The sequence below is a fragment of the Paraliobacillus sediminis genome (assembly GCF_003426055.1).
Genome location: NZ_QJSI01000003.1, coordinates 576715 through 692057, shown reverse-complemented (window position 1 = coordinate 692057; position 115343 = coordinate 576715). Strand labels below are relative to the sequence as shown.

Annotated in this window: 118 protein-coding genes, 1 tRNA gene, 5 pseudogenes and 4 riboswitches (2 of these 128 only partly in view); of the genes and pseudogenes, 49 read left to right on the top strand and 75 right to left on the bottom strand. The window is 35.3% G+C overall.

Going from position 1 to position 115343, the window contains the following annotated elements; genetic code table 11:
- From msrA to D2K60_RS16155, 5 genes are all read left to right on the top strand, one after another.
- On the top strand, positions 1-317 hold the end of the coding sequence (msrA, locus tag D2K60_RS16175; protein WP_117169411.1) for a peptide-methionine (S)-S-oxide reductase MsrA. The gene continues 646 nt to the left of window position 1, outside the view; only the last 317 of its 963 coding nucleotides appear in the window; its start codon lies off the left edge, out of view; its stop codon occupies positions 315-317.
- Positions 318-403: 86 nt separating this feature from the next.
- Positions 404-1462, top strand: a complete 1059-nt coding sequence (locus D2K60_RS16170; protein ID WP_117169412.1) for an AbrB family transcriptional regulator — start codon at positions 404-406, stop codon at positions 1460-1462.
- A gap of 77 nt (positions 1463-1539) precedes the next feature.
- Entirely contained in the window at positions 1540-1749 is a 210-nt protein-coding gene (locus D2K60_RS16165; protein ID WP_117169413.1) for a DUF6501 family protein, read from the top strand.
- A 93-nt stretch (positions 1750-1842) separates the two neighbouring features.
- On the top strand, positions 1843-2388 hold the full coding sequence (locus D2K60_RS16160; protein WP_117169414.1) for a histidine phosphatase family protein: 546 nt from the start codon (positions 1843-1845) through the stop codon (positions 2386-2388).
- Between the two features lie 70 nt (positions 2389-2458).
- Positions 2459-2698: an indolepyruvate ferredoxin oxidoreductase subunit alpha gene (locus tag D2K60_RS16155; protein ID WP_117169415.1), complete on the top strand. Its 240-nt coding sequence runs from the start codon at positions 2459-2461 to the stop codon at positions 2696-2698.
- A 55-nt stretch (positions 2699-2753) separates the two neighbouring features.
- Here the strand turns inward: D2K60_RS16155 and D2K60_RS16150 are convergent, their stop codons facing one another.
- Positions 2754-3032 (bottom strand): acylphosphatase, encoded by a 279-nt coding sequence (locus D2K60_RS16150; protein ID WP_117169416.1) that lies wholly within the window; start codon positions 3030-3032, stop codon positions 2754-2756.
- A 90-nt stretch (positions 3033-3122) separates the two neighbouring features.
- Between D2K60_RS16150 and D2K60_RS16145 the strand changes: the two genes are divergently transcribed.
- The 8 genes from D2K60_RS16145 to D2K60_RS16110 all read left to right on the top strand — a co-directional run bounded on the left by D2K60_RS16145 (position 3123) and on the right by D2K60_RS16110 (position 12527).
- Positions 3123-4097, top strand: coding sequence for a P1 family peptidase (locus tag D2K60_RS16145; protein WP_117169417.1), 975 nt, complete (start codon positions 3123-3125; stop codon positions 4095-4097).
- Positions 4098-4189: 92 nt separating this feature from the next.
- Positions 4190-5116, top strand: coding sequence for a peptidase U32 family protein (locus tag D2K60_RS16140; protein WP_117169418.1), 927 nt, complete (start codon positions 4190-4192; stop codon positions 5114-5116).
- 15 nt (positions 5117-5131) lie between these two features.
- Positions 5132-6364, top strand: a complete 1233-nt coding sequence (locus tag D2K60_RS16135) for a peptidase U32 family protein (RefSeq protein ID WP_117169419.1) — start codon at positions 5132-5134, stop codon at positions 6362-6364.
- A gap of 139 nt (positions 6365-6503) precedes the next feature.
- The gene (locus D2K60_RS16130; protein WP_117169420.1) at positions 6504-8048 is read left to right on the top strand and encodes an FAD-dependent oxidoreductase; all 1545 of its coding nucleotides are present in this window, start codon (positions 6504-6506) and stop codon (positions 8046-8048) included.
- A gap of 1 nt (position 8049) precedes the next feature.
- Positions 8050-8814, top strand: a complete 765-nt coding sequence (locus D2K60_RS16125; protein ID WP_162880732.1) for an alpha/beta fold hydrolase — start codon at positions 8050-8052, stop codon at positions 8812-8814.
- A 110-nt stretch (positions 8815-8924) separates the two neighbouring features.
- Positions 8925-10073 (top strand): NAD-dependent epimerase/dehydratase family protein, encoded by a 1149-nt coding sequence (locus D2K60_RS16120; RefSeq protein ID WP_117169422.1) that lies wholly within the window; start codon positions 8925-8927, stop codon positions 10071-10073.
- 17 nt (positions 10074-10090) lie between these two features.
- Complete coding sequence (locus D2K60_RS16115) at positions 10091-11227, top strand: glycosyltransferase family 4 protein (RefSeq protein WP_117169423.1); 1137 nt, start codon at positions 10091-10093, stop codon at positions 11225-11227.
- 715 nt (positions 11228-11942) lie between these two features.
- Entirely contained in the window at positions 11943-12527 is a 585-nt protein-coding gene (locus D2K60_RS16110) for a YdhK family protein (protein ID WP_117169424.1), read from the top strand.
- A 42-nt stretch (positions 12528-12569) separates the two neighbouring features.
- On the opposite strand, the gene D2K60_RS16105 is transcribed toward D2K60_RS16110, so the two are convergent.
- Entirely contained in the window at positions 12570-12749 is a 180-nt protein-coding gene (locus D2K60_RS16105) for a hypothetical protein (protein WP_205418589.1), read from the bottom strand.
- A 303-nt stretch (positions 12750-13052) separates the two neighbouring features.
- Between D2K60_RS16105 and brnQ the strand changes: the two genes are divergently transcribed.
- Positions 13053-14390, top strand: a complete 1338-nt coding sequence (gene brnQ, locus D2K60_RS16100) for a branched-chain amino acid transport system II carrier protein (protein ID WP_117169425.1) — start codon at positions 13053-13055, stop codon at positions 14388-14390.
- Positions 14391-14513: 123 nt separating this feature from the next.
- Here brnQ and D2K60_RS16095 read toward each other — a convergent pair whose 3' ends face one another.
- The 17 genes from D2K60_RS16095 to D2K60_RS16015 form a co-directional block, all read right to left on the bottom strand.
- Positions 14514-15362 carry an HAD-IIB family hydrolase gene (locus tag D2K60_RS16095; RefSeq protein WP_117169426.1) on the bottom strand — a complete coding sequence of 283 codons (849 nt, stop codon included), beginning with the start codon at positions 15360-15362 and terminating at the stop codon, positions 14514-14516.
- Positions 15363-15563: 201 nt separating this feature from the next.
- The gene (locus D2K60_RS16090) at positions 15564-16121 is read right to left on the bottom strand and encodes a class I SAM-dependent methyltransferase (protein WP_117169427.1); all 558 of its coding nucleotides are present in this window, start codon (positions 16119-16121) and stop codon (positions 15564-15566) included.
- Between the two features lie 102 nt (positions 16122-16223).
- Positions 16224-16781, bottom strand: coding sequence for an isochorismatase family protein (locus D2K60_RS16085; protein ID WP_117170357.1), 558 nt, complete (start codon positions 16779-16781; stop codon positions 16224-16226).
- Between the two features lie 93 nt (positions 16782-16874).
- Complete coding sequence (locus tag D2K60_RS16080; RefSeq protein ID WP_117169428.1) at positions 16875-17429, bottom strand: GNAT family N-acetyltransferase; 555 nt, start codon at positions 17427-17429, stop codon at positions 16875-16877.
- Positions 17430-17562: 133 nt separating this feature from the next.
- Entirely contained in the window at positions 17563-17757 is a 195-nt protein-coding gene (locus tag D2K60_RS16075; protein ID WP_117169429.1) for an LURP-one-related/scramblase family protein, read from the bottom strand.
- Positions 17758-18204: 447 nt separating this feature from the next.
- The gene (locus D2K60_RS16070; protein WP_420818821.1) at positions 18205-18786 is read right to left on the bottom strand and encodes a GNAT family N-acetyltransferase; all 582 of its coding nucleotides are present in this window, start codon (positions 18784-18786) and stop codon (positions 18205-18207) included.
- 286 nt (positions 18787-19072) lie between these two features.
- Positions 19073-19210, bottom strand: a complete 138-nt coding sequence (locus tag D2K60_RS16065; protein WP_117169430.1) for a YpzI family protein — start codon at positions 19208-19210, stop codon at positions 19073-19075.
- A 58-nt stretch (positions 19211-19268) separates the two neighbouring features.
- On the bottom strand, positions 19269-20252 hold the full coding sequence (locus tag D2K60_RS16060) for an HD-GYP domain-containing protein (RefSeq protein ID WP_117169431.1): 984 nt from the start codon (positions 20250-20252) through the stop codon (positions 19269-19271).
- A gap of 135 nt (positions 20253-20387) precedes the next feature.
- A riboswitch (cyclic di-GMP riboswitch) is annotated at positions 20388-20483 on the bottom strand.
- A gap of 130 nt (positions 20484-20613) precedes the next feature.
- Positions 20614-21330: a YwaF family protein gene (locus D2K60_RS16055; protein WP_117169432.1), complete on the bottom strand. Its 717-nt coding sequence runs from the start codon at positions 21328-21330 to the stop codon at positions 20614-20616.
- A gap of 64 nt (positions 21331-21394) precedes the next feature.
- Entirely contained in the window at positions 21395-22177 is a 783-nt protein-coding gene (locus D2K60_RS16050; protein ID WP_117169433.1) for an alpha/beta hydrolase, read from the bottom strand.
- Positions 22178-22198: 21 nt separating this feature from the next.
- Positions 22199-22696 carry an LURP-one-related/scramblase family protein gene (locus D2K60_RS16045; protein WP_117169434.1) on the bottom strand — a complete coding sequence of 166 codons (498 nt, stop codon included), beginning with the start codon at positions 22694-22696 and terminating at the stop codon, positions 22199-22201.
- Positions 22697-22995: 299 nt separating this feature from the next.
- Positions 22996-24639, bottom strand: a complete 1644-nt coding sequence (locus D2K60_RS16040) for an FAD-dependent oxidoreductase (protein ID WP_117169435.1) — start codon at positions 24637-24639, stop codon at positions 22996-22998.
- A gap of 41 nt (positions 24640-24680) precedes the next feature.
- Positions 24681-24962 carry an adhesin gene (locus tag D2K60_RS16035; protein WP_117169436.1) on the bottom strand — a complete coding sequence of 94 codons (282 nt, stop codon included), beginning with the start codon at positions 24960-24962 and terminating at the stop codon, positions 24681-24683.
- A gap of 21 nt (positions 24963-24983) precedes the next feature.
- Positions 24984-26735: an arsenical pump-driving ATPase gene (arsA, locus tag D2K60_RS16030; protein ID WP_117169437.1), complete on the bottom strand. Its 1752-nt coding sequence runs from the start codon at positions 26733-26735 to the stop codon at positions 24984-24986.
- 14 nt (positions 26736-26749) lie between these two features.
- The gene (arsD, locus tag D2K60_RS16025; protein WP_117169438.1) at positions 26750-27100 is read right to left on the bottom strand and encodes an arsenite efflux transporter metallochaperone ArsD; all 351 of its coding nucleotides are present in this window, start codon (positions 27098-27100) and stop codon (positions 26750-26752) included.
- A 16-nt stretch (positions 27101-27116) separates the two neighbouring features.
- Entirely contained in the window at positions 27117-28157 is a 1041-nt protein-coding gene (arsB, locus tag D2K60_RS16020) for an ACR3 family arsenite efflux transporter (RefSeq protein WP_205418590.1), read from the bottom strand.
- A gap of 48 nt (positions 28158-28205) precedes the next feature.
- Positions 28206-28550 (bottom strand): ArsR/SmtB family transcription factor, encoded by a 345-nt coding sequence (locus D2K60_RS16015; protein ID WP_117169440.1) that lies wholly within the window; start codon positions 28548-28550, stop codon positions 28206-28208.
- A 228-nt stretch (positions 28551-28778) separates the two neighbouring features.
- On the opposite strand from D2K60_RS16015, the gene D2K60_RS21030 reads away from it, so the two are divergent.
- Both D2K60_RS21030 and D2K60_RS15995 read left to right on the top strand, forming a co-directional pair.
- Positions 28779-29042, top strand: coding sequence for an ArsR/SmtB family transcription factor (locus D2K60_RS21030; protein ID WP_338048379.1), 264 nt, complete (start codon positions 28779-28781; stop codon positions 29040-29042).
- 403 nt (positions 29043-29445) lie between these two features.
- Positions 29446-29649 carry a thioredoxin family protein gene (locus D2K60_RS15995; RefSeq protein ID WP_338048360.1) on the top strand — a complete coding sequence of 68 codons (204 nt, stop codon included), beginning with the start codon at positions 29446-29448 and terminating at the stop codon, positions 29647-29649.
- 136 nt (positions 29650-29785) lie between these two features.
- Here the strand turns inward: D2K60_RS15995 and D2K60_RS15990 are convergent, their stop codons facing one another.
- From D2K60_RS15990 to D2K60_RS20760, 4 genes are all read right to left on the bottom strand, one after another.
- Positions 29786-30112, bottom strand: a complete 327-nt coding sequence (locus D2K60_RS15990; protein WP_117169441.1) for a type II toxin-antitoxin system PemK/MazF family toxin — start codon at positions 30110-30112, stop codon at positions 29786-29788.
- Entirely contained in the window at positions 30113-30391 is a 279-nt protein-coding gene (locus D2K60_RS15985) for an AbrB/MazE/SpoVT family DNA-binding domain-containing protein (RefSeq protein WP_117169442.1), read from the bottom strand. It abuts the gene before it with no gap.
- Positions 30392-31147: 756 nt separating this feature from the next.
- A complete protein-coding gene (locus tag D2K60_RS21370) occupies positions 31148-31384 on the bottom strand; it encodes a CPBP family intramembrane glutamic endopeptidase (protein WP_420818830.1) in 237 nt (78 codons plus the stop codon).
- Between the two features lie 705 nt (positions 31385-32089).
- Positions 32090-32680, bottom strand: a complete 591-nt coding sequence (locus tag D2K60_RS20760; protein ID WP_162880734.1) for a hypothetical protein — start codon at positions 32678-32680, stop codon at positions 32090-32092.
- A 186-nt stretch (positions 32681-32866) separates the two neighbouring features.
- Here D2K60_RS20760 and D2K60_RS15970 point away from each other — a divergent pair, with 186 nt between their 5' ends.
- Both D2K60_RS15970 and D2K60_RS15965 read left to right on the top strand, forming a co-directional pair.
- A complete protein-coding gene (locus D2K60_RS15970) occupies positions 32867-33058 on the top strand; it encodes a hypothetical protein (protein ID WP_117169445.1) in 192 nt (63 codons plus the stop codon).
- Positions 33059-33080: 22 nt separating this feature from the next.
- A complete protein-coding gene (locus tag D2K60_RS15965; protein ID WP_117169446.1) occupies positions 33081-33362 on the top strand; it encodes a hypothetical protein in 282 nt (93 codons plus the stop codon).
- Positions 33363-33461: 99 nt separating this feature from the next.
- Here the strand turns inward: D2K60_RS15965 and D2K60_RS15960 are convergent, their stop codons facing one another.
- From D2K60_RS15960 to D2K60_RS15945, 4 genes and pseudogenes are all read right to left on the bottom strand, one after another.
- Complete coding sequence (locus D2K60_RS15960; RefSeq protein WP_117169447.1) at positions 33462-34052, bottom strand: chorismate pyruvate-lyase family protein; 591 nt, start codon at positions 34050-34052, stop codon at positions 33462-33464.
- Between the two features lie 45 nt (positions 34053-34097).
- Positions 34098-34913: pseudogene (locus D2K60_RS15955) on the bottom strand (bifunctional 3-deoxy-7-phosphoheptulonate synthase/chorismate mutase); the annotation flags it as partial.
- Between the two features lie 73 nt (positions 34914-34986).
- Positions 34987-36114, bottom strand: a complete 1128-nt coding sequence (locus D2K60_RS15950; RefSeq protein WP_240335276.1) for a phenylacetate--CoA ligase family protein — start codon at positions 36112-36114, stop codon at positions 34987-34989.
- A 135-nt stretch (positions 36115-36249) separates the two neighbouring features.
- Entirely contained in the window at positions 36250-37596 is a 1347-nt protein-coding gene (locus D2K60_RS15945) for a phenylacetate--CoA ligase family protein (RefSeq protein WP_117169450.1), read from the bottom strand.
- A 632-nt stretch (positions 37597-38228) separates the two neighbouring features.
- On the opposite strand from D2K60_RS15945, the gene D2K60_RS15940 reads away from it, so the two are divergent.
- The 4 genes from D2K60_RS15940 (at position 38229) to D2K60_RS15930 (ending at position 40725) form a co-directional block, all read left to right on the top strand.
- Complete coding sequence (locus tag D2K60_RS15940; protein WP_162880718.1) at positions 38229-38912, top strand: tetratricopeptide repeat protein; 684 nt, start codon at positions 38229-38231, stop codon at positions 38910-38912.
- A 12-nt stretch (positions 38913-38924) separates the two neighbouring features.
- Positions 38925-39437, top strand: coding sequence for a tetratricopeptide repeat protein (locus D2K60_RS20755; protein ID WP_240335277.1), 513 nt, complete (start codon positions 38925-38927; stop codon positions 39435-39437).
- A gap of 88 nt (positions 39438-39525) precedes the next feature.
- Positions 39526-39708: a hypothetical protein gene (locus tag D2K60_RS15935; protein WP_117169451.1), complete on the top strand. Its 183-nt coding sequence runs from the start codon at positions 39526-39528 to the stop codon at positions 39706-39708.
- A 234-nt stretch (positions 39709-39942) separates the two neighbouring features.
- Positions 39943-40725, top strand: coding sequence for an alpha/beta fold hydrolase (locus D2K60_RS15930; RefSeq protein ID WP_117169452.1), 783 nt, complete (start codon positions 39943-39945; stop codon positions 40723-40725).
- A gap of 182 nt (positions 40726-40907) precedes the next feature.
- Here D2K60_RS15930 and mtnK read toward each other — a convergent pair whose 3' ends face one another.
- Entirely contained in the window at positions 40908-42113 is a 1206-nt protein-coding gene (gene mtnK, locus D2K60_RS15925) for an S-methyl-5-thioribose kinase (protein WP_117169453.1), read from the bottom strand.
- Between the two features lie 579 nt (positions 42114-42692).
- Here mtnK and D2K60_RS15920 point away from each other — a divergent pair.
- Complete coding sequence (locus D2K60_RS15920; RefSeq protein WP_338048378.1) at positions 42693-42860, top strand: thioredoxin family protein; 168 nt, start codon at positions 42693-42695, stop codon at positions 42858-42860.
- A gap of 63 nt (positions 42861-42923) precedes the next feature.
- Here the strand turns inward: D2K60_RS15920 and D2K60_RS15915 are convergent, their stop codons facing one another.
- A complete protein-coding gene (locus tag D2K60_RS15915) occupies positions 42924-43466 on the bottom strand; it encodes a DUF5412 family protein (protein ID WP_117169454.1) in 543 nt (180 codons plus the stop codon).
- A gap of 227 nt (positions 43467-43693) precedes the next feature.
- Here D2K60_RS15915 and D2K60_RS15910 point away from each other — a divergent pair, with 227 nt between their 5' ends.
- Positions 43694-44986 (top strand): hydroxymethylglutaryl-CoA reductase, degradative, encoded by a 1293-nt coding sequence (locus tag D2K60_RS15910; RefSeq protein WP_117169455.1) that lies wholly within the window; start codon positions 43694-43696, stop codon positions 44984-44986.
- Between the two features lie 178 nt (positions 44987-45164).
- The gene (locus D2K60_RS15905) at positions 45165-45368 is read left to right on the top strand and encodes a hypothetical protein (protein WP_117169456.1); all 204 of its coding nucleotides are present in this window, start codon (positions 45165-45167) and stop codon (positions 45366-45368) included.
- Between the two features lie 204 nt (positions 45369-45572).
- Here the strand turns inward: D2K60_RS15905 and D2K60_RS15900 are convergent, their stop codons facing one another.
- Entirely contained in the window at positions 45573-46745 is a 1173-nt protein-coding gene (locus D2K60_RS15900) for a hydroxymethylglutaryl-CoA synthase (RefSeq protein ID WP_117169457.1), read from the bottom strand.
- A 412-nt stretch (positions 46746-47157) separates the two neighbouring features.
- Here D2K60_RS15900 and D2K60_RS15895 point away from each other — a divergent pair, with 412 nt between their 5' ends.
- The gene (locus D2K60_RS15895; protein ID WP_117169458.1) at positions 47158-48336 is read left to right on the top strand and encodes an acetyl-CoA C-acetyltransferase; all 1179 of its coding nucleotides are present in this window, start codon (positions 47158-47160) and stop codon (positions 48334-48336) included.
- A gap of 66 nt (positions 48337-48402) precedes the next feature.
- Here the strand turns inward: D2K60_RS15895 and D2K60_RS15890 are convergent, their stop codons facing one another.
- From D2K60_RS15890 to selB, 4 genes and pseudogenes are all read right to left on the bottom strand, one after another.
- Positions 48403-49635, bottom strand: coding sequence for an NADH:flavin oxidoreductase/NADH oxidase family protein (locus D2K60_RS15890; protein ID WP_117169459.1), 1233 nt, complete (start codon positions 49633-49635; stop codon positions 48403-48405).
- A 23-nt stretch (positions 49636-49658) separates the two neighbouring features.
- Entirely contained in the window at positions 49659-51068 is a 1410-nt protein-coding gene (gene selA / locus D2K60_RS15885) for an L-seryl-tRNA(Sec) selenium transferase (protein ID WP_117169460.1), read from the bottom strand.
- A gap of 113 nt (positions 51069-51181) precedes the next feature.
- Positions 51182-51367, bottom strand: a pseudogene (locus D2K60_RS21225) (Rdx family protein); the annotation flags it as partial.
- Between the two features lie 135 nt (positions 51368-51502).
- Positions 51503-53383, bottom strand: a complete 1881-nt coding sequence (selB, locus tag D2K60_RS15875; RefSeq protein WP_117170359.1) for a selenocysteine-specific translation elongation factor — start codon at positions 53381-53383, stop codon at positions 51503-51505.
- A 162-nt stretch (positions 53384-53545) separates the two neighbouring features.
- On the opposite strand from selB, the gene D2K60_RS20745 reads away from it, so the two are divergent.
- Positions 53546-53642: transfer RNA gene (locus D2K60_RS20745), tRNA-Sec, on the top strand.
- Positions 53643-53768: 126 nt separating this feature from the next.
- On the opposite strand, the gene D2K60_RS15870 is transcribed toward D2K60_RS20745, so the two are convergent.
- The 6 genes from D2K60_RS15870 to D2K60_RS15845 form a co-directional block, all read right to left on the bottom strand.
- On the bottom strand, positions 53769-54347 hold the full coding sequence (locus D2K60_RS15870) for a cupin domain-containing protein (RefSeq protein WP_117169462.1): 579 nt from the start codon (positions 54345-54347) through the stop codon (positions 53769-53771).
- A 140-nt stretch (positions 54348-54487) separates the two neighbouring features.
- The gene (locus D2K60_RS15865) at positions 54488-55033 is read right to left on the bottom strand and encodes a peroxiredoxin family protein (protein ID WP_117169463.1); all 546 of its coding nucleotides are present in this window, start codon (positions 55031-55033) and stop codon (positions 54488-54490) included.
- Between the two features lie 12 nt (positions 55034-55045).
- Positions 55046-55789 carry a cytochrome c biogenesis CcdA family protein gene (locus D2K60_RS15860; RefSeq protein ID WP_117169464.1) on the bottom strand — a complete coding sequence of 248 codons (744 nt, stop codon included), beginning with the start codon at positions 55787-55789 and terminating at the stop codon, positions 55046-55048.
- Complete coding sequence (locus tag D2K60_RS15855; RefSeq protein WP_117169465.1) at positions 55786-56445, bottom strand: hypothetical protein; 660 nt, start codon at positions 56443-56445, stop codon at positions 55786-55788. Before D2K60_RS15855 ends, D2K60_RS15860 begins: the two co-directional genes overlap by 4 nt.
- Before the next feature lie 211 nt (positions 56446-56656).
- Positions 56657-57322, bottom strand: coding sequence for a class I SAM-dependent methyltransferase (locus D2K60_RS15850; RefSeq protein ID WP_117169466.1), 666 nt, complete (start codon positions 57320-57322; stop codon positions 56657-56659).
- A gap of 15 nt (positions 57323-57337) precedes the next feature.
- The gene (locus D2K60_RS15845) at positions 57338-57622 is read right to left on the bottom strand and encodes a rhodanese-like domain-containing protein (protein ID WP_117169467.1); all 285 of its coding nucleotides are present in this window, start codon (positions 57620-57622) and stop codon (positions 57338-57340) included.
- Positions 57623-57899: 277 nt separating this feature from the next.
- On the opposite strand from D2K60_RS15845, the gene D2K60_RS15840 reads away from it, so the two are divergent.
- The 7 genes from D2K60_RS15840 (at position 57900) to D2K60_RS15810 (ending at position 64121) form a co-directional block, all read left to right on the top strand.
- Positions 57900-58895: a glycosyltransferase family 4 protein gene (locus tag D2K60_RS15840; protein ID WP_205418591.1), complete on the top strand. Its 996-nt coding sequence runs from the start codon at positions 57900-57902 to the stop codon at positions 58893-58895.
- 38 nt (positions 58896-58933) lie between these two features.
- Complete coding sequence (gene selD, locus D2K60_RS15835) at positions 58934-59986, top strand: selenide, water dikinase SelD (RefSeq protein ID WP_205418592.1); 1053 nt, start codon at positions 58934-58936, stop codon at positions 59984-59986.
- Between the two features lie 86 nt (positions 59987-60072).
- Positions 60073-60984, top strand: a complete 912-nt coding sequence (locus tag D2K60_RS15830; RefSeq protein WP_117169469.1) for an NAD-dependent epimerase/dehydratase family protein — start codon at positions 60073-60075, stop codon at positions 60982-60984.
- Positions 60985-60996: 12 nt separating this feature from the next.
- Entirely contained in the window at positions 60997-61890 is an 894-nt protein-coding gene (gene phnD, locus D2K60_RS15825; RefSeq protein ID WP_117169470.1) for a phosphate/phosphite/phosphonate ABC transporter substrate-binding protein, read from the top strand.
- An 11-nt stretch (positions 61891-61901) separates the two neighbouring features.
- Positions 61902-62657 (top strand): phosphonate ABC transporter, permease protein PhnE, encoded by a 756-nt coding sequence (gene phnE, locus D2K60_RS15820; RefSeq protein ID WP_117169471.1) that lies wholly within the window; start codon positions 61902-61904, stop codon positions 62655-62657.
- A 48-nt stretch (positions 62658-62705) separates the two neighbouring features.
- Positions 62706-63470: a phosphonate ABC transporter ATP-binding protein gene (gene phnC, locus D2K60_RS15815; RefSeq protein ID WP_117169472.1), complete on the top strand. Its 765-nt coding sequence runs from the start codon at positions 62706-62708 to the stop codon at positions 63468-63470.
- Positions 63471-63527: 57 nt separating this feature from the next.
- Positions 63528-64121 carry a polysaccharide deacetylase family protein gene (locus D2K60_RS15810; RefSeq protein WP_117169473.1) on the top strand — a complete coding sequence of 198 codons (594 nt, stop codon included), beginning with the start codon at positions 63528-63530 and terminating at the stop codon, positions 64119-64121.
- Positions 64122-64170: 49 nt separating this feature from the next.
- Here D2K60_RS15810 and D2K60_RS15805 read toward each other — a convergent pair whose 3' ends face one another.
- From D2K60_RS15805 to D2K60_RS15790, 4 genes are all read right to left on the bottom strand, one after another.
- Positions 64171-64572 carry a hypothetical protein gene (locus D2K60_RS15805; protein WP_240335278.1) on the bottom strand — a complete coding sequence of 134 codons (402 nt, stop codon included), beginning with the start codon at positions 64570-64572 and terminating at the stop codon, positions 64171-64173.
- Positions 64573-64858: 286 nt separating this feature from the next.
- A complete protein-coding gene (locus D2K60_RS15800; RefSeq protein ID WP_117169474.1) occupies positions 64859-64960 on the bottom strand; it encodes a YjcZ family sporulation protein in 102 nt (33 codons plus the stop codon).
- Positions 64961-65193: 233 nt separating this feature from the next.
- On the bottom strand, positions 65194-65535 hold the full coding sequence (locus tag D2K60_RS15795) for a hypothetical protein (RefSeq protein WP_117169475.1): 342 nt from the start codon (positions 65533-65535) through the stop codon (positions 65194-65196).
- A 90-nt stretch (positions 65536-65625) separates the two neighbouring features.
- Positions 65626-66534, bottom strand: coding sequence for a phosphatidate cytidylyltransferase (locus D2K60_RS15790; protein WP_117169476.1), 909 nt, complete (start codon positions 66532-66534; stop codon positions 65626-65628).
- Positions 66535-66640: 106 nt separating this feature from the next.
- On the opposite strand from D2K60_RS15790, the gene D2K60_RS15785 reads away from it, so the two are divergent.
- The 3 genes from D2K60_RS15785 to D2K60_RS15775 all read left to right on the top strand — a co-directional run bounded on the left by D2K60_RS15785 (position 66641) and on the right by D2K60_RS15775 (position 68730).
- Positions 66641-67201 carry a C40 family peptidase gene (locus tag D2K60_RS15785; RefSeq protein WP_117169477.1) on the top strand — a complete coding sequence of 187 codons (561 nt, stop codon included), beginning with the start codon at positions 66641-66643 and terminating at the stop codon, positions 67199-67201.
- Positions 67202-67237: 36 nt separating this feature from the next.
- The gene (locus D2K60_RS15780) at positions 67238-67702 is read left to right on the top strand and encodes a hypothetical protein (protein WP_117169478.1); all 465 of its coding nucleotides are present in this window, start codon (positions 67238-67240) and stop codon (positions 67700-67702) included.
- Positions 67703-67839: 137 nt separating this feature from the next.
- Positions 67840-68730, top strand: coding sequence for a vanadium-dependent haloperoxidase (locus D2K60_RS15775; RefSeq protein WP_117169479.1), 891 nt, complete (start codon positions 67840-67842; stop codon positions 68728-68730).
- Between the two features lie 60 nt (positions 68731-68790).
- On the opposite strand, the gene D2K60_RS15770 is transcribed toward D2K60_RS15775, so the two are convergent.
- A complete protein-coding gene (locus D2K60_RS15770) occupies positions 68791-69597 on the bottom strand; it encodes a YitT family protein (protein WP_117169480.1) in 807 nt (268 codons plus the stop codon).
- Positions 69598-69963: 366 nt separating this feature from the next.
- On the opposite strand from D2K60_RS15770, the pseudogene D2K60_RS21365 reads away from it, so the two are divergent.
- Positions 69964-70158 (top strand): annotated as a pseudogene (locus tag D2K60_RS21365) (HAD family hydrolase); the annotation flags it as partial.
- A 93-nt stretch (positions 70159-70251) separates the two neighbouring features.
- On the opposite strand, the pseudogene D2K60_RS21020 reads toward D2K60_RS21365, so the two are convergent.
- Together D2K60_RS21020 and D2K60_RS15755 are read right to left on the bottom strand one after the other, a co-directional pair.
- Positions 70252-70356, bottom strand: a pseudogene (locus D2K60_RS21020) (HAD family hydrolase); the annotation flags it as partial.
- A 356-nt stretch (positions 70357-70712) separates the two neighbouring features.
- Positions 70713-71180, bottom strand: a complete 468-nt coding sequence (locus tag D2K60_RS15755; protein WP_117169481.1) for a GNAT family N-acetyltransferase — start codon at positions 71178-71180, stop codon at positions 70713-70715.
- 611 nt (positions 71181-71791) lie between these two features.
- Here D2K60_RS15755 and D2K60_RS15750 point away from each other — a divergent pair.
- Positions 71792-72334, top strand: coding sequence for a site-specific integrase (locus tag D2K60_RS15750; protein ID WP_117170361.1), 543 nt, complete (start codon positions 71792-71794; stop codon positions 72332-72334).
- A gap of 153 nt (positions 72335-72487) precedes the next feature.
- On the opposite strand, the pseudogene D2K60_RS21360 reads toward D2K60_RS15750, so the two are convergent.
- The 3 genes and pseudogenes from D2K60_RS21360 to D2K60_RS15740 form a co-directional block, all read right to left on the bottom strand.
- Positions 72488-72655: pseudogene (locus D2K60_RS21360) on the bottom strand (IS3 family transposase); the annotation flags it as partial.
- Between the two features lie 204 nt (positions 72656-72859).
- Positions 72860-74188: a hypothetical protein gene (locus tag D2K60_RS15745; protein ID WP_117169482.1), complete on the bottom strand. Its 1329-nt coding sequence runs from the start codon at positions 74186-74188 to the stop codon at positions 72860-72862.
- 279 nt (positions 74189-74467) lie between these two features.
- The gene (locus tag D2K60_RS15740; protein WP_117169483.1) at positions 74468-75298 is read right to left on the bottom strand and encodes an undecaprenyl-diphosphate phosphatase; all 831 of its coding nucleotides are present in this window, start codon (positions 75296-75298) and stop codon (positions 74468-74470) included.
- Positions 75299-75743: 445 nt separating this feature from the next.
- On the opposite strand from D2K60_RS15740, the gene D2K60_RS15735 reads away from it, so the two are divergent.
- Positions 75744-76436, top strand: a complete 693-nt coding sequence (locus D2K60_RS15735; RefSeq protein WP_117169484.1) for an SdpI family protein — start codon at positions 75744-75746, stop codon at positions 76434-76436.
- Between the two features lie 203 nt (positions 76437-76639).
- Here the strand turns inward: D2K60_RS15735 and queE are convergent, their stop codons facing one another.
- The 3 genes from queE to queC are packed head-to-tail and all read right to left on the bottom strand — an operon-like array spanning position 76640 to position 78496.
- Positions 76640-77368: a 7-carboxy-7-deazaguanine synthase QueE gene (gene queE, locus D2K60_RS15730; protein ID WP_117169485.1), complete on the bottom strand. Its 729-nt coding sequence runs from the start codon at positions 77366-77368 to the stop codon at positions 76640-76642.
- Positions 77361-77828, bottom strand: coding sequence for a 6-carboxytetrahydropterin synthase QueD (gene queD / locus D2K60_RS15725; protein ID WP_117169486.1), 468 nt, complete (start codon positions 77826-77828; stop codon positions 77361-77363). The genes queE and queD overlap by 8 nt, the downstream gene beginning before the upstream one ends.
- Complete coding sequence (queC, locus tag D2K60_RS15720) at positions 77828-78496, bottom strand: 7-cyano-7-deazaguanine synthase QueC (protein ID WP_117169487.1); 669 nt, start codon at positions 78494-78496, stop codon at positions 77828-77830. Before queC ends, queD begins: the two co-directional genes overlap by 1 nt.
- A gap of 81 nt (positions 78497-78577) precedes the next feature.
- Positions 78578-78622, bottom strand: a riboswitch (PreQ1 riboswitch).
- A gap of 176 nt (positions 78623-78798) precedes the next feature.
- Here queC and D2K60_RS15715 point away from each other — a divergent pair.
- Both D2K60_RS15715 and D2K60_RS15710 read left to right on the top strand, forming a co-directional pair.
- Positions 78799-78918, top strand: a complete 120-nt coding sequence (locus tag D2K60_RS15715; protein WP_117169488.1) for a YjcZ family sporulation protein — start codon at positions 78799-78801, stop codon at positions 78916-78918.
- A 44-nt stretch (positions 78919-78962) separates the two neighbouring features.
- Complete coding sequence (locus D2K60_RS15710) at positions 78963-79115, top strand: YjcZ family sporulation protein (protein WP_117169489.1); 153 nt, start codon at positions 78963-78965, stop codon at positions 79113-79115.
- Between the two features lie 68 nt (positions 79116-79183).
- Here the strand turns inward: D2K60_RS15710 and D2K60_RS15705 are convergent, their stop codons facing one another.
- From D2K60_RS15705 to D2K60_RS15695, 3 genes are all read right to left on the bottom strand, one after another.
- Positions 79184-79891, bottom strand: coding sequence for an SGNH/GDSL hydrolase family protein (locus D2K60_RS15705; protein ID WP_117169490.1), 708 nt, complete (start codon positions 79889-79891; stop codon positions 79184-79186).
- A 538-nt stretch (positions 79892-80429) separates the two neighbouring features.
- Positions 80430-80615, bottom strand: coding sequence for a PspC domain-containing protein (locus tag D2K60_RS15700; RefSeq protein WP_117169491.1), 186 nt, complete (start codon positions 80613-80615; stop codon positions 80430-80432).
- 98 nt (positions 80616-80713) lie between these two features.
- Positions 80714-82156 carry a UDP-N-acetylmuramoyl-L-alanyl-D-glutamate--2,6-diaminopimelate ligase gene (locus D2K60_RS15695; RefSeq protein WP_162880735.1) on the bottom strand — a complete coding sequence of 481 codons (1443 nt, stop codon included), beginning with the start codon at positions 82154-82156 and terminating at the stop codon, positions 80714-80716.
- A gap of 242 nt (positions 82157-82398) precedes the next feature.
- On the opposite strand from D2K60_RS15695, the gene D2K60_RS15690 reads away from it, so the two are divergent.
- Positions 82399-82725 carry a four-helix bundle copper-binding protein gene (locus D2K60_RS15690; protein ID WP_117169493.1) on the top strand — a complete coding sequence of 109 codons (327 nt, stop codon included), beginning with the start codon at positions 82399-82401 and terminating at the stop codon, positions 82723-82725.
- Between the two features lie 107 nt (positions 82726-82832).
- Here D2K60_RS15690 and D2K60_RS15685 read toward each other — a convergent pair whose 3' ends face one another.
- Entirely contained in the window at positions 82833-83654 is an 822-nt protein-coding gene (locus tag D2K60_RS15685) for a manganese catalase (protein ID WP_117169494.1), read from the bottom strand.
- A gap of 109 nt (positions 83655-83763) precedes the next feature.
- On the opposite strand from D2K60_RS15685, the gene D2K60_RS15680 reads away from it, so the two are divergent.
- Complete coding sequence (locus D2K60_RS15680; RefSeq protein ID WP_117169495.1) at positions 83764-84393, top strand: LysE family transporter; 630 nt, start codon at positions 83764-83766, stop codon at positions 84391-84393.
- On the opposite strand, the gene D2K60_RS15675 is transcribed toward D2K60_RS15680, so the two are convergent.
- Entirely contained in the window at positions 84379-85704 is a 1326-nt protein-coding gene (locus D2K60_RS15675) for an amino acid permease (RefSeq protein WP_117169496.1), read from the bottom strand. The genes D2K60_RS15680 and D2K60_RS15675 overlap by 15 nt on opposite strands.
- 159 nt (positions 85705-85863) lie before the next feature.
- Between D2K60_RS15675 and D2K60_RS15670 the strand changes: the two genes are divergently transcribed.
- Positions 85864-86697 carry a manganese catalase gene (locus D2K60_RS15670; RefSeq protein WP_117169497.1) on the top strand — a complete coding sequence of 278 codons (834 nt, stop codon included), beginning with the start codon at positions 85864-85866 and terminating at the stop codon, positions 86695-86697.
- Positions 86698-86761: 64 nt separating this feature from the next.
- Here D2K60_RS15670 and D2K60_RS15665 read toward each other — a convergent pair whose 3' ends face one another.
- The gene (locus D2K60_RS15665; protein WP_240335279.1) at positions 86762-87199 is read right to left on the bottom strand and encodes a DUF2512 family protein; all 438 of its coding nucleotides are present in this window, start codon (positions 87197-87199) and stop codon (positions 86762-86764) included.
- Between the two features lie 148 nt (positions 87200-87347).
- Between D2K60_RS15665 and D2K60_RS15660 the strand changes: the two genes are divergently transcribed.
- Positions 87348-88481: a zinc-dependent alcohol dehydrogenase gene (locus D2K60_RS15660; protein ID WP_117169498.1), complete on the top strand. Its 1134-nt coding sequence runs from the start codon at positions 87348-87350 to the stop codon at positions 88479-88481.
- Between the two features lie 78 nt (positions 88482-88559).
- Here the strand turns inward: D2K60_RS15660 and D2K60_RS15655 are convergent, their stop codons facing one another.
- Positions 88560-88775, bottom strand: a complete 216-nt coding sequence (locus D2K60_RS15655) for a spore coat protein (protein ID WP_420818823.1) — start codon at positions 88773-88775, stop codon at positions 88560-88562.
- A 250-nt stretch (positions 88776-89025) separates the two neighbouring features.
- Here D2K60_RS15655 and D2K60_RS15650 point away from each other — a divergent pair, with 250 nt between their 5' ends.
- The gene (locus D2K60_RS15650) at positions 89026-89538 is read left to right on the top strand and encodes a DUF3231 family protein (RefSeq protein WP_117169500.1); all 513 of its coding nucleotides are present in this window, start codon (positions 89026-89028) and stop codon (positions 89536-89538) included.
- A 194-nt stretch (positions 89539-89732) separates the two neighbouring features.
- On the opposite strand, the gene tenA is transcribed toward D2K60_RS15650, so the two are convergent.
- The 10 genes from tenA to D2K60_RS15595 form a co-directional block, all read right to left on the bottom strand.
- Positions 89733-90407, bottom strand: a complete 675-nt coding sequence (gene tenA, locus D2K60_RS15645) for a thiaminase II (protein ID WP_117169501.1) — start codon at positions 90405-90407, stop codon at positions 89733-89735.
- 85 nt (positions 90408-90492) lie between these two features.
- Positions 90493-90601: riboswitch (TPP riboswitch) on the bottom strand.
- Positions 90602-90656: 55 nt separating this feature from the next.
- Positions 90657-92375: a thiol reductant ABC exporter subunit CydC gene (gene cydC / locus D2K60_RS15640; protein WP_117169502.1), complete on the bottom strand. Its 1719-nt coding sequence runs from the start codon at positions 92373-92375 to the stop codon at positions 90657-90659.
- Entirely contained in the window at positions 92372-94105 is a 1734-nt protein-coding gene (gene cydD, locus D2K60_RS15635; protein WP_117169503.1) for a thiol reductant ABC exporter subunit CydD, read from the bottom strand. The genes cydC and cydD overlap by 4 nt, the downstream gene beginning before the upstream one ends.
- 39 nt (positions 94106-94144) lie before the next feature.
- Positions 94145-95158, bottom strand: a complete 1014-nt coding sequence (locus tag D2K60_RS15630) for a cytochrome d ubiquinol oxidase subunit II (protein ID WP_117169504.1) — start codon at positions 95156-95158, stop codon at positions 94145-94147.
- Positions 95155-96507 (bottom strand): cytochrome ubiquinol oxidase subunit I, encoded by a 1353-nt coding sequence (locus D2K60_RS15625; protein WP_117169505.1) that lies wholly within the window; start codon positions 96505-96507, stop codon positions 95155-95157. Before D2K60_RS15625 ends, D2K60_RS15630 begins: the two co-directional genes overlap by 4 nt.
- 972 nt (positions 96508-97479) lie before the next feature.
- Complete coding sequence (locus D2K60_RS15615) at positions 97480-100674, bottom strand: DEAD/DEAH box helicase (RefSeq protein WP_117169507.1); 3195 nt, start codon at positions 100672-100674, stop codon at positions 97480-97482.
- Between the two features lie 195 nt (positions 100675-100869).
- The gene (gene htpG, locus D2K60_RS15610) at positions 100870-102750 is read right to left on the bottom strand and encodes a molecular chaperone HtpG (RefSeq protein WP_117169508.1); all 1881 of its coding nucleotides are present in this window, start codon (positions 102748-102750) and stop codon (positions 100870-100872) included.
- Positions 102751-102899: 149 nt separating this feature from the next.
- Complete coding sequence (locus tag D2K60_RS15605; RefSeq protein WP_117169509.1) at positions 102900-103289, bottom strand: IDEAL domain-containing protein; 390 nt, start codon at positions 103287-103289, stop codon at positions 102900-102902.
- A 150-nt stretch (positions 103290-103439) separates the two neighbouring features.
- Positions 103440-106208 carry an EAL domain-containing protein gene (locus D2K60_RS15600; RefSeq protein ID WP_117169510.1) on the bottom strand — a complete coding sequence of 923 codons (2769 nt, stop codon included), beginning with the start codon at positions 106206-106208 and terminating at the stop codon, positions 103440-103442.
- Between the two features lie 165 nt (positions 106209-106373).
- Positions 106374-108092 (bottom strand): methyl-accepting chemotaxis protein, encoded by a 1719-nt coding sequence (locus tag D2K60_RS15595; protein WP_117169511.1) that lies wholly within the window; start codon positions 108090-108092, stop codon positions 106374-106376.
- A gap of 227 nt (positions 108093-108319) precedes the next feature.
- A riboswitch (Lysine riboswitch) is annotated at positions 108320-108506 on the top strand.
- Positions 108507-108653: 147 nt separating this feature from the next.
- Between D2K60_RS15595 and dapA the strand changes: the two genes are divergently transcribed.
- The gene (gene dapA, locus D2K60_RS15590) at positions 108654-109541 is read left to right on the top strand and encodes a 4-hydroxy-tetrahydrodipicolinate synthase (protein ID WP_117169512.1); all 888 of its coding nucleotides are present in this window, start codon (positions 108654-108656) and stop codon (positions 109539-109541) included.
- A 48-nt stretch (positions 109542-109589) separates the two neighbouring features.
- Here the strand turns inward: dapA and D2K60_RS15585 are convergent, their stop codons facing one another.
- The gene (locus D2K60_RS15585; protein ID WP_117169513.1) at positions 109590-110456 is read right to left on the bottom strand and encodes a CvfB family protein; all 867 of its coding nucleotides are present in this window, start codon (positions 110454-110456) and stop codon (positions 109590-109592) included.
- Between the two features lie 102 nt (positions 110457-110558).
- Between D2K60_RS15585 and D2K60_RS15580 the strand changes: the two genes are divergently transcribed.
- Positions 110559-110996, top strand: coding sequence for a YaiI/YqxD family protein (locus D2K60_RS15580; RefSeq protein ID WP_117169514.1), 438 nt, complete (start codon positions 110559-110561; stop codon positions 110994-110996).
- 89 nt (positions 110997-111085) lie between these two features.
- Here the strand turns inward: D2K60_RS15580 and D2K60_RS15575 are convergent, their stop codons facing one another.
- From D2K60_RS15575 to ilvA, 4 genes are all read right to left on the bottom strand, one after another.
- Positions 111086-111739, bottom strand: coding sequence for an SDR family oxidoreductase (locus tag D2K60_RS15575; protein ID WP_117169515.1), 654 nt, complete (start codon positions 111737-111739; stop codon positions 111086-111088).
- Positions 111740-111754: 15 nt separating this feature from the next.
- Positions 111755-112675, bottom strand: coding sequence for a cysteine synthase A (cysK, locus tag D2K60_RS15570; protein WP_117169516.1), 921 nt, complete (start codon positions 112673-112675; stop codon positions 111755-111757).
- 228 nt (positions 112676-112903) lie between these two features.
- Entirely contained in the window at positions 112904-113962 is a 1059-nt protein-coding gene (gene add, locus D2K60_RS15565; protein WP_117169517.1) for an adenosine deaminase, read from the bottom strand.
- 170 nt (positions 113963-114132) lie between these two features.
- Positions 114133-115343, bottom strand: partial view of a threonine ammonia-lyase IlvA gene (ilvA, locus tag D2K60_RS15560; protein ID WP_117169518.1) — the 3' portion only. Its footprint extends 49 nt past the window's final position; 1211 of the gene's 1260 nt are visible here — the last part of the coding sequence; its start codon lies off the right edge, out of view; the stop codon is at positions 114133-114135.

Here is a 115343-nt window from a genome sequence, read left to right as displayed (position 1 = left end):
GCATTTATGTAGATATCGTAAGCGGAGAACCTTTGTTCTCTTCTAAAGATAAGTACGATGCGGGCTGTGGTTGGCCAAGCTTCACCAAACCAATAGATCGTAACCAATTACAAGAAAATCTTGATACGGCACATGGCATGAGAAGAATTGAAATTCGTAGTGCAGATGCAGATTCTCATCTAGGTCATGTCTTTGATGATGGACCAGTAGAAGCGGGTGGGATGCGTTATTGTATGAATTCCGCAGCGATGCGTTTTGTACCGAAAGAAAAATTAGCAGAAGAAGGGTATGAATATTTAATACCGCTTTTCAAATAAGATAAATGACCTCGTACTACTTTGTGGTAGGAGGTCATTTTATATTATAATGAAACAATGCTGAATTGATTGAGAGAAGGATTTTTATGATATTACCTTACATAAAACGTTTAGGAACAGGTTACCTAGTGGGTTTCGTTATTGGCTTATTATTTATGTGGATACAGGTTCCGTTGCCTTGGATATTAGGACCATTAGTAGGTATTTTTATCGTTCAATTATTTACACAAGTAGAGATGCAAGCTTCTTTACCATTACGTAAAGTAAGTTTCACGATTATGGGTATACAGATTGGAACGACATTCACTGCTACGACCTTTACTGATATATTGCCTTATATTATCCCTTATGAATTTTTTACTCTTTTGTTGATTGCTATTAGTTTAGTAGCTTCCTATTTATTAGCCAAGTGGTTACCTATTGATCCTATTACAAGTATGCTCGGTAGTATTCCTGGCGGTTTATCGGCAATTATTGCATTAAGTGACGCAGTAAAGGGTAATACTGGATTAGTAACTATTTTTCATACCATTCGTTTATTATCTGTACTACTGATCGTTCCCTTTGCAGCAACACATTATTTTGTACCAGTTAATTCAACTGTATTACAGTCAAATGTTGTTGAGAACCAAGGTTCAATTTGGACAGCAATCTTGTATGTGGTGATTTATTTTATTGCTTTAGCATTTGAGAAAAGACTACCTGCAGGATTGGTTATTATTCCAATGTTACTAGTTGGTGCTTTACAAATACTGCCGATTCAATTATTTATCTTGCCAAATGGATTCTATATTTTTGCACAACTTACTTTAGGAATTTACTTGGGTTGCTCTATCTCTTTGAAAGATATACAAAAGGCAGGGAAATTCGCTTTGTTTTATTTCTTACTATCTGTTTTGCTAATCGTTGTGGCAGGTAGTTTTGGCTATTTATTCAGCATGTATACAGAGGTGGATCTAGCTACTGCAATGCTAAGTTTTGCTCCCGGAGGTTTAGTTGAAATGGCTTTAACTGCTCAGTCAGTTGGCAGTGATTCCTCTATTGTTAGTTCATTACAAACGATTAGATTACTAACAATTGTGCTACTCGTGCCAGTTATCATTCAACTTATTTTACCAAAGTTTGTGCAATCTAGAAATCAATAGCTTATTTTTTAATAGAAAACGTGATAAACTAAGAGAGTATCGTACTGTTCTTAGAGATAGAAGAAGGGAGTGCAAACATGATCCACTTAAATTGGGAAAATAATGTTACAGTAAAACAAATCAAATGTGTACATGCAGATGCAAAAAAGTTTGTTGTAAATCATGTCTTAACACCTGAGAAAATTTATGACGTTAAAAATGAAACAGATGAATTTTATTTTATAGTAGATAATACAAATCGCGTTGGTGGCTTTAGGAAAGAGTATTTCACTGAAAAAATAATTTAATCATAAATAAAACAAAATAGACCTACTGATCAGACTTGTGTTCCCATTACTTACGTATGAAAATATACTGAACCCTTTTTAGGAGATGATGTAGTGAAACAACTTATAATAATTCGTCATTGTCAGGCAGAAGGGCAACATAAAGATTCACCATTAACGCAAAGTGGCGTTAATCAAGCACATCGTTTAGCGGCATTTTTAAATAAACAACCAATTAAATTGGACAGGATTATATCCAGTCCATTTATGCGGACAATTGAAACAATTAAACCTTATGCAGATGAGCACAATATTTCAATTGAACAGGATCGTCGCTTACAAGAAAGAATACTGAGCGATGAACCAATAGATGACTGGATTGATGTGTTGGAGACATCATTCTCTGACCTTGATTTTCGATTGCCTGGTGGTGAGTCGTCCAATGATGCACTAAAAAGAGGTTTAGAAGTCTTACAACAAGCTCTAGAAGATGAGGAACATGAGCAAATTGCTATTGTGACACATGGCAATTTATTAACGTTATTACTTTCACAATTCGAAAAAGAATTTGGTTTTGTTAATTGGAAGACGTTAACAACTCCTGATGTTTTTGTTATTCAAAAAGAAGCAGACGTTTATGCAGTTGAGCATATATGGTAAAATATATTGGGTCAAATTTATATTTGTGATATGATAACAGAGTAGTTATGTTTTAAAGGAGGAGTATTTTTTGGCTTTTGTAATAACGTCACCATGCATAGAAGAGAAAGCAGGCGAATGTGAAGAAGTTTGCCCTGTTGATTGTATAGAAGAAGGGAAAGATATGTTTTATATCGATCCAGATATTTGTATTGATTGTGGAGCGTGTGAAGCGGTTTGTCCGGTAGAAGCAATCTTTATGGAAGATGAAGTTCCAGATAAGGAACATGAATATATCGCTTTAAACCGTAAATTTTTTGAAGAAAAATAAATAGTATAGATAAAAAGCCACGTATTTCATAATTTGAAAATACGCGGCTTTTTATCTATACAACTTTAAAATTCTGATAGCCTTTTAAATCTTGATATGTCGTTAGTTCTACATGATCTACTGTAATAAACTTTCTTGGACCTTTTTTAATTAAATCAATAAATTTATATAAGGTTTCGACTTCAGCTTCAGCTTCGATTTCTACTCTTCCATCAGCTAGGTTCTTCACCCATCCGTACACATCCATTTCGGTTGCCTTCATTTGAGTTGTAACACGAAAACCGACACCTTGTACTACGCCACTAACAAGCATGTGTGCACCTAATTTATTCATATTCTCACCCCATATCAGTTGTTATTTAACTATTTACTTTATATCATCAATTTAAACTAATTTTTATAAAATATCGAGGAGGAACTTTTGATGCATAATGAAATTACTATAAACGAAATAGAATCATTTAAAATTGGTCATGCCCAAAACGAGCAAGCAGCTACTGGTTGTACGGTGATTATTTCTGAGAATGGAGCAATTGCAGGTGTTGATGTTCGCGGTGGTTCACCTGGTACAAGAGAAACTGATTTATTAAAATCAGAAAACATAGTTGATCAAGTCCATGCTGTTTTTTTGAGTGGCGGGAGTGCCTATGGTCTAGATGTTGGAACTGGTGTAATGCGCTATTTAGAAGAAAGAGAGATAGGTTTTGATGTCCAAGTTGCAAAGGTACCGATTGTACCAGGTGCAATTCTATTTGATCTAGCAATTGGTGAAGCGAATATTCGTCCTGATGCGGCAATGGGTTACCAAGCGTGCTTAAATAGCGAAAATACGCAAGACCTGTTGCAAGGGAATAGTGGCGCTGGCATGGGAGCAACTGTTGGGAAATGCCTTGGACCTTCTTACAGTATGAAGGGTGGAATTGGGACCTATGCTGTGCAAATAGGAGACTTAAAAATTGGTGCTATTATTGCAGTCAATAGCTTTGGTGACATAATTGATCCAAGAACAAACGAAATACTAGCCGGTGTATTTGACCGAGAAAAAGGTATCTATTTAAATACCGAGAAACAGTTATTAAATCAATTAGAGAAGGCAACGAATCGTTTCTCAAGTAATACGACAATAGGTACCATACTAACAAATGCTAAAGCAACGAAAGCAGAGATGAACAAAATAGCATCTATCGCTCATGATGGTATGGCAAGGACGATGCGACCTTCTCATACTTTAGTCGATGGAGACACGTTATTCGCGATGACTTCAAACCAAGTTAAGGTGGATTTAAATATTGTTGGTATGCTTGCAGTAGAAGTAGTAGAACAAGCGATTATACGTGCTGTTAAGCAGGCAACTTCTTTATTTGGTCAACCCAGCTATCAGGAAACAAACCAAAAGTAAATAAAAAGTATGTTTAATTGTGACAAATATCACTGATGGAATTTTAAACAGTATTCATAATGTAATGTAGACTGTATTTTTGAGGTGAAAACATGGATAAATTGTATCAACCAGAGCTACTTGTAACAGCAAGAGATATAACAGAAGTCAAAGCTTTAGCTAACGCAGGAGCCGACGCAATCATTATTGGACATCAACACTACGGGTTACGTGTAGCAGGCGATTTTTCAATAGCTGATATTGCGGAAGCGACTAGCTACCTGCATCAAGCGAATAAAAAAGTGTACATTTTAGTAAATGCTATTTTTCATAATGCAATTTTAAAAACCTTACCGCTTTATATAAATCAGTTAGCCGAGCTGCAGGTCGATGGAATTATTTGTGGTGATCCTTCGATTTTTACTGTTATGGAGGAATTAGAGCATAAAATTCCGATTACATGGAATCCAGAAACACTCTCAACTAATTATCAAACATTAATGTATTGGCATCAGAAAGGTATAAAACGTGCGATTTTATCTAATGAGTTAGCATTAGATGCAATCAAAGAGATAAAGAAAGAACTTTCCTTTCCTATTGAGGTGCAAGTACACGGCATGACATGTATTTTTCAATCTAAACGAAAACTTGTTCGCAATTATTATTCACATATAGATCTTCCATATGATCCTGATCTGTCCTTTCACTTAAAAGAAACAAAAGAAGAAGATACACATTATCCTGTCTACGAGGATGAGAATGGCACGCACATTATGAGTAATGAGGATTTATGCATGATCGATCAGTTAGAACACGTGTTGGATACCAAGATGGATGGCTTACGTATTAATGGCTTGCTACATAGTAGGTCTTACAATATAGAGGTAGTTGCAATGTATCGAGATGCAGTTGATACGTATCTTGAAGATCCGGTAACGTACCATTTGAAAAAAGTTGGTTGGAAGCAAAAATTATATAAAATTCAACCAGAAGCGCGAAAGTTAAATACAGGTTTTTATTTCAAAGAACAGATATATTAATAAGAGGTGTCTATCATGGATAATCATACAAAACATAAAAAACCGGAATTGCTAGCACCCGCAGGTAATTTAGAAAAATTAAAATTCGCGATTCACTATGGTGCAGATGCTGTTTATATTGGTGGAAAACAATTTGGCTTACGTTCGAAAGCGGGAAACTTTTCATTTGAAGATATGAAAGAAGGCGTTGCTTTTGCCAAACAATATGGAGCGAATGTTTACGTTGCAGCTAACATTATTGCACACAACGAAAATTTAGAGGGTGCACAGGCGTATTTCAAGAAGTTATATGAAGTTGGTATTGCTGCGGTTATTGTTGCTGATCCTGCTTTAATTCAAGCATGTAAAGAAGGAGCACCTGAATTAGAAATTCATATTAGCACGCAAGCTTCAATTGTCAACTGGCGCACTGTAGAATTTTGGAAAAAGGAAGGTATCCCACGCGTTGTATTAGCACGTGAAGTTACACTTGAAGAAATAAAAGAAATGAAAGAAAAAGTTGATATAGAAATTGAAACATTTATTCATGGTGCGATGTGCATTTCTTATTCTGGACGATGCGTATTATCCAATCATATGACTGCAAGAGACGCAAACAGAGGTGGTTGTGCGCAATCTTGTCGCTGGAAATATGATTTGTTTGAAGATGGTGTCGATGGTGCTGTTAGTATTACAGATAAAACAGAAGAAGCTTATACAATGAGCTCGCAAGATCTAAGCATGGTAGAACATTTACCAGATTTATTAGCTGCCGGTGTCGATAGTTTGAAAATTGAAGGTCGGATGAAAAGTATTCACTATGTAGCAACTGTTGTGAATGTCTACCGTAAGATTATTGACACGTATTATGAAGATCCAGAGAACTATCAGTTAGATCCAGAGTGGGTAGACGAGATATGGAAAGCGGCACAGCGTTCTTTAACGACTGCCTTTTATTACAATGAACCGACTGAAAAAGATCAATTATTTGGAAAACCAGATCGGATTCAAAAATATGATTTCTCTGGACTTGTCTTAGATTATGACGAACAGACACAGATTGCAACGATCCAACAACGAAATAGTTTTGCTGTTGGTGATGAAATTGAATTTTTTGGTCCGAACTTCTATCATTTCAAACAAAAAATAACTGAAATATGGGATGAAGATGGACAATCCATTGATCGTGCCAAACATGCGATGATGCTGACAAAAATTAAAGTCGATCAGCCATTACGCTATTACGATATGATGCGAAAAAGCAAATAAACTTAGATAAGCGCCTATAACTCTTTAAAAAGAGATATAGGTGCTTTTTTCTGATGTGAGTAAATTCAAGTCTTTTTTTTACATGAATCTAACCTTACTAGTGAATAATAAACGAAATGAAGTATAGGAGGTTTGGAAAATGAATGAAAAATCATATCAGGTGCCCACTGAAACAGCATCATATTGGAGAAATACTGCTGCTTTTCCTGGATTTACACAATTAACAAAAGACATAGAGGTGGATGTTGCTATTGTAGGTGCTGGAATTACTGGTATTACAACTGCATATCTTTTACGCAATGAAGGTTATAAAATAGCACTACTAGAAGCTGATACGATTTTAAGTGGTACAACGGGGTATACAACCGCAAAAGTAACTGCACAACATGGGTTGATTTATCATGAATTAATCCAACACTTTGGCGAGGAGAAAGCAAAATTATATTATCAAGCCGCAATAGACGCAAAACAGCAGATAAAAGACACGATAGTAAAGCATAATATTTCTTGTGAATACGCAGAAGAAGATGCGTACATTTACACAAACTCACAAAACGAGATGAAGGCTATAGAAGATGAAAATAATGCCTATCAGAAATTAGGTATTGAAGGTGAGATCGTCACTGAAATGCCGTTAGATATACCGATGAAGTCCGCATTAGTAATGAAAAACCAAGCACAATTTCATCCCTTGCAATATTTAAATCATTTAGTTAAAGCGTCAACAGATAATGGTGTAGCTATTTATGAACATACAACTGCAACAGATATAGATTTTGGAGAGAATCCAACAATTCATACAAAAGATAAGAAAAAAATAACGTGCAAACACGTTGTAATGGCATCGCATTATCCTTTCTATGATAAAAAAGGGTTATATTTTTCTAGGATTCATCCTGAACGTTCTTATTTAATTGCTATTACAGCTAATAAGAAATTCCCTGGTGGTATGTACATTAATGCAGAGCAACCAACAAGATCGATTCGAACAACGATGGATGAAGGGGAGGAAGTATGGTTAATTGGTGGTGAAAGGCATAAAACAGGACAGGAAAAAGAAACTAATGATCATCATGTAGAATTGGAAACATTCGCGAATCAGAATTTTGGAATAAAGGACTACAAATATCGTTGGTCTGCCCAGGATTTGACTACAATAGATAAAGTCCCATATATTGGAGCGGTAACAGCAAATGAACCGAATGTACTTATTGCTACAGGTTATCGTAAATGGGGAATGACTAACGGAACTGTAGCTGCGATGATACTGTCAGATACTATTCGAAATAAAGAAAATCCGTATACATCGTTATTTAAGCCGTCACGATTTGACTTCGATCCTGATGTAAAGAATTTTATTAAAGAGAATTTCGATGTAGCTAAACATATGATTAAAGGTAAGTTAGAAATTCCTGAAGACAAATTAGATGAAATTGAACAGAATAAAGCGGCCGTTATTCGTGAGAAAGGAAAAAGAATTGGCGTTTACCGTGATGCTACAGGAAAGATACAACATATAGATACAACCTGTCCACATATGAAATGTGAGGTTAATTGGAATAAAGCAGAACATACATGGGATTGTCCTTGTCATGGATCACGTTTTACAATAGATGGAGAAGTAATTGAAGGTCCAGCACACAAACCATTGCAAAAACTACCAACTAATGAAGAGGGGGAATGAAATGGAATCTGTAACATACGATGATACTATCGTTTACTACGATAGCATTGGGAAAGGATTGCCGATTCTATTTATTCACCCACCAGGTTTAGGTAGACGTGTATTTGATTATCAGAAAAAACTCGCCGATGAATTCCATTTGCTACTACCAGACTTTAGTGGACATGGCAGTTCTATTTCAACATTAAGTGCAGATATTGTTAACCAATATGTTATTGAAATTAACCAGATCTTATTAAAAGAAAATATAGAGGAAGTGATTATATGTGCGTATTCAGCAGGTGGCACGATAGCACAGGCTTTTGTTCATTTGTTTCCTAAAAAAGTAAAAGGGCTCCTTATTTCTGGAGCTTATCCGAAAATAGGTTCTTTAGGTTTAGATTTTATGTATAAGTTTGGGTTATATATGGTTAAAAAGAATCCTGAAAAATTAGCGAAAATTTTGGCGTTTAGCAATGCGAGAAATAAGGTATATAAAGGTGTACTATTTGACCATACAATGAAAACCAATATTGATCATTGGTATGCATATTATAAGGATACGTATCACTATGATGTGAGAAATTGGATTGATGGTATTAACTGTCCGAGCCTTTTCACATATGGGCAGCGCGCTTATTGGATCAACATGCATAAGAAGTATTATCAAAACAATCCGAATATAAAATTCACTTTTGTTTCAAATGCGTTTCATCAATTACCAACAAAGAATTGGCTATCATTTAACCAGCTTATCAGGCATTTTATGCAAATCCATTTTAAATAAAACAATACGCATAAAGTTCTGACAATAAGAATATTCAGGCTTTTCATTTTTAATTTTATTTTTTTTATCTTATACTAAGAGAGATCTATAAAAGATGTAGGAGGGAAACTATGAGAATAGTAGTAGCAGGGGGAGACGGATTTTGTGGTTGGCCAACAGCATTATACTTATCAAAACAAGGCCACGAAGTTTCTATTTTAGACAATTTAGTTCGAAGGAAAATTGATGAAGAATTACATTCGAATTCAGTAACACCTATTGCCACTTTAGAAGAACGTGTAACAAAGTGGCAAGAGCTAACAGGAAATGAGATAAAGATATTTGTTGGCGACTTGAATCATTATGATTTCCTAACGCAAGTATTTAAACAAACAAATCCAGACGCATTTGTTCACTTTGGTGAACAGCGGTCAGCACCATACTCCATGATTGATCGTGAACATGCTATCTATACACAAACAAACAATGTAATGGGGAACTTGAATGTTTTATATGCAATTAAAGAATTAGCACCTGATTGTCACCTCATCAAATTGGGAACGATGGGCGAATATGGTACACCTAATATTGATATAGAAGAAGGTTACTTAGAAGTTGAGCATAATGGTCGTAAAGATACCGTACCATTTCCAAAACAACCAGGGTCCTTTTATCACTTGTCTAAAGTGCATGATAGCCATAATATCATGTTTGCTTGTAAAGCATGGGGCATACGAGCTACAGATTTAAATCAAGGTGTTGTTTATGGATTACATACAGATGAAACAGGATTAGATCCTATCTTAAATAATCGTTTAGATTATGACGGTGTATACGGGACAGCATTGAACCGTTTTCTAATACAAGCTGTAACCGGTCATGATTTAACTGTTTATGGAACAGGAGCACAAACACGTGCTTTTCTAAATATTAAAGATACAATTCGTTGCGTTGAAATAGCAGTAAATAATCCAGCCGACAATGGTGAGTTTCGTGTATTTAACCAGTTCACAGAATACTTTACTGTTCAAGAATTAGCTGAAAAAGTAAAACGAGTTGCGAATCAATTAAATCTTAAAACACATATCGCACACATAGAAAATCCAAGGGTAGAAACGGAAGAACATTATTACCATGCAGTAAATACAAAATTAAAGTCATTAGGACTAGAACCAAATTTGCTAACAGATCACGTATTAACAGAAATATTGGAGAAAGTAGTAGAACATAAAGATCGAGTAATTAAAGAAAATGTATTACCTACTATTTATTGGAAGTAACAAAGGAGCATGTTGTTTTGAAAATAGTTATCGTCACAGAAACCTTTTTGCCTTCAATAGACGGAGTAGTAACCAGGCTAACAGCAGCAATTAAATATTTGCGTCAACAAAATCACGAAGTAGTCGTAATTGCGCCAGACTTAGGCGTTTATGAATATGAAGGTGCGATAATTGAAGGTGTAAAAGCAACAACAATGCCTTTTTATCGCTATCGTCCGTTTGCACTACCACAAAGAAAAGTTAAAAAATTATTACAAAAGCATGATCCAGATCTTGTTCATGTCGTTAATCCAGCATTAGTTGGTGCAACAGGCGTGTATTATGCTAAAAAGTTAGGCTATCCGTTAATTGCATCTTATCATACACATGTTCCGAAATATTTAGACTATTATAAACTATATAAACCAATGAAACCTATCTTTTGGAGCTATGCACGTAAATTACACAACATGGCGGAGATAAACTTATGTACATCTAAAGCAATTCAAGAGGAACTGATCGAAAAAGGTTTTCATAACGTTCAATTATGGAAACGTGGTGTTGATATTGAAAAATTTCATCCGAGTTTTAAGGATGAATCGATGCATCGTCGTTTGTCTAATGGCCAAGTAGACAAGAAATTATTAGTTTTCGTAGGAAGATTGGCTGCAGAGAAGGAAATTCATAAATTAAAACCGTTATTAGATACACGTGATGATGTTTGCTTAGCAATTATTGGCGATGGTCCAGCTAGAGAGATGTTAGAGCGCACATTTGAAGGAACAAATACAGTATTTACGGGATTTATGCAGGGAAAAGAACTTTCAGCAGCATTTGCATCAGCTGATGCATTGATTTTTCCATCCGTAACAGAAACCTTAGGATTAGTAATATTAGAAGCAATGGCTACAGGTTTACCCATAATAGCAGCAAAAAGTGGCCCAACAATGGAACAAATTAAAGATGGCCAAACAGGTTTTTTATTTGAAAATGAAAATATACCAAGCCTAATTGCTGCTATTGAAAAATTAGATAATGAAGAAACGTATGACCTATTAAGTATAAACGCACGAAAAGAAGCCGAAAAATTCAGTTGGACTGAACCATCGCAGCAATTAGTAGATTTTTACGATGCATTATTAGTTATGAGTGAATCCCATAAACTAGCAAAATAAATTATATTCTGTCTCACTATCTGAAGAATACTTAGTTATGAGACGGAATATTTAATTTTACTAATGACTTCCGATAATATATATTATGTAAACTAGAATCAAATTTTACTTAATTTGATTGTGTCCTCTGATATTTCTATAATATCGTTACTTTGGGATATCCTCTTCACACTCTTATAATATTGTTTATTTCTATTGATGTTTTTTGCCCTGCTTGTCTATTACTATTTATCTTTAATTTTTCGACAATGCAACATTTGTATAAACTCGAAAAACCTTAGAGAACTAAAACACTAACTGTATATTTAATCTGTTAAATCTTAAATATAGTAAGATTTTACTTGTGAAGAATATAGAGATAAGCAATAGAAACAAAACCTTTTTCAATATACCCACCCTTTCGTACATATACTTCTTTTTTAAAACTTTAGAATTTTATGTATCTATTATATGTAGTTTAAACTTTCATGTCCATATTTTTCTTGATAGCGTAGAAAATAAATAAGAAATTGTTAATAAATTCATTATTGCAGGTACCTGCAATCGTTATTATTACAACAAATCCTATAATATAATGACAGTTGACTAACCCTCTCCCGTTTATTTTGTTGTATTGTTACTTACTATGATAATATTAATATCTGTCATGATCTGCACACATAAACTGCAAATTTAAAGGGTATATTAATAATTAAACGAAATTGGAGGACTAAAAATGAATCGAATCAAAATTATATTAGCAATTGTTTCATTGTTTGCTGTATTTATAGTATCAGCTTGCACTAACGAACCTAATGACACGGATTCTGAAGAGAGTATGGAACAGGCCACAGAAGATAATACAGAAGGTTCCCATTCCAGTATGAATCATTCTGGTTCTGGTGAAATTCCAGATGGCTTAGAGGAATCTGAAAATCCAACATATGAAGTTGGAAGTAAAGCAATCATTGAAGCTGATCATATGGAGGGCATGAAGGGGTCGGAAGCTACAATTGCTAGTGCTTTTGATACAACGGTCTACACAGTGTCTTACACTCCAACAACAGGTGGAGAACCAGTGGAGAATCATAAGTGGGTCATTCATGAAGAATTAGAAGCTCCCGGTGATGCACCATTGGAAACAGGTACTGATGTAATCTTAAATGCAGATCATATGGATGGAATGATGAACGCAAAAGCTACAATTGATTCAGCAGAAGAAACAACTGTTTATATGGTTAATTATGTTCCAATAACTGGTGGAGAAAAAGTAACAAATCATAAATGGATTACAGAAAGTGAATTAGTATCCATTGAATAAATTGTTAAAGAGCGTATTCAGAATTGAATACGCTCTTTAACTTTAGGATTCATTAATAAATCGCTTAATAGAAAAGCGAGAAATATCTATTTCATTCTTACCTGAGATAATTAAATCACTTAGGACTTGTCCCACCGCACTACTAAATTTAAAACCATGACCAGAAAAACCTGCTGCCATTCCCATTGAACCTGCCCCAATTATGATCACATCATAGTCCATACCATTTAACCTCCATAAATAATGCTAGTATTCTTCACTAATTTTACCTGCCATTATATTGACCAGTTAAAAATCCCAATCTTAGATAAGATTCATAAGTAAAGTATTAAAAATAGCCTCTAATACTATCAAAAAACAGATCATATTTTGTCACTTTTGTTAAAATACTAAATCAATATTTGATATTGTTAGTAGTATCATGGAACGTTCACATAATATCTATTGTGTCATGAACAAATTATTGTTACTATTATTTATTGTCGATAAAAGAATTTGAAATTTACAACTAGAAGGAGTCATATAATGCAACAGAGAATACCCTTTTCAACCTATGCAGTCATTGGTACCATGTTGTTCGGAATTTTCTTCGGTGCAGGAAATTTAATTTTCCCTATCCAATTAGGACAACTTGCTGGTACTAACTTTTGGTCAGCGTTAATTGGTTTTTTAGTAACAACAATTGGTTTACCCTTTATGGGAATCTTGGCAATTGGCTTGTCTGGAAGTACTGGACTGCGTGATTTAGCTAGTCGTGTACATCCAATTTTCGGTATTACCTTTAGCCTAGCTCTTTACTTAACTATTGGTCCATTCTTTGCCATCCCACGTACGGCTAGCGTTCCTTTTGTTGTAGGCTTGCAACCATTCGTTAATCCAGCACAAGCCGGATTATGGTTAGCGATTTTCAGTTTTTTGTTTTTTGCTATTGTCTATTATTTTTCTTTGAATCCTGCAAAAATCGTTGATTATATTGGTAAATATTTAACACCTGCTTTTCTTATCTTCCTATTTTCTTTACTTATAGTTGTGCTACTCAAGCCGATGGGTACTTTTGGTAATCCGATTGGAGATTATAAGGATTTTGCATTTATGACTGGATTTAAAGAAGGTTATAACACGATGGATGCACTTGGCTCACTGGCGTTCGGTATTATCGTAATAAATGCAATTAAACGAAAAGGAATTACAGATACAAAAGCGATTGCAAATGCAACATGGAAGTCTGGAGTTTTTGCAATGGGGCTTATGACAGTGATTTATGGGCTGATTGCGTATACTGGAGCATCAAGTGTATCCGTCATTGGAACACCTGAAAATGGTGGTCTTATCTTTGCTGCAGTAGCGCAACACTATTTCGGACCGTATGGTGCGATTTTATTCGCGATTATTATTGTCCTTGCGTGCTTAAAAACAAGCATTGGACTTATTACCGCTTGTGGTGAATTCTTTCACGAAACTTTCTCTAAAATTAGCTATAAGACATTTGTGCTAATATTATGCCTTGTTTCATTTATAGTTGCTAATTTTGGCTTAAATAATATTATTCAATTTTCTATACCAGTATTAATGTTTTTATATCCTTTAGCGATTGTTCTTATTTTGTTAGGTCTTTCCTCCTCTTTATTTGCAAACAAGAAAGAGGTATATAAAGTATCGATGTTTCTAACTTTTTTCGTTAGTATCATTGATGGATATCATGCTTTAGCAAATAGCATACCTGGAGTAAGTCTTTCGTTCTTTGAATCGATAAGGGAATTCTATCTTCTGTATTTGCCATTTTATGAAATAGGGCTTGGTTGGATTTTACCAGCATTAATTGGAGCAATCATAGGATTACTTTGGCCAACAAGACAACGTTGAGATGAGATTGTTTACTATTTATAAAATAATTGACTAGAAACGTTCAACTTATTTATATAACTATCATTTAGAGGACCTGCATTCTATCAAAGATAGCATGCAGGTCCTCTTTTAGCTCTTTTATTATGTAATATTTGATTTCAAAATACTAATAATTCCTTGTGCATACTCACCAACAGTGACTTTAGAATGAGCTGCCTTTGCCTCTTTGGTTGCATTTTCAACCAAATAACCATGTTTGACAGCTTTTAACATCCTTAAATCGTTTCCACTATCTCCAAATGCAAAAGTATTTTCGTGCTGTACATTGTATTTATCTAACATAAATTGAACAACCTTCTCTTTCCCTGTACCTAGTGGAATAAAATCTACATCATAACTATCTTCTGGATCACCTGCAAGTGGATTGCAACGGTTAATATTTACCGCTATACCATACTTTTTGCATACCGTTTCAATAGTTAATAAATTTTTCTTGTCAGACAACTCATTTTGCTGTTGATAATAAAAATTACGTTTATAACGGGAACTGCCAAGCTGTGTTTGAGGAGACAAGTAAATTTTGTCTAACTCTTGTAAATGGTTTAAGATATACTCTATTGTTTTTTCTGTGAATACACTATTATTCAAACGGGAATTCCAGTCTGAATCCTGTTCCCCAAAATGCTCTTCTGTATAATAAGTGATTTCTGTCCCTAAATTACTGGCTATAAAATGAGGCAAATATCTAAATTTACCTCTATTTAGTTTCTCTAAAATGGACGCACTATCACTCCCTGTAACCCAGCCTACGATAAGTTCACCGATTTTACTTTTCTCCGCTAAATAATCTTCAAGTTCATATATGTATTGCTCTCTAACCTTGTTAAGTTTATGTGGATAATACGTTTCATCAAAATCGCAAAATACAATCTGTTTTGGATTCTCTACATTTGAAAATAAATTGAATTTGGCTATTTCACTTGATAACATTGATTAACTTCTCCTTTATTCAATCTGTTCTTCTATTGTGGAGTCTGAATATGGTGACTAGTTCAAATTTGAGTTTTATAGAGGTAATTCACTAGACTAGATAGACTCATTGGTTCTCTACTTTAAGTGTACATCCTCACAGTTTGTGTTGCCTTGTACTTTTATTCAAAAGAGATTTGATAATTAAGAATTAACTTGTCATCAAGGCTTAACAGCATCTATTATAAGTGAAACAAAACCCAGCGTACCATTTTTATTTCGATGGTCAAAACGCTTTGAACGGTATATGTATCCGTTCTTTTCTTCCCAATTGATAAAGTGAAAATCACCGTTCTCATCACAATACTCCAAAAGCGTAACTTTAAAACCAGCCTCTTCAAACATAGAACTTAGTGTCTTATAATTATATAAACTCTTATGGCTTGATGCTGGATGGTTTTTAGGTCCAGGTCCTCCTACCTTTACTATATCCTGATAATCCTTATCAAGGAAAAAACCATCAGGAACAGCACAACGTATGTAACCGCCAGGCTTTAAATATGCATAACAAATCATTGCAGCTTCTATTCCTTCTTGATAAGTTAAGTGTTCCCAAACATGCTCGGCTAAAATTGCTTCAAGCGAACGAGGAGAAAACGTATTCTGCCAGTCTTCACTTCTTAATAAATTCAGTTCATTTTCTTGAGTTTGAATCCATCCAGGATTGTTATCGTGTTCCCCTGCACCAATAACAACCTTAAGATTTTCATTAAATACCATGTGACACCAGCCTATTCTCAAAATGGTAGTCTTGCTTTTTGATTTTACAACTTATTAAAAAGGATTCTTTCACAAATTCATATTAAGAATTTGATTTTAATTTTATCGATAGGAATTATGTGTCGGAGTGAACAAGTCTTCTTCTGTATTTCTTACAATTGAAAAATTCTCAACATTGTAGTGTCCATGAAGTGTTTCGTTATGATGTTTGATGATTTGTTCAGCACTTAAAACAGCACTGTCTGTTGTTGTATGTCCATCCCCGACTAACGTGACATCCAATCGATTAATAGTGGCTGTTCTGACTGCACTATCAATACAATGTTCGGTTGCACAACCCATTACAACAACATGTTCAATTGCTTGAGCATTCAAGTGGTTTAGAAGTCCTGTACCATGAAACGCATTCGTTGCAAGTTTATCGAAGAACTTTGCATCCTTAGGCTTATTAATTGCTTCATGAACTTGAAAACCTTTGCCTTTACCACCTGCGACCTCTAAGTCTCTTACAAAAACAATCGGAACTTTTAAGTTACTAGCTTTTTCGATCACTAAATTGATATTTGTAATAAGTTGTTCTTTTTGGAAAACAGCACTTTCTTCTTGATTCCCTTCAATTAATTCTTGTTGCGCATCAATGATTAATAAAATTTGATTCACATGATTTCCCACTTTCATATTTTAAGAAACGTTTAATTTAAATAGACTTGTACCTCTTGAATTTTTTTTACGAAATTAAACAATGAAAAATAGTTAATCCCATCCATCTTTAAATCTCGCCATCAAGATGGTGTTGTAATAGATCCCGTCAGAAAGTAGTTTATCTCTTTTTAAGATACCTTCAATCTCAAAGCCGAATTTTTGATAAAGTTTAATTGCTCGACTGTTTCCTTCCATCACACGTAGATTGATTTTTTTGATATTATTGTTGTCTGCCCATGTTATTGATTGCTTTAATAGATTTTTCCCAATTTGATACGCCCAAAATTCTTTTAGTACACAGAGCCCAAATGTGACATTATGATTAAATCTATGTAATGGATTCCCTTGACATCTTGAATATCCGATAATTCGATTATTAACTGTGGCAACTAAAAATAGATTTCTAGCATTTTCATTATCTATTTTAATAATCTTTTCAAAACTAGTAATATCTAAGTATCCTTCTCCTCTTATTCTGTCAAGATTTTCTGTTTCTCCATCAATTTGCAGCCGTAAATCTGATAAAGCTTTGGCATCTTTAGTTGTTGGAGATTTAATCGTGTATGTTAGTTCATTTACAGCGAAATTTTCTTCAGTGATTTTCATAATTTAACCTGAACTCGCTTTCTAAATTTGATATTGCTACCCGATCGCGCTCTTTTAATACTTTATAACTACGAAATGGATCTGCTGACGTGTAAAGTTTATTGGTATGACTCTTACAAAAGACAAAGTCGCCTTATTTCTCACGTTTAAAGTAAAAATGAGAAGCACTTAAGAATCCAATTATAGAAAGAAATGTGATTATTAAGATTGGAATGAAAAGAAAACTACCTTTTATAACATACTTATCTCGTTCAACTTCATCCTTTGCATTTATAGTGAAATTTCCACCCGAGATAAATATTTTCTGTTTAAGATATACTTTATTCATAGAATCCTCCTATTCATACTTGTTTATAAACATTTCCAAAAGTAATACTCAAGTTACTGGTCTGATATGCCATTAAATTAGTCACCGCATCAGCACCTGAAAAATAAGTAAAAGGATTAAGGATTAAGATGGATGATGGAGTGTAACGTTTCTAATGATTTAAATGCCATTGACGACCCTATAAGGTCTCTTAGCTAGCGCAGGATCTACCTAAGCAGTATTACGCTTAGCAAAAAAAATCAATAGAAAAAGTACCTTTACTTTTTTGGTGTGTTATTTTTATTGTTCTTTTTGGATTGGAGTGCTTTATCATATTCTTCGTATTTATAGTAAAAATGAGAAGCGCTTAAGTAGCCGATTATTAAAAGAATTGTGACTGTTAAGATTATAAACCAATTAATAATTCCACCACCTTTAAAATAATTATTGGCAATTCATTTTCTAATTTTAGTAATTACCTAATATACCTTCTAGTTTTTTCTTAACTAATTCCCAATCATTCTCAATAACACTGTAAAACACAGAATTCCGGTAGGTTTTATCCTCGCGTATCATATGATTTCTTAATATGCCTTCCTTTACTCCACCGATTTTTTCTATCGCTTTTTGTGATCTAATATTTCTTTCATCGGTTTTAAATTGAACTCGTATTAGTTTCAAGGTTTCAAAGCAAAATTTTAATAACAAGTATTTACATTCTATATTCACATGTGTTCCCCATACAGTTGGAGAGTACCAAGTCCAACCGATTTCCAAACTTTTATTAGGATGCGAGATGTTCAAAAATCGTGTAGAACCTACAATTTTATTCGAATTACAAAGTATAACAACAAAGGGGAACTCTCTTCCGCTATTTTTATTTTCTAATGCATCTTCAACAAAGAACTTCATATCATTTTCGGTTTGTATTGTTATGGGTAAATGACCCCATATCATTGGATCGTTCCCAATGCCATATAACCCCTGTATATGATGCTTTTCCATTGGTACAATTCGTACTTTCTCGCCAACTAATTCATCAAACACAATTTTTAATCCTCCCTGAATCAAAGCTTATACTTACATTCCCAGTATAGGAACTGTTCAGATCAGAAACTTGAATAATTAAGTTAGAAAAACCATTCCAATAATTCTGTTTTAACTCTTAAATTCATCTATTCTCGTTTGTCTTAAGAACTATCGATCATAATAATCATTTTAACATAAATATCCAATAAATCGTTTTTTTATTTCGTTTCTTATACAACAAAAAGCACTTTTCTGTAATAAGAAAAGTGCTTTGAAATCTATTATGTTTCGACGTTGTTATGTTTTCTTATTTCCCATCATTCAGTTTTCTGCCTTCTTCAGGACTAGACATTTTTGTTGCTCCCGCTTTACCTAGATCTTGATCTCGATCGGATTCAACACGGCCACTTTCTCTTAATTTCTTTTCTTGACGGTCTTTTCCCACTTTAAACACCTCCTTACGATAAGATGAGTTGTTTAAAGGGAATTTATTCAAAGTTTATCTATACAGCGGATTCAAATGGTTTTATCATAAAAGTGGGATTATCTATTAAATCTATCACTTTTTCGTTTGAAAGCATCTTTATCATCGGTCGATGGAAATGTTTATTTATTTCAGTAACAATTGCCGGTTGATTATGATTAATTAGTACTTTCGTTCCTGGTGGATAAGTCGCGACTGATTGACTAAAAGCAGTTACAATTTTGTACGAATAGATATGATCTGACGTAGCCATGATTGCCTCCATAGCATCATGAGGTGGAACTTTTTCTTTTACTATCAAATTATCGTATCGGTTCGCTACGGCACAAATTTGAGCGATTTCTAAAAAGTCATTATCCTTTATTTGTCGTGGAAAACCTTTTCCGTCTAATGTTTCGTGATGTTGATAAGCAATATGTGCTGATACAATACTAAACTGACTAATATTTCGCAAAAATTGGAACCCCAAATCAGGATGTTTCTTCTCATCTGCATCTATTGCTTTACCGATATCGTGTAGCAATGAGCCAATTGCTAAATCCCTAAGTTTTAGATCGTTATAGCCCATTTCTTTAGCTGTTAATAAAGCAAGGATTGTTACGTTAACCGCATGTGCATAAGGCTGCAATTCCTTTGTCATTGTTCCCGATGGAATAAGTATAAGTGTTGGTCTATGTTTTACTTCTTTAAGCAATATACCTGCAACTTGCTGAATGGGTTTTAATTCAGGTGTCTTTTTATTCATCGCATATTCATAAAAAGTTTTAACTGCTTGAATTGCATCCGTCCATGTAGGCATATCAAGCATATCTTCAATTGTAATCCCTTTGGATACTTCATCCTCTATAAAAAGAAAGTTAATGCCCATATTCTCTAGTCTAGATTGTATTTTAGGATCGATTGTTCGACCAGTTGCGAGTAATATACGTTTGTTCGAATCATAAATTGGTTTAGCAAGTATCATACTTTTGTTGTCATACTCTGAGATATTAATTAGTCTCATGTTTACACCTCATTTTTATAATCTATAAATACTAATTAATATAGACCTATTCCCATAACTATTAGCTATTCGATAAAAGCGTATAAAAAAAAGCTATCACAAATAAATGCATAGCCAAAATAAAGGTTCATGTAATTTGGTGGTCTGGCAATCAATAGTTCGGCTATTAAGCCGTACCTTAGACCCATGACTTTGCGTCCTATTTTTTCAAATAGTTTGCCTTTTTCGTGATATTCTATTTAATTACTGTCTTTTATTGATACTTTAGTACTATTTTAAGAATAGCGTATTTATGATTATATTTCAACATATTTCGACATTTATTTAAATAGTAACAGGTGCATGTTGCTTACAATAACATTCAAATCTTTTTTGAACTAAATTTAATTTCAACTAGATATAAAAGAAAAAATAATGTGAAGGCAACAACTTCAAACGATAAAATATACCATGGATACGGTCCTAAAAAGTCAATTATACTTACATTGCTAGGCTTTCTTGATAAGAACATATAGTTTGAGCCTATGATTTGATTGATGATAAATACAAATCCAGCTATTATATTAAGCGTGACAAATGCTTTCATAACGGATTTAATAGTAGGTTTAAATCCTTCAATCCATATCATATAAAAACAGGATAGTATGATGGCTATGTGGACGAAGAAAAATTGAAAGAATCGCAAATGTGGGATACCGAAAAAAAGTTCTGGAGTGATTACGGCAATAAATGCCCCGATCATACTCACAAAAAAAGCTACTTCGAATACCTTATAACTCCTTGTCAGTAACATAACAGCACATAAATATAAGGAGATTGAACACAATTGCAACGGTAAATTGATGATCAGATCCCACTTATCATGAAGTAGATACCATAATTGAAAGAAAATTTCTCCAACTATTAAAACACCAAGTAAAGTATACTTGACATGTTTCTTATACTTTTCTTTTATGTTATCTCTGTAAAAATACATCCATCCTATCAAAACAAATGTTAACAGCATCATACTAATATGGGAAAGAGAAAACAATTGAAATGGATAATCTATCTGATTAAAACGAAATAACTCACCCATTTTATAATCTCCTCCCTCTAAAAAATGCATTATCCGAATCTATTTGAAATAATATTTAAAAATTTTAAAATCCTCTTTTTCTTAGCCACATTTCACAGGCGGAGGTCCACCATTTAACATCTTCCAATTCATCCGCAAGTCCAAGTCCGTGTCTTCCACTCTCAAAAACATGTAATGCATGAGGAACTTTATTCTTACTTAACGCACTAGATAGCTGGAGACTGTTCTCTACTGGAACGGCATCATCATCTGCCGTATGCCATATAAAAGCAGGTGGTGTATCAGCTTTTACATGATTTTCAATAGACATCAAATCTACTAAAGAATCAGCAGGATCTTCACCTAGTAAAGCCTTTTTACTTCCTTCATGGGTGAATTCACCCATTGAAATAACTGGATAACAAAGTACCATTAGGCTAGGGCGACTACTGTGACGCTCAATTGCATCATCGGCATTAGGATTACCCGTATCATAATGCATCCCTGCTGTCGCTGCCAAATGCCCACCTGCAGAAAAACCTAATATACCAATTCGCTCAGGGTCTATATTCCACTCTGTTGCATAATGACTTACAGTGCGAATAGCACGTTTAGCGTCTTTTAAAGGTGTCGGATGTTGATGAGGAGCTACACGGTAATGTAATACAATTGCTGCTATGCCAATTTCATTGAGCCATTCTGCAATTGGTGATCCTTCGTGTTCTGCACGATGTGTATACCCACCACCTGGACATACGATAATAAGGGGTGTTGGTCTATCTTGGTTCAACAAATAAGGTGTAAAACTAGGAACATCTTCATCTATTGCATTTAACTTTCGTTCTACATCGTATAGTGATAATAGCATTTCTCCTGCCTCCGTTATAATCTAATTACCCGCACTTGCTGCTGCGGAATTTTCTTCTTGTTTGACAAAATCAATCGCGATAACTAATGAGATAATAATATGTTCTAGTGACTCGTCTTTAACGCCCACCTCATAGCTATCGCCCCAAGTAAACCATTTTTCGTTTACTTGACCTACTACTTCACCATGGCTGACTACTTCAAATTTTTTGTCCCACCAGTCACCATGCACTTCAATACCTCGACCTTCTATCTGATAGCGTGATTTAAAAAAAGAAAACTCCTTTTTGATGGTAACTACCTCTTCGCCATTAACCTCAACGAAAAATGTAGGTAAAAAACTAAATACCTTTTTTGTTATCGTACCAATTTCATTATCAGATGTGTCTTTGATTGTAAAAGTCTTTGGAATGGAAAGAAAACTACCTTTTATCAGATACTTATCTTGTTCAAATTCGTTCTTTACAGTGAAATTTCCGCCCAAACTAAATACTTTCTGCTTGATATACAGCTTGCTCATATAATCCTCCTCCCATAATAGTTATGAAGCATCCTATTATATAGTCTTTATACGATATGTTTCATTTCATAGTTCATTGCTAATTTTCTGCTGCAATGTTAATGAATTTTTCACCTAGAAAACCATTATTACTTCTTTCGACAAGAAAGGTTAAATTCCTTCTAAACTAGTAAGAAACTTTTGTTATTCTCAAAACATCAAAGGAATCTCCTATTTTTAATCTACTAATTTAACACAAAAAAGTAGGAAGACAACAATCATCTCCCTACTTTCATTCTAACAGTGCGATACCAAGATTATTATAATCCCTTTTTAAAACTCTGGTAATTCTTATTTCCACCAGAAAGGTTAAATACGTCTTTAAAGCCACTATTTCGTAATACGTTTTGCGCTGCATTACCTGTGACACCCTTATTACAATATGTTACTGTTGGCAAGTTTGGGTCTAGGTCTTTAGCTTCTGAGCGTAATTTTGCTAAAGGAATATTGATTGCTCCATCTACGTGACCTGTTTCGTATTGCTTTGGTGATCGTGTGTCAATAATTTGAAGTGATTCCCCGTCATCTGTTCTAGCAATTATTTCTTGTGGCGTGATCAATTTATTTTTCTTATCGATAGCATTTTGTAGTGCCATTCCTGTGTACATAACAGGGTCTTTCGTTGTACTAAATGGTGGTGCATATGCTAAATCTAAGTGGAATAGATCACCCGCTGTTGCTTTAAAAGAAATTGCTGTTACAAATACGTCGAGTCGCTTATCGACACCATCTTGTCCAACGATTTGCACACCTAAAATGCGGCTTGTCTCTCTATCGGCAATTGCCTTAATGACTAATTCTTTTCCCTCAAGATAATCTGCTCGTGATGGTTTAATATTATGAAGCACTTCTGGATCATAACCTGCAGCTAACGCTTCTTTTTCACTTAATCCAGTATAACCAACAGCCAGATCAAACACCCGTAAAATTCCTGTACCTAAAATACCACGATGTTCTAAATCTCCACCCGTGATCACATCACCAGCAATACGACCCATCTTGTTTGCAGTGGACCCTAGTGGACGATAAATCGACTTTCCAGTAACAATAGAAAAGCTTTCTGCCACGTCACCAACTGCATAAACACCTGGAATATTGGTTTGCATTTTATTATTCACCTTAATTGCACCACTACTGCCTAGTTCAATGCCTATTTCTGCAGCAAGACTAGCGTTTGGTTTCACACCGGTTGCCAAAAATACAATATCTGTATCAATCACTTTACCATTTTTGGTTTCGACTGTTTTTTCTGAGATTGCAGCAGCTTCTTCATTTAACACTACTGTTACGTTGTGCTTTCGTAAGTGCTCTTCTACTCTGTACGCCATATCTTTATCCAAGTGCGGCATAATTTGATTACCACGTTGAATAATTGTTACTTCTAATCCTTTATGCTTTAACTGTTCTGCCATCTCGAGTCCAATAAAGCCAGCACCGATAATGGTAGCTTTTTTCGGTTTGTTAGCCTTCATATAGGCATCAATTGCAACTGCATGTTGAATCGTGCGTACATGAAAGACATGATCGTGATCGACACCTTTAATGGAAGGTGTTGCAGGTGTCGCACCTGTTGCAAAAACTAACGTGTCATAGTTATCTTCCTTTATTTCATTGGTATCTAAATTTTTCACGGTTACTGTTTTCTTTTCTGGATCAATTGTTGTAACCTCATGTCGGATATGAATGTCAACATTGTAGCGTACTTTAAACCAAGGGGCGCTTCTTGGTGTTAACGTATCTACCTCATCTACTTCGCCACCTAAAAAGTAAGGAATGCCACAAATAGAATAAGAGATATCATAGTCTGCGTTGTATAATGTGATTTCAGCATTTTCATCATTTCTACGTGCCTTTGCAGCAACAGAAGTACCAGCTGCAACAGAGCCAATAATAATTATTTTCATAATGTTACCTCCAAAAATTCATTTGCATGTCGATGCTTGCGTTAGCAACATTGGTCCATGCCTAATAATACAAATTGTGTTCCATCTGACGTTTCTTCATCGTCTAAGGTTAAACCTTCTACTGCATCTTTTATATCCGGATCAATAGCCACTTTGATACCATTAATTTCTTTAATCGTGTCTGTTGCCTCTGGTGCATCTATCGAAATTCCTATCTGTGGTCCACAGCATCCAGATTCCATTGCATAAAAACGCATACTATCGACATTTTTTTCAGTGAATATGCCCTCTAATTTTATCTTTGCCTTTTCAGTTATATTCATTTTACATCCTCCTGAACGCTTTTAGTTTGTCATATTAATATTTACGTCTTTCATCCATGGAATAAGCGCACAGCTTTCTGCTAATTCTGTTTGCACTTTGCTTATCCACTGTTTTTCAGTTGCTGCACGTGCTTGCAAAATGGTATCGGTTGTACCAGTTGCATAAAAACTTCGATTAATAACCCACCACTTCGGAACGATTTTCGCTCGCTTTAAATCTTCTTGTAAGCGTGTCGCTTCAAATACTGGTGTTGCTTCTGGCAACGTGACAATTACTACGCTTGTTTCATCAGGATTCCGCAAACGTGGTAACAATTTTTTAACACTTGCTGGTACATCTCCTGTCGAACGTGTCATTTCTTTATGATAGGCTTCTGATGAATCTAGTAAAAGTAACGTATGTCCTGTTGGCGCAGTATCAATCACAATAATTTCCTGTTCGGCCCCATCAACCACTTCAGCAAAGGCACGGAAAACTGCAATTTCTTCGGTACAGGGTGATGCCAGGTCTTCTTGTAGATAAGCGAGCTCTTCTTCGTTCAAATCACCCGCAGCAGTAATAACTTGCTTCTTATACTTTTCCACTTCCGCTTCTGGATTAATACTACTCACAGTCAAATCTCTACTAATTTCTCTATTTTGAAATGTATAATCTAGGTGTGCTGCTGGATCAGTCGTTGTTACGTGTACTTTATGTCCTTTCTCAATGAGTCCAACTGCAATTGCTGCAGCCACCGACGTTTTTCCAACGCCACCTTTTCCCATTGTAAAAATAACACGCGTATTATTTATTGAAAATTCCTTGATCAGATCTTTTAATTCAGCTAACGGCTGGAGCTTTATATCTGGTATTTCTGTTTCTATTTTAGCGGATAAATTATCACCAACAAGTTGGCGTAAGCTGTCAATTCCAGTTAACGAATAAGATACATATGGAACTGTTACTATTTCGATCTGTGTTAATTCTTCTGGCATTTGCTTTAATGCTTCTTGTTGTCCTTGATAAAAGTGGTTTGCGATAGTATCTGTTGTGTCGTGTGTTTGTAGTAGCCCATTAATCAGCAAAAGTTGCTTTTTAATTCCGATCGCGCGAAGCTCTAGAGATGCACGATTTGCTTCAACTAATGTAGCTAATTCTGGCCTTGCTACTAACAGTAAGGTCGTTTTTTTAGGATTAGAAAGTGATTGAACTGCTTTTTCATACATCGCTTTTTTATCTCCAAGTCCTGATAACGGCCCTAAACAGGATGCACCATGCGTACTTTCATTTAAATATCCAGTCCAGGCAGTTGGTAAAGCTAATAAACGAAGGGTATGACCCGTCGGCGCTGTATCAAACAATACATGATCAAATTGATCGAATAAATTATCATCTGCAAGTAAATGCGAAAACGCATCGAATGCTGCAATCTCTACTGTACATGCACCGGATAGCTGTTCCTCCATTTGATTGATCACAGATGCTGGCAGTTTGTCGCGATATGGACCAACTGTTTTCTCACGGTACGCACTAGCCGCTTCTTCTGGATCAATGTTACTAGCAAATAAATTTTTTACAGTTGGAATTGCAATCGGCTCACGTGTTAGTTCGATACCAAATACGTCCTGTAAATTAGAAGCGGGATCCGTACTAACAAGTAATACTTTCTCCCCCTGATCAGCAAGTGCTACCGCTGTTGCACAAGCTATTGATGTTTTCCCTACCCCACCTTTTCCAGTAAAAAAGATGAAAGGTGTTGCGACATGATTTGTTGGCTTGTATTGTGTGTACATTTAGCAGTCATCCTCTATATTAGATTTAATCGAATCCGTGGTTTCTCTGTTAACTCGTCTGGATTAACATCAAGCCACGCTGCGAATTCCTCATTTGTTGGATAGTCACTCGCTTTTACAACACGACCATCTAACAATGTAATTGGAAGTGCGTCGACGCCTTTTTCTTGGAGGACTTGATTGACAATATCATTCTCTGCAAAAGCTGCTGGATCATTGGCTAAGTTATAGCGTTTGATGTTATTGCCCTTTTTTTCAAGCGAATAAACTGCAGAAGCAACGCGTGTTAAATTAGAATCTGCACTTGGCCCACAAACACCTGTTGAACAACACATCGCTGGATCAAAAATTTCTATCTTATGCATATCAAAAACTCCTTTTTTATGAATTAAGTTTTTCCTTACTTGGAAACCAATGTTTCGTATTATTCGCAATCTTCACTAACACCAACATCACAGGTACTTCAACGAGGACACCAACAATTACTGCTAATGCAACTGGTGAAGTAACGCCGAATAATGCAATTGCTACAGCGAGGGACAGTTCAAAGAAGTTAGATGCGCCAATCATACCGGCAGGAGCAGCAATTGTATGATCGATCTTCAATTTCTTCGCTGCTAAATAGGCAATAAAGAAGATAAAAAATGTTTGAATCGTTAAGGGAATCGCAATTAATACAATGTGTAACGTATTATCTAAGATAATATCGCCCTGGAAAGAAAAGATAATAATTAATGTAAGTAATAACCCACCAATCGTAGTGTTATTGAATTTCGGTAAAAATTGATTTTCAAAATGGTCGAGCCCTTTACGCTTAATCATTGTAATTCTCGTAATAACGCCAGCTGCTAACGGTACAACAACAAACAGTACAATTGATAAGAATAATGTATTCCATGGCACCGTAACACCACTTACGCCAAGCAAAAAGGCAACAATCGGTGTATAAGCGAGCAAAATAATTAAATCATTAGTAGCTACTTGAACGACAGTATAAGCAGGATCACCTTTTGTTAAATGACTCCAAACAAATACCATTGCCGTACATGGTGCCGCACCCAAAATAATTGCTCCAGCCAAGTATTCTTTCGCTAAATCAGTAGGGATAATATTTCCGAATACAACATAAAAGAAAAATGCAGCAATGCCGTACATCGTAAATGGTTTGATTAACCAATTTACAACCCAGGTAATATATAGTCCTTTTCGATCTTTACTGACATTTTTAACACTCTGGAAGTTCACCTTCATCATCATCGGATAAATCATTACCCAAATTAGAATTGCAATTGGAATAGAAATTTCCGCATATTCAAATTGCCCTAAAAATTCAGGAATTGCTGGTATGAAATTCCCTATCATAACGCCTACAACCATGCAAAGTAATACCCAAACCGTTAAATATCGTTCAAAAAAGCTCATATATTTACACTCCTTGTTAATGAATCATTTAATAAATAATAATTTCTACTAACAACATGTAATACGTGTACCTTTTTCCTCTAATTCTTTTAATTTATAATCTTGATCAGGTAGTTGCTTGATGATTTGTTCGATAAAACAATAATACGGATTCTCTTTATTAATCGAGTAAAAGATCCACTGCCCACTTCGCTGCTCTTTTACTAAACCGACATCTCTTAATTTACGAAGATGTTGGCTAACCGATGGTTGGCTCATGACAAAGATTTCAACAAACTCACAGACACAACAATCATTACGATCAAGAAGCTTTACCATCGTAAGACGTGTCTTATCTCCTAACAATTTTAAAACCGCTGCTGCTTTTTCCATTTCAATCACAGTTTGTAACATAATAAAACATCTCCTTTCATCTGTATATTAGTGTATAACTATTTACTTATATAAACAACGATATCAGCCAAAATTTACAATTACTTAATAAAGTTGTCACAATTAAAACTCCAAAACTAGAAAAGTAGTTGTATATTATAAATTAAGGAGTGTGGTCGTATCAAATCTACCGTAAAATCAACAGATGAGGCAAAAAACATTGTAATTTAATCAGAACTACTCGTACCTATACTACTTGATGATGCGCAAATAAAAGAAAAAGCGGATTTTTTTAAAGCATTAGGAGATGAAACAAGAATACGGATTATCGGGATGTTATTGATTGATAATCTTTGTATGTGTGAAATTGTTGCTGGCTTAGATGTACCGACATCCACCATCTCGCACCACTTAAAAATATTAGAAAGAGGCAATGTGATTGAGTCGCAAAAAGAAGGAAGATACACCGTTTACTATTTAAATAAAGATAGCGTTCTACTATTTATCCAATAAACGTTTCATTCATTTAAAGAAAGAAGGAAATACAATGGGAAATTTTTCGTGGTTAAATGACCAAGTCCTTAGAATGGAGTGGCTCTCAACTAGTGTTCGTTTATTAGTTGAGACTGTTTTTCATTTTTCTTTGATGAAAAACTAGGTGGGAGTTTGCATTTCTTTATTTATGACACAATCAAAATTTTTATCTTAATGTCGGTTTTGATATTTGGTATTTCATATCTACAATATGTTAAGTAAAGTCGTTAAACCAAAATTATTAGCTGTATTTATCGCGATCATAACAATTGGTATTATAATTATTGGCTACACATTCAACGCTTTAGATTTCCTGTTTTAATAGGTTATTATATAATTTTGAGGAGATGTTTCATATGATTATTAAAGTATTAGGTCATGGGTGTGCAATTGCAAAAAATTAGAGAAGAACGTTCAAGTTGCTGTGAAAGAACTTGGATTAGATGCTTCGATTAAAAAAGTAACCGATTTTAAAGAAATCTCAAAATACGGTGTAATGAGCACTCCTGCATTAGTTGTTGATGAAGAAGTAAAAGTATATGGTAAAGTAGTAAAAGCGCAAGAGATCAAAACCTATCTTAGGTAATGTAAAGATTACGTGCGCGTTCAGTTAATTACCGCACTTAAACCAGATTGATAGCTGCTTGATAGAAAGTGAATTTTTAATTAGTGGGGGTTTTAATCTCAGCTCTGAAATCACTATTATTACTAATAATTCGTTTTCATAAAAAGGTATGTATAAGCTCTAAACAATTATTTACAGTTTCATCTGGAGCCTTTCCCTTAATATCGATTTTTCTCGCTTTCCAGTCTAAACTCTTAACTTGATCTGTTAGTACCACCCCATCGATAGCCAGACCATCAGGTAAGGCTACCTCAAAGGGATACCCCTTGACTTTGCGTGTGGTGGGACAAACCACAGCAAAACCTGTGTGCTGATTAAACAAGGCAGGGGATAAAACAATCGCTGTTCGCCTTCCTTGTTGTTCATGCCCACTCTGCGGATTAAAATCTAAATAAACTAAATCTCCTCGATTTGGTATTTGCATTTATAATAATTCCTTTCCTACACTACCACTATCCACTTCTCTATGCTGATTTTCAGGAGTGATTTGATTAACTAAATCTTTTAAAGTTGGCTTCTGGTTCTTAGACTTCAACGTTGCTGTTATACCTTCTACTGTAATCTCTATTTCCGAACCCTGCTTTACATGAATTCTTTTTGCTACATCACTAGGGATACGAATGGCTAGGCTATTCCCCCACTTTTGAACTTTTGTATTCATACGGATCACACCCTTATTTGGATTGTTTTCGTTTGATTCCATTTTACCACCTCCAAGTTGGAATGTATACACTTAGTATATACATTGACCTATAAGATGATGCGTACTTTACCAATAAATTCACTTTTTTTCTAAGAAAATTAAATAGAAGAACCGTCCCCTGCTTCCGTCATTTAATACCCATAAATAATGTGTGTGAGACATAATGTACGATAAAAACGAATGAGGCTGAGAAAAAATTAAATAAAAAATAAAAAGTTGCACCTTTTCAACGCTTGGTTGTAGGGTGAAACTTTTTGATAATTATTGTAATTTTAACCTTAATATCATCGATCCTAATCAAGAAGAAACAAACCTTAGGCGGTGATATGGATACCGGAAACGTTAGCTTGTTTTGGGTATTCACTATATTTTAATTCAAAGAATGCCTTGACTGAATAATCCAATGCCAGGGAAAGGGCTATGCCAATAAAAATTAAGTAGATAAAATATTCACAATATATAGCCAGAACGCCAAATAGCATAATAATGATTGCAGTGCTATATCTGCTCCATTTGCCAACCTTACGATGTAAATCATTTAGATATCAAATCTTTATTTCGTTCAATTATCCTTTTATTTAAGTATATCTTTTCACATACTTACCCTTACAAACTTTTTTACTCCTTTTAGAGGAATAAGAATCTACTTTGTTTTGGAAAATTTCTCATCTATGCACAAATATAATCCCAATATCCACCTTTAACTCACAATCATGCCACTAAGCACCATCAACGCATTGAAAAACACATGTCATATCATTGCCGGAATGATACTTTTGGGTTCGACTGTAATAGCTCCGAAAAAAAAACGCCTATACTAAATGCTAGGCAGCTAATCCAAAAAAAGCCAAGGTAGTAATGTTGCAGCCCAAATCCAATGCTCGTTAGCACGATGGCCCATCGATTACCGAAATTTTCAGAAAAATTGCTCAACAAAAAGCCTCTCCATATCATTTCTTCAAGCGTTCCATTCAGAATGGAAAAAATGATCATGACCCCCCATATTTCCTGGAAGAAACTAAAGCTATGATTCAGTATAAATGGCAGAAAAGCCATAAAATTTAACATCATCGCCATACAGAGAAAGACACTTACCTTCGTTTTAAGAAAGCCGGCCCAAATGGACGGATTACGAACCAGCTCATCCCAGTGCGGTTTCTGCCAGTAGTACATAAAACGAAGTAAGTATGAGGAAAAAAATCGATGGGGCCAAGACAACGATCAGTGACAACCTATTGAGTATAATCCGGGATTCATCCTGATTGATGTCTGCAAGCCAATTCGAAGTTATATAACCATAAACAAAGAACCCCATTCCGAAAGCCAGTATAGTCAAATCAAAATATCTCATTGTTTTTTCGAAGAAGCTAAGTCCTGCAGCTATTACCCAGGCAATCAACAACAGATAGTTCTCTAATTCTAAAATAATTAAAAGTGCAACAAATAAGCTTAATGCTGCCAAATTTCGTAAAACAGTGGCTGGAAAGTAATGTATCTACTTCATCAATCGTCAAGCTCCTTCATTTATTTCGATATTAGGATTATTAGCATGTGTTCAAAAGTCGGTAAATTAGGAGAAAGCAGGTCGAGACGCCAAAGCTTTTGATGACCAGTGTGAAGGTTTTCCCTAAATGAGGACCGGAAAAATGAGCCTACGAAGAGATGCGCCGTTTATCATTGGTGACTTTTTAAAAGCCATTATTTGCGCTTTCTTCTATATAATTTCTTTTTACTCATGCTTCTATTATTGCTATTTTGTTTATTCATTGGTTCCTTATCTACCCTCACATCTTTTCTCTCTTCTGTTTCTTCTTCTGTTTTCACTTTCATTTCTTCTGTTTTCACTTTCATTTCTTCTCTCATTTCTTCTGTTTTCACTTTCAATTCTTCTCTTATTTCTTCTTTCATTTCTTCTGTCTTCACTTTTATTTCTTCTCTCATTTCTTCTTTCATTTCTTCTGTTTTCACTTTCATTTCTTCTCTCATTTCTTCTTTCATTTCCTCTTCAGTTTTCTCTTCTGTCTTTTCATCTCCACCCTTTTCTACTCTCTTCTTAATTATATTCACTGTGGTCTTAACCAAATCTTCTACTGGTATCTTCTCGATTAAGGTTTCAAGCGAAAACCCTCCCTCAATTGACAACTCTTTATTTTCATTATTCTCCATTTTATCTAATTCCTCTTTAATAAATTGCTTCCACTCTTCATCCTCTGTATTATTTGTATTAGTCGTAAATTTTTCTTCTTCTTTGCCCTCTTCAGAGTTTACTTCGCTGTGTAATTCATCCATTTTTTGAAAACCTCCTTCTGTATGTTTGATGCGCATTTTTTCATTTCAAATCTCTACCTATTGTATGTGAATTATCGCTATTCGTTTGGACTGAAGTGGATTTTATCAAATATAGTCTACTACCTACAGAATCTGGGATATATAATCATATACTGAACTAGAATGAAAAGGCAGAGGTGATATAAAATGAATAGAAAAAATTGGGCTATCGGTGATAAGCTCTTATTCGGCCTAGGTTTGAGTTTATTCGGCTTACTTCTTTTTGTACTTGTGGTGGGAGTTATCATTGCGTTAGTAGCAGGTTGGGGAGAAGAAAAACAAACACGAATTAGCAATAGCATTCCGATGCAGGATAAAGAGAATACACTAAGGGAGTGAACATGAATGGGGGTGAAGCAGTTTGGATGAAAAAAAAAGTAAAACGTTTGAGAAAATGTTTAAAACGTTCCAGCTTGGAGCTAGTTACTTTTCCGTGAATTATATGAGAGCGGTGAAAAAAGGAGCAAATGTCGCCGAGAAAGAAATCCTGAAAGCAGCAGAAGATCATGATCAACCTGTTGAAGTCATGGCAAGAAAATTGTTTAAAGCCATAAAGCTTGGTGTTCTGCGTGCAGCTGAAGAAATGCTCCTTTTCGGAATCAATTTGATTGAACAAATGAAAGGCAAATCGAACAAAAAATAAAAATATCTATTGCTAATCATTCTTGGCCGAAATCATTATATGGATAAACAATGACTGGCTCTAAGGAAGATCTCTCTATCCTATAGAATCAGTCATTGCTCAGTTACTTGATTTATCTTTGCTGATCTCTTGCAGTAAACGTTGTTCGATAATGTTCGGATGGTAATATTCGAGCATCTCAATTCCTGGTTTACTACCGAAATACAAGTCGTATCGTTTGTAAGGAACCTTTTCATGCAGATCAGGAAAATGAAGACTGATTGGCTGTTGGAAAAGATCAACCGATTCCTCTTCGTTGACGAATCCCGAGTCTGTCACCTTGCGGAATGAGCGTATACCAAGTGAGTTGATCGCTTTGCCAATTCCTTTCTGACGATGTGCAATGCTTTCAAACAAAGCAGAAGGTACATGCTTGGCATATACTAGAGCAATGTTATGGGATACGACAAATCCACTTTTTTCACCGATTAGTACCGATTCTCGGATATAATTCGGAGTGCCGGAAGATTCACCGATTAGCTTTAAATCCTCTTCATTGATTTGTTTTTGTCTGATCACTTGCACCTTTACTTGCTCGTTCAACAGTATTTCCAAAAAATCCGTTGTCCGTCCATCCGTCACTAATAGTAAGTCTAGCAACAATGCTTGTAAAATCTTCGATGCTTTGTGCTCAAATTGGGAATCTTTCATACTCTCACCTCCATTAAACCTATTTGTCAGGCTTATTGTAGCGGCTTAACGGTACAAACCAGAATCGGTTATGCCGTCCCAAAATATTTGAAACTCCTCCATGTTGAGTTGCTGTTTCCCATCGGAAAGAGCGTTTGCAGGATCTGGGTGTATTTCTACCATAATCCCATCTGCCCCTGCAGCAAGTGCCGCCTTTGCACATGGTAAGAGAATATCTTTTCGGCCGGTGGAATGACTGACATCCACGAGCACTGGAAGATGGGTTTCTTGCTTTAAAATAGGAACAGCAGAAATATCAAGGGTATTTCGGGTTGCTGTCTCAAAAGTACGGATGCCGCGTTCCATTAACATCACCTGATCATTCCCATAATGCAAAATATATTCTGCTGCTAGCATAAATTCCTCTAAGGTGGCAGAAAGCCCACGTTTTAGTATTACAGGCTTTTTCGCTTGCCCGACTGCTTTCAGTAAATCGAAGTTCTGCATGTTACGTGCGCCGACTTGAAAGATATCGATGTAAGGTGCCGCTATATCGATTTGATTGGTACTCATAATTTCGCAGATTGATACCAATCCGCTTTCATCCGCCACATCCTTCATCATTTTTAAACCTTCTTCCCCAAGTCCTTGAAAGCTGTAAGGGGAGGTTCTTGGCTTGAATGCTCCACCTCGCATGACCGTTAAACCCGATTTCTTTAGCGCAAAAGCAACTCTTTCAAGTTGCTCTCTCGATTCTATTGAGCAAGGGCCAGCAATCAGCGCATGGGCCCCACCGCCAATTACCGTTTGCCTCACTGTGATAATAGTATCCTCGCTTTTATGGTCACGGCTTACGAGAAGTGAGTTCTTTTGTTGTGATTTATCACTCAAGGTTAACATCCTTTCTTTTTTTAATTAGACTTATCAAATCTTCCTGACCACAACTCTGTATCTATTAAGCATCAGTACTTCGTTTTCTGATATAAAGAGGCTTTGTTGATGGCTTGTTATCCATGAGACTAACACGATCTAGCATTGACGTTATTTCCAATGTGATCGGAACTTGGAGTTGAGAGGATAAGAGAGATTGGACTTCTTCCTCCGACCATTTATCGACTTCATGCGAATCTAGTAATACGTGCAATCCTCTTTCTTGTTCTATTACTTGCCACGCAACCGGAATAGGAGACAACGAATATATCGCTTCCTGAATATCATTCGCATCCAGAATGATATCTTCAAAACAGATGCGTTCCCACCTTCTTCCATAATGAGTCAGCTTCGCTCCAGTCCGACCGCATGGACATATACTTGAATCTACAGAGATGATATCCTCGTTATAATAACGCAGTAGAGGCGAACCTTGATGGGACAGGGTCGTTATCACCGCAAATCCTTTTTCTCCATAAGGAACAGCGTTTGTACCTTCCTCATTCAACACTTCCACAACAAAATCTTCATCTACAATATGCATGTTGCCATGCTCACACATTGTCGCAATATTAGCTGTTTCTGTTGAACCGTACATATTAAATACTGGTACACCCCACAGCTTTTCTATATGCTGTTTACGCTTATCGCTCATTAATTCACCAGCAACGCATATGGCACGCAGAGTAGGAAAATCCTTACTTAGATCAGCACCACTTAGTCGAGCCACTTCAGCCAGCAACTCCATCTCTCGCGGCAGTCCTGCCAAAACCGTGACAGCAAGTCGTTTGATCATGCTTATTACCTTGGGGTAAGGAGTCACTACCGTACGTCCACTAGCTGGAACAACTCCTGCTCCGGTCTGCAAGGCTGCCTGTTGCATTAAAAAGGCAGGTAATGCCAGGGCATAAGGGAATCGGACCAGCACAAGATCTTCAGATATTAAACGGACACCACATTGTTTTATCTGTCTTCCACCAGTTACCAAATCCTCTTGCGTAAACCAGGAGGCCGAGGGCTCCCCAGTTGTTCCAGTTGATTCGTGATATTGAGCTATCTCCTTCCTATCAACAGCAAGGTGACCGAAAATTCCAGCTTCTCGCAAATCCTGTTTTGTTGTTATCGGAAGTGTCTGGATGTACTGAAGCCCCATGTCTTGTTTGGGCGAGTGTAATAATTTCCGCTTGTATAGAGGAGAATTTTGAATGCGAGCATATAGCTCCTGGAATTTTTTCGCCCTCTCTATATCGATGTCACTCATAAAGGCACTCCTTTCTCTCATTTTTTTCTACGTGAACACTCTTTGTGCTTTGCCGAACGTTCGAGGAATATCATCCCTGATAACTACTTCACAATCGATACCAATTCGATCAGCCATATGTTGCTTAACCTTTTCTGCCAATTGATCGTCACTCATTTCTGTCTTGAACTTCTCGGCTTCAATAGTTAACTCTCCTTGATTCATCTTAAAGTGATACCATAAGCCTACTTCTGGAAGCTCCATGAGAAAATGCTCGAGCATGAAAGGAGAATAATCCGTTTCGCCGATGCGTAGCATGTGTTCCATTCTACCCCTTAGTTGGAGAACGTCCATTGTGAGACCGCAATCACATTTTGATTTTTGTAAGACACCGAGATCTCCTGTCCGATAGCGTAACATTGGCATTCCTTCACGCAGTAGCGTTGTGACAACGAGTTCTCCTGTTTTCCTATAAGGAAGCACTTCGCCTGATTCAGGATCAATGATTTCAACCTTTACATGTCCTTCCATGATGTGATACCCATTATGCTTACTGCATTCTACACCGATTACTCCACACTCAGTGGAACCGTAGAAAAAAGAGACCTCACACCCCCACCATTTTTCCAGCCGATCACGGAAAGTGGACGAACATCCTTCGCCTGTTAGCCAAATTTTCTTCATGCGAATATCTTCACCGATTTTGATACCGCATTTCTCACTTTCTTCTATCAAAAGTGCTGCATAAGAAGGAGTTGTCGCAAGGACCGTTGCTTGATATTCCTTCATTAATTCCAGCGACTTATCGATAGGGGCCATATAACCGCCCTTGCCAAGGGATAAAACTGCTGTACCAAACGCAAATTGGTATAAACGCTGAAAGCCAAGGCCTGGCAGTGCAAATTCATATGGCAATGCAATGGCAGCGACATCATCGGCAGATTCTTTAAATAATTCCAAATATTTAGGTAATAAATCGTACACATACTGATCAGCCAAAGTATAAGCGGTATATGTTGGTTTACCCGACGTACCACTCGTAAGGTGAACTTGGCCTATTTCTTTCGGATCCACACACAATATCTTCTCTTTATCACCTCTAATCACATCTTTATTTAGTATTGGTACGGACGCTAATTGGGCCAGGTTATTAATTTTAGGTTCCGTGAACCCCTTCTCTTCCAATCTCGAACGGTAGTATTCATTATTGTCCCACAGATGAGCAAGTGTGGCGTTTATAGCTTTTAACTGATAGTCTTCTATTGTTTCACGAGGAAGCTTTTCAATCGTTTTCCCTTGGTCATCTAATTGCTTGAAAAATAATTTAAATTGTTCGAGATGGGATGAATGTTCATCAATGGAGACAGTCATCTTGTGAGTTTGAACCTTTTTCATTTTCATCCTCCATTCCATAAGTTTTTTATGACTATAGGAGCATCAATACTTGTGCCAACCTTGTAAGATGCTTTGTTCCACTTTGGTAACATTAACTACCGAGTTAAATATGCAGTTACATTCCTTTTATTTCACCTATCAAACCATTCAATCTACTAGTTTTTTGACACAATTTGAATGCTGGTTTAGCTCCTTTACTCATTATAAGATGCAAGAAAAGTAGATTTTGATTGAGGCAAACATATATTTTTAAAAAATAAGGCGTTTCATAAAGACCGTTCATTCATTTCAATCATCTATATCGTAGCTAGTGTATAAAGCTATTATTCTAAGAATATCTCACATCAGTTGTCCATCCTTGATTTTAGATCAGAGTGACCTATGTTTGATTTGGAAGGTAGTAATGAAATTTAATAAAGGAAGAATACTATGTTATGTATAGACGTAGATAATAAGGCGGATACACATTCATTTTTATAAATTATACATATTATAGCTAGCATATCTTGTTTTTAAAGAAAGGATGGATTTATGTTGTTATTCAGATTGGTGAAGATTGATTCCGACAGCTGTTCGGGAATGACATTATTTAAGGATCGAATCGGGTTTTTCGTTAGGAGGATGAAATTAATATGATAATAAGTGACACGCACATGAAGCAATTTGAGGAAGGGAAAATGCTTATTAAGAAAGGCGGAGATGGAGATGAAAACGCGGTGAATAAAGCAAATGAGATTTTTTCAAAGCTTCACAAAGCCTCTCCAGATAATGCTCTTATTGAAGCCTATTACGGCACGACCATGTTGCTAATCGCTCGAAATAAGATATCACCGTTAAGTAGATTAAAGGAAACGACAGCAGGAATGAAGATTCTTGATGAAGCAGTAAGTGCCGACCCTGAAAATAGCAGGATCCGACTGTTACGAGGCAGGGCCGCATATAGGTTGCCTGAAAAGTATTTCCAACGGACCCAAACCGCGATTGAAGATTACACATTTCTCATCGACCGGGAAATGCAGAAAGAAGATTTCCTTAATACCGAAAAATATTTGCAGGTTAACTATGAGCTTGGAGAGGCTTATAGCCGAATAGGTCGTAATCAGGATGCAACTATGTGCTGGAATAATCTAATTAACGAGACTCAGGACACTGATTTTCTGCTCCTCCTCAAGCTAAAGCTTAGGTCTGTGGAAGGGAAACTAGTTGTTGAGCATAACCCTAACTCCGAGAGCCCCATATCAACTTTAATAAGAAGGACCATTCACGCCACTGGAAGCGAGATCATACACTTGATGGATGGCAAACATTTTCAATAGGAGGTGATAGAATTGGCAGGTCAGAGGGTTGACATGAATAAATTCGAGGAAGCCAAAACACAACATAATCAAGGGGTTGACGGGGACAAAAAAGCGGTGATAAAAGCAAACGAAATGTTCTTAAAGCTTCGTGATACTGATCCTGATAATGCACTAATTGAGGCCTATTACGGCAGTACTCTAGTTCTATTAGGTCGGGATGCAGTTAAAATTCTGGAAAGAGTGGATAAGGTGGAAGAGGGATTAGACGTATTGAATCGGGCCGTTTCTTTAGACTCAAACCATAAAGAAATTCGGCTGTTGCGCGGGAACATTTGTGTGAGGCTACCTGAATCCTTTTTCCAATGCTCGGAAACGGCGATCGAGGATTTCACTTTTCTGCTTAACCACTATAAAAATAATTCCAACTACCTAACAATAAAGCAAATACAACTAGTACTGCGAAACCTAAGTACAGCTTACCAAAATGCAGGTAAACCAGATAAAGCAAAATCAACATTGCAGCGTCTAAACAATTGGAACTGAAGCAAAAAAATTCATAAGAAAGAGAGCTAGAGCAGGAATCATCCCCCTTATCCGAGCAAATCGCAGGATCTGTAAGGAGATTAGGCATATGGCAGTCTTAAAGGGGATCTATAACGGAGTAAAGAATGAGATCGATAATTATTCCCATGTCACTATAAGAACCGGGACTACTGACGCCTGCAAACAGCTTGCAAGTATGACAAGCGATGAAGAGAAATTGAGCAGTTTTCAATTAAACAACAATGTTACCGACGCCTTGAAAACTGGCTAAGAAGGACAGAAGCGCCTAAAAACAGGCTTGCCACAGCAACAGAATTCGCATATGCGCGATACGAAAAATCTACTAAAAAAATAACATAGGACTTCTATGAGGAAAGGCTCAAGCCTTTATTAGGCTGTAGATCTTTCCTTTTCATCATAAATATATTTTTTTAACAGAATCTATTAATCTTGGATATTGTTCACATTAGTGACAAGAGATTACGAAACTGGAGAGTGAGTAATTTTGGAAAAAATATTTGTCAACGGTATAAACATTTGTTATCAATCGATCGGGGAAGGTTTTCCTTTGATCGGACTTACAGGAAAAGGCAGTAACATGGACTGGTGGAATCCGGCAAACAAGGCCGCGTTAAGTGAAAGGAACAGGTTCATCATGCTCGATCATCGCGGTACAGGCCGGAGTGACGCTCCGACAGAGTCGTATGACATTTCAGATATGGCTAACGATGTCATTGGGCTAATGAACGCGCTTGATATCGAAAAGGCACATATTTTAGGCCAGTCCATGGGGGGAATGATTGCACAGGAGCTTGCAATCGAAAATCCCACCCGCGTGTCGAAATTAATCTTATGTTCCACGACCTGCGGGGTCAAACGTATTCGGCCTTCTTTTCGGATGATCAAGTTGCTGATGCGAAAGAATGCTCACAATACCTCACAAGACATGCTAGATATGCTTTACTCCAAAGCCTATATCCAGGAGAATCCGAGCTTGATTGCTTCGTTCGTGAAACAGATGCAAATCGCTCCTACGAACCCTAGAAGCATGGAGATTCATCATAATGCGAGTAAGAACTTCGATTCGTACCATCGGCTTGGGCAAATATCGGTACCAACGCTTATTATACACGGCGAGGAAGATTGGGTCTTCCGTCCGGAGCATGCCAAGACTCTGAACCGTCGTATTCCAAACTCCAAGCTGATTTTATGTCCATATGCGGGACACGGTGTCTTTTCACAGGAACGTCACAAGGTGTTAGAGGAAATCCAACGTTTCATAGATTGATTTACAAAAAGCCGACTCTTATTGATTTTGAATAAGAGCCGGCTTTTCATTCAGTCCAACATTGTGCCATGTCGTTTGAACTGTTTCTCCAAAACGATACCTGCCAACCTTCTATGAGAATCTGCTGAACTTCTCTATTAATATTGATGTATTCCTAGAAACAAAAATGGATGACGTAGTCTTTACTTTACAACTTTTAAAGCGATATCCAACACTTCCTTAATAGAGTGGGCGGATCGGTTCCGTTTAATTAGCGCCACACCAATTTCCAACGCGGTTCGCTGTGCTCGTTCTCGGGCAGCCGCATCTTTGATGTCGTCGATGTCCGCGACATGGATATAACCATAGACGCGGCACAGCATTAACACCCCGGCAAATCCGATTGTATCCTGAAGCAATTTTGTCACATAAAAATCCTGATATCCAGGTGTATTTACCAACCGGTCGGCGGCATACCCGTTCCACAGATCGCGGAACTGAGATTCGAATTGTGTCCATAAATCGTTCACGGTATCCAGAAGGTAGCGGCGATAATTGGTTCGCTCCCTCGCATCCGTGCTCCAGCCCTCTTGGCCTGAATAGTTCAGCAGCACATTGCCGATAAGCGTTCCGATATCAAAGCCTATCGGACCGTAAAAAGCAAATTCGCGATCTATGACTTTTGTAGAATCCGACTTGATGAATATATTATCTGTATGCAAATCTCCATGCAGCAAAGCTTCTGCTTTCGTGAGAAATATCTCCCTCAGAAGCGTGACCTCAAGATGCAGCTCCTTATCCTCCCAAATACGCACAACGCTATCACGGATATGAGGTTCGACGCTATTCAACCGGGACTTTGTAAAAGGAGCGTATAAGATGAGGTCCTCGGTGATATTGCAAAGCTCAGGATTGATGAACGATTTCACCCGCAATTTCTTCTCCTGTTGATCCATGGCCAGGTCCGAGGTGAAGAACATCGTCTGCGCTAAAAATGATCCGACATGCTCGGCGAACAACGGAGCACGGACCTTCTCCATCAGTCCGCGGCGCATAACAGTGTGATCGCTCAAATCCTCCATGGCGATTAACGCCAAATCCGAATCGTACGTGTAAACCTTTGGCGTCTGATCAGGACAGATCTCCCCATTAATGCGCAATGCTTCGTATTCAATGCGTACTCTGTCCAACGTCAAAGGTACTGATTCACCGACCATCTTGAAATAAGGAAGTGCCTGCTTTAGAATTAAGGATCTCCCTGATGCTTGGTCCCATATATGAAACACATTGTTAAGATTACCATCACCGATATCCCGCAACTTGAGCTGTGCACCATCCGGGAATATCTCCTCGATGCCTTGTGCATACGCAACCGCTTCCGCTTGCGTTAAGGTGTGATAATTTGTCATTTCTGGATCCCTCCGAATACCGATTATTATTTAGCATAAAAAATGGAGCACGGACTGGAGCTGTTCCCTGATGGCAAGGTCATATTGACGCACCTGTAATGCCGGCGGATTGGCGACAGCCCGTTAAAATATAACGTAAACTTGTTCTCGATATGTATTTATATGCTGAAAATATATGTATTGTGATTGGTCCCAATCCTAAGATACACATACATTTATAACTTAAATCTTTATTTGGTTTCCTTGATTTCTAAATTAAAGTGGAGGCAATCTTCTGATAGAGTATTTGTTTTGTATCTCTGGAATCTTAAAAAAGGCTATCGGCACACTGAACAATTAACAGAGTCCATTTATACAGAAACAATGGACTTATCGAAGGTGAAATTCTTGTTGCATGGCTAGCGCTTAAGTAAACTAGGTTATTTTTTAGTGAATATCGGTGTCACCAAAGCGTTAATTGAATAAGAAAAACGTCCCTATTTTTGTGATAACGTACAATTAGAACCGTTCCCTGCTTCCGTAAAAATTTTGAGGAGATGTTTCGTATGATTATCAAAATATTAGGTCCAGGGTGTTCAAATTGCAGTTAAGGAACTTAGATTAGATGCTTCGATTGAAAAAGTAACCGATTTTAAAGAAATTGCAAATTATGGTGTCATGACTACTCCTGCACTAGTTGTTGATGGAGAAGTAAAAGTATATGGTAAAGTAGCTAAAGCGGAAGAGATCAAAACATATCTTCAATAAATGGAACATAACAAAAAAACAGTCGTGCGCTTATTAACTTGAGCACGACTATTTTTTAATAAGCTAATATCCAAAAGTATCCCCATTATCTAAATTCAACATTTTATCATTAATCAACACGATGTTATTACTATCCCAATTAATAGAAACTTCTTTGATTCCCTTTTGGTTAAAAATTCTTTTTTTAAACCAAAGTGGGCCATTTAATTCGCCTCTTACTCCGAATGATCCAGTTGCTCCTGCATCATAATAATAGAAATCAATTGTATAATTTTGATCAGGAGACCTAATTGTTTTAATATGTTCATTAACTCCCAATGAAGAAAAAAATGATGTTAATAATATTACTAGAAAAAGAGCTATAGACAATAACAAGGATAAAATGATGGTCACCCAACTTCTTGTTTTACTCTGCCAGTTCTTGCTATCTTTAAACCCCATAACTCCAAAAATAAATGTAAGGATACTAACCAAAAGAAGAATATAAATTGGTGGTGCAATTAGCCAGCTACTAGTACTATCAATAGTAGAATACAATGAATAAAAAGAAATCCCAATACATAAAAATATTAAATAAAATGACCATATATTATACTTTTTCTCCATCATACCACCCCTAACTCAGAAATCACCTTGATAGTTATTTTCCTTTTTATCATTACTTTATATTAAGTTTAACATATAATTACAATCTACTATTACTTTTATATATTCTATTTGATCTCTTTGCTCTCAAGCATTTCTGTGATAAATTAAAAATATAGAAATTTAGCAAACATTACTTATAATTTGGATATGTATATAAGTGTTGCAGATCAACTGGGGGATAAACAATGAAAAAAGAATATTTAAATAAATTTTATCAAAAAACACATGCTGAACGAATCGAAGCATTGGTATCAGCTGAGATCATCTCTCAAGAAGATGCAGTAGATTTTAAGCGTAAATTGGCATTACCAGATGAAATTGCCAACCATATGATTGAAAACCAAATTACTACATACGAATTACCGCTTGGACTTGCACTTAACTTTTTAATTGATCAAAAGGAATTTATTGTTCCTATGGCAACTGAGGAACCATCTGTTATTGCCGCCGCTAGTTCTGCAGCAAAAATTATCAACCAATCAGGTGGTTTTGAGACAACTATACAAGAACGAACGATGATAGGTCAGATTGCTTTAACGAACATTTCTAATATGAATCAAGCGGAACAAAATATTTTACAGCATGTAGATCAGATCATTGAAAAAGCAAATCAAGCCCATCCTTCTATTGTGAAGCGAGGCGGTGGTGCGCGTTCTGTTATAACCAGACAGATTGAAGCAGATGAGCAGTATGATTCGCCTTCCTTTTTTGTAATTCACATCCACATTCAAACATTGGAAGCAATGGGAGCGAATATTATCAATACAATGGTTGAAGCTATTAAGCCTTATCTAGAAAGCTTAACAGGCGGAACTGCCATAATGGGTATACTCTCGAATTATGCAACAGAATGTCTTGCTACTGTAACCTGTCGTATTCCAGTTTCACTATTGCAAAAAGGCAATTTTTCAGGTGAAGAAGTACGTGATCGAATTATTGAAGCCTGTCAATTTGCAATTGTTGATCCATATCGAGCTGTCACACATAATAAAGGTATTATGAATGGCATTGATGCTGTTGTTCTTGCCTCTGGAAATGATACGCGTGCAATCGAAGCGGGCGTACATGCTTATGCCACGCGAAGTGGACAGTATCGTTCTTTATCTAGTTGGACCAAGGCGGAAAACGGTGATTTAGTTGGCATGATGACATTACCCTTACCAGTTGGTGCGGTTGGAGGTTCTATTAACATTCACCCTACAGCACAATTCACGAAACAATTGTTGGGAAATCCAACAGCTAAAGAATTAGAATCTATTATTGTTTCGGTCGGTTTAGGACAAAACTTTTCAGCTCTCAAGGCACTTGTAACAGAGGGTATTCAAAAAGGACATATGGGACTCCATGCCAAATCACTTGCTATTAGTGCAGGTGCTAAAGGAGAGCAAATTGAAGTCGTTACGCAAGAATTAAAACAAAGGAAAAACATGAACCTAGTAACCGCTAAGGATATTTTAAAGCAATTAAATAACAAATAAGTTACGCTATACATTAAACCCGTTTAAATAATTATTTTACTGAAGAAGCAGTCTAACATTAACGTAGACTGCTCTTTTTTTCGTAAATCGTCTCTGGGTCATATCAATTTAGTACGACCTTATATCACAACACGTATAGCATGTATTTTCTTATATATACTATATGTGAGGTGATGACATGAATAACAAGAACAATAAGTATATGAAGAAACAGGTTGATAATCAACCAAACCGGATGGAACAAGAAAATACGTCGGTGAATGTTGAGATGGCCAGCTATGTTGCTTCTGATGATGATAAAAATGAGCGACACAATAATAATGCGCGTGCTTTAGCAGCTGTTGAACCAGAATATCCGAGAATTAATACAGATAATCTCTAACAGTAAAACGAAATCTGAAAAATAATACAGTGAATAATCCTTAAACGAAACAAGAAGTACGGAGTGTATAGTTATAGAAAGCATATATCCTATATTATACCTATTTAACGCTCTTTCACAATACATTTCAACGCTTAACGTTACTGATTTTCCTAACTAAAATAAAATGACCGTTTAGTGATAATCACTTAACGGTCATTTGGCTTATTTATTTTTATTTACATATTGTCGCATATGATCTTTTATACCTGAGAAGCATATAGTCGCTGGGTCTTCATCAATTGGCAATGCAATGTTGTCAATACCTACTGGTAATGTATCTTGGAAGACCTCTTCATACTTAGCAACACTAATTTCTTTTCTATCTGCTAGTAATTTCTCGTGCTGGTCTGCAAATAAGGCGTCACGATAGTTTGGTTGTAATATTCCTGAGAAGAATTCGCCTACTGCTCCTGATCCATAGCTGAATAATCCTATTCTAGCTCCTGGCTCAATGGTATCATTTAATTCAAGTAAGGAAATTAAGCTTAAGTAAAGTGCTCCTGTATAAATATTACCAACAATTGTATTATATCGCTTACTAATTTCAAAATTAGCTAATAAGCGATCTTTGTCAGCTTCTGTACCTTCATCAATCACAGTTCTTAGTGCTTTTAAGCCCATCTTTGTATATGGTAAGTGGAAAAAGATAGATTCAAAATCCTTTAATTCGAATCCTGTCTTTTCTTTATGTTCTTTCCAAACACTTTGGAAAAAGCTCAAATATTGATCGACAGAAAGCTTTCCTTGTACATAGGCTGTATCCGAATAAATTGGACGCCAGAAATCCATCACCTGTTCAGTTTGGTAAGCACTTGGGCTCTCGATTGTCATGATTTTTGGATCTTTACTTACTAATATGGCAACTGCTCCTGCACCCTGGGTAACCTCACCAGTTGTATGTAAGCCATAACGTGCTATATCAGATCCTAATATAAGTACTTTACTTTCTGGATTTAATGCAATATGGCCTTTTGCAATTTGAATACCTGCTGTCGCACCATAACAAGCTTGTTTTACTTCAATTGATCGTGCACTCGAGTTTAAATCCAATAACTCATGGATATAAATAGAAGCTGCTTTGGAGTGATCAATTCCTGATTCTGTTGCAAAAATGACATAATCAATCGTTTTCTTATCTTCATCAGTTAATATTTCTAGCGCAGCATTTGCAGCTAAGGAAACAGAGTCCTGTGTAATAGGTGGAACGGCCATTTTCTCTTGTCCAATTCCAATCGTAAATTTCTCTGGTTCTACATTTCGTGCAATAGCCAATTCTTTTATATCTACGTACATATGTGGTGTATAAAAACCAATTTTATCAATTCCAATTTTCAAAATAGTTCACAATCCTTTTTCATTTAATATAAATCTTCATCTCCACTTGCATTTAATATGTTAGAAATCTTACCTAAGTATAACACCGAATAATGCTTCAGGAAAACCCTATCATTTTCTCTTTGCTGTTTTAGTTGGTCTAGTTGATTTTACAATGCCTCTTGTTTTATACTAGTACACAAGATAGGGAATCCTTTCTTGATTCATTTCGTTGTTATTTCTGAGGATACCCTATCTCTTTTTTATCTTCAAGTAATTTAGACTATTTAATTTACTTTACTAAAACGAGTAAATGGATAAAAGTCAACAGGGAACCTATTATCTACTTATTTAGAAGTAAATAGAGTCAATGAAATATTCTATCTTTCGGATTCAAGTTATTATATATTTCTATGAAGGAGTGCGTGAAAATATGGAAGATGTTGTGATTGTTAGTGCAGTACGAACACCAATTGGTAAGTATAAAGGAAGCCTGAAAAATATATCTGCAGAAAAATTAGGAGCACTGACAGTTAAAGAAGCTATTCGTCGTGCTCATATTACGCCAGAAGAAGTTGATTCGGTTATTTTTGGAAACGTTTTACAAGCGGGACTAGGTCAAAATCCAGCACGACAAATTTCTGTGAATGCTGGAATACCTTATGAAGCAACTGCTATGACAATTAATGAAGTATGTGGTTCTGGTTTAAAATCTGTTATTCTTGGCAGTCAAGCTATTCAACTAGGTGATGCGGATATCGTTGTCGTAGGCGGTACAGAAAATATGACACAAGCGCCTCATCTTTTACCGAATTATCGTATGGATAAAGACGCGGATGTGTCAAATTTAAAAGACAGTATGATCCATGACGGTTTAACTGATGCGTTTGATCAAACCCATATGGGAATTACAGGTGAAAATGTAGCAGAGAAACTAGTTGTTTCTCGTGAAGAGCAAGATGCATTTGCTTTACGATCGCAACAAAAAGCACAACATGCGATTGAAACTGGTAAATTTGATGATGAGATCATTCCAGTTAAAGTAGAAGATGACACTGGCGAAGAATATTTATTTTCCGCAGATGAACATGTCCGTAAAAATTTAAAAATAGAAGATTTGCAGAAACTTAAAACACCGTTTCTTAAAGATGGAACAGTAACAGCTGGTAATGCATCTGGTATTAACGATTGTGCTGCAACACTTGTACTGATGAAGAAATCAACGGCAGAAGAAAGAAACATCCCATATTTAGCGACAATTAAAGGATATGCAGAAGTTGGTACAGATCCTTCATTAATGGGCTATGCACCATATTATTCTATCAAAAAGCTAATGGAGAAAACAGATCTTAGTTTAGATCAGATCGATTTATTTGAATTAAATGAGGCTTTTGCTTCACAAAGTATTGCAGTATTAAGAGACTTGAAAATTGATACTGACAAAGTAAATGTTAATGGTGGTGCAATAGCACTGGGCCATCCAATTGGCGCATCTGGAGCTAGGATTCTAGTAACATTACTTCACGAAATGCAAAAGACAGACGCCCATTATGGTCTAGGCTCTCTTTGTGTAGGTGGCGGAATTGGTGTTTCTATGATCTTGGAACGATAGATAAATAAATTAAAAATGCAAGGCCAACTAGGTTGTACCCTATTGGCCTTGCATTTTTTTATTCTATTAAACTCTTCTTTTTTGAAAAACAGCTCGACCATTCTTAGTGATGGTTAGGAATAGAGAAAGGATCGGAGAGAAATTAGGTTTGGTTTTCTTTCCCTTGCCTATTCGTGTTAATTGTTGCGCGTACCAGATTAATTCCATTAATCCTTTATTGTCAATAAAAGACAACCCTGTTTTTATAGGTTTTATGACAACTTTCGTACCTTTGTCAAGTAATATTTGATTCGCATAGCCTGGATCTATAGCTAATGGTCTTGCTAATCCGATTAGGTCAGTTGCTCCGGACTGTAGTGCTTCATCCATTCCCGAACGGGTTCTAAATCCACCTGTTAAGATCAGTGGTATACGTGTTTTCTCTTTTAGTTTCGACGCATATTCTAAAAAATACGCTTCTCTTTTAATTGTTGATTCCTTTACATTATTACCAGTCATTTCTGGTCGTTCATATGTACCACCAGAAATTTCAATTAGGTCAACACCAAGTCTATCTAATTCTGTGATCACGAATTGTGATTCCTCTTCAGAAAAACCTGCTTTCATAAAATCAGAGCTATTGATTTTAACACCTATTGGAAAGTCATCTCCAACTTCTAAACGCATAGATTGATAGATTTCTGACAAGAATCGGAAGCGATTTTCAACTGTTCCGCCCCATTTATCATCTCTCTGGTTGTGTCTTGGAGAAAGAAATTGACTGATTAGATAACCATGCGCCGCATGAATTTGCACACCAGTAAATCCAGCACTTTTAGCGAGTTTCGCTGTGTTAGCAAATTGTTGGATCAGGTCATTAATTTCTTCTTCGGTTAGTGCACGACACATTGGAAAGAAACGTTGGAAATTTGGCTCAAAAGGAATTGCAGATGGTGCCAAAGCTTCAGAGGCGACCCCTTTAATAACCTGTTTTCCTGGGTGATTGATTTGCATCCATAAATGGGTATTGTTTTTCGTGCCTGCTTTCGCCCACTTTTTAAATACTCCAAGATTGTTGTCATTATCTAATACAATATTTTTAGGCTCTCCAAGTGCTGTGTTGTTTATCATTACGTTTCCGGTAATGACAAGTCCAGCTCCCCCATCTGCCCACGCCTCATATAAACGATTAATATTGTCCGTTGGAAGGTGATCTCTTGTAGAAAGGCCCTCACTCATTGCTGACTTCACGATGCGATTTTTAAATGTTATCGCTCCATTTTTTAAATAAAAGGGCTGACTTACAGTTAGTTCGTTCATATTTTAAGTCTCCTCTCCTATTTTCACCTATCTGCTACTATAAATGCCTGGATAAGCTCTGGCATTTCTTCTATAGAAATCGTTCGAAAATCTATCATGACCTGTTCCTCTTGAATCCGTGTAATGATGGCTGGCGTTCCAAGTCTAAGTTTTTCAGCCAATTCATTTTCTGAATAGGTAGCATGTGTTAACGAGACCACATATGTTGGAAGTTGGACATCTGGCATCGTCCCTCCACCAATTTGTGAGGTCGATTCTTTAATATAACAGTGATATCCTGTATCTACTTCCGTTAACGCTGTTATAAACGCATTTGCCTGGTTTTCAATCTCGCTTAACGTTTTTGTAATATCTCTTACTGTAGGAAGTTTTCGCGTAGCTTCCTCACTTGTTAGATAATCGCGTAGTGTTTTTTCAAGTCCTGCAAAAGTCATTTTATCAACGCGAAGGACTCTTGCTAATTGGTGCTTTTTCAATCGGTTAATTAGTTCCTTTTTACCAACAATAATACCAGCCTGCGGTCCTCCTAGTAATTTATCCCCGCTAAAAGAGACGAGATCAACGCCAGATTGAATCACTTCTTTCACAACTGGCTCCTCGCCAATACCATCTTTTCTAAAGTCATATATAGATCCGCTTCCCAAATCCTCATAAAAAATTAGACCCTCGTGTTGATTTTTAAGCGTTACTAAAGCCTCTGTTTGAACCGACTCAGTAAAACCAATCATTTTAAAATTACTTGTATGTACTTTTAATAACATACCTGTATTCTCACTGATTGCATTTTGATAATCATACAAATGCGTCTTGTTTGTTGTACCAACTTCGACAAGATTAGCTCCACTTTCCTCCATAATCGAAGAAATGCGAAATGAGCCGCCAATTTCTACAAGCTGTCCTCTGGAAACAATCACTTCTTTATCTTTGGCCAATGCCCGTAAAATCAGATAAACAGCTGCGGCATTATTGTTCACAACCATCGCCGCTTCCGCACCAGTAACTTCTATCAATAATTCTTCCAAAATATCATGGCGTGATCCACGTTTTCCTTCATCTATGTTGTACTCTAAGTTCGAGTAACTTCCCGCAATAGCCACTACATGCGCAATCGCATCATCACTTAATCGTGCTCGTCCTAAATTCGTATGTAAAACAGTACCCGTACCATTAATAACAGGTGTAAGAAAATCTTCTTGTCGCTTGTGTACACTCTCCTCTGTACGGGTAATGATGTAGTTGAAAAAGTTTTCTTTTGAGGGGTTTTCAATCGGTGAAGTACCAGTGAGAAGCTTCACGCGCAAGTCACTTATTATCTGTTGGATGACTGTAATAACCCGTGATTCAGTTAAACCGGTTGTTTCAATAAGCTTTATGAATTGCTCACTTTTTTTAAAAGCATGCACGGGTGGCAATTCCCTTACTAAATGCTTCATCTTAACGCCTCCTCTTCGACTGTACATTATTAGTATAAAGGCAAATGTTTTTATTGGAAAGTTAAAGCTACTGCTGATCTGACGTGTAGTCCTAATCAACAGTAGCTTTTTTGTTAGTGTTTGTCTATTTCTTCGATAATATCTGCCAGATCAGGATATTCGCCTGTCTCTCGTTTCGAATAGATCTTGTTCCCATTCACACTAATCTCAAAGACTCCACCAGAGCTTGGGATTAACTCTAATGATGTGATTGCGGTTCGATAATGGGTAAATAACTGTTCCGCAAAACTTGCGGCTTTAGGTGCGTAGTTTCATTGCATGCAAAATTCAATAACTAGTTTATAATCCATTCGAGGTTGCCTCCTTCTTACTCGTATCTATCTTCTTATTATAACGATAATAGGGATAAAACTAAAAAGTTATGCTCGAATGTATTAGATCCAATAACGCTTCGTTTCACCACGTTTGGTAAGATCTAATTGATCTAATAGCTCTAGTAGTGGAATAAGGTATTTACGTGAGACATGCCAGATTTCTTTTGCATCTTTTAAATTAAAAGAATCTCCTGTTTGTTGCTGTAACGTATGAATTGCTAGCTCAAAAGCTTTTTTATCAACAAGCAACTCTGCTGTTAACTGATAGGCTTGTTCTGTCTGAAGCAAATAGTTCTTTAATTCATCTACTTCTTTTTGTGAAAAAGGTGTGCCGATAAAGTAGTCTTCCCATTTTTGTACAGACAGACCATCAGCAGCAACCGTCTGAATAATTTCTACCATCCGTTTTGCCCATTTTTCGGGAAGGTGTGGTAAAAAGCTTGTCACAGCAATAAATTGACTTTCTTTTTTTATTATACCCTCTGCTATTGCTTCTTCCAACGTATATACGACCAGTTGCTTTGGAAAGTGAGCTTGTACCAATTGGATTAATTCAGCTTTATTCATACCGATACGCATTGGAAAAGCTTGATGATAGTGATTCAATTCGGTTACCAACATATCCTTAATGATTTCGACGTCTTTTTTTCGTGCATATTTTTTACTGGATAAGCTAATAAATTGATCATTTTCTACAAGTTTCGCGACTACTTCTTTATCTAGTGAAGTCAGTTGAATAAGTTGATCAAGGGACAACAAACCGTCATGTGAAAGTGCATCAACAATTAAATCCACTGGCGACCCTTGTTTCTTTTTCTCAAGCACCTCGATTGTTTCAATACCAAAACGATATTTCTCACCAAGTGGATCAATCACCCAACCACCACCTATTGTTTCTACAGGAGTTGGTCTTCTTAAAATAAAACGATCACCCCTGCGAGCAACTACTTCATTATCTAATCGAATTTGACAGAGCACTTCTTCTGTTTCTTCTGTTAGCTCATTCCGATCAAAAAAGACAATCTTACCGATCACTTCGGAAGTACCAATATGAACCTTTACAGGTGCACGTTGTTTTAATGTGTGCCGGATAGCTTTTACAAATCGAATCGAAACATCGATCGTCTGCGTGACTAAAAAATGTTCAGAAGTTACTAAAACGTCACCACGTTGGATCTCTTCACGATCTATTCCACCAAGGTTAATCGCTGTTCGTTGACCAGCTCTTGCATCTTTTACATCATTGTTATGTACCTGAATATTTCGCGCGCGCACTTTTTTTCTAGATGGTAATACAGTTAATTGGCTTGCTTGTTTAACAATACCTTCATAAATTGTTCCTCTTATGATCGTCCCTTGTCCCTGGACAGTAAAAACCTGATCAATCGGCATTCGAAAAGAACCATAACGATCGCGATTTTCTATCGTATTAACCTGCCTAAATATCTGATCTTTTAACTGATCAATTCCTTTTCCTGAAACACTATCAACATAAAACACTTCCGAATGTTCAAAAGCAGTTCCTTCAAGATTGTCGGCTATATCTAAACTGACAAGTTCTAACATGTCCGCTTCGACACGATCGATTTTTGTTACCGCAATAATAGCGTGTTTCACACCTAAAAACTCTAATATCTCAATATGTTCCCTTGTTTGTGGCATTACACCTTCGTCTGCCGCAATAACAAGTACGACAAGATCAATACCAGCAACACCAGCAATCATTTGACGAATAAAACGTTCATGACCAGGTACATCGACAATTGAAACGTGCGTACCATCTTGTGTATGTATCGGGGCATAACCTAAAGTAATCGAGATGCCGCGTTCTTTTTCTTCTTTCAATCGATCTGTATCGACGTTTGTTAATGCTTTCGTTAGCGTTGTTTTGCCGTGGTCAATATGCCCGGCCATGCCAATCGTATAATATGACTCTTCCATTTTTAAACCTGCTTTCATCCGTTCTTTATATCTCTACTTTAATCATAGATTGCAGGTGAATCAAGCATAATAGATTAAAATGATATAATTTCATCAAACACCTTACTTGCGATTCGACTAATTTCGTTATAAACTAATACAAGCTTCATATTAATATCTAATGGGGTTGGATGGGTGACTGGTGTCCTCCTGGGTCTTCAAAACCCTGAGGGGCCTGCGTGTCAGGCTCGGTGGGTTCGATTCCCACACAATTCCGCCAAAATATAATACTACTATTTTTCACTTTAGTAATACATCTTTAGAATATCTTAATAAGAAAAAAACTGTTAGCTTATAATCACAAAAAAGGCCAAATCATTATCTGATTTGGTCTTTTCTTCTTCTTTTAAGCATTGCCTTCTTCTGCAGCCATTGCATCTCTTTTGGTAGGATGAACAGTACCAAATGGATGATTAGGTGGAGCATAGATCGAATATAGTTTTAGTGGAATAGTGCCTGTATTGATGAGATTATGCCACGTGCCTGCAGGGATAATAATGGCAGAATCATCATAGACATTTTCTTCAAAGGTTACATTGTTTTTTGTGTTGCCCATCCGAACATTTCCCTGGCCTTGTTCAACACGTAAGAATTGATCAACATCAGCATGCATTTCTAAACCAATATCTTCGCCTACATCCAGACTCATTAATGTCACTTGAAACTGTGATCCTGTCCATAATGCTGTGCGAAATGTATTGTTAGTCTTCGTTGCATCATTAATATTAATGACAAATGGTTGTGGTCCATAATCTTTTGTAGGTATATTCGTGTCTACGTTTGAATAACGCATATTATCAACTCTGTTCCACTGATTTAACTGATTAGAAAAATCCGACTGAACAAACTGTCTTCCGAAATGATACATCGGTGCTTGCACATAATAAGGATAGTGAGCCGGATACATATATGGTATATAGTACATTCTTACAATCCCTTCAACGTTGATAAAATTATCCTATGCACGTCGTTCGGGAATGTACGTCACTTAGATCGCATTTATTTAATTAAAGCGCACATTTACTACACTAGGTCAAGAAAGATTTTCCATAGCTCAATATGGCCCTATTGCATCTTTTCAAACTCTGCTACCATCATCTCGTAATTTAATGCACCCAAAGCTTTATAACGAATGATACCCTTGGAATCTATCATATAAGATGAAGGAATTGGACGTATTTGATATGTTGTTGCAACCTCGTTCTTTTCATCTAGAAAAATCGGGAATGATAAATTAAAATCTTCTTTAAAGTCATTGACATCAGTTAGATTTGCTTCTGTTTCTGTTAAATTGACTGCTACTATTGCAACGTCATTTGCTTGATAAAATGCTTCCATATCTGGCATTTCTGCACGGCACGGTGGGCACCAAGTCGCCCAGAAGTTTAACATGACCCTTTGGCCTCTGTAATCTGATAGTTTTACGGTTTCTCCATCTAATGTCTCGAGTTGGAAATCAGGTGCAATGTTATCTACCTCAATTCCGATTTTAGCATCCGACGTTTCATTTTCGATAGTAGAAAGATTTTTTTCTTTACCATCTTTAAGTAAGTCAAAAATGGCGTAACCGAACATTCCTACAAGTACGGCAATAACGATCACTTTTTTCATTTACACCCCTCCTTATCCTAAATTTGAGAACCAACTGTCTTGTACGAATCGTAATAAGATATTAGAAATTCGAGCTAACTGTCCTGTAAATAGAAGGAGGCCCATAACAACCATAATCCCGCCACCAATTTTCATTATTTTTTGACTATATGTAACAAGCCATTTTGTTGAACCTAAGAAAAAAGTCAACAAGAAGAATGGAATCGCAAAACCAATAACATACGTAATGGTATAGACAGCCCCCATAGTTGGATCACTACCAGCGATGACAAGAATAGATGCAAAGATCGGACCAATACATGGTGTCCAGCCTGCAGCAAACCCCATTCCTACAAAAACAGTGCCTATATAGCCAACCGGTTTTTTAGTAAAGTGAAAACGTCGTTCTTTCATAAGGCCTTTCCATTGAATTAGACCGGCAACAAACAGACCCATGATGATAATAAAAAGACCAGCAATGCGTTGTAGAAAAACACCTGATTGACCTGATAATAAGCCTTGCACCCATTGTCCAAGAAGCGATACGCCTACACCCAAACTTATGAAAATAAGCGATACACCTAGTATAAATAGACTTGCGTGAATCAATAATTTTCTACGTACTTTAATTTCTTGTGATCCCTGTATTTCTTTTACAGTCATTCCGGTTATGTAGGATAGATAAGCTGGGAACAATGGCAGTGTACAAGGCGAAAGAAAAGACAGGGTTCCTGCACCTAATGCTAGCCAAAGTGTAATGTCAGCAACTGGATTCATTTTTTTACCCTCTTTCTATAGATACATAATAAAATAACAGCTAAACTAATAGCTCCATAAAACCAATGACTTAGATAAAATTGAAATACTGTTGTCTCTGAAAAAATAGATAAAAGCCATTGTCCAATACTCCATGTTACCAAACCAATTAATACTAATTTTTCTTTAGCTAACTTGTCTTGTTGCAAGACGAATAGTATTAGTAATAATAAGAGTAAACCTAAGTACGGTAAACTAAATGCGGCTGTTCCTGCTATCAGTTGAATAAAACCATACGTAAATGAAGCAGTGAAAAACACAATTAAAAAGGCATACAGTAACGCTATTACTTGATGATATGCACGCTTTGTCTTTATTTGCACATAAATCACTGATAAAATATTCGCAATATAAAATGCTGCGGAGTCACTGGGATAGGCTAATATCGAGATTGGATCAGTTATAAATGTGCTAAAGTTAGTTAAAATCTTTCCAATCCACAAAGCTAAGACAAATACAATTAGCAGGTTGATCACTTCATCTGTCTTTTGTTTTGTGGTAATTTTTGAGTAGGAACTAATAGTACGAAAAAAAATAATTCCGACAATGAAACTTGCTAATAGTATTACAAGTTCACTTTTAATAACTAAAGGTCCAATCAACCAAGCAGATGGCATCAAACATCCCTCCTCCTCTTTTTATAAGATTATTAATACTATGTTAAAACAAGACAACGAAAAAGAACGATAAAGGTATGTCACAGACCTCTATCCCCCTTATTCTACTTCATTAAAAGAACTTTTCTAGTAATGAATAGATGACAAATGCCGCTCCTGCCAGGAACGCTATTTTTTGAGGCGGTCACAACATGGTCCATAAGCTTTTCACTTAATATTCCATCTCTCCTTCATTCAGTTCTGCCTTAATTGCATAATGTACTGCATTTAAGTCAATCGCTTCGGCACTAAAACCAGCAGTATTAAGGAATTTGATCATTCCATTGGAAGAAATGCGTTCGTCAAGAGGCGGACCAGATTCTGTTTCAATTGCTTTCCACTCGATAAGTAGCAATTCTCCACCGGGCTTTATTATGCGTTTTATTTCATTTATTGACGTTTCTAAATTTGTTACTTCATGAATAACTAATGATACAAGTACTTTATTTACCGCGTTATCAGGTAATTGAATATCCTCTAAATCACTTATAACATAATCAATATTGTCTAATCGTTCCTTTGTTGTATTCTCTTTTAACATATCAAGCATCTTTGGTTCGATATCAACAGCGTATACCGTATTAGTTGTATTTCTCGCAATAGGAATAGTGAAATAACCATTACCTGCTCCTAAATCTGCAACTTTATCAGTAGGAGTTAATTTTAGATAGTCTATTATTTTGCTCTGTGGCAATTGCACTTTCCGCTCTTCGCTCATTAATTTATCAGCATGTTCTGGATTAAATCGCTTATTTGTCAACTTATTTTTTGCCCCTTTCGGATTAAGGATGCGGTGAATCAAATTAGTTAGACCACCGTTACCTTTTGTATTGTTCATTTAAAATTAGTTTTTCTACTCCCAATCAAGCATGCCACCTGTCATATTAATTACGTTGAATCCTCGTCCTTCAAGAAATTGTGATGCACGACCGCTTCTTCCACCAGATTGACAAACCATAATATATTCCTTTGACTTATCTAATTCATGCATGCGAAATTCTAATAATCCTAATGGTATGTTTAAAGCACCTGGAATTATTCCCGAAGATACTTCCGCTACTTCACGTACATCTATAATGTTTAGCCCTCTATTTTCTGCTAACAACTTTTTTAATTCACTTGTTGAAATGTTTTTCAAGAGTATATCTCCTCTCATTTATAAATTTTAAAAAACCGATCGTATCAATGTTATTACATTAATTATCATATACCCCTAATGGTATTTAGTCAACCAATTGATTCTGATTTAGAATGAATTAATTGTAATTAAGGCATAGCATTTATATAATGTAATAGGAAATACTTGATACATATTCGTAAAGTAATAAATAATCTTATATTTCGTGTCTGTGGTGTAATTATTTTAGAGCATCTTTTAAACTAAAAAATAACAAATTGACTAAAGGATGAAGAATATGAAAGTTTTATTAGCAACACCTAATTTTCATCAGCCGCGTGGAAATACGATAACGGTGCAACGAATTGCGGACGGATTAGAAAAGCTTGGTATTAATACAGAGATTATTTCAACAACAGAAAATCAGCTAATTAAAAGTTTACCTGAAGCGGATATCGTCCATGGTTTCCATGCCTATCGTTTCTACACGTTTATGCAACAGTTAGATACAAAACCAAAAGCATACATGATTACGATGACAGGTACGGATTTAAATCATAATCTTTATGACGATGATACACGCCACGATGTGATCACTTGTCTTCGGGAAGCAAAAGCAATTCATGTATTTAATGAAGAAGGGAAAAAAAAAATTGAGAAGGAGATTCCAGAGATAATGGATAAATTGTTTATGATTCCCCAAGGAACAAGTGCGTTTACACAAGCGAGCATTCCTCATAAAAAACAAGACGGTTCTTTTTTGTTTGTTTTACCGGCTGGAATTAGAAAAATAAAAAATGTACCAGCAGCAATTACGATGCTCAAGTTACTCCGCGAGAAGTATACAAACATACGACTATGGCTAGTCGGTCCTATTCTTGAAGAGGCAGAAGGTATAAAAGTGAAACGTTTGGTAGAAGAGAATAATGAATGGGTAAGTTATCTTGGACAAGTTCCACATGATCAAATGGGAACCATATACAGGCAAGCGGATTGTATTTTAAACACGTCAGTTTCTGAAGGCCAGTCTTCAGCCATTCTAGAAGCAATGGGATACGGTTTACCCGTTTTAGTAGCAAATAATGAGGGAAATGCTAGTATTGTAATGCATGAAGAAACTGGTTTTATATATGATTCGTCAAGCCAATTTCTTGATTATGCAGCGCAAATAATGAATAATATAACTTTAAGGCAAGCTATCGGGCATCAGGCTAAAAGTTATATTTCAGCTCATCATTCAGGTAATGATGAAGTGGAAAGCTTGTTACGTATATATAAAACCCGATTAAAATGATTTGTTAACAGAGAATATTTGATTAGAGGAGTGATACCATGTCAAAGAAAGAAGAAATTATTAAATTAACATCTTTATCTACGAAAGGTGGCTGAGGATGCAAAATTGGTCCTGAAGACCTGTCGCAGGTTCTGCGACACTTACCTAAAACTGTAGCTGACCCGAATCTACTTGTTGGCTTAGATACATCTGATGATGCAGGTGTCTATAAGATAAATGAAAATACTGCCCTTGTACAAACACTGGATTTCTTTACACCAATTGTTGATGATCCTTATATGTTTGGACAAATTGGTGCAGCAAATGCACTAAGTGATGTGTATGCAATGGGAGGAAAACCATTAACAGTCATGAACATTGTTGGCTTTCCAATTAATACATTAGATAAAAGCATTTTAGCAGATATATTAGCTGGTGCTTCTGACAAGGTAGTCGAATCTGGTGCTGTATTGGTCGGTGGACATTCAATTGATGATGATGAGCCTAAGTTTGGTTTATCTGTAACAGGTACCGTTCACCCCGACCATATACGTGCAAATATTGGCGCTAAACCAGGTGATCGTATTATATTAACGAAACCAATTGGTGTTGGGATTTTAACTACGGCCCTTAAAAATGGTTTACTAGATGATGCTACAATTAAGGATGTCATGGATGTCATGGCGACATTAAATAAATATGCTTCTGAGGCAATGGATGGCTATACTGTAAACGCATGTACCGATGTAACTGGTTTTGGCCTACTTGGCCATACACGAGAAATTGCTGAAGGTAGTAATGTTGGGATTACGATAAATTATAAAGATGTACCAGTATTATCAAAAACACGTGAGCTAGCTGAACAAGACGTTATTCCTGGCGGTTCCAAGAAAAATCATAAATGGCTTGCTGATTGTATTGAATACGGTGACCATATCAGTAAAGTTGATCAATATATTCTTTGTGATGCTGTTACGTCTGGTGGCCTTTTGATTTCAGTTCCAGAATCTGAAGCAGACTCTCTGCAACAAAAATTTCTTGATAATAATGTTTTTTCAGCCATTATTGGTGAAGTAACAAGTGATAAACCAGGTAAAATTACTGTTATTTAAAAACATATATGGCTCACTTACTAAATTGAAATGAAAGAAGGACTCTACTTCTGTTGAGTCCTTCTTTATATGAAAGGATTATTCTAATGAGGGTTTTGGTTACAGGTGGTGCCGGTTTTATTGGCCGTCATGTCATAAGTGAACTTTTAGAAAAGAAACACCATGTTTCGGTTATTGATCTAGAACCTGTCGAAGCGGCTGTTTTGGATAAACAAGTGCACTATTACTGTGCTGATATTACAACTGATGTTACGTCTATATTTGAACAAGAAAAACCTGATATTGTCATCCATCTTGCAGCGCAGGTTGATGTATCAAAATCTGTGGTGGATCCGAAGTTGGATGCTTCTTCAAATATATTAGGAACAATAAATATCTTAGAAAACTGTAACAAACATAACGTAAAAAAGATAATTTATGCATCATCAGCAGCTATTTATGGCGAACCTACATACCTAGCAATAGATGAAAAGCATCCTAAAAGGCCTAATTCATTTTATGGTGTATCGAAACTCGCTGCTGAATCTTATATTGAAACGTTTGCAGCATTACATGGTTTGAACTATACGATCTTGCGCTATGCAAATGTTTATGGACCAGGCTCATTAAACATTTTAGATGGAAATGTAATTTCAAGATTTATAGACAAATTAACGAACGACCACTCCCCTACTATTTTTGGTGATGGTGAGCAGTCACGTGATTTTATCTATGTACAAGATGTTGCACAAGCTAATATTGCAGCAATTGATCATGGTTATAGACAAATAGTAAATATTAGCACGAATCATCCAACGACTTTAAATGAATTAGTCGACAAGTTAAACATCATATTAGAAAAAAATCTCAATGCAACATATCTTCCATCTCGTATTGGAGATATTTCATACAGTTACTTATCAAATGAATTAGCACGTGAACAGTTAGATTGGGAAAACGCATATTCCTTAGAAGAAGGATTACGTCTTATGGTAGCTGAATTAAAAAATATAACTTAGAGGTGAATTTTTATGAAGAAAGTAGTTTTAACGATAAGCATTCTTTTACTTATTCTTGTACTTGCAGCATGTGGAGAAGAAAATGAAGAAAGTCAAAATTTAGATGAACAAGAAACATTCACAATTGGTGTTATTCCAGCTCAAACAGAAGGTGAAATGGATACAGCAATGAATAAGTTGCAAGAAACGTTAACAACAGCTTTAGAAACAGATGTTGAAATTGAAGTTTATCCCGATTATAACGGTGTAGTCGAAGCAATGAATTATGACAAAATTGATATGGCATACTTCGGACCGTTAACATATGTTGTTGCTAATGCAAAAAGCGGTGCCCAAGCTATTATCACACAATTAATTGATGGCGAGCCATTTTATCATTCATATATCATTACACATACCGATAATGAATGGGATTCACTTGATGCATTACTTGAGGATTCTGCTGAAGTTGATTTTGCATTTGGAGATCCTAATTCCACTTCAGGTTCTTTAATACCAAGTATAGAATTACAAGATCGCGAAGTATATATGTCTGAGGATGATCATAAATTTAATTCCGTTCGTTATACCGGTTCTCATGATGCAACAGCGCTATCTGTTCAAAATCAACAAGTGGATGCTGGAGCGATTGATAGTGCAATCTATAATCAACTTGTTGAAGCCGGGAAAATTGACGAAGAACAAATTAAAATAATTTGGGAATCAGATGAATTGTTTCAATATCCATGGGCTGTTCATGAAAATACAGAACAAGCTACAATTGAAAAATTACAGGAAGCTTTTTATGCTATTGAAGATGAAGATATCTTAAATGCTTTTGGTGCAAGTGGATTTACGGAAGCAACTGATGAAGATTACGAAAGCATAAAACAAGCAGCAATTAAGCAAGGTATTATTGAAGAATAGAGTTGATTAACGTGTGGTTCAAGAAAAAAAACATCTATACAGTTATTCTGTTAACGGTATTCCTATACATTAGCATGAGGCTAACTGAATTTGATTTAACAAAATTTAGAGATTTTCGAAATATGATTGATTTTCTTTCGCAATGGTTCCCAATGGATTTTACTAAGCTACCCCTTATGTTACAGGATAGTATGGAAACTTTAGCGATGGCGTTTTTAGGAAGTTTTCTAGGTCTCTTAATTGCATTACCTATAAGCTTTTTTGCTGCATCGAATACATCACCATCTAAGTCACTCTATCATTTTTCAAGATTTGCACTTAGTTTTACTCGTTCGATACCAGAAATTGTATTTGGGTTAATCTTATTGACTGCCCTAGGTCTTGGCCCATTCCCTGCTGTAATAGCAATTATGTTTCATAATGTGGGTGTGTTAGGTAAATTGATTTCAGAACTGATTGAATCATCAGATCCTGGACCACAAGAAGCAATAAAGGCTGTTGGTGCTAAAAAAGGGTTTGCTTACATTTTTAGTACAATACCTCAAATTTGGCCAAACCTATTATCGCATTATTTTTATCGATTTGAAGTTGCGATCCGTACGTCACTAATCTTGGGTTTTATTGGTGGTGGAGGTATTGGTCAACGTCTATTTAATGACTTTAAAACGTTCCAATATTCTGCAGTCTCACTCGATGTATTAATTATTATGGTTATTGTTGTTATGGTCGACTTATTTGGCAGTTATGTAAGAAATAAGGTCATTTAATAGATAACTTCTTTCATCCAGAGCATATGTACAAAGGAGGCGATTAAATTGTTAGAGTTAAAGAATCTTTCTGTTCGATATCCAGGTGGCGAACAAGATGCTATATCAGGTATTAATTTATCTATTCAAAAAGGCGAATTCGTTTGTGTCTTAGGCCAAAGTGGTTCAGGTAAATCTACATTTATCCGTTGTATTAATGGTTTACAAAAACTGACAACTGGTGAGGTACACTGGAATGATCAACAAATTTCAAAATTAAATGAAGAACAACTAAGAACGGTTCGTAGAGAAATGGGAATGATTTTTCAACATTTTAATTTGGTCCCCCGTCTCTCTGTTATCCAGAATGTTTTAACTGGTTTGTTCGGTTATCGTTCTACCTTTAAGAATTTAATTGGGTGGTTTACAAATGAAGAAGTAACTCGGGCAAAAAAAATCATTGCAGATGTAGGGCTTGCGGACCAAACTAATCGCCGTATTGAACAGTTAAGTGGTGGTCAAAAACAGCGGGTAGGTATTGCCCGCGCGTTATTGCAAGAACCAGCTATCTTTCTTGGTGATGAACCTGTCTCTAGTCTTGATCCCGGTACTTCTAGCCATATATTTAATCTGATGCAAGAAATGCATGAACGTTTAGGGTTACTTACTATTATTAATGTACATGATGTTGATTTAGCTAGACAATATGCAACACGTATCATTGCATTAAAGGATGGCAAAATAGTGTTCGATGACGCTCCTGCACTATTTAATGAAGAAGCTTTCTATCATACGTATCATTCAGAAACAAACAAATTAGCCTTAACGAAGTAAAGGAGTTTGATTATCTTGTTGATAACAAGTCCGTGAGTAGTCGATCAATCAAGGGTCGTGTACGACTCTAAGCATCCAAAAATTATCACAAAAGTGCATACTGTTAACAATAAAACTGTTGTCTTATCCTTTGATGATGGTCCTAGTAAAGTACTAACAAATATACTGGATATATTAAAAAAGGAAGATGTCCCTGCAATGTTTTTTTGGCAAACACGTCTCCTTTATCCAAAAAGGCCATGGCAGCGTGTAATTGATGAAGGACATGGTATTGGAACACATACCATTAATCATCCTAATTTAGCGAATATGACGTATGATCAACAGTATAAGCAAATTAAAACGAGCACGTCTGATTTGGAACGTATTACAGGTGAAAAGATTCGTTATTTCCGTCCTCCTTTTGGTCAATATAATACGGATACAATTCGTGTTGCGGACGAACTAGGCCTGCAGACAGTAATGTGGCGTATTGCTTCTATTGATTGGGAATTAAAATATGATCCAGATCAAATCATTTCAAATGTGATCGATCATGTAGAAAATGGTGCAATCATTCTTTTGCATGAATTAGAACAAACTGTTGAGGTGCTACCGATCATCATCTCAAGGTTAAAAGAAAAGGGATTCACCTTCCGTTTATTAGATTAAAAAAGCTGATTTCCTCCTTATAAGAGGAAATCAGTTTTATTTTTGTGATCTAAAAAAAACCAGGTTTTCTGCCGGAATTACCATAATTCATCGGACCGTATCCTGGATTATATCCTTGTGAACCGTAATCTGGTCCTCCACCATATCCAGGATTATAACTAGGTGTATATCCAGATCCAGGACCATAATAATTAGCGCCATAACCAGGATTGTTCATACCAAACCCTGGATTATAACCGCCGTATCCTGGACCGGGGCCATAACCACCATATCCTGGTCCATATGCACCGTAACCTGGTCCAGGTCCATCAAATAACTCGCCACCTAAATAACCTAATCCTGCTCCAATTAGTCCTGTTGCTAAAGGACTAATTGGTCCAAACCTCTCGTCAGGTTGTACTTGATTCATTGGTATGTGATTCATAGGTACATCTCTTCTCATTCCGTACATATAAACGCTCCTTTTTTCACATCTTGTGATGATAGTCTATTTCCTTTTGTCCCTATATCCTATGGCTCTTAAATAAAATGGACTGGGCAAGACTACTATTTTTTAGAAATCCTTAAAATAAACAATATTTATTTCTGTTTATTTAAGTAAAAGGTATCGTCTACTCATGATTAATCTTAAAAATTAAAATAAGCTAGAACAATATGTGAAGCGTATTTTATTAAAAAAGCTGGCTCAAAGTAGTTTTAATACTACTTTGAGTCAGCCACTTTTTAAAAAGTATTCCTTAGTATCCGTAACCGCCGTAAGATGCTCCAATGATTATTAACAAAATAAACAGTACAACGATTAATGCAAAACCGCCACCATAACTATATCCTGCAGACATTGTTTTCCCTCCTTTTCACGTTTCAAGATACTATATGCAGTATCATTAAAATGTGAAAGGGTATTTGTAACAAAAATATAAGTTAAAGCGCTTTTTTTATAAACATTTACATAGTTAGAAGTCTTGCTTATCCCTTTGTGTATATAGGTTCACTAGCTTTTAAGGCTCTCTCTAATTGTTTTCAAATTAATGATATCGCCTAGTAGAATTATAGTATAGAACATGTACCTTTTTTAGGACCTTCTAAAAAGAAATCTATCCAGCATAACTGCCACAATAGCAACACTAATTAATATTACTGTATTTCTAAATACGTGAGAAAACGTCATTCGATTTCTGACAACATACGTTTTTATTTCTTCCCATGTGTATGTATTATTTTTAATAAAAGTTAATTCACTTTCATTAATGTTTTCATCATTCGATACTAAAATATCATTAGCTTCTAGAGTATCATTATTATAAAATGGTATATTTCCATAATACAGGCTAACACCTAACGGAATACCAACAAAAAGTACAAATAGTAAGAGAAGAAGAACGATTAACGTTTTTTTATTAATCAGCTTCCCCACCCCCTTCTATTTATTTTATTTAACTTCGTTTAAAACATGTTCGATATTTAATGATTTTGAATTTATTTGTATGAGATCATGCTTTTATTTCTACATGAAATCAAAAAAGTACCGAATGATATGAAAAAATATTGGTGAAGTATACGCTAAGCTGTCTACTCGATTCAAGTAGATGATTTTATCTAATTTCACTTTATCTCCTATTAACAAATCTCGTTTTAGAACAGAAATTGTTAAACTTCCGACGAATCCAGCAATTCCTATAATTAGCCCGGACAGGATACCGAATGTTAGATCAAATGGAGTTAGAAATGGATAGAGAAAGTAAGATATACTTGTCGTGATAATTAACGCTCCAATGAACCCTTCCCATGTGATGTATGGATTAGCTGAGGGTACAATTTTTTTGCGACCAATATAGAGAGAAATTAGAAAGTGAACAACATCATTTAACTGTGTCAATACAATTAAGAATAGGACTAAATTAGATCCATATTCTGGTGAAACGAATTGGAAATAAGCTAGATGACTCAAACCGAATACCATTAGCATTAAGCCCCATTGCGTCAAGCTAACTGATCGTAAGAAACCGAATGTACCTTTCCCAATAATGCGTGGTAAAGGTAAAAACAGAAAGACATATACGGGTATGAACACGATAAACATACCGTACCAACCAATATATATCCAATAAAACTGCATAGGAATTGTTAAATAAGCCCACAAAAATATGCGACGATCAGACTTCCTTGTTTTTATCATGGAGAAATACTCTTTTAATGAAAAGAAACAAAGAAACATAATTGCAAATAGAGAAACGATTGGACCAAACAATGTTGCTACAAAAAAGACAGCAAACATTCCCCACCACGTTTTTAAACGGTTGAAAATACTAGAAAAGTCTTTATTCCTTTCTTTCTTTTTAATAATTGATAATATAATAGTCGCCGATACTAATCCTATGAAAATAATAGATAAAGTCCATAATACCTCTGTCATTTTTTATCACCCTTAAGTTGAATTATGCTAAAATACTGTATGTATTTAACTAGAATACTATATAATTGAAGAATAAAGAATAATTTTATGAAAAGAAGGAATTAAAATGACTTCAGATCGCTATGTTTATATTATGCTCTCCGATACAGGAACATTATTTTCTAACATAATTAAAAAATACACGAAAGCACCTTATAATCATGCTTCCCTTTCATTTGATCCAGAATTGAAGCAAATGTACAGCTTTGGACGAAAAAAGCCAACCAACCCATTAAATGGTGGTTTTGTTAAAGAAGATATTTTTACCGGTACATATAGTAAGTACAAAGATACGACATGTGTGATTTATAAACTTGCTGTTACAGAACGGGAAAAGAAAAAGATGAACAGAATTTTGAATGTCTTTATTCGAAATAATGATAAATTTCTTTATAATTTTCTTGGTTTAATGGGGATATCTGTTAACGAAGCGGTTGAGTTCAGTAATTCCTATTTTTGTTCTCAATTTGTTGCGGAGGTTCTTAATCGTTCTGGAATTAAACTTTGGGATAAACTTGCTGCTTTAGTGACGCCAGATGATTTTCGGAAAAATGATCGTTTAGAGCTTATCTATGAAGGAAAGTTATTTGAATTTGAACCGATTAAGCAACAAATTTCTGATAAATAAAATTATCTTGTAAATAACGAAACAAAGGAGAGAAATATGGGGTTTTCACTAACTGGATTGTTACTTGCAGTTTTAATACTTGTTCCCAATTTATTAATTCTTATCTTCCCTCCTACTAACAAACTTTCCAAATCCGATGCTGGATTCCTGTTTACTTTATTGGAACGAGTTGGTCAGGTGTCTTGTATCTTTATTTTGGTAATGTCAAAAGAAAACTATCAATCTATTAATATTGATAGTCTGTTTGTCTTGTTTGGGCTTTGTATTCTCTTTTATTATGGCTTATGGATCAGATATGTCGTAAAAGGACATGATTTTAAACTACTATATAAACCTATAGTATTAATACCAATTCCTATGGCGGTTTTTCCAGTTTTCGCATTTTTCTTTGTGTCTTTATGGAGCCAATCAACCTACCTAGTACTTGCAGTTATTTTACTTGCTGTTGGGCATTTTGTTAACAGTTGGCATACGTATAAACAACTAAGTTTTCATTATTAATTTAGTAAATGACTTCTGTGCCGTTAACATATTTAATCAAAGTTAAATTTCTACCACGTTATTGTTAAAACATCAAAAGCCCACTCACATACTCCTTTTTCAAATACACTATATTAAAAATATGGTGGTGAACGAATATGAAGATAAATTATTTACGGTGGTCAGAATTACCTTATGCTGGGGAAAGTAATCCTCCGCGTTATTCAGACACGCCTTTAGCTGGTTCTTGGCCGCTTGTCTTTTTAAAGCGAGATAAAGATGGTCATTTCCTAAATACAGAAGGTAAGAAGTTAGATTTACCTCTAACAGCACCTACTGAAATTGATTTTGACAAAGAACTGCATGTAGTCATAAAAACATTGGATAACTTAACGCCTGGGCAAAATAAGATAGGTACCTACTACGGAACAGGTGTCCCCACTAAACAATGGACACCTGTAATTGATAAATTAATTGATACGTATAATGTTTCTCCATTGCATGCCACAAGAGTACTTGCTTCAGTGCACGGTGCAATAAACGATACGATGATTCTGGTGTGGGATCTAAAGTACAAATGGGATGTAGCTAGACCAAATCAATATGACCAAACGTTAAGAACATTGTTGTGTACGCCGAATTTCCCAACATATCCGTCTGGTCATGCTACGATGGCAGGATGTTGTGAAGTTGTGCTCAGTTATTTCTTTCCTAAGGAAGCAAAGAAATTAACGAAAATTGCTGAAGATAATGCGCGTGGTCGTTTATATGCTGGTGTCCATTTTCCGTCTGACAATGATCAAGGACTTGTTCTGGGGAGATATATTGGCGAAACAATTGTCAACCATTTAGAAGCGCAAAATACTAATTCGGATCTAATTGATATGCCATACAGATCCTTCCGCGATGCGGCGATTTTTCCAAAAGAATATCAACAATTTATTCCGTATGATTTTCAAAAAGAATGTCCTTCTCTATTAATTGACAAGAAAACAACGAGGCATGCGGATCATAATACACATGCACCGAAACCATTTCTTTTCATATAATACTTGTATATTAACAATGCCTTGCACTATAAAATTATAGCGCAAGGCATTTCCATTAGCTTAGTTTCGCGCAAATTCTCCATCTACTTCTACAGTTTCGTAAATATTAATAAATGCCTTTGAATCATATTTGCGCACAATTGATTTAATCTGCATTGTTTCATAACGTGTCACGACCATCATTAAAATTTGTTTCTTTTCTTGTGTGTAACCGCCATAACCATCCATAATCGTTATTCCTCGATAAATTGATTCGATCAAATCTTGGCGAATCACTTCTCCTTTGGTAGTAACAATTTGCATCGTTAATTTGATATGATTCGTGTGAATTGTATCAATTACTTTTCCAGTGATAAATATTGATAACATCGTGTACAACGCAATATTCCAATCAAAAACAGCACCAGAAATAAGTACAATAATGCCATTCATTCCTGTGAGTAACATACCTACACTTATATTACTTGTTCTAGATATAATTATCGCGATGATATCTAGCCCACCAGATGTACCGGAGTACTTTAAAATAAGACCTATACCAAGACCACCAATAACCCCTCCAAATATACTGGATAACAAAACATTCTCCGCTACGGGTATGACTGGTATAACGTACAAGAAGATAGATAACGAAACAACACAAGTGATTGTATTAATCGTAATTACTTTTCCGAGTTTCCTGTAGCCTAAATAAAGTAAAGGCAAATTCAGAATTAAATTAATAATTCCGATACTAAATGGTGTGAGTAACCCAAGTAAAATAGCGATACCACTTATTCCACTACTCAAGATTCCGTATGGTACAAGAAAGAAATTAAATGCAAATGCCACAATTAGCGAGCCTGCAACAACTATACCGTGTTTCATAAACACCAACCTTCTGCAACTTACTTCTATATCTAAAGAAGCACATTTTATTAACTAGGACAAAGGTAGCAAAAGCACATAGGTGATGTCAATAGAATAGGCCATTCACGCTAAATTCAAAATATTTGAGACCGTATTAAAATGAAACACTTGGTTGGAATTAGACGTACATTATCAGGTAAAAGTAAACCCAGCCTTTTTGTTAAGACTGGATTCAATTCTAAAAATTATTTATTTTCATATCATGTATACCTGTTTTCTCGCTTAAATAATCAACATCACACTAGATACTGTAGGTTACATGTAATGTTCCTTTACTATCATCTTGCTGACTTTTATCTATACGATCAAGTCTGCTTAAAACTTGATTGTGATAAACTAGAATGTTTTATTGGTCCTCCATTACAAGTGTCGTTTGCCGAATATTACAATTTTGATGAGGAGCATACACAAAAAGCAATAAATTATTATAGGGAGAGGTTTAAGGAAAAGGGGATGTTTGAGAATGAGTTATATTCTAACATTGCCATTCTATTAAAATCGTTAAAAGAACGAGGTTTTACTAATGAGGTGATGTGATGGATAATGACCAGTTGCTTAAAATCATTTTAGAACGATTTGATAACATTGACTTCCAATAATATCAGGCTAATCAATATCCATTTTATGTAACGTATATTGAACTGATTTAGTTATTCCTACCTTGGGGTCTGACAGCGTTCCGTCTAAATCAAATAAGATCACTTTATATTTATCCATATTAAAATCCTTTCTAATACCCAATTAGTTAATCGAATCTTACCACTAAACTGTTGCGTATATAGAGCAAGTATATATTCACATTATTAAAGTAAATACCCATCTGTCATTAACATATTTTAGCACCTTATAAAATTTATTCACTACTTCTACCTCTTTCCATATTATTGCTAGATCCGCTTCCTTTCAAATTAAGATGTCATGATGGTAATAAAATGTTCAAATAAAGTAAGTGATCTATCCTGACCTTTACTTTTTAAAAATACGCCATAACTAACAGTTGGTCTAGCGGAACCAGAAGTTGTTGATATGCAGTTTCTGTTGCTTATTGTAGTAACGACGTGGTTTCTTAAAAATCACTTTATCTCTTTAAAAAATAATACTCTATCCACACCCTCTCCACCATGATCCGAATGAACGCTGATACCATCAATTAAATTATCTCCTGGTACAATATCAAATCCCATCCTTGTATGAAAAGCAATCGATTTTTTATTTACAATTGAAGTGATGCACTTTATCTTATGTACATTCTGTTTTTGGACCTCTTCAAAGAATAAATTATAAAGACTATTGGCTATCCCTTTATTTCTGAAAGTTGGTTCTATCCCAACAAAATGAATATATGCTTCGCCATCCTGAGATTGAGATAAAAATCCAATTAGAAATCCTATTATTTTATTGTTATCCTCCATGACAAAACTTGTATTCTGAAAATGGTCAAAGAATAGCTTCGGAAGAGACATATCCCTTCCTCCCCACCAATCACGTAAAATAGGCGTTATTTTTTCAAAGTCTTCAGATTCAATATTTCGTATCAACAAATTAGGCTACCTCCATTTACTTAGCAATATTACCAAATACTATTAAATCTTAACATGCGTATCCTTTTTTTAGTAGATTAATAGTAATATTGCTTATTTTTTTACTGTAAAATTATTCAATGAAACATAATATGTATTATGTTTCATTATGAAAATTTGTGAAAACAAGTCGAATCAAGGTTAAATTCATTATATCGCTTTTTATCAAATAATGGTATAATACATATTGAAGTTTAACGTTCATACATAATTAGTAAAACGGCTATTTCAAAATACACTTAATGGTATTCTGCTTATAAATAGGAACACTTGTACCTTTAACGCAGAATCGCATTTTAAGAGAATTAGTCATGCAGTTGGTCGTGACCGATGAGATAATTTCATCTGTGAGCCTCTCTCTGCATGGGGTTAATTAGGGGGTTATTTATATCGAAAAAATAGCATATGCAACATATGTCAATTTAACAGAAGGCGAATATATCTATCTATTAAAAAAATATGGTGACTATGAACTTACTAAAAAAATAGAAGATTTGAATAAAACAAAACTAAGAGATCCAAGAAGAATCCAGTCAGTCAAATCGGATTACCATGCATTAATCAGTAAGGGCATGCAAACTGTCCAACCAATCAGAGATAAACATCAAATTGAGATGATGAAAACAGCATTATTAAACACATCGTATCGCAATTATTTTCTATTAGTAATGGGTCTTAACACTGGACTGCGAATTAGTGACCTCCTTCCATTGCGTGTTCAAGATGTCCGAGGGAAATCGCATATTGTTATGAAGGAAACAAAAACGAGGAAAAATAAACGATTTCTTATTAATATTGAATTAAGAAATATCATTTCAGATTACACGATTGAATTAAGTGATGAAGATTATTTATTTCCTTCTAAGAAAACGGATTTGCCTTTAAAAAGAGTTCAAGCCTATAAGGTATTAAGTCAAGCAGCGAGTAATGTTGGAATTGAAGATTTTGGAACACACAGTATGCGTAAAACATTTGGATTTTGGCATTATACAATTAATAAAAACGTGGCACTATTACAAGATATCTTTAACCACTCCTCACCAGATATCACACTTCGATATATTGGAATAAATCAAGATATTGTCGATAAGAGCCTTGAACACTTTAGTTTATAATAACTAAAAAGTAGCGACATCCATCGTCCGTGATGAATGTCACTACTAATTAAAAGTAAACAATATACATGACCGAACAGATGTGTCGATTCTATTCAATCACTTCGATTGTCGTCCCGTGATAAGCGCAGATTGCTTTAAAAAATCAACTTACATTTCTAACTGTGTATTTCTTTTTCTTAACGCAATCAGATCCTTTTCCTCACGGCTTCGATTGTCGTTTTCTTTAAACAAACCAGATTGTTGGAATTGTGTAATCTATTTGTCCAAGGCAAATGCAATTAATTCATATTCACGGATTATATATTGACGCTTTTTTCCGTTCTCAACAACTTGCTTCTAAACTTCTGTGGTAAACGTTCTTCTTTTCTGCGACATAGTAGATTCTCCCCTTTTTTAGTATCATTCTACTTGCCCTTAATTTTTTTGTCCAACTAAGTGTAACCTATTCAATACACTAATATAGTACTATCTCTATTAATTACAGCCCTTACTCTAATAATCGTACTTCTGTTTTAATAGGTTTTACTTTAAACCTAAAGCTTCTTCGACCCCGAACATAACGAACTTACTATTAGGAATTAGACCCTGAACACCTATTTCATCAGGAATCTCAACCGTTATGATCTCTTCTCCTGTTGCGTAGTTAAAAATAGATAGGTAGTCTAAACCTGTCTCGTAAATTAAGTTATTGCTGTATAACTTAGTGTCATAAAAACCGTTTATTCTTCCTACCATAAGGTCTAAAACAAACTTTTCCTGCTCAAAATCATATAGTAGAAGGTCATAGTCATAGTCTATTACTATATACCCACTAGTTGTAAGCTCTGGTGTGTTTAATCTCTTACTTATAGAAGGAGTAACTCCATCTAGGAATTCTGTATTTACTGTTTGCACTTTTGCAACCTCTAAATCCTCAACACTAAACTCTATATACTCTTTTGTATCTATTAGATAGTAGTAAAGCATATTATCCTCAATTTTTAGGTCTGTCTGTTTGTTAAGTAAACTAGAATTTATAAGTTTATAATTTATATCACCTGTCTCCCATAGTAATTCGGAGGTCTCTCTACTATAAATAGTAATCTTATTATTATTATATAGTACAAGTCCATTGTCTGTTAAACCAAGATTATAATTACCTGCATCATCTCCAAGTTGTCCCTCTATAAATGTATCAAGAGTTTTTGTTTCATAGTCATAAATATACATTATATCCGAATAGGAAGCTATATACATTACTGAATTCTCTGGGTCTATAGCATAGGTGTTACTCTCAAAATCAAGAGTTAAAAAGTCATCGTCAACTACCTCTCCTGTCTCCTTGCTGATTAACTTCATTTCTGTAATTCTATCACCTGCGCTATTCTCCTCATTAGTATCTGACCAAAGTATATGCTCATCATCAAAATCAGTATAATGACCGTGAGACTTAACCTCATCAACTCTCCAAATAGCATCTCCTGTCTTACCGTATTTAACAAGATCACTAGAGTCTTCAACGTAAGAATACTCGCCATCTAAAATTAATAGGGTATCTGCACCATAGTCTTGATTAGTTACTAAATTCAGGTAACCGTAATCCTCTGCAAACTCTTCGTTGTACTCATCTATAGAAATTATATCTCTTGTTACACCTATCATATCTTCGTCAATAAGCATCCGTCTAGGATCTCCGTCTTCCTCACCCTTAATTCTTCCATCAGCAGTCAGGAACTCTGAATCCTCAGAATCTTTAACCTCTTCCTTTGAATCTTCATTCTCTGAAGAAGTAGCATCATCACCACAAGATGCAAGTAGCAATCCCGCCATTATTACCATTATCATGAATACATATCTTTTGACAAATACCATTTAAATCTACCCCCTACTTTAGCTATCTATGTAAAATTGACTAGAATATTACATGTAATCAATGGACTTCAGCATGAATAAAGAGTACTACCAAATGATTAAGTAGTACTCTCCTAATTGTGATACTTTTAATATCATTACTATAAATACTATAGCATGGCAGACTAACTTCCTATTTCTGCTAATTCTATAACATGTCTAAAACCATGTCAATACTGCTTGTTAATTTAACTCTATCATAGGTTACTCATAATCGATGATCTTATGGCTACAAATGAATTAAAAGTAAACAACATATATGACTGCAACTAATAAAATCCGATAGATCGCGAAAGGTACTAGTTTTACTTTGTTAATTAGTTTCAGAAAAAACTGTATAGAAATTAAAGCGAAGATAAATGCACTGATAAATCCAACGATAAAAAATGGGATGCTCTCTACAGTAAAGTATTGCAAATTTTTCAATAAAGATATCAAACTGGCTCCTAGCATAATAGGAACAGCCATGATAAATGTGAAATCAGCGGCAGCTCGATGGCTCATCCCTAACATAACACCACCAGAAATCGTAGATCCAGACCTTGAAAAACCTGGCCAAAGTGAAAAACACTGAATAAGTCCAATTAAGAGTGCTTGTCGATACGTAATTTGATCAACAGTTTCCACGGGTACAGATGCCGCTTTTTTACTAATAATATCAGCAAGTATCATTAGTATTGCACCAACTACTAAACCAATTAGAACTGTTTCTATTGAGAATAAATATTCATCAATATAATCCTCGAATAAAAGCCCTAAAACGCCAGCAGGTATAAGTCCTACTATCACTTGTGACAGCTTGAGCCTTGGTTTATCGATGTTGCTTTTATTTGTTTTCCAGTTTAGCATATCAATAAAACGATGCCTAAAAATGATTACAACTGCTAAAATCGATCCTAATTGAATCATAACTTTAAATGTATTCGCAACATATTTAGTTAAAAATACTTCTGATTGCAACCACATATCGTCCACAATAATCATATGTCCAGTTGAGGAGACTGGCGCGAACTCAGTCAACCCCTCTACCATACCTAGTATAATCGCCTTTACTAACATAAAAATATCCATTAACGTTTCTCCCGTTCTCTCATGCATTAAATGTTATATAATTTTATTAATCATAATCGCTAATTAAATATATAGCTAGCTTTATTTTATTTAACATCGAACATAATCATTCAATTAAAAATGTATGATGCACGTATTCTTGGCATGCCTATAAAATATATACTGATAAATGGTCGATACAAAAGTATTATGGCTTTGCTACCAACCAATTTGTATATTTACCTTGCTTGGTTTTAAGTATCAGAATGATTAATCAACAAAAAATGATGATGCTTTGGGAAATTTATAATAAATTGAGGATAATAATGGTAGTCTTAGATTATCTATGTTTATGAAATAATTATATTTGCTATTCAACTAACGGAACAGTCATCTTTAATAAAGATAACGATTTATATGGTGAAATCGATATAAAAAGAAATTTTAAATTAGAGGAGAGATTGATTTGAAGAATAAATCAAGAAAATCTTTAACAAATAGGTTATTAAAACCAATGAAGGTGATAAAATTGAAAAAGAGGATTCCTAATAGTAGTATACTTATAATATCAATGCTAATAAGTGTGTTTTACTACACAGGTTTAAATAAAAAAATAGCCATTAATTGGTTGAACTGTGAAGTTGCCACTACTACAATCGAGTCAATAGCTTTACATTCAATGCCTTTCATAATGATTCTAATTTATGCTCTATTTCGTTTCATATTTAGAACTTCCCAAGATAATATAAGCGATAATATGAAAGAAATACTAATTATGATTACTTTATTAACGATTTTTACAATCTACATGACGATCATTATTATTAATTTGGGTTACAATCTTGATGTGAACGTAATAATGGGACTAATTTTTTCATTTATCTTAATGATCACCGGTTATTTAATGCCAAACGTAAAAACAAATTCGATAGTCGGAGTGCGTACAGAATGGACAATGAGTGATGAAAGAGTTTGGGATATAACACATCGATTCACAGGTAAGTTGTCCCTTTTGACCGGTATTATAAGTATCATACTTATAATAATTATTCCCAAGTACAGCTTTATCTATGGATTTTCTTTGGTTATGATAGTTGCTGCTATAGCGATAATCCACTCTTATATAACATATAAAAAAATTGTCAATCTGGATAGTTAACACTAAATAAAACTTTTTTTAGGGCTGTGTTTCGATATGAAACTGAACTTACATAGCCACGTGTGCCGCACATTCGAATAATATTGTACTAATGGGCGTAATCAAAAATTTCAAGGGTGTTAAATTATATTCCATTGAATCAGAGAAACGCAATAGTTAGAATAAATTACAAATAAAAAAAGAATATCCAATTGGATATTCTTTTAAACGCCACGCTTATTACCCCAGACAAGTGCATGAACTTGTGGCAGAACACGAGCATGATTTAATTTTGTGGATGCAACAACTTTATCTATCAACCATTCATATTTATCTAGTAGATGACTGGCAAGGTTTGCTGCGTTATTTTCTGCGAGTTCATCATTACCTACTTGCAAAAAGAACGCAATAGTAGGATATCTTTGGTGGACCTTTTCCGCATACAGTAAGTCTGCGTCATCGAATACGACTACTTTTAGACTGGTCTGATGTATATGATTACCAGTTTGTAAGTTCTCAATAATAAGATCAAGTTTCTCCCAATCTGTCTTCATCTTTGAACTTGGTGGTTTTGGTGAAATAGTGAGGTCATTAACCTTAAGAAACCATTCCTGCCAACGACTTCCTTGTGTTTCAAGTGCTACTTCCATATCGTGGTCATGCAAGGCGTCAACTAACTCATCAAGCTTTGCCAAAAGTGCAGGATTTCCACCTGATATTGTAACATGATCAAATTTATCTCCACCTGTTTCTTTTAGTCTATCCATAATTTCATCTGCAGTGAGTCTTTCAATTTGGTCCTTTGCACTGCCGTCCCAAGTAAAAGCAGAGTCACACCAAGAGCAACTGTAATCACAACCGGCTGTTCGAACAAACATTGTTTTCCGACCAACGACCATACCCTCACCTTGGATGGTTGGTCCGAATATTTCTAGTACAGGGAATTTATTCAACGTTCATCCACTCCCGTCTAGCTTCAGCATAACTCGTTGGTGTTTCGTAAAGTTTAACAAACTCTACACGGTTTTGGTTTGATTGCTTTAGAAGGGCTTGTTCCATCTTTTGATAAATCCAAACCACCATATTTTCTGCCGTTGTGTTCATATTAGGTAACGTATCGTTTAAATAACGATGATCAAGATGAATTTCAATCTCTTCCTTCCAAATCTCTTTGATATCGCCAAAGTCAATAACCAAGCCAATCTCATCTACCATACCACTTATTCCGAAAATAACTTTGTACGTATGTCCATGTAAGTTTTTACACTTTCCCTGATAACAATGAAGGTGATGTGCAGCATCAAAAGTGAACTCTTTACTAACCATCACCCGTTTTGTATGATATTTGAGCTCATGATGTTTTATATCCTCATTAATCTTCTGTAAGTTTTCAACAATTGTAAAACCGTACATTAACCGCTCACCTCATTACGTTCTTTAAGGTACGTATCGAGTCCGTTCTGACGTAACTTACATGATGGACATTCTCCACAACCGTCCCCGCGAACACCGTGGTAACAGGTTAATGTTTTTTCACGAATATAATTGAATCGATTTAACTCATCTGCTAACTTCCATGTCTCGGCTTTATCTAACCACATTAGTGGCGTATGAATAACAAATCCATCATCCATTGATAAGTTAAGTGTGACATTTAACGATTTAATAAATATATCACGGCAATCTGGATACCCACTAAAATCTGTCTCACATACACCTGTGATAATGTGTTTTGCACCAATCTGTTTAGCTAATATCGTAGCAAAAGATAAAAAGAGTAAGTTTCTACCAGGAACAAATGTCGAAGGTAATTCGCCATTATCACCATCTTTAACCTCGATATCATCACGCGTTAACGCACTTGGCGCTAATTGGTTTAACAAAGACATATCTAAAACATGATGCTTGACGTTTAATTCTGTAGTAATTTCTTTCGCAACTTCTATTTCATTATTGTGCCTTTGATTGTAATCGAATGTGACAGTTTCAACATGTTCATAATTTTGAAGTGCCCAGAACAAACAGGTGGTGCTATCTTGTCCTCCACTAAATACAACAATTGCTTTACTATTTTTTTTCATAAAAAAATTCTCCTTCCATTAAAAAAGAGAATTCTACACACCATACAAAACAAAAAAACGTCACCTAAAGGAAGGTAGCGTCCATCCTTAGTTTTTTATAGAGGGTGTAGCTAGAACCTCTCCTGCAAGATTGCAGACTTAATATTTATTTTCTAGTTACAGTATAGCATAAAATATTATTGAAGTGTTTTTTGATGTGTTCTACCCATCTTTTTAAATAAATCGGGACATCTGTCCATATCATTTTGTTTGTAATCCCATAGTATACTCTTAGAGTCATTAAGAAAAGGAGGGATTTACAAATGGGTGAACCAGTAGCAGCTGCACCAGCAGGATTTGGTGGAGGTTTTGCATTACTCATCGTATTGTTTATATTGTTAATAATTATAGGAGCTTCTTATGGTGGAGGTTTCGGTTACTAAAAAGAAGAAAATCTGTCTAACGAATAGATAAGGAGGAAAAATATATGAGTTTAGGATATGGCGGTTATGGCGCTCCAGTCGGATACGGTGCAGGTGCTGGATGTGGTGTAGTTCCAGGCGCGGGATTTGGCGGAGGATTTTCATTAATTGTTGTATTATTTATCCTTCTAATTATTGTAGGTGCAGCTATTTATTAATAGCTAAATAATAGAAATATGAGGCGTGCACCGAAGATTATGTGCACGCCTTATATTATTTCATATATTTAGGTATGCTTGATTTCCTGTTTTTTTGACCATTGGGTTATACTTTTGTAAACATCTTTACTAAAAACCTTATAACCCTCAGCTGTAAGGTGAATACCGTCATCACTAATTAATTCGGCTAGATCTCCTGCTTTTTTTATTGCGCTTCTAACATCAATTTTAAGCACGCCTAACTCATCTGCTAATTTATTAAGATTGCGGTTATAAATACCATGCCAGTGTTCAATACCACCCATGGAACTAATCAGATGTCCAACTACATCGGTATATTTGTCAGAAATACTTTTATAATAACGTACTGGATCTAATGGTGGCAATGTAGAAATAATAGGTGTTATGCCACTTTCTTGTACTTTTGTAACCATTGTTCTAATGTTATCTATATAGCGATCAATTGGAACGATGGGAGCGTGTTCAACGCCTGGACTTTTGACAACCTCTTTCCAATTAAAGTTGCAATCATTTCCACCAATTTCGATTATGGCATAATCAGGATGTTGTTCAATTACGTCTTTATCTAATCTGGAAAGCAGAGAATCAGAATTATCATTAAAAACACCTTTGTTAATAACGGTAACATCTTCTCCCTCATTTTCAGCAAATAATTGTTGTAAAAAGGCTGGATAGTTTTCTTTCAAAATACGTAATCTTCCCTTTGCTACAGATACACCACGCGTAAGGCTATCGCCGAAACAAATTATTTTCATATCTATCACCTTCTATAATTCAATAATACCTATATTATAGCATTATTTCATTCGAATAATGCACCAATAATTATACGAATTTCGACTATTTGCTAAAGGTTATTTTCAAAAATATTGTTGTTTTTTATTATACATAAAATTAATATTATTGGAAATTATGCTATTATAGAATATATCAATAGTTGCATTTATAAAGGAGTGAAGTTAGGAATGAACGATGTTTTCATCGTATCTATGTTGGCATTTCTATTTTTGACATACAAATTCATCAAAGTTTTTAAGACTAAAGAAGTTCCTAAAAACAATAAAATTATCGCTTGGTCTATATATGGATTTTGCATTGTTGGATTGATTTCAGTAAATATGCTGTTTTAGCTGGTGTTATATATTTAATAAATATTTTATTCTAAATAACTAACCCTTCTCTCCGTTACCTTAATATTTTAAGGGGTTAGAAAGAAGGGCGAAAATTAGTGTTTTGTTGCTCTTATAATTTTGGCTTTTAATCAGTTCTTATAGTCTTAATATTAGCTATTTCTTAAATTTCCTCGGGTATGATACATATTGCTAAAATATAAATCAAAACTAAAGTTGGATTAAATATTGTCAAAGCTGTATATACCAATCTTAAAATTGTTGGGTCAATATTATAGTAATTACCAATTCCTCCAAATACACCAAACAATTTCCTATCACCAAGAGAACGGGTTACTCTTTTTATCAATTTTAATCCTTCCTTCCCATTAAAACGCTATATATAATTATACGATTTTCGATTGAAAAGGTGTCATAAAGCATTGATCGTGTTGGTTCATATGCAAATTATTCAGTTAAGTAAGTAACGGTCTCTTTATCCGATTTAGTTGGTAAGCTAAACGCTTGCTGATAGGCTTCATGACCTTTACCAGTAATAATAATCCAATCACCATTTTGACTGGTTTCCATTGCTTGTTGAATTGCTAAGGTTCGATCTGGAATAACTAATCCTTTATGGTTACCAATAGTGTTGTGGATATTTTCAAGTGTCTCAATCATAACTTCTAAAGGTACTGCATTTAAATCATCCAATGTTAACAAATATTGATCACTAAGTTCAGCTGTAATTTCAAGCATGTCTCTTCTCTTAGCTTTATCTCGATTCCCTCTAAAGCCAAATATATGAACAATTCTTTTAGCCCCAGCTGTTTTAGCAGTATGTAGACAATGATAAAAAGCGTCTGTTGTATGCGCGTAATCAACAACAACATTTGCGCCATTCAGTTGTGGAAACACTTGAAATCGTCCATCAACACCTGGAAAGTCTTTTAATGACTGACTTATTAATTTTTCGTTAGCTCCAAGTTGTCGTGCAACTGCATAAGCCATACTGGAATTATATATATTATGAATGCCCTTCATAGATGGATTTATTTCTTCGGTTCTGCCTTGGTTTTTAAGTTTGAAAGAACCATCCTGTTTGGTTATTTCAATACAGTAGTCGTTAGAAGAACTTTTACCTATTGTAGAAGTTTTAATTTCACGATGCTTTAACCGTTCATTTAACTTCTTGCCCCAACTATCATCAGTATTTATAATAGCTTGTCCATTATCTTTTAACATTTGAAAAAGAGTTGCTTTTGTCTCGAAATATTCTTCAATAGAATCATGGTAATCTAAGTGTTCGTGACTTAAATTAAGAAAAAGACAAATATCAAAATGCATCCCTTCAAGTCGATTTTGTAATAATCCGTGAGAAGAGGCTTCCAAAACAATGACTTGATCTTCACTTATATCCAATAATTTATTAAGTGAGAGTGACCCAGGAGTTGTGTTAATGGATGGATTACTTTCTCCATTTATTATCGTTTCAATTGTGCCTACTAATCCGCATGACATGGCATTGCTTTCTAAGATATGCTTAACGAGATAACTTGTAGTTGTTTTCCCATTAGTTCCTGTTATAGCAATCATTATTTTATTTTGAGATGGATTTCCATAAAAGTTCCCCGCTATGATCGCTAACGCTTTGCGACTGTTATCGACACAAATATATGGTACAGATAAATCAGTAAGCTTTTGTTCTCCGACGATGACAGAAGCCCCATTTTTAATTGCATCTTCAATATAATCGTGTCCGTCTGCTGTATACCCTTCAATGGCCACAAAAATAAAACCTGGTTTTACTTCAGAAGAGGATTCAGCAATACCGTGAATTTCTATCTTATTTAAATTGTTTTCTTTAATCAGTTTGTATTCTATATTCCCCAGCAAATTTAATAGCTTCATGATGTATAACTCCTTATTCATACGTACTCTTTTAAAATTGTCTAATACACAAAATAATACCCGTTAATTAACGTTTTAAAACTGAGATTTATTTACATTATTATTACCTAAGACTTCTTATAATACTCAAGTAAAATTTTTACTTAATCTGAATACATTAATAATCCTTTACTTGTTATGTACAGCTTGATACACACTGGGTATGATAATTGGATATAAGAATTAAAGGAGGAGATTCGACGATGAGTCATCAGAAAGATGCTGACATAATTAAAACGTTGCACGAATGTATGGAGGCTTGTAATCATTGTTACACCTCTTGTTTTGAAGAGGATGCAAACAAAATGGAAGCATGCATTCGTTTAGATCGAGAATGCGCAACAATTTGTGCTTCTTTTGAACAAGCTCTTTCATATGATACAGCTTTTGTACAAGAATACGCACAGCTGTGCGCAACAGCATGTAAAGTCTGTGGTGATGAATGCGCTAAACATGAGCCTGACCACTGTAAAAAATGTGCTGACGCGTGTTATGTATGTGAAGATGCTTGTAAAAAATTAATAACATAATATAAAAGAACCTCCAGTTTACCTGCATTTCAAGCTGGAGGCTCTCTTTATTTACTGTCATACAGACGTTTTCATTAGGAAAATACGTTTATTATAAACCTATTAACTTACTGGAGTGGTGGTGTTCCATGAATATAGATAGGTGCTGGCATTAAACTAGGATTTTGACCATTCGCCTGTGGGTTTTGAATATACTGGAAGTTTCCGTTTCCGTCCATTGATTTACCGCTTGCCCAGCGCCCTGCTTTACTCTCTTCGCCTTCAGAAAAGTTCATAAATGCATATGCTACATCCTGCTTCTGTTTTTCAGCATTAAATGTTGATGGTACAACAGCACCGTGCTTTTGTTCTAATTCTTCAATTGCAGCCATCCATTGATTTTGATGCATCGTATCTCTCGCAATAAGGAAGGAAAGCATATCCTTCACACCAGGATCAGTTGTGATTTCATATAATCGTACGGCTTGTAGTCTTCCTTGAGATTCGGCGTTTAAATTCGCTCTAAAATCAGCAAGTAAATTTCCACTAGAAATGGTATATCGTGCGTTCCAAGGATAACCAGCACTATCATTTGGTTGTGCTCCTAGACCGTTAACGATAGCGTGCTGTGGATTCATCCCACCTAAAACTGCTTCAATTACAGGATCTTTTGCTCCTGCCTCTTGATCTTGCACTGGTGCATTGTCCAAAAGTTGTGCGATCATAGTAGCTAACATTTCCACATGTGCTATTTCTTCTGTTCCAATATCTAAAAGCATATCTTTGTATTTCCCGTTTGCTCTGCAGTTCCAACCTTGAAATAAATATTGCATCATTACCGATATTTCGCCATATTGGCCACCTAAAATTTCTTGAAGTTTTTTAGCGTAAACAGGATCAGGTCTAGTTGGTTTCGCCGTGTACTGAAGTTTCTTAATATGTGAAAACATTTTAGTCACTCCTTTTTTCCTTATCATGGCTAAAAAATAACTATTTATTCGCATAGCCTTTCAGTAACTCGAATAAAAATAGTACAAGCCAGTAAAAGGAGTGATTTTGGTGGGTGTATTTTTAAGTTATCTCGTATTGGGTTTATCTTTAGCTGCTCCAATAGGTCCGATTAATGCAGCACAAATTAATCAAGGTATTAAAAATGGTTTTTTTCATTCATGGTTGATCGGATTAGGTTCGATTGTTGGTGAATTTCTATTCATCATTGCAATATTTTTTGGGCTTGTTCATTTTTTAGAAATGCCAATCATGAAAACATTTCTATGGTCATTCGGTACGTTTGTACTTCTCTACACAGCAATTGAGAACATGGTTAGTGTACCTGAAATAGACAATTCAACTAATAGACAAACGGATTCACTAAAAAAAACCTTTTGGAGCGGTTTTTTCTTAACTATAACGAATCCATTATCAATTTTATTTTGGCTTGGGATTTATGGGTCTATATTGGCGAATACAATTCATCGCTATGATATGCCACATGTTATCATGTATGGTAGTGCTGTTTTGTTAGGATTAATGATGTGGGATGTTACGATGGCAGTTCTCTCTAGTAGTTTTAGAAAGATTTTAACACCAACTTTGCTTAAAACAATATCGTTTGTATCAGCCTTATCGTTATTCGGATTTGCTGGTTATTTTGGTTTTCAAGCACTTCAGTTGTTATTTCGGTTCTAACCGCCACTTTTTCCTCATAATCAAAGTGACAATTGATATGATTAGTATAAAGGCAAAACTAATAAAAAAACCAATTCGAGCTACTTTATCAAATAATGTTCCAATAATACCAATGAATAATAAGCATATACCTATCCATCGTTTGACTTTTTTCCAAACACTTATATCGATCAGTTTATGGTAGGAAAACAAAATAAAAACCCATATATACAACAACATGAGACTTGCAGCAGTTGTTAAATACTCATAAATTTTCCCTGGTAAGAGTATAGCCACCACAATTGAGGCAATTAGTCCAATAGCTGTAAGAATAACTGAATAATAAGGCACATTTCGTGGTCCAGTCTTAGAAAACAGTGCTGGTGCATCTTTATCTTCAGATAATGAAGTTAAGATTGTTGTAATACCATACAGTGACGCAACCATGGTAGAGAATCCACCTATTATTAGTACACCATTGAATATGTGCGCAATGACAGTTAAATCAAATTGATTAATAACCATAATAAAAGGGCTCTCGTCAGTGGTGAATTTCTTATTTGGTGCTATCCAAACCGCTAAACCAATAGAAATCACATAAATAATCGTTAAAACAGAGAGCATCACTCTTCCAGCTTTCGGGGCCTCTTTCGGGTCTTTAAGTTCATTGGACATGATCCCCATGACCTCGATACCTCCGAAAGCATATAACACATAGATAAAAGCAGTCCAAACTCCTGTGAAACCTTCTGGGAATAATCCATCATTTGTGAATGGGAAAGCTCTATCTGGTGCTCCACCATTTAATAAACCGCTAATTGCTAAAATCCCAATAATAATGAACATCAGAATTGCAGCAATTTTCATTGCACCAAATATATTTTCAATTCGTTCAAAACCTGATACACCAGTAATAATGACACCAATTCCTAAAATCGCAAAAATACTAGACAAGATCCATAGTGGGATATTTGGAAACCAGTATTGGGAAAAGATTGCTAGTGCTGTTAATTGACTTCCCATTATTAGTAATTCTGATGACCAATAAACCCAGCCATTACTAAATCCAGCCCATCGTCCATATGCTTTTTTAGCATATGTTCGAAAGGAACCTTTCTGAGGGTCAGATACAGTCATACTGGATAATGCATCATAGACAATATAGGTAGCGATTGCAGCAAGTATAAATAATATGAGTACAGTAGGTCCTGCTCTTTTAATTGCAATCGCTGAACCTAGAAAAAATCCAGTTCCAATTGTACAACCAATTCCGATTAAAGCCAATTGCCACCATTTTATTTTCTTTTGTTTTCCTTTTTTATTAGACCCCATTTTATATCCCCCCGTGATATTTTTTAAACATATTGTCTTAGTATAGCCAGCAGTTTTTTTCCTACTACCTAAAAGTTAAATCCCCTATTGTATTTATTGGTATATCTGAATGAAGGACAACATATCATTGAATAGTCTGATTAAATAGGAGGGATTTTATTGTTTTTTCATGTAAAAGAACTACAATATGAAGCAAAAGTTTCAAGACCGGATCCTGTCTATGCAAAAAAGTTACAAGAAGTATTAGGCGGTCAATGGGGTGAAATATCAGTAATGATGCAATATATGTTTCAAGGTTTTAATTGTAGAGGGAATAAGAAATATCGTGATTTACTCATGGATATTGGCACAGAAGAAATTGCGCACGTTGAACTTTTAGCAACACTTATCGCTAGGTTATTGGATAACACACCAATTGACGTGCAAGAACAAGCATATCAATCTGATCCAGCACTTGCTGCGATTATGGGTGGCATGAATCCGCAACATGCAATTGTTTCTGGGTTAGGTGCTATGCCAACAGATAGTGTTGGTAATAGATGGTCAGCTGATTATATAATATCAAGCGGGAACCTACTTGCTGATTTCCGTGCCAATGTAACAGCAGAGTCACAAGGAAGATTACAAGTTGCGCGTCTATACCAGATGACAGACGATCCTTTAGTCAAAGATTCATTAAGCTTTTTGTTAGCACGTGATACCGCTCACCAAAATCAATGGATTGAAGCAATTCGTGAGCTTGAAGCACAGGCGCAAGATGTTGTCGTTCCAACTAATTTCCCCCGTGAATGTGAAAAACAAGAAGTTGCTTATGATCTATACAACACATCACAAGGTCAAGCAGATGCGAATGGACCATGGGCACAAGGTGTGGCACCTGATGGCAGAGGACAATTTAGATACATCGCGCAACCTGTACCATATGCAGGAATACCCAAGCTACAACCCGCACCAGCAAACCTATTTAATACACCTCCACTACCATCAAAATAAAAATCCTATTGATCATATATGTAAAAAATGAAGCATTGATAAAATGCTTCATTTTATTTTTTATTTAGTCTTCTTCGTCCTTATAAGGTGTTAATTCGTCAGAAGATTCGGTAATGTAATTTGTTCGATTTATTGGTATAAACGTATCACTGTTCATCTCTAATTTTTTCGCAACATATTTATGAAAAATCACTTCAGCTATCGCCACAACAACAGCTGAAACTAATGCTGCTGCGAATGGATTTCCACCCACTGTTAATCCATCAGTCATTAGATAAATAATGACAAACGCCATGCCGAAATCCGCAGCTGTTGCAATTGTGTTATTTGTTCGAGATAGTATAAGCAAATCACCAAATAAATAAGCAGAAAACCCTAAAACAATGCTTATAAATAGTACATTGCCAAACGAAACGTCGTACCCGATTCCTAATATTGTATAAAGAACTACTAATAATAGTAATATTTTCAACCCAATTAAACTAAAATGTTTGATAGTCACACCTCCTCTATCTATTTTTTGTATCTAACGCAATAATATACTTGTATAATTTTAGAAATTGATTGTTTTCCTTCCTTCTTTTAACCGTATGATTTAGATAATAAAACACATACTTAAGGATATAAATTGATCATTGAGGTGAACATTCATGAAAGCTGTTACGTATCAAGGAAAACATCAAATTGCAGTTAAAAAGGTAGATTATCCAAAAATACAAGATAAGCAAGACATTATCGTTCGGATTACTTCTACGGCAATTTGCGGTTCTGATCTGCACTTGTATCAAGGAAACTTTCCATTACCCATTGGCTACGTGATCGGACATGAACCAATGGGAATTGTTGAAGAAGTCGGTTCTGAAGTAACTAAATTAAAAAAAGGTGACCGTGTTGTTATTCCTTTTACTGTAGCTTGTGGAACGTGTCAATATTGTCATGCACATCAAGAAAGCCAATGTGATAATGCGAATCCACACTATGATTCAGGTGGCTATTTTGGATATTCGGAAAAATTCGGGAATCATCCAGGAGGACAAGCTGAATATTTACGCGTACCTTTTGGTAACTACACTCCTTTTCGAATTCCAGATGATTGCGAACTTGAAGATGAGTCACTACTGTTTCTTTCTGATGTGCTACCTACAGCTTACTGGAGTGTAGAAAATGCAGGTGTAAAAGCTGGTGATACCGTGATTGTTTTAGGATCAGGTCCTATCGGTTTAATGACACAGCAATTTGCGTGGCAAAAAGGTGCGGAACGGGTAATTGCTGTAGATTATATTGACAACCGCTTGCAGTTTTCTAAAAATATAAATAAGACGGAGATATTTGACTTTACGAAACATGATGATATGGGAGAAGTTTTAAAAGACGTAACAAATGGTGGTGCTGATGTTGTGATTGATTGTGTCGGTATGGATGGTAAAAAGTCACCTTTAGAATTTGTAGAACAAAAACTTAAATTGCAAGGTGGAACAATGGGACCAATCCAGATTGCAACAAAGGCTGTTAAAAAATGTGGAACGTATCAAATTACTGGTGTGTATGGAGGTAATTATAATTTATTCCCTTTAGGTGCCTTCTTTTCTAGAAATATAACTATTAAGACTGGACAAGCACATGCAAGGTCCTTCATGGAACCAATTTATAAGCAAATTGTAAATGGGGAGATTGACCCGTCAAAGATCATTACACACAGTCTACCTCTAGATGAGGCATCACATGGTTATAACATATTTAATAAAAAGGAAGACAATTGTATTAAAGTTATACTCAAACCATAATATACAAGAAAGAACTCTAGGGGGTACAGCACCCACTAGAGTTCTTTTTTGTTCTATTTATTGATACATTCCATCACTTTAACCTGCAATCGGGTTTTGCCCCTCGTATTTCATCATCATTGCTTGAATTTTTTCTTGGTCTTCAGGTACTACCTGATGCATAGTACCGATTTTTGTAGTGATAGCTAGATCAGCTGGTTCTAATGGATAATAACCTTTGCTAACCATGTATTGCCATGCTTCATATGCATGAGAACAGCTCATCATAAAGGCTGTTTGTAGGAAAGAACGTATTTTTCAAACTTTATTTATTTACAAATTTAAAAGCGATTCATCCCACACCTAAAGGAATGGGCTTTCTCACCTTTAATTCTGTAATTCGTGTGCAGCTAATTTCATTTTTTCTCTTCCTTTTTGAATATAGTTTTACTCTAATATTCTTTCATATACCAAATTAAATTCATCAAATTACGACGTTTTTGGAATAAGTTTTACGTTGATGAAAAGACTATCTGTGTAAGAACAAACAAAGGAGTGTTTAAAAATGGGTGTATTATCAGGTAATCCAAAGAAACAACCACTTCATTATGGTGAAGTTTTCAGTCTGTGGTCATTTCTAGCAGCTGCTAAAGGTAACTATGCGGCGTATCAAACATTTATTAACCATACTGGTGACAAAGAACTGAAAAATTTGCTTGAAGATTTAAATCGAGGTATGAAGCAAGAAATGGAAAGTGTTGAAGAGATACTTAAAATAAATGGGATTGCTTTACCTCCTTCACCTCCTGAACGGTCACTGGCTGACATTGAAGATATTCCTTCAGGTGCGAAGTTCAGTGATCAAGAGATTAGTGCAGTTGTTTCTGCAAATATTTCAGCAGGATTAATTGCTTGCAGTACAATCATTGGACAGTCTCTACGCGAAGATATTGCAATGCTATTTGGACAGTTCCATATGAATAAAGCACAAGCTGGAGCAAAGGCGCTCCGACTGAATAAAGACAAAGGATGGATCATACTCCCTCCAATGCAAGCGAAAATTCCAAATAAAGAATAGCAAAAAAAGCACTAGAATTCTAGTGCTTTTTTATTTTAGCTACTTTGTAATTCGAATGGTGTTTAATACAAAAAATGCGGATTAGCAACTCACCTTACGTCTCAATTCTATCACTTCCGCCGAATTATAACTTAAGTCCATATATTAAAAAGCAATTACTGTCTGCGTAAAGTACTTTTAGCCTTAATACCAGCTTATTTCATCTCTTCTAGTGGCCATTTTTCTAATTTATAAGCCATGTTCCAAAATAAATATTCGTATTGACTGCTAATTAAGAAGTGTTCTTTCATTCGTTCTCGATCAGATGAGGTTACAGTTTCAGCTAATTGATCTAACCTATCAATTTGTTCCTCTACTAACGTGCGGAACCAATCAGATCCGTATGCTTTAATCCATTCTTGATAAATGGGCTCGTCTGGTGTTTTGTTCTTTAACTGTTCTCCAACTTCATAATAAACCCAGTAGCAAGGTAATATTGCTGCAATCACATCACCGAGATGACCTTGGTAAGCAGCACGATACATATGAGAACTATAAGCGTAAGCGGTTGGAGCAGGTTTAAATGCTTTTTGTTCTGCATCCGTAATATCTAATAATTTAGAAAAAGTACGATGCAAATCTAATTCTGCTTGATAGGTTCCTTGCGCATGTGACGCCATACTATTTGTTGTCTCTAAACCCTCCGCCTTTGCAGCACCAAGTGCCTGAACACGGGCGAATTGTGCTAAATAATAAGAGTCCTGCATGACATAATAACGAAAGTTCTCTATAGGTAATGTGCCATCACCAATCCCCTTAACAAAAGGGTGATTAAAACTAGCCTGCCAAACTGGATCTGCTTCCTTTCGAATACGTTCTGAAAATTTCATCGTTACTTCCTCCTTTATCTGCATAAAAAACCACCTTCTCTGATTAAAAGAAAGTGGTGGCATGATAAAGTAATCGAAAGAAAGACTTTATTTCCATCCACTTCCCTCCGCTAGTTTGAACTAGATCAGGTTCTAAGAGTCTTGAAGTATCACTTCAATCTCAGTCTTTATAAAAGACTCCTCTAGTGGTTTTTCGTGCTATTTGGTTCTGTTTATAGAATAACATCTAGGGAGATAATGTCAATGCTATTAAAGTAAACTTTCTTCGAGTGTTTTCATTTGATAAAAGTAACCTTGCTTTTGCATTAATACTGTATAAGATCCAGATTCAATAATCTCACCATGATCCATGACAATAATTTGGTCCATTTTTTCTAAACCATTTAAACGGTGACTAACTAACAGTAACGTATCTGTTTGCGCTTGTTCAAAAAGCTGTTTGTGAATCATTCGTTCTGTTTGCGCATCAAGAGATGACGTTGGTTCATCTAAAATCCACAAATGACCCTGTTTTAAGATTGCTCTAGCAATTGCCAGACGTTGTTTTTCGCCACCAGAAAGATTTTCACCGTTTTCTGATACATGATCATCAAGCGAAAAGTCTTCAAGTTGCACCTTTACTAATGCATCATTTAATATAAAATCATCTAATGCAGCATCAGCAAGCAATAAGTTTTCACGAATTGTTCCATAAAAGAAATGATTTTCTTGTAAAACAACTATTGCTTTTTCCCATAATGCACTTCCTGAAACAGTTGAAATATCATGATCATTCCAATAAATAGTGCCCGTCTGAATTTGTTGTAGCTTTAAAACCAATTGCAGTAAAGTTGATTTTCCTGATCCACTAGCTCCAACAATTGCTGTTTTCGAACCTGCTGGAATTTCTAAACTAAGAGAAGGAATGGTTGTACGCCAATCTCCCATATACGTGAAGGTGATATTTTGAAATTTAATTGCTGGTGCCCTGCTTTCAACCTGATGACTGATAATCTCTACTGCGTTCACTTGAATATCCGGATCCTCCACCACATTATATAAACGACTTGATGCGTCCCGGCTTTCTTGCATATAAATCGGGAAAACAGCCATAGGAGCTGCAGGTTCAAAAACGGTTAGAGAGATCATCACAAGCATCGCTAAAAAAAGTCCTTCTAACGTACCATCTACAACTAAATAAGCGCCAACAGCTAGAACTAACCAACTTACGATAAAGGTTATAAAACCATTGAATGATTGACTATAGACTTTATTAATATTCTCGCGTTTTTGCTTTTCAATATACTTATCTGATTGTGTTATTAACTGGTCTTGTTTCTTTTGCAATTGTTGAAATATCTTTAAATCTCGAAAGCCATACATCAATTCAGTAACTTCCGTAGAAAGATCTCCACGCTCTTGTCTAACGCTATCCTTAATTTTCAATTGTCTGAATGAAAAAATTGCAGGAATAACAAATACGGTTAACAAAAGACCCAATAATAAAATTAACGCAATTTCAATGGAATAAAAGCTGCTAAATAAAATCGTTGTGACAAAAACAAGCAATAAAACTATCGGTGGATAAAAAACACGTAGAAAGAAGTTCTGAAGACTTTCCACATCACCTACTACACGGCCAAGTATATCTCCGCTTCTATACTTATGAAAAATTTGCGGAACAAGAGGTTCTAACTTTTCAAAGAAAGTAACACGTAAATTGCTTAAGATAGTAAACGTAGCCCGGTGAGAATAAATACGTTCGCCATATTTAGAACTAGCTTTAATAAAACCTAGTAATTTAACGGTAGAAGTAAGCATAATTAATGCATAAAATGGAGGCATTAAAGCTGCTTTAGAAATAAGATAGCCACTAGCAGCAAATAGTCCGACGCTACTAATGCCTGCTATGAAGCCAAATAAAATTGCAAACAGAATATCTTTTTTCTCAATCAGCATCAGTTTAATGACTTTTAAAAGAGCGCTCATGCTTCTTCTCCCCCTTGTTGAATCGTCACCATATCTTTATAAGCAGGTAAAGTAGCTAATAATGTTTCATGTGTTCCGACAGCTAGTAATTGACCCTTATCCAAGAAAAGAATTTGATCTGCGGTTTTAATCGTGTGCAATCGATGTGCTACTGTTATAACTGTCGCAGTTTTTGACAACTGTTCAATCGATTCCTGTAATATTTTTTCAGTAGTTAAATCAAGTCCGCGTGTAGGTTCATCAAGTAAAACAACTTTAGGCTTTTTCAAAAATGCCCGTGCGATAGACACGCGTTGTTTCTCCCCACTAGATAACCCTCGACCAGCTTCTCCAATTGGAGTATTATATTGTTTTTCTAATGATTCAATTAACGGCGCAATTCCGGCTAATTGGGCAGCTTGTTGAACATCCTTTTCTGTTACTGCCATATTCGTTCCCATTTCGATATTCTCCCCAATTGTTCCTGAGAAGATATACGGTTGTTGTGATATATAAGAAAGTTGTCCAAGCCATGAAGACTCAGTGAAGTCAATAAGCGGTTGTTGATCAAGTTTGATCGCGCCATGTTCAGGAGTGATCATACCAGCTAATAAATGTAGTAGCGTGGATTTACCTGCCCCACTTGCCCCAACAATTGCTATCTTTTGCTTTGGTAAGAAAGTGGCTTCAATAGCCTGCAAATTAAACTTACTATCCGGATAACTAAACCCAAGCTGATCTAAGTGAATCGTTGGTGGTTCGTCCTTCTTGCTTATATCCTTTTCTCCCCATTTAATCGTATAATCCTCTTCATCGAACGCTTCTAATACTTTTTTAGCGGCACCCATACTGCTTCTTCCATTATGAAAAGTCGTGCCGAGTTCTTTTAACGAAGAAAAGAATTCAGGTACGAGAACTAGGATAACAAATGCAGTGAAAAACGAAAGACTTTCATAAATGATTAACTGTATTGCCAGTTCTAAAGCAATAATACCGATACTCAGCATTGAAATAACTTCAAGCATAAACGATTGCGTAAAGGCAACCTTTAAAATATCCATTGTGGTATCTCGAAAACCAAGACTACTTTTCTCTATTTTATCTTTCTGTTGTTTTGTTTGGCCAAACAGTTTTAATGTAACAAGTCCTTGTAACGTATCTAAAAAGGTGCCAGAAAAAGAAGCTAATTTATCTAGCTTTTCTTCTGACTTTTTTTGCGTTTGTAAGCCAATTACAATCATGAAGATTGGAATAAATGGTGCTGTCACAAGTAATATGATTCCTGAATTAATATGTTGTGTAAAAATAACGATCATGACTAGTAATGGTACAAATGTACTTTGCATTACTTGTGGAATAAACTGACTGTAGAAACTATCCATTTCATCGACACCGTCTAACAACATACTAACCTTTTTACCTGTTTGTCCCTTTTCAGCCAGTTGGACTGGACGGGCTGCATACTTTTCTAATAAATTTCTCCGTACAGTCCCTTTTACATCACTTGCTAGTGAAACACCAATTCGCTTGCTTATATAATCCGTTAATGCTCGCGTGAAGAGAACAAGTAACAATACCATTAACCATGGTATCATTGCATGAAACGTTTGGTTCTTAAGAAAGACCCCATCAACAACAGTAGTCATAGCAAAAGCCTGCATGATTATTGATAGTCCAAGTGCTATGGTTAACACAATTAAAAAGAAGATCCTTGTTTTATGCATCCATACGGTTTGCTTTAAATTTTGCATGAACGATTCAGTCCCCTAACACAAATTTTGCGTACACGATTATTTTTTCCCTTTCGCATAATCTGCATTAAATAGAAATAAACGCATGAGTAAGAAAAGAGATGGTACTAATAAGAGTAATCCGCCAATAAAGGCGACAATTAAAGCAATACCCATCGCTTCATTTGTCACGCTATCCTCAATGTGAATGAACGGATCAAGTAAATAAGGATACTGCGCAATACCATAACCGAAAAATGCAAAGAAAAATTGTAACATAATCGTGATAAAAGCGGATCCATAATTTCTACCCATATATAAAAGACCCATTGCTATTAAGAAAAATCCCATCGATAAACCGAAAATCCACCACAGGTCTAACATATTATTAAAATGACGTTCGTTACGTTGACTTAAAGCAATCATTGTTGTTAAAGCCATTATAATAGTAGGTGTTGCCCAAAATAGTGCCCATCTTCGTACCAATTTAAGAGCTGATTGGTCATCAGCACGTGAAGCATAATACGTTAAAAAGCTTGCACTAATAAATAATAGTGCTGTTATCGCTAATGCAACAATACTCCATGCTAAAGGACTTGTGAACAACTCCAAATATTTAAGTGAAACTACACCATTTTCTTCGGTAATGAATCCACCTTCTGAGATAGTTAATGCAACAGATAAGGATGCTGGAATTAACAAACCAGTAGCTCCATAAAGAAACATGTATACGTTACTCTGTTTTGATCCATAGTTTTCAAAAGCATAAAATGACCCTCGAATTGCTAACAGTACGATCGCAAAACTTGCAGGTACGAGTAATGCAGAACCATAATAATAAGCAGTTGATGGGAAAAACCCTACTATTCCAACAAAAAAGAAGACAAGGAACACGTTGGTAACTTCCCAAACGGGTGATAAATATCGTGAAATTATCTGATTGATAATATGATCTCGTTTCGTCATTTTTGCATAAAAGGCGAAAAATCCTGCACCAAAGTCGATCGAAGCAATGATTAGGTAACCATACAAAAATAACCATAAAACTGTTATTCCAATTATTTCGTAACTCATTTTTCAGCCCCCTTTTCCGTTTCAGGGTAGTGTTTTTCTAATTCTAGTTCTGCTGGATTGTCTTTAAATAATTTTCTCATCGTAATTACAAATAGTGTTCCTAGAACAATATATAGGCCTAAAAACAAAAAGAACATATGCAGAATATATGGTGACGATGTCGCTGCTTCTTCTACTCGCATATAACCACGCAAGATCCATGGTTGCCTGCCTTCTTCTGCATAAATCCAACCGAATTCTACAGCTAACATTGCTAATGGTCCACTTAATGCAATAAGCCAGAGCATGAATTTATTATTTGCATTCCATTTTTTAAGTCGACTTAGAACGAGATAAAGGAAAGAAATCCCTATTAAGAACATTCCAATCGAAACCATTAAATCAAACATATAATGAATCCATAATGGTGGTCGTTCATCTTCTGGTGTTTCTTCTAATCCTGTAACTTCGCTCATGAAATTGCCATGTGCTAAAAAGCTCAAAGCTCCTGGAATTCGAATAGCACCAACAATTTCATTATCTTCGTTTAGCCAACCAAATAAGAGCAGATCAGCGTTCTCTTCCGTTTCAAAAAGCCATTCTGCGGCAGCTAATTTTTCAGGTTGATTATTTGCCAAATATTTAGCCGAAGCATCTCCTGCTACTGCAGTTATCAAAGAAAAAACGAACATTGATATGACGGTTAATTTTAATGCCTTTTTATGGTACGCAGAAGCACCTTTATTTCGTAACAACGCAATAGCCGCAATGGTAGCTAAAATAGCAGCAACAGTAAGATAGGATCCTCCTACAACATGTGCAATTCTAGTAGGTGAAGATGGGTTTAACATCGCTTCTAGTGGATTGACTGCAGCAAACTCACCATTCTCCATTGTGAATCCAGCAGGTGAATTCATAAACGAATTTACAGTAGTGATGAAAACTGCAGACATTCCAGCTCCAATTACAACTGGTATTGAAAGTAACCAGTGTGTATATTTTCCTTTAAAACGATTCCAGGTATATAAATAGATACCTAAGAAAATTGCTTCAAAGAAAAATGCGAAAACTTCCATGAACAGGGGTAAAGCAATTACATTACCTGCGAGTTGCATGAAGTTTGGCCAAACTAATGATAGTTGTAAACCAATAGCTGTACCAGTGACAACACCAATTGCAACGGTAATAATAAATCCACGCGCCCAACGCTTCGCTAACAATTCATAATGCTTGTCCTTCTTTTTAATTCCAATAAACTCGGCTAATGAAATAAATAATGGCACACCAACTCCTAATGTTGCAAAGATGATATGAAATGTCAGGGTCATTGCTGTGATTAATCTACTAATGGTGACTGTATCAAATTCCATTGATCTTTCCTCCTCGCACATTATTAATACTTAAGTGAAGTAATACACATACTCTGTTTACTATTTTAACATTTATTAAATAATAATGGTTATCCTTTTGTATTATAAACTTAATGGTTTGAAAAGTTGTGAATAGCTAATGACTATTCTGTGACGAATTCGTGTCAATTATTTTAACTCAACTTTCGCACTGTTAAACAAGCACTTAAGTCATGGTATAACAAGAAAGTCTAACAATCCAAAATAGAAGTTGATTTCAAGCTACTTTGATAATCATCCGTGCGTTTGACCTGACGCACATGATAGGAATTATGTTGTAAGAGGCATAAAGTTCATACCCGCTCCTCAAATGAAATTGACTCGCTTTCCGTAGGCACGGCTTCAGCTAATTTGGTAAAGAAAACCGCTTTACCGAATGGATCTTCAGCCCGTGCTGTTCCTACTGGACAAGGAAGGCTTCGACAGCGACACATCGCACGAGAAAATGGCTTTATATTTTCGAGGATCTCATCAATTTCATTTGATACGCTGGATAGAGTTTAAAATTAATATATTAGCTGCTGGTCAAGAAGTTTTATTGTGCTTCTCACAAACAGCTTCTCACAATATACTGATTGATTGTAGCGTAGGGCAGTCGACTCCTGCGGGAAAAGCAAGATCTGAAGATCCACTTTGGAAAGTGGTTTTGCTTTTCAAAGTTAACTGAAGACTTGCCCGCGGAAAGCGACTGACTGAAGCGCAAATCAACATGGCAGTTACGACAAAGTCTATGGGTATGCAGTAATAAACATTTTTAAATAGTGTCAATTTTTATAATGAACACAAACTAAACTCATAACAGCCAACGTTTAGCGCTTATTTTTTAAGTGAGAAAGTTGAGTTATCATTAAAAGATCATTCTTCTTAATTTACCTTCCAACACATTAAATAAACCTCTTTTTTAACAAAAAATTTATCAGTTGATTAAACCTTCTAAATCTTCAAGATATCACGAATATCCTGTTCTGTAATTATCGAACTTACTTGTTCTTCCGGATCAATTATTTCACCAATTAGATCCCTTTTTTTATCCTGTAGCGCATGCATCTTTTCTTCGATCGTTCCTTTTGCGACAAGTTTTATCACTTGTACATCACGCGTTTGACCAAATCGATAAGCGCGGTCTGCAGCCTGTTCTTCAACAGCAGGGTTCCACCAGCTATCATAAAAAATCACTGTATCAGCGCCTGTTAAATTGAGGCCTTGTCCACCCGCTTTCATTGAAATAAGGAAAATATCGCGTACACCATCATTAAAATGATTACAGATATTCAAACGTTCTTCCGCAGGTGTTTTTCCATCAAGGTAGAAGAAAGCGTGTTCCCTTTTTGTTAATTCTCTTCCTATTAAATCGAGCATCTTAGTAAATTGTGAGAAGATTAACACCCTTCTGCCTGACTGTTTTATCTCTTCGATCATTGTTAATAATTGTTCGAATTTAGCTGATGTTCCAGTATAGTCATCAATAAAAAGACTTGGATGACAGCAGATCTGTCGTAGCCTAGTTAATCCTGCCAAGATGCGAATTTTATTTTTTCGAAATGTTGCTTTATCCAAATGCTTTAATGTATCATGCCTTAGTTTAGCCAAATACGCCGCATATAATTTCTTTTGTTCAGATAATAATTCAGTTGATTCAAGTGTTTCTGTCTTTTTAGGTAGTTCTTTTAATACAGTAGTCTTCAACCTACGAAGTAAAAAAGGCCGTGCTCTTCTTGCTATTGTCTTTCTCGACAGTGTACTGTATTCTTTTAGTCCTAAAAAGAGGTCTGGAAAGATTACATGAAAAATTGCCCATAATTCTTCTATAGTATTTTCAACTGGAGTTCCTGTTAGAGCAAACTTATGATTAGCTTGAATTCGTTTTACCGAACGAGCAGTTTGGGTAATCGGATTTTTAAATGCTTGTGCTTCATCAAAAAAGACAGTGTGAAAGACGTTTTTTTCAAAATGTTGGACATCTTGACGTAGTATTGGATAAGACGTAATGATCACATCCATCTCCGTTAGTAACTTTAGTTGTTTTAGTCGTTTATTTCTATTTCCATCTATTACAACAACCTTCAGTTCCGATCCGAATTTGCTTAATTCATTCAACCAGTTATAAGTAACAGAAGATGGACAAATAATCAGTACGGGCTGCTTGTGCTCTCGAATAGATGTAAGCTCTGATAAAATAAAAGTAATACTCTGTATCGTCTTACCTAATCCCATATCGTCCGCTAATATGCCACCAAAACCATAGTTAGCCAATGTTTTTAACCATTGAAAACCCTCTACTTGATAATCCCGTAAGATTGGTTCTAAGTTTTTGGGTACATCAAATGTTTTGCTTTCTGGATTTTCAATTGTATTTAAAAAATGACGGAACGAATCTTCGACTAAAAAAGTATTACTCGACTCGACCGAATCAAGGATCTCCATATACTTCTCGATTGGTAATGTTAGACCATCAACTAAATCACCAGTTCGTTGCGGTGGTAGACCTTGAAGGAAACGATGGATCTCTTCGAACTCTCTCGTATTTAAGGCAAGTAACCCCCCGTTTTGCAAACGATAATACTTACGTTTTTCCTCTATAGCTTCTAGAAGATCACGAATTTCATCATCTGGTATCCCGTCCATTTCGAACTTAAATTCTAACCAATTGGTACGTTCCCTTTTGAACTTGACACGAATTTTTGGGAAATTATTACTGGTAACAATTCGATTTCTTATTGCCGTTGTTGTATACACGTGTGCTAATCGTTGTAGTTCTGGAAGTTTATAATATAAGAAGTCATATTCTAATTCCTCATTATAAAGAACATATCCACTTTCCGTCGTAGCAAATAGACTATTCTCCATAATTTGTAGAATCTGTTCTTCTTTTTCTTCATCTCTTATAAACATGGTGTGGATGGTTGGTTCGCTGTTTTCTAGTGGATTGATCACGCTATTTTCATAATGAAATTCTAGCCCTGCAAGTAAGCGGTTTTTAACACGATCCAAATAGAGTTTAGCAATCAAAGGAACTGGTGTAACTTTCTGTTGAAGCTCTTTTGTAATATTAACCTTCCCTAATCCTTTTAATCCCGGCACAACCTTTTCTAGAAAAAAATTAACTTGTTGTTTTGGAATTCCTATTTCATTCGTATTTGAACCATCTAACATTCTTTTTAATTCAACTAATTGCTTCGTATGTTGTTGATTTAATTTTGCGAATTTACCATCGTAAAATATCATTTTATAAGACAGAAATACAACCATATTCTCTAAACCACTTACGGTTAATTGATATCCTTCTTCTATTGTTTCGGTCAACTCAAACGTTAAGGGTAATTGCTCTACAGTAAGTTTAATTCCTTGATAAATAGCTGATTTATAGTGGATAGTAATTTCTGGTACGTTTATGAGTAATGGTAATAGTTTCGTCCACATAGAGGCAGGAATGAGCATCTGTTGCTTTCCGACCTTATCAATAGACTTCCTTGATAAACCTTCCAGATATAAACGTTCATCTCCCATAATTTGTATCAGTAATTGGACAACTGAGTCAGTCTCTTGATTAAAACAGTGTTCGTGTAAGTCAAATATAAACCCAGAAGAAATCTTATAAGGTCTTCCTTCTTGTAGATGTGTTAAAAATGTACGAATATCTAAAACGGATTCTTCATTTAATTTCACTTCCACTGTCAAAAGATAGTTTTTTTCATCCAATTTTATCGGTTTACAAATAAATGCTACATCAATCACTTTTCTATTCTCAAAATGCAATTGCTGTCCACTAGTACGTGAAGTTGATTGATTAAAAATCTCTAACAACCCATTTGACAACTTCGATGACGTGTCAGAATCCTTCGTCTTATGTTGTAGTTCTTTGATGGCTATTAAAACGGCTGCTACATGTTGACAGTCAAAAGCATAACTAGCTAATTTTGGGCAGCTACAAGAAGATTGAAAACCCTCGTTTGACTTTTTCTCGATATCAACATAAAAAGATTCTTTACCTATAACAATTGCTTTACATCCATTTGATGTACTTGTTTCAATCTTGACTTTATTAGCACGGTAAAAAGAATTCCCACTTTTATAGGAAAGCTCTCCGCATCTTTCTTCTATAATTTTTCGATTTAATTTTAAATTCAATGGTTTAGTCACTCCTATGTTGAAAAATGCACTAGTGAAATTGTATCACATTGGCACATGTATATAACGTATAAACGGCTTACGTGATTTAGTGAAATAGATCATTTTTATATTAAACTAGATCCACTTTAATACATTGCTCCTAGTTAGAACATAAAAACAACCTCTTCTTTTTAGGAAGAGGTTGTTTTTAGATTAAGCTAAAGCTTTCCAGATATCATTCGTAAAAGCAATCGGGTCTTCTACAGCTAGTCCTTCAATTAATAATGCTTGGTTATACAAAATGTTTGTATATACGTCTACTTTCTCTTTATCTTTATTAAAAGCTTCTTTTAATGATTCAAACACATCGTGATGAATATTAATTTCTAATATTTTATCAGCCTTCACTTCTTGGTTATCAGGCATCATACTTAAAATTTTCTCCATCTCAATTGAAATTTCACCGTCATTACTTAAACAAACAGGATGTGTTTTTAAGCGTTTAGATACACGAACATCTTTTACTTTATCAGATAGTACAGACTTCATGTGATCTAATAGTTCTTGATTTGCTTTTGTTTCATCTTCTGTATTTGTTTCAGCATCATCAGAATCAAATCCTAAATCACCACTTGATACAGATTTGAATTCTTTACCTTGATAATTCATAATCATTTTAATAGCAAATTCATCAACGTCATCAGTGAAGTATAAAATTTCATAGCCCTTATCTAAAACCATTTCAGTTTGTGGCAGTCGTTCAATTCGCTCATTTGTTTGCCCAGATCCATAATAAATAAATGTTTGATCTTCTGGCATTCTTTCCACATATTCTTCTAGTGTAACTAGTTTCTTCTCTTTAGAAGAATGGAATAATAATAAGTCTTGTAATACATCCTTATTTTGGCCAAAGTCACTATATACACCATATTTTAACTGGCGGCCAAATGAAGTATAGAACTTTTCATATTTTTCCCGGTCGTTGCGTAACATTTTTTGCAATTCCGATTTTATTTTTTTCGTAATATTCTTCTCAATTAATTTCAACTGACGATCATGTTGTAGCATCTCACGTGAAATATTAAGTGATAAATCTTCTGAATCAACAAGACCCTGAACAAAACTAAAGTAATCTGGTAGTAAGTCAGCACATTTACTCATGATTAATACACCGTTGGAATATAACTCAAGACCTTTTTCGTATTCAGCAGAGTAATAATTATATGGCATGTTCTCTGGGATATACAAGATAGCTTCATAACGGATATTTCCATCTACACTAACATGAATATGCTGAAGTGGCTTATCAAAACCGTAATGTTTATCAGCATAGAACTGCTCATAATCTTCAGTTGTCAACTCATTCTTATTCTTTTTCCAGATTGGTATCATACTATTTACTGTTTTTTCTTCAATAACTTCTTCTGTTTCATCTGCATCATCTGCTTTTGGTTTTTGTTCAGTGACATCCATTTTAATAGGATAACGGATAAAATCAGAGTATTTTTTAATTATCGTTTTAAGTTCATTTTCATCTAAGAAGCTTTCAAAATCATCTTCTTCTGTGCTCTCTTTAATATCTAGTGTAATGGTAGTACCAATAGTATCTTTCTCAGCTAGCTCTATTGAATACCCATCTGCGCCTTCAGAGTGCCATTTATATGCTTGATCGCTTCCTAGAGCTTTTGTCCACACGTTAACAACATCTGCGACCATAAACGCAGCATAGAAACCAACACCAAATTGACCAATAATATCATGACCGTCTTTCACTTCGTTATCTTTTTTGAATGCTAAAGATCCACTCTTAGCAATCACACCTAGATTATTCTCTAATTCTTCCTTTGTCATACCAATTCCTGTATCAGTGATTGTTAGTTGGCGTTTCTCTTTATCAGTCACCACTTTTATGTAATAATCATCTTGATTAAATGTAATCGATTCGTCCGTTAGTGCTTTATAATACATTTTATCAATCGCGTCACTTGCGTTTGAAATTAACTCTCTAATAAATACCTCACGTTTAGAATAAATAGAATTAATCATCATTTCTAAAAGTCGTTTTGATTCAGCTTCAAATTGTTGCTTACTCATATATCGTTACCCCTTTCAAATTTTAAAAATAGCAGTCTTAACTATCAAGTGCTAACATTAATTATTTACCATATTACAGAGAATTTGTCAATAAAGTAGTCGCAAAAAAAGACATCCAATCCATCGGAAAAGGATGTCTTAAGCTTATCTTAATTCGATCGGAAATCTTCTTGTGTAGAATTTGGTTTTGATTCATATGCTTTAATGTAAGCTTGTTTTTTTGTCTTTTCTACATAATGTAGTTGCTTTGTTAAGTCAAGAAACCACGCTTCATCTTTTGTTTCTAATGCAATGTCAATTAATTGACGTAATTGTTTCTCTGTTTTAGATACTGTCATATCCAATTTATTTAGCTTAATCTTATTGATTTGAATACTATGACCCATAAGCATTTTGTTATCACTAGCTACGACGCGTAATTGAATAATATTGTGATCTAATGCATTTTTTTCAACAAAACCATGAATTAGCTCACCTTTACTCGATTTAGCTCTAACCCAATCGCCAATTTTAACTTGATTCGTATGATTCGTTTCCATGCATTTCCACCACCTTATTAAAGTAAAAAAAGCTTATGACTATTATAAAAATAAATGCATCATGCTTAACTGATTTATCATTTGAATAGCTACTGTTTATTCTATTTTTAAATGGCACAAATGTCAACGATTTCGCTTCAATGAGGCACCTTATTGATTATCTTTTCTGAAAATATCAATATGGTCAGCTGCTAATGGTTGACTAAAGAGGAAACCTTGTACATAGTCACATTGTTTTTGTTTAACATATTCAAGCTGTTCTTCAGTTTCAATTCCTTCTGCAATAACTACTAAATCTAGTTTTTTTGCCATTTCAAATACGGCAGCTAGTACCGCGTCCTCTTTATCATCAACCAGTAAGTTCTGAATAAATGATCGCTCTATTTTTAATATGTCTATTGGTAAATGTTTTATTACATGTAATGAAGAATAGCCCGTTCCGAAATCATCAATAGCAATTTTACAGCCAAGCATTCTTAGTTGCTTAATAAGATAAATTACTTTATTTTTATTCTTCATAATCGTTGATTCAGTAATTTCTAACATCAATAGCTTTGGATCAAAGTTTGTTTCTTCTAGTATTTTACTTATTTTCGCAACAATTTCTTGATCTTCTAATTGCACTGGCGATAGATTGACAGATAGGAACAGTGGCTTTTCTAGTTTATCATTCGATTCCTTCATCTGCATACACGCTATACGTAATGCGCATGCTCCAATTTCGTTTATTAAACCTGTTTCTTCCGCAATCGGAATGAATTCAGCTGGTGGAATCAATCCCAATTGTTTATGTTCCCAACGTATTAACGCTTCTACACCAGTCATTTTTCCCGATTTAGTATTTATAATCGGTTGATAATGCATAAATAACTCATTGCGTTCGTTTGCTTGATATAGATCTATTTCTAGTCTTAATTTTTCTGCGACTTCATTTTCCATATCTTCAGTATAAAAGCGGAATGTATTCTTGCCTTGTTGTTTAGATTGATACATTGCGGTATCTGCGTACTTCGTTAATGAGTCAACATTAGTGGCATCATTTGGATAGATACTAATACCAATACTTGCAGTGATAATGAATTTATGTTCTTTAAAATTATACGGCTTTGTAAGAATAGATAATATTTCTTTAGCGATATCTGCTGCTTTTTGTTTATCATTAAGCTGTGGAACTAAAATTGTGAATTCATCTCCGCCAAAACGAAATACCATGTCTTTTTCTATTAAAATGCTTTGTAGACGTTGGCTAACCATCTTTAATAAGGCGTCTCCTGCATCATGTCCAAATGTATCATTAATATACTTGAAACGATCCAGATCTAAAAAGAATAATGCAACCTTTGTGTCGTGCTCTTGTGCATAACTAATCTCTCTTTCTATTGTTTCAATGAATAATTTCCGATTTGGTAGTCCTGTTAGTTCATCGTGAAATGCTTGATACTTAATTAATTCTTCCTGTTGCTTTATTTCCGTTATTTCAGTTGCTACACACAATAATTGTAATTGCCCACCTGTATCACCCATAATTGGTACTTTGCCAACGTGAAACCATTTTTTATTTCCATTAGCATCTATGAGGAAATCTTCCATTTCTTGAGCTTCATTAGTCATCATAATTGCCCGATTTATTTTCAAATAGTGCCAAGCTTCATCTGCTTTCGGATTAAAATCTTGTTCTTTCTTTCCTAGAATATCGTCGGGTATTAAGCCATATAATGAGGCGAATTGTTTGTTTATTAATGTGAACTCGCCTTCCCAATTCATTGTATATATTGCACTAGGATTGAAATTAATTATTCGATTTAAAAAATTCTTTTGTTGATGCAATTCGATCGTTTTTTGTTTAACATCTATTCGATATCTTTCCAAATCCTGTAACATTAAATTGAATTTCGCACTAATTGATCCTATGTCTGAAGTTGGATCAACTTGCTCAATTCGATGTGCATAATCGCCTTTATTTACTTTCTCAACCGCATGATAAAGACGGTTTATAGGCTGCAAATTTCGGTGCATCATAATTGTAATAAGTATGATTAAGCTAACAGACAAAATAATAAAAACAGGGATTAATACTTTATTTAACTCTTGAGAGGCAATATTAATTTCCTCTTCTGGAATAGCCATTAAGACAGACCAATCTAATGCATTAATTGTTTGTTGGGAAACAAAATAGGATTTATCTTCCTGATTTGCTTGATAATATACTTGTTTGAATCCAGGAGACATATCTGTTAGCATCTGTTGATTTATTTGAAAGGATGAAATAAAAGATTCACTGTCAATTCTATTATTCTCAAATACAGGTTTACCATCTGTATCATAAATAGCTATATAATTGTTTTCCGAAAATTCCAACGTAGAAAATAAGGTTCGAAATAACGGATTTCTATCTACATCAATAATTAATTTAAAATTACGATATACTTCTGCATCTTTAAAGATAGGTATCGTTACCTGAAACAATTTATTACCATCGGAATTCGTTAGTTGTTTAAATGAAATCTCCTCTTGATTAGAGAATGTATTCGCTTGTGTTTTTCCTAAGGTCAAACGTTCTGGATAATGTGCTAAAACTGTACCATCAGTATGAATGACTGTACCTCCATCTATTAGGGAAGCAAATGTCGTTATTTCTTTTAAGTAACGAACTAGATCATTTTCTGTTATTACATTAGCTTCGCTGTCTCTCTGAATATTTTCTCCTATATAATTAAGCTCATGTACCATATTGGTTACTTGACTGTTTAAACGTTGGGTAGAACCATTCATCATATTTTTATAATTTGTTTCGGCGTAGCCATTAAGTAATTTTTGGGATGAAACAGTTAACAAAACGAATAGACCTACAATAACAAGTCCATTTAAACCGAGAATCTGCCAAAATCTTTTTGACCTCCAAAACACTTTTGTTTTCATTTTTGTACTCCATTCTTGTTAGCGGTTTTTATATGAACTATTGAAATTAAATCAAGAAAAAAAGACTACTCTATGGAGTAGTCTCATCTTACACTTATTAAGTCTATTATAAATGGTTTACGAGTATTATTCAACAAAATTCGACATTGCAAAAGATCATCTCTTTTAAGTATTATTGTTATTATTTAAATCAAATTCACTTACTACTTCATTTAATTCATTTGCTAGTGATGCTAATTGATTTGAGCTACTCTCCACTTCTTCCATAGCACTATTCGTTTCTTGCGACGAAGCTGCTGTTTCTTCAATACCAGCTGCCGACTCTTCAGATATAGAAGCTACCTCTTCAATAGAATGATTCATTTCATTACTACTACTAACAAGTGTTGTCATATTCTCTTTAACTGCATTTATATTAGCTGTTACTGCTTTAATCGATTGTTGTAACGAGTTGAAAGTTTCACCAGTAGTTCTAATTTGATCGGTACCTTTTTCAACTTCTTGATAGCCATCCTGTAAAGAATTTGCAACACTACTTGACTCTGTTTGAATCGACTGTACGATTGTTGTGATATCCGATACAGATGTTGAGACTTGTTCAGCCAACTTACGGACTTCATCTGCTACGACTGCAAAACCTTTACCATGTTCACCGGCTCTGGCTGCCTCAATTGCAGCATTTAAAGCTAATAAATTTGTTTGTTCTGCAATATCTTGAATAACAGAGACTAATTTAGTTATTTGTTGAGATTGACTGTCTAATCCTTGTACTTTTTTAACAGCATCTTGCACAATACGGTCAATAACAGTCATTTGTGTAATTGAACTTTGCATCGATTCTGAACCAGACTCTGTTAAATTTAACATGTGTATGGAGGATTCAGAAATGCTTGTCCCATTCTTATCTGCTGCATGTACTTTTGACTGAAATGCTTCCATCATTATTGCAAGAGAGCCAGCATGATTTGCTTGTGATTCAGAACCTGAAGCAAGTTCTTGCATCGTTGAAGCAATTTGTTCTGATCCTGATCGTACCTCAGAAGCAAAGTGACTTAACGAATCGCTTTGTGAGGTCACCGTACCAGATATAGAACTTACTTTTCCAATAATTGTCCGCAAGTTTTCCGCCATTATATCAATTGACGTTGCTAATACGCCAATTTCATCTGTACTATTGTAATTAATTTCTTTTACATTTAGGTTACCATTTGAAATTTGATTACTTACATCGACAACTTTACCTAGGTTAGTTTTAACCGTTTTGTTTACAAAGAATAGTAAAATTAAACTAATTATTATTGAAAAGACTATTGAACTTATTAAAATAATCAATGCAGATAACTGACTTTCCCTTGTATTCGCAACTGCTGCACTTCTTTCAGCGTTCACAACCACACGGATTTCATCCAATAAATCTAATGTTTCTAAACGTATTTCATTCGTTTGATTCGTGTAACTATTTGCCATAGCGCGATTTCCTATTCCCATCGCTTCTACTATATCAGTTAAAAACAGATCATTCATTGCTTGATCGTTAGCAACAACTTGATCAAAAAGATTTGTCAATTCTGTTGTATCCATTTGGCTTGAAATATCTGCTTCTAGTGTGTTAAATGCTTCTCGCAACGATTCATATTCGTCTACATAATTTGATTCACCGTTATTCGCATAATTCACAACCTGTATACTTTTAGCTCGAATTAAGGAGCCCATTTCAGTCACTTTTACCGCACGCTCACCACGGCGATCTAATGCATCAACATTTTCGCTAACATTAAATAATAATTTCGTAACAATTATGGTAGAAATAACTATCAAAAAAAAGACTACTAAAAAAGTAAAACCATACTTTGAACCTATCGACAAATTTCTCCATCTCTTCATATGTACATCCCCCAAGTCTTTGTTTTTCTTTTTTTATATAACCTACAAAAGTTATATATAATAATAGCCTATAAAGTATTAAGCTGACAACAGAAATGTGACAAAATACCTATTAAAGTTAGTTATTTTTTAATTCATGATAATATATCTCCCATTGTCATTGCAACTGTATAATTTATTTGATATAGTTGAATTAATATAATAACTTTACTTCAATAAGAAATTGAAGTGAGCATAGAGGTGCAAAGAGCATTAGTATGTTACAAGAAGCCGATGAGTGGCTATTGATTGTAACAGAAAGGGCGATTTGCCGAAGTGAACTGGAACTCATCGGCCTGTTCATTGGTGTTGTATTTAATAAATGCAGTACTGTCATATAGCTAATTGTTTGCTATATGGAGGGCTATCTCACGCATCATAATGAATATAATGATGCAGCAACGAGACCCTTCGTTGCTGTTTTTTGTTTTTTTATCGTACATTATGATGAGATACCCTCTATTCATCCTTGTGAACAATAGGTTTAACCAGAACAAAATTTTATGAATAGAGGTGGAGACCATGCAATTTGGTCGACTATTAACAGCGATGGTAACACCGTTTGATCAAAGCGGAAATATTGATTATGTAAAGACAGAGAAATTAATTTATCATCTACTTTCAAATGGAACAGATGGTTTAGTTATTACGGGAACAACTGGAGAATCTCCAACCTTATCAAAAGAAGAAAAACTTTCTTTTATCCAATTTGTGGTTAAACATGTTAATAAAAGAGTTCCAGTGATAGCAGGTACTGGATCAAATAACACACGTGAATCTATTGCTCTGACTAAACAAGCAGAAACAATTGGTGTAGACGGGGTAATGCTTGTAACACCATATTATAATAAACCCTCACAGGAAGGAATGTATCAACATTTTCTTGCGATAGCAAATGCTACTAAATTACCTGTGATGTTATACAATATACCCGGTCGTAGTGTTGTTGGTCTAACGACAGAAACGGTTATACGATTATCAGAAATTGAAAATATAACTTCTATTAAAGAAGCTAGTGGCGATTTAGAAACAATGACAACGATAATTAGAGAAACACCTGATTCATTTGTTTTATACAGTGGAGATGACGGTTTGACATTACCTGTTTTAGCAATTGGCGGTTATGGTATTGTATCTGTTTCCTCTCATATAATTGGTAATGAAATGAAAGCTATGATTGCGCATCATACAAATGGAGAAACGCAACAAGCAGCAGAAATGCATCAAAATATTTTACCAATTATGAAGGCACTCTTTATAGCGCCAAATCCAACTGCAGTAAAAGAAGCACTTACTATGATCGGAGTTACTGTCGGTTCTGTTCGTCTACCATTAATCCCATTAAATCAAGAAGAAAGACATCAATTGGAACACGCACTATACTTCATGAAAAAAGCAAATGTAGGTTAATAACATAATAAACGCCAGATCCACTTATAGCGGATTTGGCGTTTATTTTTATTCATCTATTTTTCTTAAACTAATTTTACTATCATCTTGGACAATTTTTGCTTCTTTCATTAATTTCCCTAATGCGCGTTTAAATGCAGCTTTACTAATATCAAATTTCTCTTTAATTGCTTCGGGATCACTTTTATCAGTAAATGGCAATTCGCCATCATTATCTTTCAAAAGATTAAGTATCATTTGGGCATCTGTAATACGCGCTTCTTTCCTTTTAGGTAGCATTGATACATTAAGGGTTCCATCCTCTTTTACAGCGATGACACGTCCTTTTACCCATTCACCAAGACGAGGTTCCACTTTGCGTTCCGTATGATGAATAAAGCCACGATAACTCTCTTCCGTTATGATAACCGCTCCCTCTCTATCTGTGCGAAATACTCTTCCAGAAATCGCTTTATTTCGCAAATCTTCTGGAGCACGGTCCCAATTGTTACCAAAGTCAAATTCCGAAACTGGATTGGCCAACAGCCTACCCTTTTTATCATTTGATAACACAACGTATAATTCATCGCCAACTTGTGGCCAAACAGATTGAAAAAGTGGTAAGTCGTCTTTGGATACTAATGTATGTTTCGTTGTACCGATATCAACAAATACACCTAAGTTCGGGACAACTTCTGTAACTTCCGCCCAATCAAATACATCCGGACCAACCGAAGGAATCGTAGTTGTTCCGATTAAAATCCCTTTCTTATCGTGATATAAAAACACCTCAACCGTATCAGCTACTTCTAGCGTATTTTCAACTTCATTTGCATGCACTAATATTTCTTCTGTTCCATCAGTTAGTACATAACCCGTTTCGATCTTTCTTGCAATTTCTAATTCAATAACTTGTCCTGCTTTTAATAATCCCATTCTTTGCCCTCTTCCTTAAATAAATTCCTCTTTCATATTATAACCGATCATGATCTTTGGTAAAATAGATTTAATCGAACAATTAGGAAAAGGTGATAATAAATGAAAATATATGTAGATGCTGATGCTTGTCCTGTTAAAGATATAATTATAAAAGAAGCACAAAAACACGCTATTGAAGTTTTCTTAGTCAAAAGCTATGCCCATTTCTCTACTCAAGATGATCCAAAGGGTGTAACTTCAGTATATGTAGATTCGGAAAAGGAAGCCGCTGATTACCGTATTATGTCGATGATTGCAGCAAATGACATGTTAATAACACAAGATTACGGACTAGCATCGCTTGCATTAGAAAAAAATACTACAGTTATCCATCATAAAGGTTTCCTTTATTCTTTAGAGAATATAGACTTTTTACTAGAAACCCGCTATCAAAGTGCACAAGCCCGTAAAAGTGGCCATCGAACAAAAGGCCCAAAAGCATTTAGTAATGAAGACAGAAATAAATTTCACGCCTTATTTAAGGAACTTCTAAATTAAAAACAGAGCAACTCGACCTCTTTATGTCGAGTTGCTCTATTAGTTACTCATTTTTATATGAATAATCCAATTAGACAGCACTATAAGAATTAAATTGTATCCAATGCATCTGTTATTGCTTGCTCACCGCTAACGAGATCAAATGATTTATTTTTTAAATTTGTTTTATCTAATGCGGTAATAATCGTAGCTGCTACGTCTTCACGTGGCACAGAACCAGGTTCTATCGTGTTATCGCCTACTTTAACTTTTCCTGTACCTGCATCGTTTAACAAGCCACCAGGTCGAATAATCGTATAGTCAAGCTTACTAAATTTCAAGAATTCATCTGCATAATGTTTTGCAACATAATATGGTTTCATGCCTTCTGCTGCATTGAACATTTCGCGATTATTTGCTTGAAATGCACTAATCATTATATACTTTTTAATTCCCGCTTTTTCAGCTGCTTCTACTGTTTTAATTGCTCCATCAAGATCAATTGTTAATGTTTTATCAGGACCAGTTTTTGCACCAGAACCAGCTGTAAACACAACTGCATCTGCGCCTTTAATTGCTTCAACTATTGAATCAACACTATCTTCTAGGTTAGCTAATTTACTTATAACACCTTGCTTTTCAAAACTTTCTTGCTGCTCTTTTTTGCGAACGATAGCAATAGCCTCATGATTTTTATCATCTTGTAATTTTTTTATCGTATGTTGCCCTATTTGTCCATTTGCTCCTATAATTGCTACTTTCATTTAACTCATCCTTTCTTATTGATCAAATAAATTCATACTTAAGTAACGTTCACCTGTATCTGGTGCAATACAGACTACTTTTTTACCTTTTCCTAGACGCTTTGCCACATCAATTGCCGCAAAAACAGCTGCTGCTCCTGATGGACCTATAAATATGCCTTCCCTTGTGCCCATTTGTTTAAACATGGAAATGGCATCTTTGTCTTCTATTGCCATGATTTCATCATAAATAGCAGTGTTCAATATTTCAGGGATAAATCCCGGGCTAGTACCAACAAGCTTATGCTTCCCTGGTTTTCCTCCAGAAAGAACAGGTGATCCTTTTGGCTCTACGACAGTAATATGTATATTCGGCAGTAATTCCTTTAATCCTTCACCAGTTCCAGTAATTGTTCCGCCAGTGCCAGCTGTTGCTACAAAAGCATCTAAATCTCCACTCATTTGACGATAGATTTCTGGAGCGGTTGTTTTTCGATGTATGTCAGGATTCGCAGCATTTTCAAACTGTTGTGGCATAAAACTGTTTGGCGTTTCAGCTTGTAATTCTTTTGCCTTTTTAATAGCGCCTGGCATCTTCTCGTCACTAGGTGTTAAAACAACTTTTGCACCATATGCTTTTAAAATATTAATTCGTTCCTTCGTCATATTATCTGGCATTACTAAAATAGCTTTGTAACCTTTAGCTGCAGCTGTCATCGCTAGTCCTATTCCAGTATTTCCACTAGTTGGTTCTATAATTGTTGCTCCAGCTTGGATCTTTCCTTCTTCCTCTGCAACTTTAATCATATTATATGCGGCACGGTCTTTGACACTTTTTGAAGGATTAAACATTTCTAGTTTTACATAGACATCTGCTGCTCCTTCAGGAACAACTCGATTTAATTTTACAATTGGCGTATTACCAATTAATTCAGTCATATTGTCAACAACACGCATTCTTTTCAAGCCCTTTCTTATAAGGAATCTTAGTTTTATATAATATTAATCTTACCTATTTACTAAGGTATTATATCAATCTAAACATATTATAGCCAATAATTGAATTTATAATGTAAGACTCTTTTCGTAAATATACTTCAACAACAATCTTTTAAAAAGAGCTAAAAAAAATTAGTTAACCTTAATATGATAAGGCTAACTAATCGAATTAATTCTACTGCAAATTCACACAACTAATTGAATCATTTCGTCCATTCGTTTGTATTCTTCCATACAGCTTTTTTTTAAGAGTATTTTTTCATTATAATCTAGAAATGAAGCATCAATAGCATTCATTGTTAATTGATTAAGTTCTATAATTGAAAAATTAAAATGTTCCATTAAAACTGCAAATTCTTTTGATAAAGTTGTATTCGATACTGTAATATTATCTGTGTGGACCGTAACCTTTACACCCTGATCAAAATAATCTCTAATTGGATACGTTTCCCAGCTATTAGCAGCTTTGGTCTGTATATTACTTATCGGACACATTTCTAATGGTATTTGTTGTTTAATAATTTTTTTTAACAATTTTTCATCATCTTTTAAACGAACACCATGTCCAATCCGACTTGCGCCTAGATTTAAAATGGCTTCTTTTATATTCTCAGCGCCAGATGCTTCACCTGCATGAATTGTAACAGGCAATTCATATTGGTTAGCTAACGCAAATACTTCTCTAAACAAATGGGTTGGGTATGCTGATTCATCACCAGCTAAGTCCACACCAACAAGCCCCTTCCCTAAAAATTCTCCTGCAGTACGTATAACCTCTTTATTCACGTCTGTAGGGTGATGACGCATGCAACAGGCAATTGCTCTAGCTTTCACACGATAGGTTAACTCACCCTTTGTTAAGCCTTTAATAACCGACTCTATTACTTCTGAAACACTTAATCCTTTAGCGCGATGTAATTGTGGCCCAAATCGCACTTCAATATACTTGTAATTTTGTTCCTTTGCACGTGCGACTAATTCATATGCAACACGTTCCAATGCTTCTTTCGTATGAAGAACTTTTGCAACAAGATTAAATTTATTTAAATACTCGGATAAATCCGAACAATCTTCATCTACTTCAAGATAGGGTTTTAATTCAGTAAGTGTAGTTTTGGGCAAAGTGACTTGTTGTTTCTTAGCTAATTCCAGGACAGTTTGTTGATTTACACTACCATCTAAATGGACATGCAAATCAACTTTAGGTAACCCTTTTATAATGCGCTTCGTTTCTTCTGTAATCATTATACCCTCTCCTTTTATTAATATATTACTCCTATACTAATAAAAGTGACACGTAATTACTACTCTTTCGTTAGGTATCCTTACGCAGTTATTTCTGACTTTGTTAGATAGTTTAACTTACTTAACGTATAAATTAAAATAAAACAAGCAGTTTCCTGCCTGTTTTATTCTCAAATTAATAAATGGAATAAATCTTCATCTTTATTAATTTCAATATAAGAAAAGCCTTTCTGTTCCATTCTATCTATCAGTGGGTAATAATCACTTCGGTCTTTTAATTCCACACCTACTAATACGGGACCCTTATCACGGTTATTCTTTTTTGTATATTCAAAGCGGGTAATGTCATCTGTCTCACCAAGAACTTCACCTAAGAATTCTCTTAAAGCACCTGCACGTTGTGGGAAATTAACAATGAAGTAATGCTTATATCCTTCATAGATTAGAGATCTTTCTTTAATATCTTGCATCCTATCTATGTCATTATTCCCACCACTTATAATACAAACGACATTCTTCCCTTTAATCTCATCCTTATAATCATCTAAAGCTGCGACCGGCATAGCGCCAGCAGGCTCTGCGACAATAGCATTATCATTATAGAGGTTTAACAGTGTTGTACATACTTTGCCTTCTGGGACGATCGCTATATCATCGATTACTTCTTTCGCAATTTCAAATGTTATGTTGCCAACTTGTTGTACACTAGCTCCATCAACAAATTTATCAACTTTGTCTAAGCGTACTACCTTATTTTGCTTAAGCGATGTTTGCATCGATGGTGCACCAGCTGGTTCAACTCCTATAATCTTCGTATTAGGACTAATACTCTTAACATAAGAACCTACTCCTGAAATTAATCCACCACCACCAACAGACATAAACATATGTGAAATTGGTTCTTGCATATTATCCAGTATTTCTAATCCAAGCGTGCCCTGCCCTGCAATTGTTCGGTAATCATCAAATGGGTGGATAAATGACATATTATGTTCGTCACAATACGCTTTAGCTTCCTTATAAGCATCATCAAAAGTATCACCGACAAGGATAGTTTCAACATAAGAGTTACCAAAAAATCCGACACGTTTTACCTTTTGTCTCGGAGTTGTTGTAGGCATAAATATTTTCCCTTTTACACCTAGTGCTTTACAGGAATAGGCTACCCCTTGCGCGTGGTTACCAGCACTTGCACAAACAACGCCATTCTTTAACTCCTCTTTTGTCAGGCCTTGCATTAGATTGTAGGCACCTCTAATTTTAAAAGATCGCACCTCTTGTAAATCTTCTCGTTTTAAGTAGACATTACATTCGTACTTTTCGGAAAGGATCGCATCCTTTTGTAATGGTGTATTTCGAACTACATCTTTTAACATTTTCT

Coding starts and splice junctions, on each gene's coding strand:
- D2K60_RS15855 (WP_117169465.1), bottom strand. CDS start 56,445: ATGCCATCTGCTTGGTTGATTGGACCTTTAGTTATTAAAAGTGAACTT.
- D2K60_RS15915 (WP_117169454.1), bottom strand. CDS start 43,466: ATGGAGAAAAAGTATAATATATGGTCATTTTATTTAATATTTTTATGT.
- D2K60_RS16120 (WP_117169422.1), top strand. CDS start 8,925: ATGAGAATAGTAGTAGCAGGGGGAGACGGATTTTGTGGTTGGCCAACA.
- D2K60_RS15690 (WP_117169493.1), top strand. CDS start 82,399: ATGAGTCATCAGAAAGATGCTGACATAATTAAAACGTTGCACGAATGT.
- D2K60_RS15675 (WP_117169496.1), bottom strand. CDS start 85,704: ATGGGGTCTAATAAAAAAGGAAAACAAAAGAAAATAAAATGGTGGCAA.
- D2K60_RS15695 (WP_162880735.1), bottom strand. CDS start 82,156: ATGAAGCTATTAAATTTGCTGGGGAATATAGAATACAAACTGATTAAA.
- D2K60_RS15960 (WP_117169447.1), bottom strand. CDS start 34,052: ATGAAAGATTCCCAATTTGAGCACAAAGCATCGAAGATTTTACAAGCA.
- D2K60_RS15585 (WP_117169513.1), bottom strand. CDS start 110,456: ATGGGATTATTAAAAGCAGGACAAGTTATTGAATTAGAAATTGCAAGA.
- D2K60_RS16130 (WP_117169420.1), top strand. CDS start 6,504: ATGAATGAAAAATCATATCAGGTGCCCACTGAAACAGCATCATATTGG.
- D2K60_RS15710 (WP_117169489.1), top strand. CDS start 78,963: ATGAGTTTAGGATATGGCGGTTATGGCGCTCCAGTCGGATACGGTGCA.
- D2K60_RS15805 (WP_240335278.1), bottom strand. CDS start 64,572: ATGTACGGAATGAGAAGAGATGTACCTATGAATCACATACCAATGAAT.
- tenA (WP_117169501.1), bottom strand. CDS start 90,407: ATGAAATTTTCAGAACGTATTCGAAAGGAAGCAGATCCAGTTTGGCAG.
- D2K60_RS15770 (WP_117169480.1), bottom strand. CDS start 69,597: ATGAAACACGGTATAGTTGTTGCAGGCTCGCTAATTGTGGCATTTGCA.
- D2K60_RS15705 (WP_117169490.1), bottom strand. CDS start 79,891: ATGAAAATAATTTGTTTCGGCGATAGCCTTACGCGTGGTGTATCTGTA.
- D2K60_RS15940 (WP_162880718.1), top strand. CDS start 38,229: ATGATAATAAGTGACACGCACATGAAGCAATTTGAGGAAGGGAAAATG.
- D2K60_RS15785 (WP_117169477.1), top strand. CDS start 66,641: ATGACTTCAGATCGCTATGTTTATATTATGCTCTCCGATACAGGAACA.
- D2K60_RS15970 (WP_117169445.1), top strand. CDS start 32,867: ATGAATAGAAAAAATTGGGCTATCGGTGATAAGCTCTTATTCGGCCTA.
- arsB (WP_205418590.1), bottom strand. CDS start 28,157: ATGAGCTTTTTTGAACGATATTTAACGGTTTGGGTATTACTTTGCATG.
- D2K60_RS16055 (WP_117169432.1), bottom strand. CDS start 21,330: ATGGGTGAGTTATTTCGTTTTAATCAGATAGATTATCCATTTCAATTG.
- D2K60_RS16080 (WP_117169428.1), bottom strand. CDS start 17,429: ATGAAAATCACTGAAGAAAATTTCGCTGTAAATGAACTAACATACACG.
- D2K60_RS16050 (WP_117169433.1), bottom strand. CDS start 22,177: ATGCTATTATCACTATACGATGTAGAACGAAAGTTAAATGCAATAGAT.
- D2K60_RS16110 (WP_117169424.1), top strand. CDS start 11,943: ATGAATCGAATCAAAATTATATTAGCAATTGTTTCATTGTTTGCTGTA.
- mtnK (WP_117169453.1), bottom strand. CDS start 42,113: ATGACAAATTATCACACCTTAACGCAAGCGGAAGCGGTTGCGTATGCA.
- arsA (WP_117169437.1), bottom strand. CDS start 26,735: ATGTACACACAATACAAGCCAACAAATCATGTCGCAACACCTTTCATC.
- D2K60_RS16170 (WP_117169412.1), top strand. CDS start 404: ATGATATTACCTTACATAAAACGTTTAGGAACAGGTTACCTAGTGGGT.
- D2K60_RS15630 (WP_117169504.1), bottom strand. CDS start 95,158: ATGAGTTACGAAATAATTGGAATAACAGTTTTATGGTTATTTTTGTAT.
- D2K60_RS16015 (WP_117169440.1), bottom strand. CDS start 28,550: ATGTTACAAACTGTGATTGAAATGGAAAAAGCAGCAGCGGTTTTAAAA.
- D2K60_RS16135 (WP_117169419.1), top strand. CDS start 5,132: ATGGATAATCATACAAAACATAAAAAACCGGAATTGCTAGCACCCGCA.
- D2K60_RS16035 (WP_117169436.1), bottom strand. CDS start 24,962: ATGAATATAACTGAAAAGGCAAAGATAAAATTAGAGGGCATATTCACT.
- D2K60_RS15575 (WP_117169515.1), bottom strand. CDS start 111,739: ATGAAAGTAGCAATTATAGGAGCAAATGGACAAATAGGGCAACATACG.
- D2K60_RS16105 (WP_205418589.1), bottom strand. CDS start 12,749: ATGGACTATGATGTGATCATAATTGGGGCAGGTTCAATGGGAATGGCA.
- D2K60_RS15830 (WP_117169469.1), top strand. CDS start 60,073: ATGAGGGTTTTGGTTACAGGTGGTGCCGGTTTTATTGGCCGTCATGTC.
- cysK (WP_117169516.1), bottom strand. CDS start 112,675: ATGCGTGTTGTTGACAATATGACTGAATTAATTGGTAATACGCCAATT.
- phnD (WP_117169470.1), top strand. CDS start 60,997: ATGAAGAAAGTAGTTTTAACGATAAGCATTCTTTTACTTATTCTTGTA.
- D2K60_RS15775 (WP_117169479.1), top strand. CDS start 67,840: ATGAAGATAAATTATTTACGGTGGTCAGAATTACCTTATGCTGGGGAA.
- D2K60_RS15660 (WP_117169498.1), top strand. CDS start 87,348: ATGAAAGCTGTTACGTATCAAGGAAAACATCAAATTGCAGTTAAAAAG.
- D2K60_RS15990 (WP_117169441.1), bottom strand. CDS start 30,112: ATGCAAATACCAAATCGAGGAGATTTAGTTTATTTAGATTTTAATCCG.
- D2K60_RS16140 (WP_117169418.1), top strand. CDS start 4,190: ATGGATAAATTGTATCAACCAGAGCTACTTGTAACAGCAAGAGATATA.
- D2K60_RS15580 (WP_117169514.1), top strand. CDS start 110,559: ATGAAAATATATGTAGATGCTGATGCTTGTCCTGTTAAAGATATAATT.
- D2K60_RS15740 (WP_117169483.1), bottom strand. CDS start 75,298: ATGGATATTTTTATGTTAGTAAAGGCGATTATACTAGGTATGGTAGAG.
- D2K60_RS15685 (WP_117169494.1), bottom strand. CDS start 83,654: ATGTTTTCACATATTAAGAAACTTCAGTACACGGCGAAACCAACTAGA.
- add (WP_117169517.1), bottom strand. CDS start 113,962: ATGATTACAGAAGAAACGAAGCGCATTATAAAAGGGTTACCTAAAGTT.
- D2K60_RS15800 (WP_117169474.1), bottom strand. CDS start 64,960: ATGTCTGCAGGATATAGTTATGGTGGCGGTTTTGCATTAATCGTTGTA.
- D2K60_RS16060 (WP_117169431.1), bottom strand. CDS start 20,252: ATGAGACTAATTAATATCTCAGAGTATGACAACAAAAGTATGATACTT.
- D2K60_RS15950 (WP_240335276.1), bottom strand. CDS start 36,114: ATGGGGCTTCAGTACATCCAGACACTTCCGATAACAACAAAACAGGAT.
- D2K60_RS15745 (WP_117169482.1), bottom strand. CDS start 74,188: ATGGTATTTGTCAAAAGATATGTATTCATGATAATGGTAATAATGGCG.
- D2K60_RS21370 (WP_420818830.1), bottom strand. CDS start 31,384: ATGATCATTTTTTCCATTCTGAATGGAACGCTTGAAGAAATGATATGG.
- D2K60_RS15850 (WP_117169466.1), bottom strand. CDS start 57,322: ATGAACAATACAAAAGGTAACGGTGGTCTAACTAATTTGATTCACCGC.
- D2K60_RS15715 (WP_117169488.1), top strand. CDS start 78,799: ATGGGTGAACCAGTAGCAGCTGCACCAGCAGGATTTGGTGGAGGTTTT.
- queD (WP_117169486.1), bottom strand. CDS start 77,828: ATGTACGGTTTTACAATTGTTGAAAACTTACAGAAGATTAATGAGGAT.
- D2K60_RS16145 (WP_117169417.1), top strand. CDS start 3,123: ATGCATAATGAAATTACTATAAACGAAATAGAATCATTTAAAATTGGT.
- htpG (WP_117169508.1), bottom strand. CDS start 102,750: ATGAGTAAGCAACAATTTGAAGCTGAATCAAAACGACTTTTAGAAATG.
- cydC (WP_117169502.1), bottom strand. CDS start 92,375: ATGAGCGCTCTTTTAAAAGTCATTAAACTGATGCTGATTGAGAAAAAA.
- cydD (WP_117169503.1), bottom strand. CDS start 94,105: ATGCAAAATTTAAAGCAAACCGTATGGATGCATAAAACAAGGATCTTC.
- queC (WP_117169487.1), bottom strand. CDS start 78,496: ATGAAAAAAAATAGTAAAGCAATTGTTGTATTTAGTGGAGGACAAGAT.
- D2K60_RS15905 (WP_117169456.1), top strand. CDS start 45,165: ATGAATAACAAGAACAATAAGTATATGAAGAAACAGGTTGATAATCAA.
- D2K60_RS16165 (WP_117169413.1), top strand. CDS start 1,540: ATGATCCACTTAAATTGGGAAAATAATGTTACAGTAAAACAAATCAAA.
- D2K60_RS16095 (WP_117169426.1), bottom strand. CDS start 15,362: ATGTTATCAAGTGAAATAGCCAAATTCAATTTATTTTCAAATGTAGAG.
- D2K60_RS15985 (WP_117169442.1), bottom strand. CDS start 30,391: ATGGAATCAAACGAAAACAATCCAAATAAGGGTGTGATCCGTATGAAT.
- D2K60_RS15750 (WP_117170361.1), top strand. CDS start 71,792: ATGCAAACTGTCCAACCAATCAGAGATAAACATCAAATTGAGATGATG.
- dapA (WP_117169512.1), top strand. CDS start 108,654: ATGCAATTTGGTCGACTATTAACAGCGATGGTAACACCGTTTGATCAA.
- D2K60_RS16090 (WP_117169427.1), bottom strand. CDS start 16,121: ATGGTATTTAATGAAAATCTTAAGGTTGTTATTGGTGCAGGGGAACAC.
- D2K60_RS20760 (WP_162880734.1), bottom strand. CDS start 32,680: ATGGATGAATTACACAGCGAAGTAAACTCTGAAGAGGGCAAAGAAGAA.
- D2K60_RS15595 (WP_117169511.1), bottom strand. CDS start 108,092: ATGAAGAGATGGAGAAATTTGTCGATAGGTTCAAAGTATGGTTTTACT.
- D2K60_RS16150 (WP_117169416.1), bottom strand. CDS start 3,032: ATGAATAAATTAGGTGCACACATGCTTGTTAGTGGCGTAGTACAAGGT.
- D2K60_RS15870 (WP_117169462.1), bottom strand. CDS start 54,347: ATGTACTATATACCATATATGTATCCGGCTCACTATCCTTATTATGTG.
- selA (WP_117169460.1), bottom strand. CDS start 51,068: ATGAAGCATTTAGTAAGGGAATTGCCACCCGTGCATGCTTTTAAAAAA.
- D2K60_RS15780 (WP_117169478.1), top strand. CDS start 67,238: ATGGGGTTTTCACTAACTGGATTGTTACTTGCAGTTTTAATACTTGTT.
- brnQ (WP_117169425.1), top strand. CDS start 13,053: ATGCAACAGAGAATACCCTTTTCAACCTATGCAGTCATTGGTACCATG.
- D2K60_RS16075 (WP_117169429.1), bottom strand. CDS start 17,757: ATGAATAAAGTATATCTTAAACAGAAAATATTTATCTCGGGTGGAAAT.
- D2K60_RS15895 (WP_117169458.1), top strand. CDS start 47,158: ATGGAAGATGTTGTGATTGTTAGTGCAGTACGAACACCAATTGGTAAG.
- D2K60_RS15600 (WP_117169510.1), bottom strand. CDS start 106,208: ATGAAAACAAAAGTGTTTTGGAGGTCAAAAAGATTTTGGCAGATTCTC.
- D2K60_RS15605 (WP_117169509.1), bottom strand. CDS start 103,289: ATGGAAACGAATCATACGAATCAAGTTAAAATTGGCGATTGGGTTAGA.
- D2K60_RS16125 (WP_162880732.1), top strand. CDS start 8,050: ATGGAATCTGTAACATACGATGATACTATCGTTTACTACGATAGCATT.
- D2K60_RS15840 (WP_205418591.1), top strand. CDS start 57,900: ATGAAAGTTTTATTAGCAACACCTAATTTTCATCAGCCGCGTGGAAAT.
- arsD (WP_117169438.1), bottom strand. CDS start 27,100: ATGCATAAGATAGAAATTTTTGATCCAGCGATGTGTTGTTCAACAGGT.
- D2K60_RS15790 (WP_117169476.1), bottom strand. CDS start 66,534: ATGACAGAGGTATTATGGACTTTATCTATTATTTTCATAGGATTAGTA.
- D2K60_RS15935 (WP_117169451.1), top strand. CDS start 39,526: ATGGCAGTCTTAAAGGGGATCTATAACGGAGTAAAGAATGAGATCGAT.
- D2K60_RS16045 (WP_117169434.1), bottom strand. CDS start 22,696: ATGAGCAAGCTGTATATCAAGCAGAAAGTATTTAGTTTGGGCGGAAAT.
- D2K60_RS15890 (WP_117169459.1), bottom strand. CDS start 49,635: ATGAACGAACTAACTGTAAGTCAGCCCTTTTATTTAAAAAATGGAGCG.
- selB (WP_117170359.1), bottom strand. CDS start 53,383: ATGGAAGAGTCATATTATACGATTGGCATGGCCGGGCATATTGACCAC.
- D2K60_RS15865 (WP_117169463.1), bottom strand. CDS start 55,033: ATGAAAAAAGTGATCGTTATTGCCGTACTTGTAGGAATGTTCGGTTAC.
- D2K60_RS15910 (WP_117169455.1), top strand. CDS start 43,694: ATGAAAAAAGAATATTTAAATAAATTTTATCAAAAAACACATGCTGAA.
- D2K60_RS15625 (WP_117169505.1), bottom strand. CDS start 96,507: ATGGAATTTGATACAGTCACCATTAGTAGATTAATCACAGCAATGACC.
- D2K60_RS15650 (WP_117169500.1), top strand. CDS start 89,026: ATGGGTGTATTATCAGGTAATCCAAAGAAACAACCACTTCATTATGGT.
- D2K60_RS15945 (WP_117169450.1), bottom strand. CDS start 37,596: ATGAAAAAGGTTCAAACTCACAAGATGACTGTCTCCATTGATGAACAT.
- D2K60_RS15860 (WP_117169464.1), bottom strand. CDS start 55,789: ATGAATCCAGTTGCTGACATTACACTTTGGCTAGCATTAGGTGCAGGA.
- D2K60_RS16040 (WP_117169435.1), bottom strand. CDS start 24,639: ATGAAAATAATTATTATTGGCTCTGTTGCAGCTGGTACTTCTGTTGCT.